Origin of the sequence: Collinsella sp. BIOML-A6 (assembly GCF_009875845.1) — a bacterium.
GTDB classification, from domain to species: domain Bacteria; phylum Actinomycetota; class Coriobacteriia; order Coriobacteriales; family Coriobacteriaceae; genus Collinsella; species Collinsella aerofaciens_H.
This window is the reverse complement of record NZ_WWSL01000006.1, coordinates 1-90,057: the sequence shown is the minus strand read 5'-3', so window position 1 is coordinate 90,057 and position 90,057 is coordinate 1. Positions and strand designations below refer to the sequence as shown.

Here is a 90,057-nt window from a genome sequence, read left to right as displayed (position 1 = left end):
CTAATGGCTTGGCGTCAGCATGCCGCGATTCTGTCGCACGGAGAGCATTTCCCAGTTGACAAAACTATAGGAACACCCCCCTGAGTGACCCGTTTCCTCCATCCCCAAGGGATCATTCTGAAAAAGCGATACCCGAGTACCTCAATTCCATATATTCATACATGTTTAGTAGGTTGTAGACTATCGGGAACCGAAACCGTGCAGACAGGAGTCACTCATGGGCTATCCGAGCATTCATCCCACCGGCACACTCATCTACGACAAAGAGCGTGCCTATAACGGCTACACCATCTTCCCCACCCCGGGCGGCGCGCTGCTCATCGACATGAACGGCCGCGAGGTCAACCGCTGGGCGGGTCTGGGCGGCTTCCCCAACAAGCTGCTGCCGGGCGGTCAAGTCTTTGGCACCTCGGGCGCACGCGGCGGCGCGGCAGCCTACCAGGACCAGCTCGACCTGTTGCAGGTCGACTGGGACGGCAATATTGTGTGGAAGTGGGACCATACCGAACTCGTCGCCGACGAGGGCAAGAACCCCACCTGGCAGGCGCGTCAGCACCACGATTACCAGCGTGAAGGCTCGCCCGTGGGCTATTATGCGCCCGGCCTAGAGCCGCGCACGGACGGCGGCAACACCATCATCCTCACACACGAGAACAGCTATCACCCCGAGATCAGCGACAAGCTCCTGATCGACGACAAGGTCATCGAGGTCACCTGGGACGGCGAGGTCGTCTGGGAGTGGCGCGCATCGGAGCATTTTGAAGAGTTCAGCTTTGACGAGGCAGCCAAAAAGTCGCTCTACAACAATCCCTCCATGCGCGGCGAAGCCGGCGGCGACTGGCTCCATATCAATTGCGTCTCGGAGCTCGGCCCCAACAAGTGGTACGACCGCGGTGACGAGCGCTTTGCCCCCGAGAACCTCATCTTCGACTGCCGCAACGCCAATATCCTGGCCATCATCTCCAAAAAGACGGGCAAGATCGTCTGGAAACTCGGCCCGCGCTTCGACGGCAGCGATGCCGAGAAAAAGATCGGCTGGATTATCGGCCAGCATCATTTCCATATGATCCCCAAGGGCCTTCCCGGCGAGGGCGACCTGTTGGTCTTCGATAACGGCGGTGCCGCGGGATACGACGCGCCCAATGTCATCGCGCCCGACGGCACCAACGCCGTCCACCGCGACTACTCGCGCATTCTGCAGTTCAACCCCATCACGCTCGAGATCACGTGGCAGTACACCCCGCTCGAAGCCGGCTGGCTCCCCTTTGCCGACGGCAGCCGCTTCTACTCGCCGTTCATCAGCTCTGCCCAGCGTCTGCCCAACGGCAACACGCTTATCACCGAGGGCTCCGACGGTCATCTGATCGAGGTCACGCCCGATCACGAGATTGTCTGGGAGTACCTGAGCCCCTACTTTAAGGCGCCGGCGCCCGGCTTTAGCTCCAACATGGTCTACCGCGCCTACCGTGCGCCCTACGAGTGGGTGCCGCAGGTAGAGCACGCGCCCGAGGTATCGATTGAGCCCATCGACAACGCCACCTTCCGCGTGCCGGGCGCCTCGAACGAAAAGCTCAACGTGACCGTGGTCGATGGCATCGACCCCTACCAGACCGCTCTGACCGGCATGAATGCCGAGGACGAGGAGTCCGACGAGGGCCACGCGGACTTTTGCATGATGAGGCTCGACACCGCCGACCTCAAGGGCGACAACAAGGCCCCCAAGTTCGACCTGTAAGCTCACCGCTTCAAACATCTCGATCTGTAACAGGAAGACTCAATTTCGACGCCTAACTGTTACAGATTGAGATGTTTTTGAGGGACGATTCCGAATGTCTCAATCTGTAACACGAAGGGCCGGTTTTGGCGGTCAGCTGTTACAGATCGAGATTTTCCAAAGGACCATTTCTTCCTGTCTCGATCTGTAACACCTAGGCCCAATTTCCATCCCTAGTTGTTACAGATCGAGACATTTCGGCAGCCCCCTTTCGCCATCCCATTCAAATACAACATTTTTGTTAGTCTTGGTTAACTTTTAAGCCTAAAACGGGTATCCTTTGCGGCGTCAAGCAAACGGCACGCACGCCGTGCCAGATCAAGGAGGCCCCTATGGCACACCAGACAGACCAACAGACGATGCAACTTGTCCTTATCCGTCACGGAGAATCCGAGTGGAACAAACTCAACCTGTTCACCGGTTGGACCGATGTTGAGCTCACCGACACGGGCCGCGAAGAAGCCGCCGCAGGCGGTCAAGCCCTCAAAGAAGCCGGTTTCGACTTTGACGTCTGCTACACTTCGCGCCTCAAGCGCGCGATCCACACCCTCAACATCGTGCTCGGCCAGATGGATCGCGAGTGGCTGCCCGTCATCAAATCCTGGAAGCTCAACGAGCGCCACTACGGCGCGCTGCAGGGACTCAACAAGGCCGATGCCGCGGCGGAGCACGGCGACGAGCAGGTGCTCATCTGGCGCCGCTCCTTCGACGTGTGCCCACCGGCGCTCGAGCCGAACGACACGCGCGACCCCCACACCCAGGAGCAATACCGCGACGTCGCACCCGATCAGCTGCCCTATACCGAGTGCCTCAAGGATACGATCGCCCGCGCCTGGCCCTATTTCGAAGACGAGATTCGCCCCCAAATGCTCGCCGGCAAGCGCGTACTCATCGCCGCACATGGCAACTCCCTGCGCTCTCTCGTCATGAAGTTCGAGCACCTCACGCCCGAGGAGATCCTCAAGGTCAACATCCCCACCGGCGTGCCACTCGTCTACACCTTCGACACCGATTTCAACGTCCTCGACAAGCGCTACATCGGCGACCCGGCGACCATCGCCGCCAAGATTGACGCCGTGGCCAACCAGGGCAAGGCGCGCAAGTAACCCCAACCTAAACCGAGCGCGCGGCGCCGCATAACCCAAGCGCGGCGCCGCGCTGCCCCTATGCAGGAACCGACCATGATCAACCACCTCAAACAACACTTTGGCTCCCGACGCACCGGCGGTCACGGAGGCCTAGACATTGCGCGGCACATCGGTCCCGGGCTGCTCGTGACCGTCGGCTTTATCGACCCGGGCAACTGGGCCTCCAATATGGCCGCGGGCTCGCAGTTTGGCTACGCGCTGCTGTGGATCGTCACGCTGTCCACGATTATGCTCATTGTGCTGCAGCACAACGCGGCGCACCTGGGTATCGCCACGGGCGCCTGTCTTGCCGAGGCCACGACACGCTACCTCCCCCGCTTCGGTGGGCGCGCGGTGCTCGCCAGTGCCTATCTCGCGACCATCGCCACCGCCATGGCCGAAGTCCTGGGTGGCGCGATTGCCCTTCAAATGCTCTTTGGGCTGCCCGTGCGCGCGGGCTGCGTCATTGTGGCGGCAGTGTCGATGGCGATGCTCATGACGAGCTCCTACAAGCGCGCCGAACGCTGGATCATCGCCTTCGTAGGCGTGGTAGGACTCTCGTTTTTGGCCGAGCTTGCACTAGTCAAGGTCGACTGGCCGCAAGCCGCCGCAAGCTGGATCACACCCAGCATGCCCACTGGCTCTGCCGCGATTATCGTGAGTGTCCTGGGGGCGGTCGTTATGCCCCACAACCTCTTCCTGCACTCCGAGGTTATCCAATCCATGCACTTCGAAGGCCAAGGCGAGCAAGTTATCGAAGAACGTCTGCGCTACGAGCTCTTCGACACGCTCTTTTCGATGGGCGTGGGCTGGGCTATCAACTCGGCCATGGTCATTCTGGCCGCGACGACCTTCTTTGCGCATGGCATTGTCGTAGACGACCTCGCCGTCGCAGCTGCCACGCTCTCCCCCATTCTGGGCACGGCAAGCTCGACCATCTTTGCGGTGGCGCTGCTGTTCGCGGGACTATCGAGCAGCGTGACGGCGGGCATGGCGGCGGGCACCATCACCGCGGGCATGTTCGACGAGGAATACGATATCCACGACCGACATTCCTCGATCGGCGTGGCGGCCTGTTTCGTCGGCGCAGTGACGGCGTGCCTGGTCGTCCCGAATCCCTTTGAAGGTCTCATCTGGAGTCAGGCGCTGCTGTCGCTTCAGCTGCCGATTACGATCTTTGTGCTCATACGGCTCACCAGCTCACGCCGCGTCATGGGCAAATACGCCAACTCGCGCCCACTCAATGCGCTGCTCGTAGGGATCGGTATCATCGTGACGACTCTCGATGTCGTGCTGTTGACCGGGATGTAACGAGGACGCATGCCCACCCGGTCAAATGTCTCGATCTGTAACATCTAGACCCGCTTTTGATGTCTAGGTGTTACAGATCGAGATCATTCCGAGGGACAGCTCCGTTTGTCTCAATCTGTAACACGTAGACCCCGTTTTCACTGCTAGATGTTACAGATCGAGATCTTCTGCCGGACGGTTTTGGTTTATCTCAATCTGTAACAGATAGACCCGTTTTGAGCCGTTAGATGTTACAGATTGAGACAAAAGGTCGGCCGGACTCACGACAGACAGGATCGGCTAACAGCAGCCGTAGACAACCTCGCCGTTGAGCTCCATCCGGGCAATCGTTACGCCGAAGACTTGTTCGAGCACACCCTGGTCGAGAATCTCGGCAGGTGTACCCACGGCAACGATACGCCCTCCGTCCATGACGGCGATGCGGTCGCAGAAGCGCAGGGCGAGCGGCAGGTCGTGGATGACCGCGGCACCGGTCATCCCCTGCTCATGGACCAGCCCACGGGCCAGGCGCATCACGTCGAGCGCTGCGCGGGGATCCAAATAGGTCGTGGGCTCGTCGAGCAGCACCGTCCGTGCCCGCTGGGCGAGCACCATCGCGACAAACGCCCGCTGCCGCTCGCCGCCCGAAAGCGCGCGGGCAGCCTTGTGCGCCAAATGCTCAACACCGGCAACGCGCATAGACTCGGCAACAATCTGCCGATCCTGCTCGGTCAGTCCGCCAAACAGCCCCATATGGGCATAGCGTCCGCACGACACAAGTGCCTCCACCGTCATGGACGGCGTGCGGTGAATCTGGGGCAGCAGCGCAATACGCTCGGCACGTTCGCGTGCAGACAGGCTGTCGAGAGCATCACCCTCAACGAGCGCCTCGCCCGCGGCCGGCTCCAGCACGCCATCGATCACGCGCAACAGGGTCGACTTGCCGCAGCCGTTGGGCCCGACGATGCCCGTCAGGCAACCCGCGGGTAGCGCAAGCGATAAACCGTCCAGTACCACGTGCTCGCCATAGGCAAAGCACAGACCGCGCAGCTCCACGGCAGCATCAACGCACGCCGTGCCCGCCGCGCCCATGACTTGGACGCCCGCCGCCACGCCTGTGCCCGTAACGCCCGCCCCCGTCACCTCGCGCTCACTCATCGCGGAACCCCTTTCGCGCCATAATCAGGTAGATAAAGAACGGTCCGCCCACCAGCGACAGCAAAATGCCCACCGGCAGCTCGTAGGGTGCAAAGGCCGTGCACGCGACGGTATCGCATAGCACGGTAAACGCCGCGCCGCACATCGCACACAAGGGAATCAGCAGCCGATTGTCGTGGCCTGCGAGCCGGCGCACCGCATGGGGCACCATCAGGCCCACAAAGCCAATCAGACCGCCAAAGCTTACCGCGCAGCCCGCGAGCAGCGCCGCCACCGCCAGCGCCACCACGCGCACCGTCACCGTGCGCATCCCTAAGCCATGCGCCGCCTCGCGACCGAGCGACAACACGTTTAGGCGGTTTGCCAGGCAAAACGCCGCCACCATGCCGCCGGCCGCCAGCAGCGCCGGCAGCATCAAGTTGCGCATGAGCACGCCCGAGAAGCCGCCGACCAAGTACGCCGACGATCCCACGTACACGTTTGGCGCCACCAGCAGCACGGTATTCATGCCGGCACCCGCCACGGCGTTGACTGCCACGCCCGAAAGCACCACCGTCAGACGCGACACGCCGGCGCGCGCCGAGATGGCAAACACCAGCCCGGCCGCGACCAGCGCGCCCACAAAGGCAACGAGCGGCAGCAGCTCGCGCGGCGGATCGTTATAGAACAGCGGGCAGGCCGAGACGGCAAGCACGGCCAGGCCCGCACCCGAGTTGATGCCGATCACACTCGGGCTCGCCAACGGGTTGTCGAGTACCGCCTGAATGAGCGCACCGGCAACAGAAAGCGCCGCGCCGGCAACAAGACCGGCGACGACGCGGGGCATGCGGATATTCAAGATGATATTGGCGACGGTCGCGTCCACGGGGGCACCCGTCGCAAAGGCGGCAATATCGCCGATCGAAACCGAGCTGGGACCCACGCAAAACGAGGCGACGGCAACGACAACCAGCGCCGCGACAGACCCGGCAAACAGGCGGACGACACGGCGACGTGCGTGCGACGGCGCGCTCCGTACCCCGTCCGAACTCGTCTTACGCATGCAAACCCCCTAGTTCATCTTGGCCAGCGCCTTGCCCAGAATCGTATAGGACTCATCCCACTTGGCGTTGGGCTTCGACATAAAATGCGCGCTGTCGAGCACCTTGTAGTTGCCCGCTTTAACGGCCGAAAGCTCGCTCCAGGCAGGATTGGACTCCACGGACTGCGTAAAGTTGCGCTCGGCGGCCTTTGCATCGGTGCCGACGGACAGCACAAAAATATAATCGGGATCGAGGGCGGCGATCGACTCGATGCTAAAGTCCGTGAGCGCACTCGGGTTCTCGTCGCACACGTTGGTCGCACCCAGCTCCTTGACCATTGCGCCCGTCATACCGGTGGAATCCTGCGCGGTGACGCCCTTGGAATACGAGCCCATCACCAGCACACGCGGCTTCTTGTCGGAAACGCTGTACTTTTTGACGGCCTTTTTGATCGAGGCCTGAACATCGAGGCCGTTCTTCTGATACAGATCGTCGCGACCCGTGATGGCGGTAAAGATGCGGAGCATGCACAGATAGTCGTCGAACGTGGTGACCTTAAAGAGCGCACAGGGAATCTCGGACGCATCGAGGGCGCTCTTAAGGTCGGATTGCGAAACGCCCGTGGAGTGCTTGCCATCCGAAAGGCCGGTAGCGATCACAAAGTCGGGGTCCTGAGCCATGATGGACTCGAGCGACAACGACGTAGAACGGCCCACCGATGCCACCTTGTCGGCATCGACGCCGTAGTTCTCGTAGGCATCGTCGGTCGCAGCCGTCAACTCGCCGCCCGCGAGCTCCCAAGCGTTGGCAAAGCTGCCCATGCAGGCCACGACATGCTTAGGCTTCTTGACGGTAACGGCGTTGCCCAGGTCATCGGTAAAACTCACCGCACCATCCGCGGCGATCTTAAGATCGACCGACCTGGCGACCTTATCGTCAGTCGAAGTCGAAGCCGAGGACTTGCCGGCGTCTGACGACTGGACAGCAGAGCCCGCTGCAGAACCGTTGTCCGCCGAGGAGCCAGTCGCACCGCAGGCGCTCAGACTCAAGACGGCAGCAAGGGCAAGGACGGCTCCGGCCGCCAGCGGTCGAACCAAACGGGTTTTCTTCATGGGTGTTCTTTCTTCTATTCGTTCTTATTGCACAGCGCGCGCATGGCGCGCAAACAGTTCCCGCACGGCGGCAACCTCGCCCAGGCCACAATCGCAAAGCTGCGGGACATAGTCCGCAGCCGCGAGCACACTCGACCATGAGCGGTCATCCGAGCCACCGATATTCTTGAGCACATGGCGTCCGGCGGAAAGCATCAACGGCACCAAGCGAACCATCGTATCCGGCTCGGCAAGCCCGCGAACAGCCTGCAGGGCGGCATCCGGACCATCCGACAGGTATGCCACCGCCAAGTCATCACGCCCGGCGCGGGCAAAAGCAACACCCAGCGCAGCGTAAGCATCAAACGCATCACGGGGCTGCGTATAGCCGCTGCCCGCCGGCCCGCCAATGCCATGGCCTACAAAGAGGGTCACAGTCCCAGGCTTAGGCAGCCACGTCCTCATAAGCGCCGCAGCAAGACAATCCACATCCGTGGCATCGGACAGGAGCGGGGCGCCGACAACGGCCTTCAGCCCCAAACGCTCGGCCGCAGCAAGCACGCGCTCGCGCACGTTGGCCTGGGCCCATCCGTCGACAACCATACCGGACACGATGGCAACCCTGCGCGCGCCGGCGTCAGCGACCTGCTCCAGCACGCGCTCCAACTCGGGCGCAGGCTCACCGCGGCGAGCCAAAAGCCGGCACACCGCCGGGCCACAAAAAGACAGCTCGCACGGTACGTCAACGGCATCGGCCACCGCACGAAACGCAGGTTCGATCGCCGCCGTGCGCGCCCGGGCACGCGTGGTGCCATAGGCGGCAAACACGACGGCGTCCACGCGACTGACCTCATGCGGCGTCACCGCGCCAGCCGCACCCGGCATCTCGGTCAAAGCGTCTGTCACGCCTTTGCCTCAACAACCTCGAGCGGCACGCGGGCAACCTGCTTGTCGTGTTCAACATGGAAGGCGTTGAGCACCAGATGCTCAGGGTCCATGAGCGACAAAATCAGATACGCCGCCGTCGAGTCAAACGCCAGGCGCTTGTCCTCCTCGGAGGGACGCGACGGACTCTCGGGATGCGAATGCCAGTTGCCGAGCATCTCCCAGCCATGGACGCGCGCGTCCTTAACGGCCGCGAGCTGCTCGCGCGGATCCATCGAAAAGTGCTCGTTACTCTCGTCGATATTGGTAAGCAGGTACACATGCTCGACGGTACCCACCGCCGCTTCGCCCTCGCCGGCCACCGTGCCGGCAATCAGGCCACACGCCTCGTTAGGCAGACCCTCCTTGGCATGCGCCACGATGCGTTCGTAGTCGGCAGCCGCAAGCAGCAGCTTCTCCACGCGCGGCATCGCTACTCCCCCGCCTTCAGGCTCGCACCGTGCACGGCGTCGGCGCACTCGGGCTGCTCGTAGTCGATCAGCTCGGTAATGGTCGGATGCTCGCCGCAAATGGCGCAATTGGGGTCTGCCGGCGGCAGCTTAATGGTATGGAAATCGCCCGCCAGCGCATCGTAGGTGAGCAGCTTGCCGGTCAGCAGGTTGCCGATGCCCAAGATGTACTTAATGGCCTCGAGCGCCTCCAGGCAGCCGATGACACCCGCCATGGCGCCGATGACACCCGCCTGCTTGCACGTGGGCACGGCGTCCTTGGGCGGCATGGTCTTAAAGACGCAGCGGTAGCACGGGCCCTCGCCCGGCACATAGGTCATGAGCTGGCCCTTAAAGCGGATGATGCCCGCGTGCACAAAGGGCTTCTTGGCCATAACGCAGGCGTCGTTGATGAGAAACTTAGTGGGAAAGTTATCCACGCCGTCGATCACAAAGTCGTAGTCGGCGATCAAGTCGGCGATGTTGGTGGAGTCGACAAACTCCTGGTAGGTGTTGACCGTGACGTCGGGGTTGATGTCCTCCATCGTCTCCTTGGCGCTTTCCACCTTAGGCTCGCCGATGTTGGACGTGGCATGGATCACCTGACGCTGCAGGTTGGAAAGATCGACCTCGTCGGCATCGACAATGCCGATGGTGCCCACGCCGGCAGCAGCCAGGTACAGGGCCGCCGGTGCGCCCAGGCCGCCGGCGCCGATAATAAGGACGCGGGCATTCAGGAGCTTCTTTTGCCCCTTGACGCCAACCTCCTTCAAGATGATGTGGCGTGAATAGCGCTCAAGCTGTTCATTCGAAAAAGCCATGCGATAGCTCCCTTAAAACTGAAGAGAAACGGGGATCGGCTAAAAATGTTCCAGGTGCCGCAGGTTGCCGCGAAAGAGGAGGCCGCGTACTTAAGTACGCAAGCGACGGCTTGAGGGCCAAGGTGCGGTGCTTAGGGAACTTTTTTAGCAGCCACCGCCCATGAAGTAGAGAAACTCAACCGTGTCGCCATCGTTGAGCATGCGGCTGTCGAAGTCCTTGTGGTCCACGAACTCGTCGTTGACCGACACGGTCACGTACTCGGGCGTCTCGACATTCTCGGCCGCCACGAGCTGCGTCACGGTCAGGCCCTCGTCGTATTCTTTCTGCTTACCGCTGACATTGATCTTCATGATTGGCATCCTTCCTACGAAGTAATTACGTATCCGAGCCCTCGCAGGCCCGCTCAGATAGGGCCCTAGGCGAGCGCCCCATCGATAAACTCCTCGAGCTCTTTGAGCGCCTTAAAGCCCACCGTGCGACCGGCCTCCTTGCCGCCCTGGAACAGCACGAGCGTGGGCGCCGCTATGACGCCGTTGTCAACGGCCACCTGCGTGTCGAAGTTGATATTGACCTTCACCACGTCGAGTTCGCCGGCGCGGGCCTCCTCCAGCTTGGCAAGCTGCGGGTTTAAGCGCTTGCACGGAATGCAGGTATCCGAATAAAAATCCACGAGCACCGGCTTGTCCGCCTTGAGCACACGTTCCTCAAACGAAGCGGCGTCGATTCTCTCTGCCATCGTCAGTCTCCTTACTCGTCCACGAGCTTCTTAACGTACAGGTCAAACGTGCCCTCGTCCGACGGCGCCAAGCGCAGCACCTGCTGGCCATCATCCTTAAGCGAGCGCGGCACGTTTTGCATGGGCTCGCCCTCGTTGAGGTGCACTTTAAGCACCTGGCCAATCTCGAGCTCCTCGATGGCGGCCTTCGCGCGCACAAACGTCATGGGGCAGACGGCGTCGGTGATATCGACCTCGTCGTCAAATGCAATCTCTTCCTGGGCCATGGAGGCCTCCTTCCTTAGACGGCATGGGTGCAACCCCGCCGCGTCAACTTATTTATCGGTGCCGACCAGCGGCTTGATGGGCTCGCCCGGCTTGGGCGCATGCTCGTTGTAGGCAGCGGTCACGGCCTCGACCATGCCCTCCCAGCCCTCGCGATCGAGCGTGAACTTAAAACGATCGCCGGCCTTGGCGTGGTCGTCGAACCACTGGATCGCGGCATCCGCCACGGCGATGAGCTGCTCGTCGCTCTCGATGGGCGGAAGGAACGACTTGGCCTTGGTAATGTGGTTGCCAAACAGGCCGCCAAAGCACACGTTGTAGACCGGCTGGGTCTCCCAAGCGTCGACCGGGCACTTCTGCGAGCACTTGCCGCAGCTTGCGCACTTGTCGTAGTCCACCGTGAGCGTCTCGCCGTCGTCGCTGATGGCATCAAACGAGCACACCTTGGAGCAGATGCCGCAGTGGATGCACGCGTCGGGAATCCAGGTGACCTTGCGGCCGCCCTTGATGCCCATGTCGTTCTCCTCGGCCTTCAGGCAGTTGTTTTGGCAACCGGTCACGCCGAATTTAAACTTACCGGGCAGGTCGCGGCCAAAATAGCGCTCGTCGAGCTCGTTGGCGACGGCAAAGCTGTCGATGTTGCCCGAAGGACACGACACGCAGCCCTGGCAGCCCGTCACCGTGCGGACGCGCGCGCCGCAGCAGCCCGGCTCCACGCCGCCCTGGGCGAGCACGGCCTTGACCTCCTCGGCATCCTCCACGTTGATCCAGGGAATCTCGATGGACTGGCGACTTGTGTTGTGGATGTAGCCATGACCGTACTTTTCGGCCACCTCAGCCACGACACGCAGCTGCTCGGCCGTCATATGCCCGGCCACCACGCGCAGGCGAAGGCTGTAGTACCCCTTCTGCTTCTGGGCCATAAAACCGCCCTTTTTGAGTGCGGCATTGTTGATCTTTGCCATACCAGTTCCCCTTCTATGCTTGATCGGCAGCGGTGAGCGACCGCTCGAAATCCTCGATAAGGTCGGCGAGGTCCTCGATCCCGATCGATAGGCGAATCGTATCGGGCCACACGCCTGCCGCCTGTTGCTCCTGCGGCGAATTGTCGGCGAAAACAGTTGTCGCAGGATGCGTGATGAGCGTCTTGGTGTCGCCGATGTTGCTTACGCGCAGCGGCAACTTGACGCCGTTGATAACCTTGAACGCGCGCTCCTGGGAGCCCACGCGGATCGACATGAGCGCGCCAAAGCCGCGGCCGCCAAACTGACGCGCGGCCAAGTCATGACCTGGGTGCGAGGGCAGACCCGGATAGTCGACCTCGACTTCGTGGCCGCTCGACGCGAACCATTCGGCAAGGCCTTGGGCGTTCGCGCAGGCGCGCTCCATGCGCAGGGCGAGCGTCTCGATGCCCGTACAGTTGAGAAACGCGTTTTGCGGCGACAGGCACGCGCCGGTATCGCGGAACAGTCCCTGGCGCAGCTTGACCGTATAGGCCATGTTGCGAAACTTGGCCCACTTGGCCATGGACGGATAGCGCTGCGGATCCCACGGACCGCGACCCGAATCGATCACCACACCGCTGATGGCATTGCTGTGACCGTTGATGTACTTGCTCGAGGACTCAACGACCACGTCGGCACCCAGGTCGAGCGGGCGGCACAGATACGGCGTCGCCACGGTGTTGTCGACCACCAGGCCAATGCCGTGCACGTGGGCGACCTCGGCAATAGCGGCGATATCGAGCACTTCGAGCTTGGGGTTCGAGATGGTCTCGGCAAAGACGAGCTTGGTGCGCTCGTCAATCGCCTGCTCCAGCGTGTCCGGTGTCAGCTCGGGAACATAGACGGTCTCGATACCAAAGTCGCGCAGACTTTCGAACAGCTCGAGCGTGCCGCCGTACAGGCAGGCACCCGCCACGATCTTGTCCCCCGCGCGCAGCACGTTGGAGACGGCGTTGAAGATCGCCGCCATGCCCGAGGCGGTGGCGACGGCCGCAAAGCCGCCCTCCAGCGCCGCCATGCGACGCTCGAACGCTGCAACGGTGGGGTTGCCCAAGCGCGTATACACGTAGCCCGGCGCGCGCCCGCCTGCCACCGCGGCGTGACGCTCCTCCTCATCGAACGCATAGGCGCTCGTCTGGTAGATCGGCGGCGTCGTCGACTCCACGGCGAACGGCTCGCGGCGGCGCGCGTGGAGCAGCGCCGTCTCAAAGCGCATGCCGTCGATGCGCTCGTCGCTCGGTTCGGTCATCCTCAATCGCTCCCTCATTGTGCGAACAATTTGCTTGGCGCACCATTCTGCTACAAATCCTACCAACCGTATAGGTTAAATAACGTATTCGGGTCCCTTTTGTTTCGACTTGATGAAATGGTCGTACACACGTTTCTTGTACCAGGCAAAGTCGGCGCTTCCGCGGTCGCGCGGGCGGCCCAGCTGCACCTCGACGATCTCCTCGATCTTGCCGGGTCGGCTCGACATGACCACGATACGGTCGGCCAGGTACACGGCCTCCTCGATATCGTGGGTCACCATGGCCATAGTGCCGCCCTGCTCGGCGTGGATACGCAGCAGCTCCTCCTGCAGCTCCATCTTGGTAAAGGCATCGAGCGCACCAAAGGGCTCGTCGAGCAGCAGAATCTCGGGATTAGTCGCCAAGGCGCGGGCGATGGCGGCGCGCTGCGACATGCCGCCCGAAAGCTGTGCCGGGTACGCGTCCGCGAACTCTTCCAGGTCGACGGTTTTGAGCAGGCGGCTCGAGATCTGGGAGCGCTCGGAATCGGAGCGCCCGCGCAGGCCAAACTCAACGTTGTCGCGGATGCTCATCCAGGGAAACAGACGGTGCTCCTGAAAGATCATGGTTCGGTCGGGGCCGGGGCCGGTCACAGGCTTGCCGTCGAGCGCGACGGTACCCGTCGTGGGATGCTCGAGCCCGGCGATGATCTTGAGCAGCGTGGACTTGCCGCAGCCGGAGTGGCCCACGATGACCAGAAACTCGCCGGCGCGGATATCAAGGTCGATATGGTCGAGCACGTGGCGCGTCTCGCCCTTGATGGAAAAGTCCTTGTTAAGGTCTGCAATCGAAAGCTCGTGAGACATCATGCCCTCCTAGTTCTTCTTCTGCTGCCAGGGCGTGGCGATCTTGGCGATCACGCCGAGCACCATATCCATCAGGACGCCGGCGACGGCGATGACGATGATGCCGGCAAAGACGATGGAGTAATCCATAAGTGTGCGGGCGTCGTTGATCCGAAAGCCGATGCCCGAGCTCGCGGCGATCATCTCGGAGCCGACGACGGCCATCCAGGCTATGCCGAGGGCGAGTTTGAGGCCCACAAAGATCGAGGGCAGGGCGCTCGGCAGATAGATGTGGCGGAACATCTGCCAACCCGGGAGGCGATACATGCGACCGACCTCCACGAGCTTGGGATCGCAGCGCTCGATGCCGTCGATGGTGTTGACCAGCACGGGGAAGAAGCTCGCCAAGAAGATGACCGCGACCTTGGACTCCTCGCCAATGCCAAACCAGATCACCAGCAACGGCACCCAGGCCATCATCGGAATCTGGCGCACGGCCTTAAAGGCGAGCGAGAAGAACTTGTGGGCCGAGGCGCTCATGCCCATGACCACGCCAAAGAAGATGCCGGCGACCACGGCGATGGCATAACCCTCAAGGATGCGGATGACGCTGATGGCAAGGTCGCCCTTAAAGGTGCCGGTCGTGAGCTGCTGCACGAGCGTCGACACGACCGAGGAGATCTTGGGCAGGACCACCGTGGAGAGGAGGCCCGTACTGGTAGCCACATGCCAAGTGACAAGCACCCACAGCGGCAAAATGAGCGCGAACAGCGTGTCGACGATATGAACGGCAGGCGCCGGGTCGGCGGCGGAACCGTTGGAGCCCAAGCGGCGACGCAGGTTACGGCGAGCGATAACGATGCCAACCGTGATGACCGCCGCGACTATGGCCACCGGAAGCGCGCCGATCAGCCCCTGGATAACCTCAGCCTGCTTTCGGGCCGCGCGGTTCTCGGGACTCGCCACGCTTGCGGCAATCGCGCTCGTCGCGAGCGTGGCGCCGTCCGTGCCCTTGCCGTCCGATCCAAATTCCTCAATCGCCTGCTTCAGGGGGCTCGAATCCGTCCAGGCTTCGATATCGACCTCGCTTTGGATGATCTTGTTATCGAGCTCAAACTGCTGGACGTTTTTCATGGCGTCGAGCATGTCATCCGAAAGCGATGCGGGACGAAGGGTCTTCTGGTCGGCCACGTTTTGCGCTTTGATGACCTCGATGGGGTTGCCCGATTTCTCGGAAGAGAGCTTTATAAAGCCCTCCGGGTCGGCAATGACGTCAGCACGCGCCTTGAGCAGCGCTTTGAGAATTGCCACCGACACATCCTGGTGGTCTTTGGCATATGCTGTGCGACCAATCAGAACCGTGGGCTCAAAATATGTGGAGGAATCGGCCTTGGCGCCATCGTGCAGGACCTTGACCAGACCTTCATTGGCAAGCTGCGTCTCCTGTCCGCCGCTCACCACCGCAGCATCCACACCGCCCGAAGCAAGCGTCGACAAGCCGTCGGGAAGCGAGGCATTGACTGGCACGATGTCATCAAAGGTGAGCCCTGCCTCAGCCAGCACGCGCACCAGGTACATCTGCGGCGTGGCACCGCGCATGTAGGCAACCTTTTTGCCCTTCAGGTCTTTGAGGCTCTTAATGCCCGAGCTCTTAGAGACGACGAGACGCCAGCCCGAACCAAAATCAGTCACGGCGAGCAGCGTGGTGTCGATACCCTTCGACTTGCCGAGAATGCCCGCAAAACCCGCGTAATCGACGTAGTCGAGGTCACCGGAGCTCAGGGCCTCATGAAGCGCGGGCGCCGCACCGACAAATCCCGTCACCTCGGCTTTGTATCCGAGCGGCTCCAGATACTCATCGAGATAGCCCTTGGTTTCGGCCACGCCGAGCAGACCGCTTGCAAAGCTATTGCCGCTCGAGGGAAAGCCGATGCGAACCGTCTTGGTCGGCGCATCAGCCGCCTTGGCCTGAACGGGCAGTGCGACAACAGCTGTCGCCGCGACAGCCAGCACGAACAGGAATGCGCACATACGGCGCTTCCAATCGACGCTGCGTACACCCCTTGTAATCGTGTCCTGCGATGTCATGAGCAATGCCCCTTCCCCAGCACGGACGCGGCGGATCCGCGTCTCCTTCGTTGCTTAGGTTCGGCATTATATCCGTTTATCCTACTAGGTTTATAGGGAAAGTAGCCTGACACCCCTATCAGAACAGCGCGACCGGCTATCGCAATTCCAGATACCCCGGCACACCAATGGATCCCTTGGGGACGGAGGAAAAGGACCCCGGCCGAGAATTCGACCGGGGTCCTTGGACAGAGCTATATGTTGCTGCAAGTCGTGTGTCTACGAGCTACTCCTCGACGAGCTCAAACTGATCGGGACCGACGCCGCACACCGGGCACACGTAGTCCTCGGGCAGCTCGGGCGTGTCGACCTCAACCTCGTAACCGCAAACGACGCACACAAACTTATACGTCTTTTTTTCCTCAGCCATGATGTTCTCCTCTCGAACGCGACTGGTGATGTACTTCATTTATTAGTATAGATTCTCAATAATATAATGCAAGTTTTTTTAGAACATTTCTAGCCTTGATAGGACGAGGCCTTGGGCGGCGTCTTGCCCTTCAGAACCTTGTGATAGTAGTCGTACGTCAGCGGCGTCTCGCCGCCCAGGCGCTCGGCATCCTCGACCTCGCCGATAAACAGTAGATGCGTACCCGCATCCACAGTGTCGATCAAACGGCAGCTAAACAGGGCTGCCGCGTGCTCGGGCACATAGGGCATACCGAGGGCAGTCTCGCGGGTCTCGTACTTGGCAAACTTGTCATAGTCGCTGCTGGTGCGGAACCCAAAGTTACCGATGTAGAGCATGTCGGCAGTTTGATCGATCACGGTCAGCGCGAACGCTTTGGCCGATGCGATGACGCCCGAGGTAACGTTGTCCTTGTTCACGGCAACCGAAATTCGCGGCGGCATGGATGTCACCTGCACCGCCGTGTTGATGACGCAGCCGGCGCGCAGCCCGTCTGCCGCGGCGCTCACCACGTACAGACCGCTCGGCATGGTAAAGAACGCAGTATTGTCCATAACGATCACTCCCCTAACCCGGGCTGGAACCTCATTGATGTATGTACCCACAAAAAAGGCGATACCCATAACGGGCGCCGCCCCGTACACATATGTGCCAAGATTGTAGGTCAGCCAAGTCCCTCCACCAAGTTGCGGTGAAATAGTTCCTGCTTGTCGGGTATTTGGCCTCAAACAGGAACTATTCCACCGCAACTTATGAAGGGTGGTCAGCGGTTGCGCTCCTTGAGGGCGCGGTCAATCTCGCGCTGGACATCGCGCTTGGCCATATCCTCGCGCTTGTCGTAAAGCTTCTTGCCGCGGCCTAGGCCCAGCAGCAGCTTTACGCGACCGTCGGTATTAAAGTAGAGCTCCAGCGGCACCAGGGCATAGCCGCGATTACGGAGCTTACCGTCGAGAAAGTCAATCTCCTTGCGGTGCAGCAGCAGACGACGGCGGCGATCAGGGTCGCGGTTCCACACGCCACCATGGCTATAAGGGTGAATATGCAGGCCCACGAGCCAGCACTCGCCGCCACGAATCAGCGCAAAGGTGTCGGTGATCTGGCACGCGCGCTCGCGAATCGACTTGACCTCGGTGCCACTCAGCTCAATGCCGCACTCAAAGGTCTCATCGATAAAATACTCGTGGTGTGCCGAGCGATTCTTGGAGATGAGCTTGCGCTCGCGCTTACTGGGCATCGCCGACCTCCTTGGTTCCATCGACGTTTGAGCCCGCGGCGTCGCGCTTTGCCTTGCGCTCGGCATTGAGCTCGGCGTCGCTCTCGCGCACCAGTTTGATAATCGCCGCGCAGGCCTCCTCGCCCACCAAGTCGCGAGCACGCACCGTCAGACGCGTCGCTTCCTGCTTGTCGCCGTCGCTTGCAGCATCGGTCGCGCACATAATCAGGCAGATGGCAATCTCGGCCGAAGGCGAGGTCGGCACGCCTTGCAGGGACAGTTCACCCATCACGTGGTCGTCGCTCTCATCGGCGGCATCCGGATAGGTGGTATGGATCTTGTTGAGCAGGCGTGTCGTGTGCGAATCGTTGGGCGCTAAGCGCAGTGCCAGACGAGCACAGCCCACAGCAGCCGAGATGTTCTCGGTCTCGGGCTCCAAGAAGTACTGACCTAGATTGGCGTAAGCGCGGGCGGCGCACTTGCCATCGCTTGCACGCTCCAGCACCGAGAACGAGAGCGATGCCCATTCCTGCTTGTCCTCGAGTGCGCGGAACAGCTCGGCCAAATCTAAGCGATAGTTGCAGTTCATGGGGTCCCAACGCACAGCCTGCATCAGGGCATTACGAGCGCTCACATAATCCTGCTGGCGAATGTAGGCAAACGCCATGTCAGAGTACAGGCGGTCAAACGGCACCTCGACCTGCACGAGCTCGCGCGGATCCTTCTCAACGCGGCGATAGGCCAAGCGCTCAAACTTGCTATCGAAGCTAAAGTATTGGCGCTTCTCCTCCGTCTTGCACTCGGCGTCAATATACTCCTCGGCAAGTTCCACCAGGCGCTCCAACAGCGGCGTCGCCGTAGCCAGGTCGCCCTGCGCCAGATAGTTCTCGGCATACGTGATGTCTTGCAAGCTGATGGGCAGATCCATGGCTACTCCTCGATCTGAGCGAAACACGGCGGGCGCCGTATATACGGTCGATACACAAAACCCGGGTCTCTTGCGAGGCCCGGGCGTTCATTTTGTGGTAGCCCGTACCAGATTCGAACTGGTGATCTCCGCCTTGAGAGGGCGGCGTCCTAAACCGCTAGACGAACGGGCCATATGTAGCAAATGCAATGGCTGGGATGGAGGGAGTCGAACCCCCATTGACGGAACCAGAATCCGCTGTCCTGCCATTAGACGACATCCCAATGACTGCATTGCTGCGCTCGGCTGTGCCTTTGCGCAAGAAAGAAATATACGGGAAGTCCCGTCATGACGCAAGCCCCAATTTTGACTTTTTTGAAATTCGGCCAAATTGGCCTAATTTCGTCCAACCCGTGAAGGACCTGTGAAGCCGACCGCTGTACACGAAGGGCAAAACGCCGCGAGCGGTAGCCGTCAACCGTTGGCAGATTCTACCGCGAAAACGATAGCGCCAGGCAACACAATCGAAGTATCAATGATCGCGTAGATATCGAGGCACCATGGACGAAGAGCTTGATTACCTATGGGAGACTCTGGGCCTCGAGATCACTGCTGACCTTTGGCCCGAACGAGACAAAATCCATCCCACACTGCGCCCCGCCATCACGGTAGTGCAGGCAAACTACCGACGCGCCTCATTTTTGATCATGCGAACGTCATGGCATGCGGCGCTCCCCGACCTCAAGCGCATCCAGGCAAGCCTCGTCGAGCTGTCCGGCATGCCGACCGTCATATCCGAGACGAACCTGGAGCGGCGGCAGCGCGAGTGCCTGCAGCGGCAACGGATTCCGTTTATCTGCCCCGGCATTCAGGCATACCTGCCCTTTATGGACGAAGAGTACTGGAGCGACACGTCCGACACGTACGTAAAGACCTACGACCCACACGAATGGGCGCAACTGGAGGACTGACTGGGCCAGGCCCGCCGGCGGAAAGCACACCCCAGAATCGCCACTCAAAACGGGACGCGCTTTCCACAGTTGCTACAGCAGCGCCTCGGCCCAGGCCGCTTCCTTAAAGCCCGGAATCGCAAAGTCATCGCCCACCAGCAGCGGACGCTTAACCAGCATACCGTCAGTCGCCAGCAGCTCGTAGCATTCCTGGTCCGTCATACCCGCATCCAGGCGCGCCTTCAGGCCCAGCTCTCGATATTTCATGCCCGACGAGTTAAAGAAGCGTCGCACCGGCAGCCCCGAACGCGCAATCCAGGTCGCGAGCTCCTCAGCCGAGGGATTGTCCGTAACGATATCGCGGTCGATATACTCAACCCCATGCTCGTCCAACCAGGCCTTGGCCTTTTTACACGTCGAGCATTTGGGATATTCAACAAACAGTACGGTCATGGGAATCCTCCGAATGTAGATCGGCCAACGCAGGTACATACCATACGAGGCGCCTTCGCATCATGGAGCAATTGTAGCCCACGGGTCACACGCTAAACAAACCGTACCCCAAAGCCTCGCTTAACGAACGGCAGCAACTCCATCGCTTCGGGCGCAATATGGCCTACAACGTTCATGCGCTCGTCGCCGGGAAGATCGACCCGCGCAATCTCAAGCTCGCCTTCGTAGCGCCCATAGCCGCTATTGCTCACAGCGATCGACCCCGTCTTTCGCGGCAGGCCGGCACCGGTATCCGTCGGCACGGAATCCGGCTTAAGCGTCGTGCGCGACTCCTGAGACCTAAAAATAAGGGCGCTCGAGTCAGGTCGATCGTGATGGACTTGCCCCAACAAATAGGAGTATCCGGGGTCGAGCTGGCACGGCATGTCAACATATCCAGCGGAAATCTGGGCAAACTGTGCCCAACCTGCATCGGAAAGATCGGGGTCGCCGACCAAAACAATGTCGCAATCGGCACCATGTGCGAGCTCAAGCATGTTGAGGGCAACCTTTGACGCGCGACCGCGCTGCGCCTCAACCGTCGGCAAGCCCTCGAATACCGGCCCGCGAACGTTGGCATCACCCGGCACAAAAGCCATGATTTCGAAGCCAAGGGCTGCAAGACGAAGATTCGTCCGAGCAATGTCCTCCAGAGCTAAACCGGTATAGGGCTTGGGATAAAAATTGTGGCAGGCGGCAAAACGGGTCACATCGGCGCCGGCTTCTCGCCACGACGCGATTTCATCAGGACTCACCGTCGATGCATTGACCACAATGCGAAATACACCGGACAGCTCCGCGACCCGCTGGGGACTAAAGCCATAATCCAAGCGCAGGTACTCCAGTCCCAGATCACGCAAGTCCTCCATGCGCTCAAGGCCCAGCAAATCGCACGTGCGCGGCCCCACATCGGCAATGAGCGCAATACCGCGAGCGGAAAGTCGCGACAGCACCTGGCGAACCTTATCGGCATACGCCGCTCCCCCATCCTCGGGAATATGCAGCGAGGTAAACGCATAGCGCGCGCCTGCCGCGGCGCCATGTTCAATCGTCCGCTCGATATCTTGCAGAGGACTGGAAAGATAGACAGAAATACCCGTTCTCACGCTTCGATTCTCCTTTAAAAAGGCCGGCGGGGCAGTTAGCCCCGCCGGCACAACCATAGCATCAAGCGATCTGCGGCACGTCAAGACGCTCGAATGACATAGCGCGCAGCATCAGGCTACTCGCCAAAGAACTCGTTGATCTTCTGCTCGTCGACGCCGAAGAACCACGTCAGGACAAAGCCGGCGGCATAGGCAAGCAGCATAGCGGCAACGTAGCCGAGCTGCTGGCCGGGAACGACGATCAGCAGGCCAAACAGACCGGAAACGCCCTGAGAAACCGTGCCGATGTGCAGCAGCGCCGCGAGCGCGCCACCAAATCCGGCGCCCAGGCAGGCCGTCACAAACGGGCGGACAAGCGGCAGCGTAACAGCATACATCAGAGGCTCGCCAACGCCCAGGATGCCAACGGGAATGGACTCTGCAACATACTTCTTAAGCTTGGCGTTCTTGGTCTTAAAGTACAGCGCCAGACCGGCACCGACCTGGCCGCCGCCAGCCATCATAAGGATGGGCAGCAGGTAGTTGATGCCCTTGGTAGCGCCATCGGGATCGTTGAGCATAGCGTGGATCGGCGTAAGTGCCTGATGCAGGCCGACGGACACCAGCGGCAAGAAGCCTGCCGACAGGATATAGCCGCCCAGAACGCCCAGCTTCTCGAAGATAAAGGTCAAAACGCTAAAGATGGCAGTCGTCAGCCATGCGCCAACCGGCTGGATGACGAGCATCAGAGCAAAGGCGCCGATGATGAGCACCAGCAGCGGAGACAGGAATGTATCGAGCGCGTTGGGCATAACCTTGCGAATTTGATGCTCCATCCAGGCAAAAAACGCGCCAGCGATGAGAGCCGCGATCATGCCGCCCGCGGCGGGATTGTACTGCGCATTGGTGAGCGGCAGCAGAATAGCGGTGCTGGGATCGGCGGCACCAGGCGCAAGCAGGGGCATAGCGCTGTTGGCGATACACATCATGCCGGCGATACCGCCCAGTGCAGCGGAGCCGCCAAACTCGCGCGCCGCGTTGTAGCCCACCAAGATGGGCAGATAGGCGAAGAGGGCCCAACCCATGGAACGAATGCCCTGGTACCACCACTCGCCTGCAAGCGCGCCTGCCGTCGAGACGTTAATGACGTTGCAGATACCGTTGATGAGGCCAGCCGCAATGATGCCGGGAAGCAGGGCGACGAAGACATTGGAAATTTTCTTGAGGAAGGCCTGAACCGGTTTGGTCTCGTACTTGGCCTTCTGCGCGGCCTTGTTTGTGGCCGCAGCGTCAGCCACACTCTCGTCAGCAACGCCTTTCGCAAGGCCGGTGAGCTTGGAGAATTCCTCGAGCACCTTATTCACCTTGCCCGGACCCAGCACGATCTGCATCGTGTCGTCCTCAACAAGGCCCATCACACCGTCGAGTGCCTTAATACCCTCCGCGTCGACGTTGCCCGCGTCTTTGACGGTCACGCGCAGGCGCGTCATGCACGCCGCGTTTGCCAGCACGTTGTCTTTACCGCCCAAAAGGTCCAGCAGCTTTTGAGCCAGCTCTTTGTTCGTCATAACTCCTCCTTGTATCGGGTATCTCTTCTGGATGTCACATCTGCTCACGCCGTGCACCTATTGGGCATCGGCATTGCCTTTCTCATGGCCACTCACCGCAGCACGGACATGGCCGCGCGCCCGCCCAAGAGCTACCGCAGCCTGCTCGGTATCGCAGTCCAGCAGCACCGAGACAATAGCGGTTTTTACGTGGCCACCGGCATCTGCAAGCGCCTGAACAGCGCGCTCGCGCGTGCAGCCGGTCGCCTCCATCACGATGTTCTGGCCGCGCACCACCAACTTCTCGTTCGTCTGCTGTACATCGACCATCAGGTTTTGGTATACCTTGCCGATCTTGACCATGGCACCGGTCGAAATCATGTTGAGAATGAGCTTTTGGACCGTTCCCGCCTTGAGCCTCGTCGAGCCGGTCAGCACCTCGGGACCGGGCACGGGCTCAATGGCAAGATCTGCGCTCTCCCCGATCTTCGACCCTTGGTTACAGGCAATTGCAATGGTCTTGCACCCAGTTGCCTTGGCGTACACAAGGCCGCCCACCACATAGGGAGTACGACCGCTTGCCGCCAGGCCAACGACAAGATCCTTGTCCGAGAGTCCACGCTCCCGCAGGTCGCTCGCGCCAAGCTCCTCGCTGTCTTCGGCACCTTCGACAGCCTTGATAAACGCCGTCTCGCCTCCGGCAATGAGCCCGACAATCAGATCGGGTGACACGCCAAACGTGGGCGGGCACTCCGAAGCGTCGAGCACGCCCAGACGACCGCTGGTGCCTGCACCCATGTAAAAGACGCGCCCGCCGCGCTCGAGTGCCTCGGCAGCCCAGTCGATTGCTGTGGCAACCTGGGGCAACACTTTCGTGACCGACTGGACGGCACGAAGATCCTCATCGTTCATCGTCGTGACGATTTGCAGTGATGTCATCGTATCGAGGTCCATTGACCTAAGATTGCGCTGTTCGGTCGTGAATTTTGTTAAATCGAGCATTTCATTCACCTCATCTTTCCTGTTTCTCGATGTAGTTTTGCTTAATGACATGCGTCGCCCGCTCGTAGTCGCTGGCAACGTAAGCAGCGTACAGGGCATCGACAACCATAAGCTGGGCCATACGCGAAGCCATGGCACCGCTGCGGACCAAGGGCTCACTCGCGGCGACGCCGAGCACGGCATCGGCCATGGTGGCAAGCTTGGACGATCCATCTACTTTGGTCACGGCCACAACGGAGCAGTTGTGACGTTGAGCCTCGACGGTGCAGTCCAGCACCTCTCGCGTCAAGCCCGAGTAGCTAAAGGCGATTGCCATATCGCCCTCATGCATGTTCTTGGCACACAGAAGCTGATCATGCCAGTCGTCGTATAGATGGCACGCTTTGTCAACACGCATGAGCTTTTGCGCCAGATCGTGCGCGACCAAACGAGAGGCGCCGATACCGAACAGATTGACCGCGCGTGCCCGCTTAAGATGGGCCGCGCATCGCTCCAAGACGCTGTAATCGAGCATTCGCGCCGTCGCCTCGATCGTGCGCACGTTGTTTTTCATCACCTTCCCCACGATACGTTCGACGCTGTCGTCCATGGAGATGTCCTCGAGGGCAACGTCTTTCTTATCACCCAAGAGCGCCAGTTCGGCAATCAGTTCGCGCTGGAACTCCTTGTAGCCCGCAAAACCCAAGCGCTTGCAAAAGCGCAAAATGCTCGAGGGCGAAGAGAACGCGGCATCGGCAAGACCGCGGACGGACAGCCCGACCACCTCGTGCGGATGAGCGCTTACGTATGCGATGACATTGCGTTCCGCCGGACTCGCACTGAGCTCACGTTCGCGAAGCCGCAAAAGCAATCCGTTTGCCATCTCAAACACCTCCGTTGAGAAGAATTAAAGACCAACGAACGATTCGTACCGGATATAAACAGCTTTTACGGTACATTGTGCCGCATCATGGCGCACAAAGGGCGAGCGTTCTACCGCTCGCCCCTCAAATCCGACCGCTCGGAAATACGCGCGACACAAAATAATTCAACGAGGTCGCATTATAAGAAACGGGTTTGTTACCGGTTAGCGCCTCGCATGGGCGCCGATGGGACAGGTCGCGCGCCGAGCCAGCGCGGCCACCAGCAACACCAACAGCATGGCGACAACGTAGCCCGCGGCATCGAAGCCCAGGTCGATCATGTCGAAATGACGGCCAGGAACAAAGATCTTGTGCACTTGGTCACCGACAGAGCAGACGGCGCAAAAGAGCGCAGCGAGTACGTACCGGAATCGCGCGCATGGCAGGCACCCGCCCAGGCATACCACGGTCGCCGAAGCAAATAGTCCGACAAAGAAGAACTCAACGGTATGTGCGACGCGACGAATGTTGGCACCCATCCACAGACGAACGGGCGCTAGCGGGTCGGGATGAACGGTGGCAGTCATTGAATCCGCGCCCTCGACGGCATCCCCCGCCTGGGACTCCTGCGTGGCGTCGGGCCGCACGTCCGCGGCCCGTCCTTCCACCGCGCGCGCGGTGGACTCGCTGAGCGACGACGTCTGCTCCACGTTTTGCTCCGTCAGCATCCAAATACTTGCCAGCGTCACGACCAGCAGGACAACCGAAATCCATCCGACTATGTGCTTCACACGAGCCAAGGGCTAACCTCCGTCATTTTTTGAGCAGCAGCGAGTGTACCCCCAAATGCAGTTGTCGCCGTAGCGAAATCCAAAATGTTCGAATCGGGGCGCCAAAGGACCGTGGCGCCCCTACCCCATCTCGCGCATCCAGCGATCGAAGGTCCCCACGCACACGCCTAGCCGCTTTGCCGCCTGACTCCGCGTGATATCGCCCGCCTCGTAGGTATCGCGTACCAGCTCGAATTGCGGAGGACAGGGCTTGCGGGGCCGGCCAAAGCGCACGCCGCGCGCTCGCGCCGCCGCAATGCCCTCGGCTTGGCGCCGGTGAATGTTCTCGCGCTCCACCTGCGCCACATAGCTCAGCAGCTGCAAAACAATATCGGCAATCAACGCACTCGTCACGTCCGACCCACCACAGTCCCTGGTGCGCGTGTCGAGCAATGGCATGTCCAGCACCACGATGGCGGCGCCGAGCTCTTTGGTTATGCACCGCCATTCCTCGAGGATCTCACTGTAGTTACGGCCCAGCCGATCAATGGAAAGTACCACCAGCACATCACCGGAATCCAACGCACACAGCAGCTCGCGATACCGCGGTCGATCGAAGTCTTTGCCGCTCGCACGATCGGCAAAGATATTCGCCGGTTCCACGCCATAGGCACCCAGCGCATCCAGCTGCCGATTCAGATTTTGATCACGCGAGCTCACCCGCGCATACCCGTACACCGTTGTCATCTCATCCCCGCTCTCTCGAAAACCTCCCAAAAAGGAACAGGTTTATTTTGGTAGGTTTTATCTCCCCTGTAGCAGGCTGAAGACGCAAGCGCGCGGGCGGCAAGACGATTGATGCGCCACAAAACAGGCGGCCCCAAAAGACCGCCCCGTTCTCTATGAATCACCAAATTCCGGCTAATGAATAAGCCTGAAATCCAAGTGTCCGCGCGTGGTGTTGACGCGCGAGACCTCGATGATCACGCGCTGCCCCAGCTCATAGCGAGTCCCCGTGTCGGCGCCCGTGAGCGTGAGCGCGTCCTCATCAAACTCGAACCACTCGTTGCCCAGACTCTTGATCGAAACCAAACCCTCAACCTGTGTCAGATCCAGGCGCACAAAGAGGCCCATGCCGCTGACCCACGAGATCGTTCCGGCGTAGCGCTCACCCAGGCGGTCCTCGTAGTACTGGGCGATCTTGATCTTTTGCGTCGCATGGCTGGCGGCGTCGGCCGCACGCTCGGCATCGCCGCACGCGCGGCAGATTTGCGGCAGGATGCGCGGCAGGGACTCGCGGCCCTTACCGATCAGCCGCGGCGTACGCACCAAGGCGTCCTTGCCACCCAGCCGCTCGTAGGCCAGCTGCAGCTTGAGTACGCGATGCACCACCAGGTCGGGATAACGGCGAATGGGACTCGTAAAGTGGCAATAGCACGGCGCGGCAAGTGCAAAGTGGCCCTCGTTGCGCGGCTTGTACAGTGCGCGCTGCATACTGCGCAGTAGCAACGTGTTGACGAGCGGTGCGTTGGCCGTACCGGCTGCGGCGTCAACCGCCGCCTGCAGCTCGTCGGGGCTTCCCAGGGCAATGCCTGCCGCGCGACGGTCATCGATGATACCCAGCTGTGCCAGCGCCACGGCGGCACCGTGCAGGCTGTCGGGGCTGGGATCGTCGTGCACGCGATAGCAGGCCTCGATATCGCGGTCGGCCAGCCACTCCGCCACGCACTCGTTGGCCAGCAGCATGGCTTCCTCAATCAGCGACGTGGCGCACGAGTGCTCACGGGCCACGATCTGCACGGGCACACCGCCCTCGTCCAACAGCGCACGGATCTCGGCCGTATCAAAGTCGACCGAACCGCGCGCACGGCGAATACGACGGCGAAGCTCGGCGAGCTCGTTGGCAGCTACGAGGAAATCCCCCAAGTCGACGCTATAGCCGCGAGCGGTTTCCTCGCACGCAAGCCCGCGCTCGAGCGCTTCCTCGCGCGAGGCTTCAACCGCGGCAACATCCTCGGCGGCACCCTCCAGCACCGAATACTCCACCGCACCGGCACGTACCAGCAGCGCCTCGGCACCATCGTAGTCCATGCGCACGCGCGAGCGGATCACGCTGGGATAGGGATCGTAATGGCGCACGCGACCCTGCGCGTCGAGCTCAATGTCGACGGTAAACGCCAGGCGGTCCTCGTCGGGACGCAGCGAGCACAAATCGTTCGACAGGCGCTCGGGCAACATGGGCAGCACGCGATCGGCAAGATACACCGACGTCGTGCGATGGCGGGCCTCCAGATCGATATGTCCGTCCCAGGCGACATAGTGCGAAACGTCGGCAATATGAACACCCAGCTTGTAGCCACCCTCGGGCGTGCGCTTCAGCGAGATGGCGTCGTCAAAGTCGCGCGCGTCGACCGGGTCAATCGTAATGACAAAGCGGTCGCGCAGGTCTCGGCGAAGCGGGTCCTTGAGTGCCGAGGCCACATCGAGCGAAAGTGCCTCGGCCTCGGCTAGCGCGGCCTCGGGATACGTATCGGTATAGCCATAGCGCGCCATCACATACTGGACGCCCAAATCGGGCGCATCATCGCCGCCAATACGGCGCTCGATCGTCACGGTGCCCGATTCCAGGCGCGTCGGATATGTCAGGATGCGTGCGACGACCGCATCACCCGGATGAACGCCCAAGCGCTCCGCCGAGGTGTCCTCCGGCAGGATAAAGAAATCGGCCTTTAGGCGAGAGTCAAGCGGCTCGATTACCCCGAGCGGGCCGGCGGTCTGGTACGTGCCCACCACGCTCATGGCTGCACGCTCGACGACGCCCTCGATTACGGCGCGTCGCTCGCCATGCGGGCTGTTCTTAATGCTCACGGCAACGGTATCGCCGTCCATAATCTCGCGCTTGCCGCGGCCCATGACCTTGTAGTCGCCGTTTTCGGTTACAACGTAGGCACTATGCTCATGGAGCTGCACGCGTCCGGTCAGACTCGGGCGACGCTCGCTGCGCACCGGCCCGCGCTTATTGCGAGCTCCACGCTTATGCTTGTTATTGCGCCCCATGGCGCCTCCTTACTATCGATGGCCGTTTACACCCCAAGAGTCTACCCAAATGATCCCTTGGGGACGGCAGGATTGAGGGTCACATAGATAGACCAGCGCCACGATGATCCGCAATCCTGCCGTCACCTCGGGATCAAAAAACGGGCCGTCCCCAAAAGAGACGACCCGTTAAAGGAACGAATTCCAATCACGCCTACACGCGCAGATAGCGGCGCATGGCGATGGCGGAACCAAAGAGACCGATCAGCACGCCGACCAAAATCAGCGCGGCGTAGGTCACCAGGTAGTACTGTATCGGCAGCGCAAACGACATCCAGCCGATGCTCTCCTGCAGACGCGGAACCATCAGGTTACGTAGCAGCTCCAGCACGCCGATGGAAAGCAGCGAGCCTAAGATGGCCTGAAGCACGCCCTCGGTAATGAACGGCCCGCGAATGAAGCCGTTGCTTGCGCCCACCAGACGCATGATCGCGATCTCACGACGACGCGCCGTAATGGACAGGCGAATCGTGTTGTTAATGAAAATGAACGCGATAAAGGTCAGCAGGCCGACGAGCACCACAGCGGCGATACGGATGTAGTTCGTCACCTGGAACAGGCGGCTCACTTCCTCCTGGCCGTACAGAACGCTCGCGTTAACGTCGCCGTCATCCGCGATCTTCTGAAAATCGGCGTTCTTCTTGAGCTTCTTGGCCGTGCTCTCGACCTTGGACGGATCATCCATCTCGATGGCGAACGAAGCCGGCAGCGGGTTCTGACCGTCGAGCGCGCTCATGGTAGCGTCGGCGTTACCCGACATCTTGCTCGTGTACTCGGCCAGCGCGTCGTCCTTGTCCTTGTACGTCACGGACTTGACGTTGCTCCACGTCTTGAGCTCGGCCTCAAAGGCCTGAACATCTGCCTGGTTGGCATCATCGCTAATAAAGGCGTTGATGACGACCTGATCCTCGACGGTGCCGATCACGGAGTTCAGCATCGCGGAACCCATAATGAACAGGCCGATGATAAACAGCGAAAGGAAAATCGTGATGACGGCGCCGAGCGAGGTGGTCCAGTTACGGAAGAAGTGGCTGATTGCCTCTTTGAGCGAGTAGCCCACGTTAGTTGGTGCCATAGTTGCCGTAACCTCCCCTCTCCTGGTCGCGGATTACGTGGCCGCCCTCGAGGGCGATCACGCGACGGTGCATGCTATCGACCATCTCGCGGTCGTGCGTAGCGACGATCACGGTGGTACCGGTGCGGTTAATGCGCTCGAGCAGCTTCATGATGCCCAACGAAATCGCCGGGTCGAGGTTGCCCGTGGGCTCGTCGCAAATCAGCAGCGGCGGGCGGTTGACCATAGCGCGGGCAACGGCCACGCGCTGTTGCTCGCCACCGGAAAGCTGATCGGGCAGCGAGTCCATCTGATCGGCCAGACCGACCAGACGCAGCACCTCGGGCACCTGGCTGCGAATGACGCCCTTGGGCTTGCCGATGCACTGCAGGGCAAACGCCACGTTTTCGTAGGCGGTCTTTTGCGGCAGGAGCTTAAAGTCCTGGAACACGGCGCCAATCTGACGACGCAGGAACGGAACCTTGCGGTTCTTGATCTTCATGAGATCCTGGCCGGCAACCAAAATGCGGCCGCTTGTGGGCTTGACATCGCGGTTGAGCGTCGACAGCAGCGTGGTCTTACCCGAGCCGGAGTGACCGACCAAAAAGACGAACTCGCCCGGATAGATCTCGATGTTGACGTCGTCGAGTGCGGGCTTGTTGGGCTGCGCCGGATAGATCTTGGTGACGTGCTCCATAAGGATGACGGGCTCGACACCGGCCTGCTTGGCCATCTTTTTGCGGCTGGCCTGCGGGTCGATGGGCGCAAACACCGACGTGAAGTCGGGGTTGTTGAGCGCGTTGTCGAGGCTTGCGACCTCGGCGGCCTGATCGCGCTCGACCACGGGAGCCGCAGGCTGCGTGGGGTCGGGAATGCCGGCAAAAAGACCGGACTGCGCGGGCTGCGGCGCGGGAGCCGCAGGGGCCATCGGATCGGGGATGCCGGCCATGGTAGGCTGCGGCGTGGCGGCGCTCGTCTGAGGCTGAGCCACGCGGGCGGTCACCGTCTGAACGGGCTCAAAGCCAGCCGTGCCGGAAAGCGCAACATCGTTGTTGGGGTTGTAGGCAAGGGGATCTGCCGCCGGCTGTGCCTGATCTGCCGGCTGTGCGGGGATCGGGCTCAACAGCTGATCCTCTGAATCCGGAGTGGCGAAACGACTGCCCGCGACGCTCGGCTGCGTCTTGGGGGCTTTATCGCCCGCACCGGAGGTACGGAAGTGGTTACCCACTGGTGCTCCTTATCGTCGTGCGTTTAAACTACATGAGCGCTTTGTATTTTAGCAGCATTGCCTTTGCTGCACATAAGAAGCATGGCGGGCTTTGGGATCTGTCCGGCCGAGCGCAGGGTTGCTCTCCAAATCGTCCTCGGACATGTCGGAGCCCCCACTGCGCGCTTTGCGCGGCGGGGGCTCCTCCGTCCTGCGGAAAGATTTGGAGAGCAACCCTGTGCCCGGCCTGCGGCTACTATGGGGCCGGCGCATCTACCTTGTGATGCTGCGCATACAAAGTTGGAAGGGTCTGAATGGCACTTTGTTGGGATGGGCCCGTTTCCCGGAGAAAACCCTTGCTTGATGCGGGCCTGTTTTTTGTTTGTTGCTAACAAAAAACAGGGGCGCTCTCTTTGAGGACGTCCCTGTTTTCGTTTATGTGTGTTTGGTTTGCAGCCAGATGAGCGATGGTTGCTCTAGGCCAAGAACTCCTTGGTGGTCGCCACGATGTTGGCGGCGTCCAGGCCGTACTTGTGCAGGAGTTCGGCACCCGGGCCGGACTCGCCGAAGGTATCGCTGACGCCGATCTTCTTGAGCGGCGTCGGGCACTGCCCGCACAGGACATCGGCAACGGCGCTGCCCAGGCCACCGATCACGGAGTGCTCCTCGACGGTCACGACGTGGCCGGTCTTGGTGGCGCTCTTGACGATCAGGTCGGCATCGATGGGCTTGATGGTGTGCATGTTGATGACCTCGGCATCGATGCCCTCGGCAGCAAGCTGCTCAGCGGCCTCGAGCGCCTCGCCGACCATCAGGCCGCAGGCGATGATGGTGACGTCGGTGCCCTCGCGCATGACGATGCCGCGGCCCAGCTCGAACTTGTAGGTCTCGGGGTCGTTGATAACGGGCGAGGCCAGACGGGCAAAGCGCATGTACACGGGGCCGTCGCACTCGTAGGCGGCGCGCGTCACGGCGCGGGCCTCGACGTCGTCGGCGGGAACAATCACGGTCATGCCGGGGATGACGCGCATCAGGGCGATATCCTCGCAGCACTGGTGCGTGGCGCCGTCCTCGCCCACCGAGATACCGGCGTGCGTGGCACCGATCTTAACGTTAAGGTGCGGGTAGCCGATGGAGTTGCGGACCTGCTCAAAGGCGCGGCCGGCGGCGAACATGGCAAAGGTGCTCGCGAAGGCGACGCGGCCGGTGGTCGCGATGCCAGCGGCAACACCCATCAGGTTGCTCTCGGCGATGCCCACATCGAAGAAACGATCGGGGCAGGCGGCCTTAAACTTGCCGGTCTGCGTGGCGGCGGCCAGGTCGGCGTCGAGGACCACGAAGTCATCGTGCTCGTTGGCGAGCTCGACGAGGGCCTCGCCGTAGCTTACGCGCGTGGCGATTTTCTTGACGTCTGCCATCCTAGAGCTCCTCTCCGGCGGCCGTGAGCTCTGCCATGGCCTGCTCAAACTGTTCATCGTTGGGGGCCTTACCGTGCCAGCCCACCTGGTTCTCCATAAAGGAGACGCCCTTGCCCTTCGTGGTCTCGGCGATAATGGCGGTCGGCTGACCCTTGGTGGCGCGAGCCTCGGCAAAGGCGGCGCGGATCTGGTCGAAGTCGTTGCCGTCGGCGAGCTCCACCACATGGAACTTGAAAGCGCGGAACTTGTCGGCGAGCGGCATGGGATCGTTGACCTCCTCGACGGGGCCGTCGATCTGCAGGCCGTTGTGGTCGACGATCACGCAGAGGTTGTCGAGCTGCTGGTTGCCGGCGAACATGGCGGCCTCCCAGACCTGGCCCTCCTCGCTCTCGCCGTCGCCCAGCAGGGCGTACGTGCGGTACGTATCGCCCCAGTGCTTGGCGGCAACGGCCATGCCCACGGCGGCGGAGATGCCCTGCCCGAGCGAACCGGTGGACATGTCGACGCCCGGGGTGTCGTTCATGTTGGGGTGACCCTGCAGGTGACTGCCGATGTGGCGCAGCGTCTCGAGATCCTCCTTGGGGAAGAATCCGCGCTCGGCGAGCACGGCGTACAGACCAGGCGCGCAGTGACCCTTGGAAAGCACGAAGCGATCGCGGTCGGCCTTGCGGGGGTCGGCCGGGTCGACGTTCATTTCCTCAAAGTACAGATAGGTCATGATGTCGGCAGCGCCGAGCGAACCGCCCGGATGGCCGGACTTGGCAGCGTGCACGCCGGTGACGATGCCCTTCCTTACCTCGTTGGCAACCTTTTTGAGCTCTTCGTCGCTCATTGTGCCTTCCTTTCATCCTCTTTAGACAAGATGTGCACGGCACAGAAGGTCGTCCCAACACAGCCGCAATGCACGTACGTCATTCATTATGCTGGAAACTGATGGCTTTACCAGAGTTTTTATCATTATTTGAACAATTGAGCAGGCAGAACCGCTGATGAAACGGTTTATCAATGTGAACGTCTTTTGGATGGAGCGCAGTCGGCCCTACGCGTTAATGTCCTTGAATCCCTCGCCGAAGGTTTCCGTAACGTCGGCCACGGTCACGATGGCGCGCGGGTCGCGCTCGCGCACGATCGTCTTGAGCGTGTTGAGCTCGCGACGGCTCACAATGACCATGATCACCGGCTTCTCGGCACCCGAGTACATGCCGGTCGCCCTCAGCTTGGTGCAGCCGCGGCCCAGACCGTACATGATGTCGGCCGCGATATCGGGAAACTTGTCCGAGATGATGAGCACCATACGGCGCCTGTTGCCGCCGTCGACCACGGCATCGATCACGTAGCCGCTAATGACCATCGAAAGGCCCGCATACAGCGCGTTTTCGACTGAAAAGACCGGGGCCGACAGCGCGCACACGGCAACATCGATCGCCATGACGGTCGAGCCAACCGGCAGCGATGTGTCGCGCGAGATAATCTGACCGATGGTGTCGGAGCCACCAGTGTTAGCACCGGCGCGCAACACCATGCCATATCCGACGCCCGTGATGATGCCGCCCCACATAGCAGGCAGCATCAGATCGGCATGCGCCAGCGGCGCAACAAACGGAGCGAACAGGTCGGTGAAAAAGCCCAGCAGCACAAAGCCCGTCGCCGTCTGCACCACGTAGAACATGCCGCCCGCACGCATAACCACCAGCAGCAGCAAGGCATTCATCACAATTGTCTGGATACCGACGGGCAGCGATATGCCATGCGAGGCGCCAACCGCCTGAATAATGGTGGCGAGGCCCGTAACGCCGCCGGCGGCAAGGCCGTTGGGAATCAAAAACAGGTCCGTCGCGATAGCTGCCAGGGCGCAGCCAAACATGATCTTGGGCAAGTCATGAAAGAAGTTCATCGAAAGAATGCGCTTGATGTCCAGACGATATGCCATGCTGCCTCCCTCAAAAAAGCGCACCCAAATGAGTGCGCCTTGAACTTCTTGCCGTATTCGATTCTACCGATTCACCGGGCAAATACCACCCCTGCGAAGTGTTTGTATCGACCCGGAGCCAGCCATGCGCCTAGGCCTCCGAGCCTTCCGCATCGGCGTTGCCGGTTGCCCAGCGATGGTAGCCGATCACAAACGGATCCAAATCGCCATCGTCGAGAACGGCCTCGACGTTGCTGGTCTCCACGCCTGTACGCAGGTCCTTGACCATCTGATACGGGTAGAGCACATAGCTGCGAATCTGGTTGCCAAACCCGATCGTGGTCTTGGGTCCACGAATCTCGTCGAGCGCCTCGGCGCGCTTCTCGAGCTCGATCTCGTACAGACGGGCCTTGAGAATCTGCATGCACGCGGCCTTGTTTTGAATCTGGCTACGCTCGTTTTGACACGTGACGACGATGCCGCTGGGAAAATGCGTCACGCGTACGGCGGAGTCGGTGGTATTGACGCCCTGGCCGCCCGGACCGCTCGCGTGATACACGTCCACGCGGATATCGTCGGGACTGATCTCGATGTCGATATCGTCAGGTAGCACGGGGATGACCTCGACGCCGGCAAACGTGGTCTGGCGGCGCTTCTTGTCGTCGGTGGGGCTAATGCGCACCAGACGGTGGACGCCGGCCTCGGCGCGCAGCATGCCAAACGCGTCCTTGCCCTCGACGGTAAAGGTCGCACGGTCGATGCCGATGATCTCGGCCGCGGGGCAGTCGTTAATGGTGACCTTCCAGCCGCGACGCTGGCAGTACTTCATGTACATCTTAAAGAGCATGAAGGTCCAGTCCTGCGCCTCCAGGCCACCCTGTCCGGGCTTGATGGTCACAATCGCGTCGCCGTGATCGAACTCACCGGTAAACCAGCTCGAAAGCTCGAGCTCATCGATAGCGCGGGCTAGGCGTTCTGCCGTAGCGGCAGCCTCCTCGCACAATGCGGTGGCATCGGGGTCGTCGCCCATCTCCTCGGCAAGCTCCAGCGCCGCGCGGGCGTCAGATAGCTCGCCGCGCGCGGTATCCACGGCAGCGATATCTTCCTTGGCGCGAGCGATCTCCTCCATGGTGGCGCGAGCGGCGTCGGCGTCATCCCAAAAGCCGGGGGCCACGCTTTTTGCCTCGAGCTCGGTCACGCGTGTGCGTTTCTCGTCCAAATGAAGATACGACTCGACCTCGCCGAGCCGGTCTGCAAACGCTTCCAGCTCGGCGGGCGTTACCTCTAAAGCCTCGGCCATTAACGATTCCTGCCGTGGCAGTACTTGAACTTCTTGCCGCTGCCGCAGGGGCAAAGGTCATTGCGGCCAACGTTGACATAAGGGTCGTCGCTCTCGTCCTTGCGGTAGGTGGTCACCTTGCCGCCGTTGTTGACAGCAGCCGGGCCTCCTTGGACGGCCGTACGAGCCTGCACCTGCGCCTGCTTGCGCAGCACCGAGCTGCCGTTGTCGCCATCGACATCGGCGGGGCCGGAGAAGTGCGCACCCTTGAGCGCGGGGTCTTCCTTGTGCTCCACGGCCTGCGGGGCGGCCTTGATCTCGATGCGCAGGACGGTGCGCAGGTAATCCTCGTACATGGTGTCGACGAGCATCTGGAAGGCACTGTAAGCCTCAGTCTTGTACTCGACCAGCGGATCGCGCTGACCAAAGCCGCGCAGTCCGATACCGGTCTTGAGGTAGTCCATCTCCTGCAGGTAGTTCATCCAGCGGGTATCGATGACGCGCAGCATGACCTGGGTGTTGAGCTCGCGCATGAGGTCCTCACCCAGGCGCTCGGCCTTCATGTTGTAGCACTTCTCAACGTAGGCCAGGACATCGGCAGCCAGGGCCTCAAAGTCCTCGTCGGGGAACTTGGGCGTATCGATATGGCCGGTCAGCTCCACGACCCACTTGCGCAGGCCCTCCAGGTCGCGCTCGCCATCGTGGCTGTCCTTGGCGCAGAACTCCTGCACGCAGCGGTACACGGTGTCGTGCATGACCTCGGTGATGTGGTCGGTCAGATCCTTGCCGTCCAGAATCTTGTTGCGCTCGGCGTAGATGACCTGGCGCTGCTTGTTCATGACGTCATCGTACTCGAGGACGCTCTTGCGCATGGAGAAGTTGATGCTCTCGACCTTGTGCTGGGCATTCTCGACGGCCTTGGAGATGATCTTGTGCTGGATGGGCATGTCGTCGCCCATGTCGGCGGTGACCATCATCTTGGAGACGCGGTCCATCTTGTCGCCGCCGAACAGGCGCATGAGGTCGTCCTCGAGCGACAGGTAAAACTGAGTCTCGCCCGGATCGCCCTGACGACCGGAGCGGCCGCGCAGCTGGTTGTCGATACGACGGGACTCATGGCGCTCGGTGCCGATGACGGTCAGGCCGCCGGCGGCAAGCACGCGCTCGCGCTCGGCCCTGCAGGTCTCCTTGGCCTCGGCACTAAACTGCTCGAGCTGCTCGGGCGTCACGTCCTCCATGGTCAGGCCCTCGTGCTCAAGGCGCCCGCGCACCAGCTCGTCGGGGTTGCCGCCCAGCAGGATGTCGGTACCACGACCGGCCATGTTAGTAGCGATGGTCACGGCGCCGAAGCGTCCGGCCTGGGCAACGATATGGGCCTCGCGCTCGTGATGCTTAGCGTTGAGGACCTCGTGCGCGATGCCGCGCTTGGTAAGGGCGGCCGACAGCTTCTCGGAGCTTTCGATGGAGACGGTGCCCACCAGGACCGGCTGGCCCTTGGCGTGACGTCGCTCGACATCGTCGGCAACGGCGTTGTACTTGGCCTGGATGGTGCGGTACACCAGGTCCTCGTGGTCAACACGCTGGACGGGCTTGTTGGAGGGGATGACCTCGACGGGCAGCTTGTAGATCTCGCGGAACTCGGCATCCTCGGTGAGTGCCGTACCGGTCATGCCGGAGAGCTTGTCATACAGACGGAAGTAGTTCTGCAAGGTGATGGTGGCCAGCGTCTGGTTCTCCTCGCGCACGAGCACGCCCTCTTTGGCCTCGATGGCCTGGTGCAAGCCCTCAGAGTAGCGGCGGCCTTCCATGATGCGACCGGTGAACTCGTCGACGATCTTGACCTCGCCGTTCGTGACCACGTACTGCTTGTCGCGATGGAACATGTACTGGGCCTTCAGCGCCTGCTGCAGGTGGTTGACCAGCTGGCCCGAAAAGTCGGCGTAGATGTCCTCGATGCCCAGACGGCGCTCGATCTTCTTAAGACCGCGCTCGGTGGCGGCGATGGTGTGCTTGGCCTCATCCATGACGTAGTCGCCCGTGGGCTCGACGTCCTCGGTGGCGGTGAGCATGTCGTGCGACACGTCCTCACCGCGCTCCAGGCCGCGCACGGCACGCGCAAAGTCCTTGTAGGTGCTGGCGGACTTGGTGCCGGCGCCCGAGATAATGAGCGGCGTTCTGGCCTCATCGATCAGGATGGAGTCGACCTCGTCGACGATGGCGTAGTTGTGGCCGCGCTGTACGCGCTGCTCGGGGCGGGTGACCATGTTGTCGCGCAGGTAGTCGAAACCGAACTCGGAGTTGGTGCCGTAGGTGACATCTGCCTGGTAGGCCGGACGCTTGAGCTCGAGCGGCATGTTGTTCTGGAGCAGACCGACGGTCATACCCAGGTACTTGTAGATGCGGCCCATCCACTCGGAGTCTCGCTTTGCCAGGTAATCGTTGACGGTAACGACATGCACGCCCTTGCTGGCGATAGCGTTGAGGTACCCGGCCAAGGTGGAGACAAGGGTCTTGCCTTCGCCGGTCTTCATCTCGGCGATATGGCCCTCGTGAAGCGCCATGGCGCCGATGAGCTGCACATCGAAGTGGCGCATGCCCATGGTGCGCTTGGAAGCCTCGCGCACGGTGGCAAAGGCCTCGGGGAGCATATCGTCGAGCGACTCGCCGTTGGCGTAGCGCTCACGGAACTTATCGGTCTGACCGCGGAGCTCTTCCTCGGTCATCTTCTCAAACTGGGGCTCAAGACCGTTGATCTGGTCGACGATCTTGTAGTAGCGCTTAAGGTCCTTATCGGATCCAAAGGACAGCAGCTTTGACATGAATCCCATGTTGTTTCCTTTTTGGCCATCGCCCGTGCCATGCAGCTCCGAGCGAGTTAAACACAGATAGTTGTACTTTAGCCAAACAGGGCGCACCCTATGCGGTCGACCTCAACCGCCACGTAATAACTACGACCAACCTGCCAAAAAGGGACTGGTTTATTTTGGTAGCTTTCATCTGGGAAAACGCCGTCTCTCTGCCATTTGGTGCAAACCAACCTGTCCCCTCCGCACCAATCTGGTGCGGAGGGGACGAGCTAGCTTGCACCAATAAAAAGAAAAGGGCCGCGCACCCAAATGGATGCACGGCCCTTATGCCATGAATGCGAGCGATTCCGCGGTGAGCTATTTACTCAGCAGCCTCGGTGGTCTCGGCCTCGGCAGCGGCCTCCTCGACGGGAGCCTCTGCGGGAGCCTCGGCGGCCTGCTTGGCAGCCTCCTCGGCAAACTTGGCGGCACGCTTAGCCTTCTCGGCAGCCTTAGCCTCAGCGGCGGCCTTGCGAGCGGCCTCGGCCTCAGCAGCCTTGGCGGCCTTGGCAGCCTTGGCCTCCTCAGCCTTCTTGAGCTGGGCGGCCGCGGCGCCACCGAACTTGTCGGCGAAGCGCTGGACGCGTCCACCGGTGTCGACGAACTTCTGCTGGCCGGTGTAGAACGGGTGGCACTCGTTGCAAAGCTCGACCTTCATCTCGGACACGGTAGCGTGCGTCTTGAAGGTGTTGCCGCAGGAGCACGTCACCGTGCACTCGACATACTGGGGATGGATACCCTGCTTCATGGTAGGACTCCTTATTGGTCAGGCGCTGGTTACCGATCAGCGCATAAGGCGTCTTGGTTTCCGACCAAGACAACAAACTAGGCTATGGTACCACGGCGCCGCGTGTCCCACAAAAGGTTCACGGTCTTTTCGGAACGACACGAATCTGACCCATCGAAACACATCTCCACCGTTCCTTCAACTGGGAAAATGCCGTCCCCGGGGCCTGAGAAGGGCCCCGGGGACGTTCGACTGACTGCGGGAACGGCCTTTCCGCTCAATGTGTTCGGCTGAGATCGGAAATCAACCAAACTGAACTAGGTTCAGTTGACATGGTTAAAAACGAGGGGCGACGCTTTTGCGTCACCCCTCGTCCCGGCCGGTTGCTTTAGTTGTACACACGGTAGTTACACTTGAACTGGGTTATGTGTCCATAGTTGGAGCGGTACCAACCCGACGTATAGCTGATTGCCTCTGCGCCTAGATAGTCGTAGCCCTTGTTGTAGCGAAGCTGACGGTAGGTCGTGTCGTACTCTGCTACGTAAAACGTGTCTCCAGAGAAGGCTTTGTACCGGTCCTTAACCGTCGAAGTCATGTACAGGGGTTCGACATCGCCTTTCTCTCCGTTGAGCGCATAGACGGGTGCCGCGATTCCGCATAAAGCCGTTGCCACGAGGATGGCGTAGACAGCCATGCGCGACGCATTGGACTTCAGCTGTTCAAATAGTTTCATGTCATTCACCTCTCTCGTATGTATCGAGGTATTCCTGCTTGAGCGTCTGCGAGGACGACTTGATCTTTTCCACGAGCGTGCCGGCCTCGATGAAGTAGAACGAGTTGGTGAGGTCTGCCAGGTCGTCGAGCAGATGGCTTGAAATGAGCACGCTTCGTCCCCGCGCCACCTCGCTGCGCATCGCGTCGCAGGAGGTTTTCCGCTTTCCCGGATCGAGGCCGTTCAGCGGTTCATCGAGGATGAGGTACGGGCAATCGGTCGCTATCGCCATGGCAAGCTTTACCTGCTGCTTCATTCCTGTCGAGAGTTTACGGGTCGGCTTGTCGAGATATGGGGAGATTCCGAGGGAGTTGCAGAGCGAGTCGATGTCGGCGGCCGATTTCCACGCCTCCCTAACGAAAGAGAGGTGCTCGATGGCCGATAGCGTGGGGTAGAGATCCGCGCCGCCCGAAGAGCTCAGGTAGACGAGTTCTGCGAATTCGGCTGATCGACGTTGGCAGATTCCGTCTGCCAACAGGCTTCCCGAGCGGATGCGGGTGGGAAATTGGCCCGACAGCGCTTCAAGAAGGGTGGTTTTCCCCGAGCCGTTGGGAGCAATGAGGCCCGCCGCCGCTCCCGGGCTCAAGAAAAGCGATCCGATTGAAAGTATCGTCGTGCTTCCGTATCCCACGCTCACGTCCAGAAGCTCGAGCCCATGGTGCTTTTTAGCGGGTCCAGGCTGTTTGGGGGAACGTGTCGCAACGGCGCCGACCGCGAAAAGGACCGCGACGTATACCAGGGCCACGGCAAGCATCGATGCGCCGCCCGAACCGGAGCCAATGAATTCCGTCGGGAAGCATCCCACGTAACCCGTTGCCTCGATAGGCGAGAACACGGCCAGCGGCAGGAGCCCGAGCACGGCATTATGCCCCAGCGCCGAATCGGACAATAACGGGAATGCCGGGGCCGCGACAAGCAACGCGGAGGCAAGGGGGCCCGCGAAGACGCGCCTCGTTGCGGTCGATAGGACGACGGAGCAAACGGATATCAAGGTTCCGCCCGCAAGCAGCGCGAGAAGCAGGGCTGCGAAGACGTTTCCCGCAGTCGTGGTGGTAAGCGCGCCGTCATGGAAGAAGACGATCGGGTACCCAATTTGCCCGAATCCGTTTAGGGCCAAGGCGCAAATGCTCCCGGGTGCAAGGCCGGCGAGGAGCATCGCGGTCCCCGCGCCGATTATCGAAAACACGATCTGGATAAGGCGCCGGAATTTGGGCGCGGGCGCCTTCGCCGCCAGGGTCCCGGGCCTTGTGGCGCCGAGCACGAGTATCGACGAGAGAAGGAAGGGGATGAAGGGAAGGAAGGACGGCGCCTGGGCAATGGCGTAGGGCAGGAAGGAGAGGAACGGCAGGTCGTTTGCGGAGGCCGGGATATCCGCGATGCCGGAGCTGCTCAGAGCGCGGCAATATGCGAGCTCTGCGTCATTGGTCTCCTGGTCCCCCACGATGGACCCGGATTGGAAGCCCTCGTCCATGAGCGCGTAGTAGCTCTCGGCAGAGTCGAGAAAGGCGGCGTCGGTTTGAGCGGCGAGGGCGGCGTTCGCGTATCTTGCAAGCTCAGCGTCATCTTGCTGCTCTGGCGATAGGTCTGTGCCGCTGGCCTGGGGCGCGCGCGTATTGAATGCGTCGACAAAGCCCTGCATGCCCTGCTTCATAAAGAAGGGCCCGTAGATGGGTGAATTGAACGCAATGGGGATGGAGAAGGCTACAGCAAGAACGAGCGTAGAGATCCATACGGCCTTGTCTCTTAGGATTAGTTTGAGAAGAAGTCGACAGTACATTTGGAAGCACCTACGTTCCTCAAAGAATTGTTAGATTAAAAGTAACAGACCGGATGAAGATGCGTAAGATGGGGGCGAGGCGAATGGCTGAACGGTATCGATACGCGGGTTCAACGGTATCACATTGGCCACATAGATTTTTAACTTGCATTTCTACCCGCCCTTTTCGTAGAGTCGCCGATACGTGCTTAGCGCACCCTCGGCGCGTCCGGCAGGCTTTGCGAAATGGGATCCAGGAGACTTCGGCGCAGCATCATCTTGCGGAATGCTTCTAATGAGCCTCCCATCCTTCAAAAACAGAATCTCATCGCACAGCCTATCGACCGAATCCAAGATGTGGGATGACATGATGATGCACGTACCAGAATCGGCCAGCTTCCTGAGAATCTCGGAATGCAAGTCCACCCTGCTGGGGTCGAGCGCGTTCATGGGCTCATCTAATAGAAGGTACCGCGCGCCCGTCGCATACGCAATCGCCAGGGTAAGCTGCTGCTTCATGCCCTGGCTCAGAGTGCGGATCCTCATCTTCGCGAACTCGCCTATCTGCGTTTGTTCCACTATCTCTTCGATATCGCGAGCATGCGGCCACATATCGCAAACCATCTTGAGGTGATCTTCCGCACGCAATCCGGGATACAGCAGCGTCCCCTCACCAGGTGCATAGAAGATCATAGAACGGACCTCTCTCGCACCCGTACCCTGCACCTCATCCAGAACGATGCTCCCGTCCACGCGAGGACCCGGCAAACCTGCCATCGCACGCAGCAACGTCGTCTTTCCATGCCCGTTCGGAGCGACGAGACCGTAGACCGTACCCGGGGCAAACTCAGCGTTCACCGAATCTACGAGCACCTTCTTTCCATAAGAGATCGTCAGCGTTTGAAGGTCAATCATCGAGATCATCCCCTTTCGATCTTTGGAACACTCAGGCGCACCATCAACGGAGATACGGCGCCCAAGACCACCAGCAGAGCGCCCGATGCGCCGACGACCTCTCCAAAAGGCATCGCGTTCGTCCCTCGCCCAAGGAACCCAATCGTCCCCACCTGGGAAGCGGGATCAAACGAGGCGAATGGAGCCAGCAGCGCGACGCCCATGCCCACGCTTTCAACATGAGCGCTCAACGAACCCAACACCAAGAGAACCGCGCAAACCATTCCGGTGACAACGGGGTTGCGGCTAATCGCTGCTGTCAACGCAGCGACGACGGAAATCACGCCGTATGCCATGACCAGCAACGGAATACTGCACAACACCGCCTCCCCCACCATGGACGTTGTCGAAGCTCCCGCCCGAATGAGAGCGACGGGATACTCCGATCCACCCGCACCGTTCTTAATCACGGACACAACGACAGCGGGAACCATCGACACCAAAAGCAGCACCAAGCCAAGCAGGAGAGCCAGCGCAACAGCCGTCAGAAAACGCACATGCGCTGTTGCGGGGATCTGGAGAACCAGAAGGGAACGACACTGCAGGTGGGTGCACGCGAGCGATGTGACAACCACGGGCAACAGCAAAAATAAGGAGGGAAGCGCTGCCTGGAGATACGAAAGGAGGATTAATGGGGGCATCTTCGTACTTAACTCGTAAACCTTGGGGTCCGGCAAGCTCGCGATCGACTCAAGCAGAAGGGCGCGCGCCTCCGCACGAGAAGGAGTCTCCGGCTCGATTCCGATCGATTGCAGGAGAGTCGCATCTGCCGCGCCCAGCTCACCTCGAGCGCGCTCGTACATCGCAAGGCTTCGAAACCCCTCCGCAGGCATAGGCGCGTACACGAAACCCGAAAGAGCATCCCGCATGTCTTCCAGGGCCGCTTTGCCCTCGACGTCCATATTCGCAGTGTTCTGCTCTAGATACCGATCTATTGAACGGAGCTCCCCATCCCTATACCGAACAGCGGAAACGTTATCAGCGTCAGGAAACATCTCGACCAGAGCCGGGGCCAGCATCGTCGTCGACATTGCAATCGCGCATACGGCGAGGGTAGGAGAACGCAGGAGCAGTTTCCCCATCGTTCTTACGTATGCAACGGCGGAGGCACAAGCGCTCGAACGAGTTGCCGTTCTCGATGCAGTGAAGGAACCTCTCTCAAGACAAATCGGGGATATCGGGCACGCGCAGCCGCTCTTTCCAGCAACGCAAAGCAGGCTAATTGCCAGCACCTCGATCCCGATTGCGCATACGAGGGCAATCGCGCCACGCTCGAAGCAAAGTCCAGGCAGATTCACTATCTGCGTTGTCGGGTACGGGCTATAGGCGCCGACGGTCAACTCAGTGTTCGCATACGTAAGGGGATTCAACAGGGCGAACTCACGTAAAGCGATGGATCTTCCGTAATACCCGGGAACCATCGTCACCCCCATCAGGGCACATACGAACACGATTCCAAGCGTAGGGTTATTGGCAATCTTCACGGCAAGGTGAACGACAAGCGAGATGAACGCTGCCACCAAGAATTGCAAGATGGCCGTCTGCGCGAACACCAGCCAAGCCGGTTTGATAACCGGAGTCGCATATTGAATGTAGCCTATCGGATAGAACGGCGAGCCCGGGCCATTCTTCACAAGCGCGGCGATTATCCCTGGAAGATTGATGGCGAGGACGGCAAGCATTGCAAAAACACTCGCCCATACGCTCGATGCAACAAGTCTACCCAGCTCGCCCATCGGTGCCTGGATGATGAGCTTTTCACGTTTGTTAAGACGCGCGGCAAGGAACGAGACGGCAACGGCCGTTGCGACCCATAGCAAGTACTCCTTCGATCCGTCATAATAGGTGTACTCTCCATCCGATATCTGCAGAAACGGAAGTAGGGGAGAGAGCGGTGCCAGGATAAGACGTCCCGCGGCAAGAGGGTACAGAAGCGCGGGCATGCTTGATGAAGAGGTATAGACACCGTCCTCCCCCGCATTCACAAGCGCATCCGCATAGGATGCTGACAATTCCTGCTCAACACGGGTTATTCCCGACTCGAGGTATTCGACCCGTCCGTCGATGCCAGCCGCGCTCCTGAAGACGGGCAGAGCACAAAGAACCATCAACGCAACAACGACAACACAGAGCGACCTGGAGGAGAGAAGCGACCTAAAGATCGCCTTCGAGATTTTGAGCATATTCATCGCCAACCTTAACCTCATCCAGTCGGAACAGAGGGGCCGAACAAAATGCTCGGCCCTTCCTCGCATCTAGTAGGTGCTATAGACAAATTGCCATTTATCAGTTGTGCCAAGAACACCACAGGAGCACATTGCAGCGAGGCGGGATTCCCTATGATGCGCGGATCGGCGATAGCCATTTCGGTAGGAGATCGTCTTGTAAGAGATGTTGAACATCGAGATGCTGTGCCCGCTTACGCCGCGAGGACAGCTGTAGCTCCAGTAGGTATCGACGACGTCGTCCGTATACCCGAGGGGCTCAACGAGGGTACACTGGCTGCTCTCCTGGGAAGGAGGCATCGGGGTATCCGCAAAAGCGGGGGCTCCCGGCAGCAACAGACAAAGAGCGAGGCCGAAGAAAACCAAGAGCTTACACGACTTAACAGTACTGAACATAATCCTCTCCAATCTAGAGGGGTTTCGGTTGCAGCATGCTGTGATTACTTGCCGTCAAAGTCAATTTAACATAAACTGTTAAAAAGTAACCTGAGTTTTTTAAATTCTTCGGAGGTTATTATGAGTTCCGACAATCGCACTCCCCGGCTTCATTCCTTCCGCATCGCATGTGCGATAGCCTCTGCGACCCTTTGCGCCACCGCCATCGCACAAGTGGCGTTCTCCTTAAAGCCAGCAATCGAAGTGCTCGACAACCCTGTAATTGCAGACTCCCCCGCGTATCCAGCCCTTGCGATCTCGACATTGGTCCCTGCCGTCATCGGTATCGCTACGACCATCCTCAGCGCCGTTCTCGCGTGGACGATCAAGAGCGGAGACCCCTTCAAGAAAGGGTCTGCGACATGCTTGAAGGTGCTCGGCATTCTCTTCGTTGTTCAAGCTGCCACCAGCCTCTACGCCGGCTCATTCAAAACCTCCGTTTCGATGTTTGGCGGCGAGGGGGCCGTCGGCGCCCAAGAGATCGCTTCATCATTCGATTGGACCTCTCTGGTTCTCGGCATCGTCCTGTTCATGCTTTCCCAGCTCTTCTTGTACGCCCGAGAGCTGTACCTCGACTCCGACGAGATTGCGTAAGGAAACGCCATGCCCGTAATTGTTCGCCTCGACAAGATCATGGCCGAGCGAAAGATATCCTCGAACGAACTTGCCGAAAGGATTGGAACCACGCCCGTGAACCTGTCCCGTATTAAAAAAGGGCATATTCGCGGCATTCGCTTCAACACACTCGAGCAGCTATGCCTCGCCCTTCGTTGCCAACCCGGAGACCTTCTCGAAGTCATGAGCGAAGAGGATGCCCGAAAGGAGTTCGGACTCGATTGGTCCGCCGAGGATTAGAGGGCGGTCGTACTCGCCCTGCACACGGGGATGCGAATCGGCGAGGTCTGCGGCCTTCGGTGGTGCGATGTGGATTTCGAGACGGGCCTGATCTCGATCAGACACTCGGTGGCGTACGCGAAGGGAATGGGTTCGTTCATCAAGGACACCAAGACCCATGACGCCAGGGGTATCCCCATCGACCCGGTCGGCCTACTCCCCTTCCTGAAGGAGACCCACGAGATCGACTGCGGAAAGCTGCGCTTGCGCGGCCTTACCGGGGCGGTCGAGATCGGGGACTGCTACATCCTGTCGGAGCCGGGCGCGACCTTCGCGACGACAAGCTATATCCGCAGGGCGTTCAAGACGTTCTCGGAGACCAACGGCCTCATGGGCACCAACGACGAGCTGATCACGCTCCACGGCCTTCGCCACACGTTCGCAACGCAGTGGATCCGCCAAGGCGGCGATATCAAGGCGCTCCAATCGATCCTCGGCCACAAGGACGCCATGGCGACGCTCAACGTCTACGCCGACATCGAGCCCATCTCCAAAATCCATAACATGCTGCGCGCCACGCCGTGCCTTTGGCGCGGGCACCTCGGGCCGAGGGTCGATCCGGGTCCCATGTTCCAACAGAGGATCCAGGAGTCCATCGAGACGCTCCAGGCGTTCGGCTACGGCATCACCGAGCCGGACGACCGAAATATCGCCATACGCGACGTGAAGATGAACAGTTGGCTCTAGCTCACCGAGTACGCGGCAGTGCTGGGCCCATCCCAACTGAGGTCACGGTGGTCCGATAGGGGCGCCGCCCGCGGCATGCGCCGCGGAGCGGTATCCCCTACCGAAGGGCGGGGATGCCCTCCGCTTCCAGTTCGGAATCAGCCGTCGGAGGCGTTCGGCTGACTGCGGGAACGGCCTGTCCGCTCAATGTGTTCGGCTGAGATCGGAAATCAACCCAACACGAGCCGGACACGCGCCAGACGGCTCTTCCCCGTACGGCCTTCCCCCTTACGCTCATGTTGCAGGCATGTAACGCCGCAGCGAGCGCGCCTTTTCTGCGCCAGACAGGTACAATGATGAACACTGTACCGTAGCGGAGCGCCCCGCGCACGCCGCAACCACGCGAAAGGGTTTCCCATGGCCGAGATCTCGTCCTCCCGCATCGTCATCACCGTCCTTGGCAAGAACCGCCCCGGCATCGTCGCCGGCGTCACCCGCGTTCTGGGCGAGGCCAACGTCGACATCCGCGACATTACGCAGTCCATTATCGAAGACATCTTCACCATGACCATGCTGGCCGACACCGCCGAGTCCAAACTCGACTTCGCCGAACTCCAGAAGGCGCTTGCCGAGGCCGGCGAGCTTTCGGGCGTCAATGTGTCCATCCAGCGCGAGGATGTCTTTAACTTTATGTACCGCCTGTAGCGAACAGGTCGTGCGGGAACAGGCTGGCGCATCTGCACCCAAGCACGCCGCCCACACACGACACCGAGAGGAGCGCGCATGGCTTACGACGCCAAGAAAATCTACTACCGCTTCGATGACCATCTGAGCCGCCTGGTCTTGGATTATGAGGCGAGCCGCCAGATTTCACCCGAAAGCGAAAACCTCTACCACGGCCTGCCGACTGATCCGTATGACGAGGGTCTGTTCGTCGAGCATAACGTCAAGCGCGGCCTGCGCAACGCCGACGGCTCGGGTGTGGTCGCGGGCCTTACCCGTATCTCGGACGTGCACGGCTACAACAAGATCGATGGCAAGGTCGTGCCCGACCAGGGCAAGCTCACGCTGCGCGGCTACAACATCGAGGACCTGGTCAATAACGCCCAGGCCGAGAATCGCTATGGCTACGAAGAGGTCGCCTACCTGCTCATCACGGGCTCGCTGCCCAACAAAGAGGAGCTCGACGGCTTTTGTGAACGTCTGGGCGCCTTTAGGCATCTGAGCGACGAGTACGTCAAAGAGTTCCCCATGACCACGGTGTCGTCAAGCATCATGAATGTGCTTCAGCGCGCCGTGCTGCTGCTCTACGCCTTCGACGCCGAGCCCGACGTCATTACGCCCGAGCACGAGATCGACGTCGCCATTTCCATGCTCTCCCGTCTCCCCCGCATCGCCGCCTTCGCGCATATGGCCTCGGTCGCCAAGCGCCGCGGCTCCGAGGTTCATGTACCGCACCCCACACCCGGCCTTTCCACCGCCGAGACCATCCTGCAGGTGCTCCGCGGCGGCATGGCATTCACCCGCGACGAAGCCATGCTGCTCGACGTGATGCTCATGTTGCATGCAGAGCACGGCGGCGGCAACAACTCCACGTTCGCCTGCCGCGTGCTGTCCTCTTCGGCCACCGACCCGTATTCTGCCTACGCCGCAGCTATCGGCTCGCTCAAGGGTCCGCGCCACGGCGGCGCCAACGCTAAAGTCGTGTCCATGCACGAGGACATCCGCGCGCATGTTTCCAACTGGGAAAACGAGGACGAGGTCGCGGCCTACCTGGGCAAGATCCTCGACAAGCAGGCCTTCGACGGCACCGGCCTCATCTACGGTATGGGCCACGCCGTCTACACGCTGAGCGACCCGCGCGCCGAGGTGTGCCGCCGTTACGCGCGCACGCTTGCCGCCAAGAAGGACTTGGGCGAGGAGTTCGCGCTCATCGAGCGCATCGAGCGCCTGGCCCCGCAAGTGATGCGCGATCACGGCATGACCAAGCCCATCTGCGCCAACATCGACCTGTACACGGGCTTTATCTACAAGATGCTCGATGTGCCCGAGACGCTCTTTACGCCGCTGTTCGCCGTCGCCCGCATGGCCGGCTGGTCGGCGCACCGCATGGAAGAGCTCTTCTGCGCGCACCGCATCATCCGTCCCGCGTATCGCCCGGTTATCGAGCCATTGGAGTACAAGCCGCTCGCCGATCGCTAGGGCGTGAACCGTTATAGAACCCAAGCGTGGCCAGGGCATCACCGCCCTCGGCCACGCTTTTTATGCCAGTAGAAAGGATCGCGACGAATGATTGTGTTTTCCGATATGGATGGAACGCTGCTGACGAGTGATAAGCAGATGAGCGACGCCACCTGGGCGATGCTCGACGAGCTTGCGCGCCGCGGTATTGAGTTTGTGCCCTGCACGGGGCGCCCGCTGTCGGGCATCTTTGAGCCCATGCTCGCCCACCCCGCCGTACACTACGCGGTCTGCGCCAACGGTGCCAGCGTCTGGCAGCTCAACGACGACGTGCCCACCGATGCCTCACGTGCTACGCGCATTTTGAGCCGTCCACTCGATCGCGGCTTCGCTCAAGCGCACACGAACACCGATCGACATGGATATCGACAGCAAGATCGACGAGGTCGAGACGCTCGAAAGCATCGCCATGTACTGGCACGACCCGGCCGATCGCGACGCCATCGCCGCGGCGCTCGATACGCTCGGCGGCATTGAGGTCACGCGTTCGTACGCCATGAATATCGAGGTCATGGGCGAGGGCGCCACCAAGGGAACGGCCCTCACGTGGCTATGCGAGCACCTGGGCGAGCGTCTCGTCGACACCTGGGCCTTCGGCGACAACATCAACGACATCCCCATGCTGCAGGCAGCGGGCCACGGCATGGCCATGATCAACGCCGAGCCCGAGGACCGGGGCGCCGCCGACGCCATCACCGAGTTCGACAACGACCACGACGGCGTCGCCCGCACCATCATGGCTGCCCTCGCCTAGCAGCAGCCCGGCAGGGCAGCTAATTTGGGACGGGGCTATTTTAGCTGCCCGCTTGTGTGGGGTAGCTAAAATAGCCCCGTCCCAAATTAGCTGCCCCAGTCACAGTAGTCGTTGGGGACACTCTTCGCGGGGCACCGCGAGGACTGTCCCCGGCTGCCGGCAGAACGGGAACGTCCCCATCTGCCGGATTAGGCGAGGCTCTCCAGAACGTGGCGGAGTTCTTGCTGGACAGCGTGGTCGCGGTTGCACCCCACCACGCGATCGGCGACTGCCTTGAGTGCAGGACGCGCGTTTTCCATCGCGCAACCCGTGCCGACAAAGCGAATGATCTCGTAGTCGTTCATCGAGTCGCCAAACGCCATGACCTCATCGCGTCCAATGCCATAATGCTCCGCGAGCTGCTCGACGCCCGAAGCCTTCGACACACCGGGCTGCATGGCATCGATCCATGCGTTACCCGAAGGCGCAAAGGTAAAGAGCTGACCGAGTTCTCGCTGTAGCACGTACGCACTGTCCATAACGGCACCGTCGTCGCAAAAGATACTCGCTTTGATGATATTCACGCTGGGATCGGGCAGCTCCCAAATGCGCTCGGCATTGGGAAGGTCCTTATCGACCTCGCGCACGAACTTGCTCTCGTCATCGAGCAAAAAGGACTTGGTTCGGTCAAAGAGCGCAAGATGCAGATTGGGAAACGTCGCGACGGCCTGGGCGAGCTTTCGAACCGCCAGGTGCGAATACACCTCGCGGTCTACCATTTTGCCGTCGGCGTAGACCTGGGCGCCGTTGGCGGCGACAAAGTCCATCTTGTCGCGAACGGGTGCAAAGAACTCGCACAGGCGATCGTAGCGGCGGCCTGACGATACGGCAAAATGCACGCCATGCTCGCGTAGCGCCAAAATCAGTTCGTAGGTCTCGGGAGGCACCTGGCTGTTGTCGTCAAGCAACGTGCCGTCCATATCGGATGCAATCAGTTTAAACATAGAAAAGCTCCCTTCGGGCTTGTTGGAATCGGGCATCTATCCGAACCCACCGTACCCAAAGGGAGCACGAATAAGACCCCGCAGACATAAACGTTACAAGGACCTGGCAAATAGCTCACGCGCGCCAGAGGTCCCACGGTCGCAGCGTCAGGCGACACGCCAAAGAGCGTCCCCAACGACTAGTCGTTTAAGAACGTCCCCGATGACTAGTCGGCGTAGATGAAGGTGGTGACGTCGAACATGCCCTCGGGGCGGATGCGGAGCGTCGGGATCACCGGCAGGGGCAGGAAGATGATGCCCATGATGGGATCGAGCGGCGGCTCAATACCCATGGCACGCGCCTTGACCATAAAGTCGTCGTGCTGCGCGGCGACATCCTCGGCCGTGCCCTCGCTCATCAGGCCACCGAGCGCCAGCGGAATACGCGCCACGACCTCGCCGTTGCGCACCAGCACGTGGCCGCCCTGCCCCACGGCTTCAACAGCCGCCATCATATCGGCAGCGTTATCGCCCACGACGCATACGTTGTGCGAATCGTGGCCAATCGTCGAAGCGATGGCACCACCCGTGATGGTAAAGCCGCGCACCCAACCGCGGCCGATATGCTTGCCGACCAGGCCCAGACCCGCGGGGCCGTCACCGTCGGCGCCCTCGGCCTGCAGTGACACGCCGCGGCCATGGCGCTCAATCAGCATAATGCGGCGCAAGTCCTCGGCGCTCTCAGGGCGGGCCATGCCCGTGATGGCCTTACCCGGCACCACGTCGATCACGGCCTCGCCCGGCTTAAAGGCATAGTCGAACACGTCGAGCGAAAGCTTCGGCAGCTTAACGGAGGCGCGCAGCTCATCGGCAAGGGCCGCAACCTCGGCCATCTCGGGCGCGATCTCGCCCACAAAGGTGCCGTCCTGCGCCACCAGAGCACCAGCGGCATATACGCGATGCGGAGCCGTGGCAAACGTCAAGTCATTGAGCACCAGCAGGTCGGCACGCTTGCCTGGGGCGATGGCGCCACGCAGCTCGTGCGGGTCGCGGCAGCCGTGATCCAGGCCAAATGCCTCGGCCGTGGAGAGAGACGCCATAGAGATAGCGACCACGGGGTCAATGCCGGCCTCGATGGCCACGCGGCAGGCATTGTCGATCATGCCGGTCGCAAGTGCATCGGAAGGGGCGCGGTCGTCAGTCGCAAAGCAGCAGCGGCGGGCGCGGGCAGGGTTCTCCAGCAGCATCGGGGACAAATTGGCCAGGTCGTGGCTGCACGTGCCCTCACGCAGCATCACATACATGCCGCGGGACAGCTTGTCGAGTGCCTCCTCGGGAATCGTCGACTCGTGGTCGGCGATAATGCCCGCTGCGGCATAGGCGTTGAGGTCCTTACCGGCAACGAGCGGCGCATGGCCGTCGACCTGCTTGGACGGCGTCTGGTTGGCAGCATCGATGCGGGCGCAGGTCTCGGGATCGGCCATAAAGACGCCCGGCAGGTTCATCATCTCGCCCAGACCAAAGACATCGCCCGGATGCTCGGCAAAAAACGCCTGCATATCGGCAGCCGAAATAACGGCACCGGCCTGCTCGTCGGGCAGCGCGGGCACGCACGAAGGCATCATGTACTTGATGGAGATGGGTGCGCGGCGGCCGTCCTCAATCATAAAACGCAAGCCGTCGAGACCGGCAACATTGGCAATCTCGTGGCTGTCGGCAATGGCGGTGGTAGTGCCGCGCGTCGCGGCCATGCGAGCATACTCGGCGGGACGGATGTTCGAAGACTCGATATGCAGATGCCCGTCGATAAAACCGGGAGTGAGATAGCGACCCTGGCAGTCGACGACCTCAGTTGCCTCGTAGGTGCCAGCGGCATCGTCGCGACCATCGTAGAGCACGCCGACGATCACACCGTCCTTGACGGCAACGCTACCGGGCGCCACACGCTGGCCATATACGTCGACAATCTTCGCATTGGTAAACAGCGTGTCGACGGGCACGCGACCCTCGGCGGCCTCGATCACAGACCTCATGACCTCAACGGACATATATACTCCTTCTACTGTAGAAAAAAGTTGCGGAGCGGACAGACCTTCACCGCAGCAAACTAATAGTCATTGTATGCCCAAACGATGGGCCAGCAACACGCCTCTCCGCTTAACGACACACGCCGCTGATCGCAATGGGGACTGCTGCTGAGCACCAATACAAGGGGTGTCCCAGAGTGCCGGCACAAAAGGAACGTCCCCAAGTGCCAACCACGGCAGCGCCGATAATTTGGCAGCGCCAGCGAGCGGGCCGCATTTGAGACAAGGTGACGTGAAACGAAAGGGCGCTGACCTTCTGGTCGCGCCCTTGAAGTTGAACGTCAGATTGTCCAAATGCGGTCCGCGCAGTGTCGGCCGGTCCGCCGTTCGGTAGAACGGCGGAACTAAACCAACTTGAAGCCCTTGCGCTTGCCTACGGAGAGGGTGTCGCCCAGCTTGAGGGCGCTCGGGTCGATGTTATAGCTCTTGGGAGCCACCGCCTCGCCATTGATCTTGACGCCGCCGCCGTCAATGTCGCGACGGGCCTGGCCGGCGCTCGCCGAAAGACCCAGGTCCTTGAGCAGGCCGGCGAGGTAGATCTGGCCCTCGTCGTTGACGGTCAGCTCGACATGCTTCTCGGGGAAGTCGGCAAGCTGGCCCTCCTTGAACACGCGGTCGAACTCGGCCTGAGCCTCGTCACCGGCACCGGCGCCGTGATAAGTGTCGCACAGGTCGCGGCCCAGAGCGCGCTTGAGCTCATAGGGATCGGCGGAACCGTCGGCCAGGGCAGCGTCGATCTTGTCGACCTCGGCCGGGGTAAGCGAGCTGGCCAGACGATAGTACTTGCCGATCATCTCGTCGGGGATGGACATGGTCTTGCCGAACATATCCTTGGGAGCATCGGTCAGGCCGATGTAGTTGCCGTAGGACTTGGACATCTTGCGCACGCCATCGGTGCCCTCGAGCAGCGGCATGGTAAGCGCGACCTGCGGCTCCATGCCCATCTTCTCCATGAGCTCACGGCCGGCGAGCAGGTTGAAGAGCTGGTCGGTGCCGCCCATCTCCACATCGGCCTTGATCTGAACGGAGTCGAAGGCCTGCATCACGGGGTACAGGAACTCGTGCAGAGCGATCGGCGTCTGGGACTGGTAGCGCTTGGTAAAGTCGTCGCGCTCGAGGATGCGGGCGACGGTGAACTTGGAGCACACTTGCAGCAGTCCGGCCAGATCCATCGACAGGATCCAGTCGCCGTTGTGCACGATGGTGGTCTTCTCGGGATCCAGGATCTTCATGGCCTGGCTCACGTAGGTCTCGGCATTGGCCTCGATCTGCTCCTGCGAAAGCTGCGGGCGGGTGGAGTTCTTGCCCGAGGGGTCGCCGATCAGCGCGGTGCCGTTACCGATGATGAGGGTGACGTTGTGGCCCAGGTCCTGAAACTGACGCATCTTGCGCAGGGGCACGGCATGGCCCAGGTGCAGGTCGGGGCTGGTGGGATCGACGCCGAGCTTGATGTTGAGGGGCTCGCCCTTCTCAAGCTTCTTGCGAAGGTCGGCCTCGGGGACGATCTGCGCTGCGCCCGAGGTGATGATACGCATTTGCTCGTCGACAGACAGCATTGGGTATCCTCCTTTTGCTATAGCACCCTCACCGGATACGGCGGTGCTCGAAGTTCATAAACCCACTCATAATAACCAAAACGGCGCGGCCGAACACCTACGACAGGAAAATCCTCGTCCTGCCGCACGCGTCGATAACGACCGGCAAACGCGTGCCGTCACGTTCGACCAAAAAGCGCGCCCGCTGACGGCGCGAGCAGTCACGGCAACGGACCTGCCCCGTCGCATCCGTGGCGCAGGCGCCCTCGGCAGTCAGCAAGCAGTGCTCGCACACCATGAGCTCGGGACGGTCGGCGTCAACAGACCCCGAGACACCGGGGCAAGCGGCAAGCACGGCAACACGCTCCGCATCGTGGGCGACAAGCTCGGCAGGCAAATGCACACGGCCCGCGCCGAGCCCGCGTAGCCAGGCAAGCGTAACCCGGTTTGCGCAAAACACCGGTGCCGCAACGTCAAACGCCACGCCCAGCTCACGCGCCATCGCCACCTGTCCCAGATTACGACAGACGACGCGCCCGGCACGCCGCATAAGCGAGCGGGTACGCGAGGCATCGGCTGCGCGACAGACCTCGTCGAGCACCACGGTCGCATCGGACAGATCACGCTCGCCACACGGGTCGGCATCCATCAGCCGCCAGGCAAAGACCATGCGATCGGAAGCCCCCCTTTCCGTCGGCTCCGTCAACGCCGCCTCAGGCACGTCGCCAACAGTCACGGCGGCCTCAAAGGGCAGCATCTCAACGGCTCGTGCAACGGGTACGACCGCGTCTGCCTCGACCCGCATGTGCCCCAGCGCCGTCGCCGTCTGCTCCAACACACCGGCGCTGCGAATCAGGTACACCTCGCATCCCGCATCCACCTTACGCTTGCAGTGCACGACAACGCGCTCCCCCGCCGCTGCATCCACCGGGCAGGGCACCTGGGGCCAGCGCTTGGGCACATCGGGGCGTGCATCGGCACCCGGATAGAACCGGATCTCAAGCGTGTCACCTGCGGCCACGGCGGCATCGAGTTCGACGGTCACCTCTTCGTGACCCACAGCAACCAAGTGGCCCACGCGCACGCCCTGGTTAATCGCACGCTCAAAGCTCATGAGCTCAGCACCCGATCGCCCCCGCAGATACGCATCGGTAAACCCGCGGTTGAACGACCGGCCCAGCTCGCGCTCGAGCGCCGACACGGCAGCGGCATCCCACGCGCCATCGCGCAGCATTTCGAGTGCACGACGCCACACCCGCACCACGTTGAACACGTAGTCGGGGTTTTTCATGCGCCCCTCGATCTTGAGCGACGCCACCCCGGCCCCAACAAGCTCGGGCAGGTGCGCAATGCCCAGATAGTCGCGCGGGCACAGCAGACGATCGCCCACCACGGAAACGACGCTCTCCCCCGCCTCGTCCACCAGGTCGTACGCCAAGCGACACGGCTGCGTACAGTCGCCGCGCATCGCCGATCGTCCACGCCGCAGGGCCGAAAACTCGCAGGCGCCCGAATATCCAATGCAAATCGCGCCGTGGCAGAACACCTCGATAGGCACGCCGGTAGCGCACAGGGCGGCAATCTCGTCGACCGCCAGCTCGCGGGCGGTCGTCACGCGCTCGACCCCGAGCTCGTCGGCAGCCAACCGTACGGCGCCTTCGCTATGAACGCCCGCCTGCGTGGACAGGTGAATCTCGACCCCGGGAATCGCCGCGCGCAACGCGCAGGCCAGACCGGCATCCGCCACGATCAAGGCGTCGGCACCCAACTCTTGCGCGCGTGCCCCCAGCGCCACCGCGTCGGCCAACTCGTCGTCGAACACAAACACGTTGAGGGTCACGTATACACGCACGCCGTGCGCATGCGCCACGACGCAGCCGCGGGCGAACTCGTCGTCGGTAAAGCCGCGTGCGCTCACGCGGGCGTTAAACCCGCCCAGGCCCGCATAGATGGCATCGGCACCCGCTGCAATCGCCGCGAGCATCTGATCGAGTCCGCCGGCAGGCGCCAGCAGCTCGGGCAGCGCCGCCTCGGCAGCCCCCGGCTCGTTATCGCATTGTCCACTCGGCCCCGTCGTCCGAATCGCCATCGGCTTGCTCCTTACCAACAAGGTATGCATTCACTCTGAAAAATACCGTCATCCAGCATACACGAGGCCTCGCGCGCCTCGTTTGGTTTATCGTGTAATAACTTATGTCCATCCTGCCCCAGCGGCGCACCCGCCGCCCGGCACGACATACCTGGAGGTCAATATATGGGTCCTCGCCAACGACAGGGGCGCAGTCGTTCCAAGACGCATGCCCTGCCCATGATCCTGCTCTCGTTCTTGGGCCTTTTGCTCATCGCGGGCGTAGCGTTTGGGATTGGCATGATCGGCAACGTCAATCGTTGGCTGTCCGATCTGCCCGACTATACCGACGCCAACGCCTATCTGGTGAGTGAACCCACCGAGATCGTCGATTGCAACGGCAACAAGATCGCGAGCTTCTGCACGCAAAACCGCAAGTCCATCACCAAGGACCAGGTTTCCCCGTACGTGCTGCAGGGCACCGTCGACGTCGAGGACGAGCGCTTCTACGAGCATGGCGGCATCGACCTGTGGGGCATTGCTCGCGCAGCAGTGGCGACCCTTTCCGGTGGCCATGAGGGCGCCTCGACCATCACCCAACAGCTGGTGCGTAACACCATCCTGCAAGAGGAGCAGTTCGATTCGACCATCGAGCGTAAGGTGCGCGAGGCCTATATCGCCATCAAGATGGAGGAGATGTACTCCAAGGACGAGATCCTTATGATGTACCTCAACACCATCTATTACGGCCACGGTGCCTACGGCATCGAGGCCGCAGCCGAGACCTATCTGTCCAAGAGCGCCGCCGACCTCACCCTGAGCGAGGCCGCGCTGCTCATCGGCCTTCCCAACTCGCCTTCGCAGTACGACCCCACGGTCAATCCCGATCTGGCACTGTCTCGCCGCAACAAGGTTCTCGATAACATGCTGCGCCTGGGCCACATCACCCAGAAGGAGCACGACGCCGCGCAGGCAGAGCCCATCACCCTCAACGTAACCGAGATTTCGGGCAGTGGCGTCGACGTGTATTCGCAGCCCTACTTTGTCGCCTATATTAAGCAGCTGCTGGAGCAGGAGTTCTCCACCGACGTACTGTTTAAGGGCGGCCTAACCGTCAAGACTACCATCGACCCGACCATGCAGCAGACTGCCGAGGAGGCCGTGCGCGCCCAGCTCGACACGCTTTCGCTCGACGGCCTGGACATGGGCATGGTCGTCGTCGACCCCAAGACCGGCTACATCAAGTGCATGGTGGGCGGCTACAACTATAACGCCGACGAGAACCACGTGAACCACGCCACGGCCAAGCGTCCCGTAGGCTCCACGTTTAAGGCCTTTACGCTGGCCACTGCCATCCAAAACGGCATGAACCCCAACGTCACCCTCAATTGCAACTCGCCTCTTACAGCCAAGGGCACCACGACCAAGGTGCAAAACTATGCCAACCAGAGCTACGGCACCATCACGCTCAAGCAGGCGACGGCATACTCCTCCAACACCGGCTATATCCAGGTTGCAGAGGCTATCGGCAATAACAAGATCATGTCCCTCGTCAAAAAGCTCGGCATCGATCCATCTAAGGACAATATCGAGGACGTTCCCGTCATGACGCTCGGTACCGGCTCCATCTCGCCGCTCGAGATGGCCGCGGCCTATGCCACGTTTGCCAACGGCGGTTACTATCGCCAGCCGATCGCCATCACCGAGATTGATTCGCGAACTGGCTCGGTACTGTACCAGCACACCGATAACCCCTCGCAGGTGCTCTCCACCGGCGAGGCCGCGGCAGTGACCGACGTCCTGACCGGCGTCATGCAGGGCAGTGGTACGGGTGCCGCCGGCGCGCTGAGCGTCAACCAGCCCTATGCCGGCAAGACGGGTACCACTGACAACACCACCAACCTTTGGTTCTGCGGCTACACGCCGCAGCTGGCATGCGCCCTGTGGACCGGTTATTCCGCAGGCGAGATTCCCATCCAAAAGTACGGCATGGACCTGCTGGACGATAGCACCAATCTGCCCGTCTTTAAGAAGTTTATGAACACTGTTCTTGCGGGGACCGGGCGCGAGGAATTCCCGACCGGAACGGCTCCCACGTACAAGAACAATAACGTCTGGAAGTTCTACGGCACCAGCAACGCCAGGAAGTCGGAAAACGAGGGAGACGAAGACAAGGAGGGAACCACCACCACAACGACGACTACCACAACGACCGAGACCACGGGTGGCGATACGACCGGCGGCAACGGTGCAACCGGAGGCGATGGTGCGACCGGCGGCAATGGTACGACCGGCGGCGACGGCAGTGGCGGCGAGGGCGGCTCTCCTACTCCTACTCCTACCCCCACCCCTACTCCTACTCCCACTCCCACGCCTACCCCCACGCCCGATCCTTCAACAGGTCAGTAGCCAGCCATAGCCAGCAAAGGGGCTCGGACAGCACGCACGCTGCGCGGGCCCCTTTTTCGTCTTACCCGAACAATGCCACCGTTCGTCTCCAGGCACCGACACAAAAAGACGCCGGCTCTAGCCGGCGTCTCTACAAGTTTATGAAACTGCGTATACGTATCGACGCGCACGCCGCGCATCCCCTACTTACGAGAGTTACTCAGCTTGTTGATGAGCGCCTCAAGGCGCTCGCCGTCCTCGGCCGTCTGCGCAATGACCAGGATCGTGTCGTTGCCGGCAAGCGAGCCAAGCACATCGGGCAGCTCCGCAGCATCGACGGCTGCGGCAATACCAGAAGCCGTACCGGGCTGTGCCTTGATCATAACCAGATTATCGGTGCGCAGGACGCCGGTAACCAACTCGGAAACCATGCGCTGCAAATGCAGGTCCTCGGCAAGGACATAGATGCCCTCGGGGAGCTTACGCAGTCCCATATCCGCGATGTCGCGCGAAACGGTCGCCTGCGTGCAATCGAAACCCATGGCACGCACCTCGTCTACCAAAACGCGCTGTGTGCGTACGTCCTTGTTGCGCACGATATCTCTGATGGCATCCTGGCGCCCATTGCGTTTTTTAGCCATACAAAACCTCACTCCATAGATGGCGGAGACAATCAATCAGTGATTGAATAGTTTAGCGCTATTTAAGGGTATTTGTGAATAAGAACGCATTTCGAAACAATTCCATGCAAGATTATTTCGAACATAGCCATCTTAGGCGATTTTGGCTCCCGTCCGGTTAAAAAAAGCAGCCAGGTGCGTATACATCACGCAACGCGCAGGCTTGGCACGGGCAATCGGTCCAAACAACAGGCCGAGTCCACGATGGTTGTCGCTGAGTGCCGCGGCCATCTGACGAGTCCGAGATGCCTCGAGCATATCACGCATACGAGCGGAACGCTCAATTGAAGAAACCCCATGCGGGCTCAAGCACAAATTTTCGATGCAGGCGACCAGCCCGGCGAAGTAAAACATATGGCTCGCCACCTTTAGCTGCGTGTCGCTGCTCGCCTCGGCAAGCGAATCAGTAAGCACATCAAGCGCCCGCGCGTCATCGGTAAGCTTGGCAAACAATGTGGGATCAAAAGCATCTGTGAGCTGTGGCGCCACCGTATGGAAACAGGCGCCACCGCACCCGGATATGCGTTGCGCCTGCGAAAGAGCGCATGTCATAAACCCAATCGAGCGAAACGCACGGTCGCGCGACAAGCACGTCTCGAACAGCGAGCGGCTGTACATCACACCGGAAGTCTGGGCAATCAGGCCGCCGGAAATCATCTGAGACAGACCAGCAGCCAAAGAAGCACGGTCATCGATCGTAAGAGAGGTGGCATCCAGTACGCGCGAATGGCGCTCACGATGAGCATCGTAGCGGTCGAGCGATGCCGTGGGAATCACCATGTCTGCCGCAGCATCGCATGCAACATCGACCATCTTGGAAAGGGACTGCGGGGCAAACCACTCGTCGGCGTTCATGGCAACTATCTGCAATCCACGCGAGGCGGCAAAACCGGCCTTGAGACATGCCCCGCACGCCGAATCCTCGACGTCGATCAAATCGATGTGAATATCTCTGCCGGCGGCAACCTCGAGCGAATGGCGCACACCCGGTGCGACATCGCGGAATACGACAACAATCTGCAGATCATAGAGGTCTTGGTTCTGGACGCTCTCGAGCGCGCGCATCGCATAGCTGGGTGAACCCTCGACAACGAGGATCACAGAAAGTCGCGGATGCGAACCACGTCGAACCAAGTTTTCCGTCCTCTCGACAGCGCCAAATCAAACCGTCGTTCATGGTACACCCGAGCTATAAAAGCAACGAGCCGCCTAACATGTTGCACGCCAAGAACAGATGTTGCACACGCGCAGCTCACACATAGTATGTGCCAGGAACGGACGCGTCGAGCACTCTCCTAGTCAAGCACGACAAGCTCGTCAGAGCCGTAATCCACGTCCATAAACGTAAGGCCACAGGCAGGCGCCGTGGGACCCGCAGCGGTACGGTCACAGGCGTCAATAACCTCGCGCATCCACTGGGGATCGCGACGATGCATGCCAATCTCGACGAGGGTGCCCACAATGGTTCGCACCATCGAATGCAAAAACGCATTGCCCTCGATGGTAAACGTGAGGATGTCCTCGCCAAAGGCGACCTCGTGGCCAAACTCGGCGCGCATTACGCAACGGTGCGTCGGCTTGCCCACGGCAGAGGCAACCTTGCAAAAGCTCTTAAAGTCCTGCTCGCCCAAAAGCGCAGGGCAGGCGGCCGCCATCGCATCGACGTCGAGGGGATAGCGATGCCACCACACAGCACCGCGTGACAGTACGGGCCGCGCATCACGATCGGCAATGCGATAGGTGTAAGTACGAGAACGCGCGTCAAAGCGCGCAGAAAAGCCCTTACGAGCCTTGTAGACCTCATTTATGGCGATATCTTTACCCAGGAGAGCATCCATAGCCCTCAGCCACCTACGGCGCGTACACGCAAGCTCAGCGTCCGTTACAGGCACGCTGATGTACTGCGCCACCGCATGCACGCCCGCATCGGTACGCCCCGCACACGTCAGATCGATCGGGCGGCGCAGCAGGGTCTCGATAGCGCGGCGCAACTCGCCCGCAACGGTCGTCTGGCCCGGCTGCTCGGCAAATCCGCTATACGATGAGCCATCGTAGGCAACACGGAACACGAGGGTGGCATCGAGCTCAGGAATCGAATTGAAATCAGACGGCGCGGTCATGAGCGCTCCCAACAAACAATCAACGGTATCGCGACAAAAAAAGAGGGGCACGCGAACGTACCCCTCGAATATAGCCTATGCAGACGGATTGTCTACTCAGCGGTCTCCTCAGCAGGAGCCTCCTCGGCAGCCTCGACCTTCTTGGGAGCAGCGGCCTTCTTGGGGGCCGGAGCAGCCTTCTTGGCCTTAGGCGTGCAAGGCTCGGTAACGAGCTCCATGATTACGATAGGAGCGTTGTCGCCCTTGCGGTTACCGAGCTTCATGATGCGGGTGTAACCGCCGTTGCGGTCCTGCCACATACCCTGGGCAGCCTTGTCGAAAATCTCGCCAACGAGCTGCTTATCGCCGAGCTTGGCGATGGCCAGACGACGAGAGTGCAGGTCGCCCTTCTTGGCCCAGGTGATGATCGGGTCGACGACCGAACGCAGCGCCTTAGCGCGGGTCTCGGTGGTCTTGATGCGGTCGTTCTCGAAGAGGGCCTTAGCAAGGCTCTTCTTCATGGCCTTGGTGTGGCTCGCATCGGTGCCGAGCTTCAGGCCCTTCTTAACGTTATGACGCATGGTCTAGTTTCTCCTCAAAAATGCGAAGCATTAAGCCTTCAGGCTCAGGCCCATGGACTCAAGCTTGTCCTTCACTTCCTCGATCGACTTAACACCGAAGTTACGGATGTTGAGCAGATCGTTCTCCGAGAACTCAACGAGCTGACGGACCGAGTGAATGCTGGCGCGCTTAAGGCAGTTATAGGAACGGACGGAAAGGTCCAGATCCTCGATCTGCTTGTCCAGCTCGGCGTTGTCGTTGGTGACCTCGGGAGCGAAGATCGAAGCCTCCTCCTCGACCTCGGGGGTCTCGGCAAGGTTCATAAAGGCAGCCATGTGCTGGTTGATGATATTGGCAGCCTGGACCACGGCGTCGCGCGGAGCGATGGAGCCGTTGGTCTCGATCTCGAGGACAAGGCGGTCGTAGTCGGTGTGCTGTCCGACGCGGCAAGCCTCAACGAGCTTGGCGCAACGGGATACCGGCGAGTACAGCGAGTCGACGTGGATCACACCGATGGGATCGTTGTCGCGCTTGTTAGCCTCGCCAGAGACATAGCCGCGGCCATAGCCGATGCGCATGCTCATGGTGAGATGGCCACCCTCGGTGAGCGTAGCGATGTGCTGCTCGGGGTTGACCAGCTCAAACTCGGACGGAATAAAGAAGTCCGCACCGGTGACCTCGCAGGGGCCGTCAACCGAGATGGTGGCGGTCGCCTCGTCGGTCGTGCCGAGAGCCCTGAAGACAAGACCCTTGACATTCAGGACGATGTCGGTGACATCCTCGACCATGTTAGGGATGGTCATGAACTCGTGCTGCGCGCCATCGATCTGAATAGCCTCGACGGCGGCACCCTCGAGCGAGGACAGAAGAACGCGACGAAGGGAGTTACCCAGCGTATCGCCGTAGCCACGCTCGAGCGGCTCAACGGAGACACGAGCAGACGTCTCGTTAATCTCTTCGACCTGAACCTGAGGCCTAATGAATTCTGACATGTATTACCTCCAGCCTCAGCAGCCCGGATGGACTACTTAGAGTAGAGCTCGACGATGAGCTGCTCGTTGATATCACCGCTGATCTGCTCACGCGTCGGCAGAGCGAGCACGTTACCAGACAGCTTCTCGATATCGACCTCGAGCCAGCCAGGGACCTCGAAACGCTCGGAGGAAATCAGAGCCTCCTTGATGGGGAGGAGGTCACGGAACTTCTCGCCGACAGCGACGACGTCGCCGGCCTTGACGCGGTAGGACGGGATGTCCACACGCTTGCCGTTCACGGTGAAGTGACCGTGACGGACGGACTGACGAGCCTCTTTGCGGGTGCGGGCGAAACCAAGACGGAAGACGACGTTGTCGAGGCGAGACTCAAGGATGATCATGAGGTTCTCACCGGTGACGCCGTTCATCTTACGAGCCTTGTTGAAGTAGCCGTGGAACTGCTTCTCCAGAACGCCATAAATGAACTTGACCTTCTGCTTCTCGCGCAGCTGCATGCCGTACTCAGATTCCTTGCGACGGCGCTTGGGCTGACGGATAGATTCCTTCTTGCTGCTGTAACCGAGCTCAGCGGGATCGATCCCGAGCTGACGGCAGCGCTTAAGAACAGGAGTCCTGTCGATTGCCATATTGATACGATCCTTTCAGTTACACGCGGCGACGCTTCTTGGGGCGGCAGCCGTTGTGCGGGATGGGGGTCTTGTCCTGGATGCTCGAGACCTCGAGGCCAGCAGCCTGGAGGGAGCGGATGGCGGTCTCACGACCGGAGCCGGGGCCCTTGACGAAGACGGAAACCTTCTTCATACCGTGCTCCATGGCCTGCTTGGCAGCAGCCTCGGCAGCCATCTGGGCAGCGAACGGCGTGGACTTACGGGAGCCCTTGAAGCCCACCTGGCCAGCCGACTTCCAGGAAATGACGTTGCCCTGGGGATCGGTGATCGAAACGATCGTGTTGTTGAACGTAGAACGAATGTGAGCCTGGCCCACGGAGATGTTCTTACGGTCCGCGCGCTTCAGACGGGCAGCGCGAACGTTCTTCTTAGCAGTAGCCATCTATCTAGCGCTCCTTATTTCTTCTTCTTAGCACCGATCTGACGCTTCGGGCCCTTACGGGTACGAGCGTTAGTGTGGGTGCGCTGGCCGCGGACCGGGAGGCCCTTGCGGTGACGAAGGCCGCGGTTGCAGCCGATGTCCATAAGGCGCTTGACGTTCTGGTTGCGCTCACGGCGGAGGTCACCCTCAACCATGATCTGATTCTTATCGATATAATCGCGGATGGCGTTAACCTCATCCTCGGTGAGGTCCTTAACGCGCGTATCCACGTTAACGTTGCACTCGACGCAAATCTTCGTCGCAGTGGTGCGGCCGATGCCGTAAATGTAGGTCAGACCGATCTCAACGCGCTTCTCACGCGGGAGGTCGACACCATTAATACGGGCCAACGTAGTCTCCTCTCTTAACCCTGACGCTGCTTATGACGGGGGTTCTCGCAAATGACGAGGACCTTGCCATGGCGCCTAATGATTTTGCACTTATCGCACATCTTCTTGACCGAAGGACGTACCTTCATCGTTCTTCCTTTCGGTAGCGCTCGAACTACTTCCCTACTATCTACTCGCCCAGCCGCAGGCGTTTAAAACTATGGCTGGTCTTCACACGCAAACCGACCGTAGGTTGAGCTAAGCCTGCAGTCGGGGAAGGAGTGCGTGTATGCGTGCCGCTATTTATAGCGATAGGTGATGCGGCCGCGGGTCAGGTCGTACGGGGAAAGCTCCACGACAACCCTGTCACCGGGGAGAATACGGATGTAATTCATTCGGATCTTGCCAGAAATGTTGCACAGAACCGAATGACCGTTCTCGAGCTCGACCTTAAACATGGCGTTGGGCAGCGGCTCCTTTACCGTACCCTCGAGCTCAATTGCGTCTTCCTTCTTCACAAGCAATCATCTTTCTCTAGAAAACGACAGCGATTGAGTATTCTACAATACGTGCGCACGTATCGTAATATCTTCGTAATGGCTCCACAACTACGTGGGACTTGTTACATTTGGAATGTAAATGCCGACGAATTTGAACGCGGCCTCTACATCTCGCCTCCTTGCAAGGAACACCAAGCGCCTTGGGCGTCGGTAGTGAGAATCACCGGGCCGTCATCGGTGATGGCGACGGTGTTCTCGTAGTGCGCGGCGGGCAGGTGGTCGTTGGTCGTGACAATCCAACCGTCGGAGCCCGTGCTCACATGATTGGATCCCATCGTGACCATCGGCTCGATGGCAATGACCATACCGGCCTGGAGACGAACGCCCCTCCCCTTCTTTCCGTAATTCGGAACGTTGGGGTCCTCGTGCATCACATGGCCAATACCGTGCCCCACATAATCGCGAAGCACGCCATAGCCGTGAGACTCGGCGAGGGACTGGACGGCATAACCAATGTCCCCAATATGGTTACCGGGAACAGCCTGCTCGATGGCAGCCTTAAGGCAATCGCGCGTAACCTCGCACAGGGCCTTGGCCTCGGGCGTAGGGGTACCGACGAAAAACGTCCAAGCGTTATCGCCGACCCAACCGTCGACAACGGCACCCGTATCGATGGAGATGATATCCCCATCACGCAGGATCATGTCGGGATTGGGAATACCGTGCACCACGGCGTCGTTAATCGACGCACAGATGGTACCGGGGAACCCGCCGTAGCCCTTAAAGGCCGGAGTGCCACCATGCATGCGGATAATCTGCTCCGCAAGCTGATCAAGCTCAAAAGTCGAAACACCAGGGCGAACCATGGCTCCAACGTGGCGGAGCGCCATCTTCGATAGCGCTCCTGCCTTCTTCATCTGCTCTATTTGCGTTGCAGACTTAATCTTGATCATAGACCGAGAGCCTCTTTGACATCCCCGTACACGGTCTCGCGAGCCTGGTCACCGTTGACCGACTTGAGCAGACCCTGGCCACGATAGTAGTCGACGAGCGGACTCGTGGACTTCTCGTAAACGTCAAGACGGTTCTTGATGGTCTCGGGCTTGTCGTCGTCGCGCTGATACATCTCGCCTGCGCACTTGGGGCAGGTAGCATCGGCGGCGGTGCCGGTGTAGCCGCAGGCGCGGCAGGTGCGACGCGAAGACAGACGGTCGATGATGACCTCGGGGGCCACGTCGACCAGAAGGGCGCAGTCGATCTCGCGACCCAAGGCGGAGAGCTCGGAATCGAGTGTCACAGCCTGGGCGGTATTGCGCGGGAAGCCGTCGAGAATGAAACCCTGCTGGGCGTCGTCGGCGGCAAGGCGCTCCTTGACAAGATCAATCACGAGCTGGTCGGGGACGAGCTCGCCGGCGTCCATGTACTTCTTAGCCTGAACACCGAGCTCGGTGCCACCCTTGACGGCGGCACGCAGCAGGTCGCCCGTGGAAATGTGAGCGACGCCAAACTCGGCAACGAGCTCCTGTGCGACGGTGCCCTTACCGGCACCCGGAGCTCCGAGCAATACGAGGTTCATGAGCAATCCTCCTCTAGCCTATTTAAAGAATCCATCGTAATCATACATCTTGATCTGGCCTTCGAGCTTATCGAGCGTGTCGAGCACGACGCCGACCATGATGAGGATGGACGTGCCGCCAAATGCCTGGATCAGATGATTACCCGTGAAGGAGAAGATGATCGAAGGCACGATAGCGATGAGCGCCAAAAAGACAGCGCTGGGAAGCGTGATCTTGTTGAGCGCGTTCTTGATGTAGGCCGCGGTGGCCCTACCCGGACGGACGCCCGGAATAAAGCCGCCCTGCTTCTTAAGATTGTCGGCCGTGTCATCGGGGTTGAACACCATGGAGGTGTAGAAGTACGCGAAGAACACGATGAGGACAACATTAAGCACCCAGTTGAGCCAACCGGTCGAAAGCGCAGAGGCAACTGCCTGAATCCACCCGATGCCGGGGAAGAACACGGCAATCTGAGCCGGGAAGTACAGCAGCGCCGAAGCGAAGATGATCGGCACGACACCCGCGGTGTTGACCTTGATGGGCAGGTAGGTGGTCTGGCCACCCATCATGCGACGGCCCACGACGCGCTTAGCGTAGGAGACCGGGATGCGGCGCTGGCCGCGCTCAAGGAAAACGATCAGCGGGATAACCAGCAGGATGATGGCGCAGATGATCACCATGGTGATGATGCCACCGGCATTGCCCTTGGTGCTGGAGAAGATAGCCTGCGGAAGACCGGCCATGATGTTCGCAAAGATGATCAGCGACATGCCATTGCCGATACCGCGCTGGGTGATGAGCTCACCAATCCACATGATCAGCATGGCGCCCGCAGTGAGCGTGCCGACGATCATGAGGTCGAAGATAATCTCGGGAGCGCCGGCGCCATGAAAGCTGATGCCGAAGCTCTTAAAGAGGAAGAGGTAACCCACGGAGTTGAGGATTGCCAGAGCCAGGGTGAGGTAACGCGAATACTGCGTAATCTTTATCTGACCGACCTCGCCCTCGCGGGCAAGCTCATGCAGGGAAGGCACAACGGCCTGGAGCATCTGGAGGATGATCGAGCTGGTGATGTAAGGCATGATGCCCAGAGAAAACACCGACACATAGCTCAACGCGCCGCCAGAGAAAAGATTCAGGAGGGCCATAGCACCTGCGGCGACCGAATTGTTATCGGTCGAGAAAAGGCCCAGCATCCCCTGGAAGGGAATGCCGGGCACAGGAACGTGCGCACCAATGCGGTACACGACGAGCATAGCTATGGTAAAAAGAATCTTTTCGCGCAATTCTTTGATGCGGAAAGCATTCTTAAGACCATTTAGCACGGCAGCTCGACCTTTCCGCCGGCGGCCTCGATCTTGGCCTGCGCAGAAGCGCTGACCTTGTCGACCTTGACCGTGAACTTCTTGGTGAGCTCACCATTGCCGAGCACCTTGACGGGCTCGAACTCGCTCTTGGTGATGCGAGCAGCCTTAAGAGCGGCGCCGTCGATCACAGCGCCATCCTCGAACTTACGCTCGAGACGCTCGACGTTGACAGCGGTGTACTCGATACGACGGGGGTTGCGGAAGCCCGGAAGCTTGGGCAGGCGCATAGCCAGCGGAGTCTGGCCACCCTCGAAGCCGGCACCCTTGGTGCCACCAGAGCGAGAGCCCTGGCCCTTCTGGCCGCGGCCAGAAGTGGTGCCGTGACCCGAAGAATTGCCACGGCCGACGCGCTTGCGGTTCTTGGTGGAACCGGGCGCGGGAGTAAGATCGTGAAGCTGCATTTGCTACTCCTCTACAATCTCGACAAGGTGCTTGACCTTGAAGATCATGCCGCGGACGGACTCGTTGTCAGCAATCTCGCGAACCTCGCGGATCCTGTGGAGACCGAGGGCACGGACAGTACGGACCTGGTCCTGCTTGCAACCGTTGGTGCTGCGGACCTGCTTGATCTTGATGGTGTCAGCCATGCTTAGTTCTCCTTACCGACGAACATCTCGGAGACCGTCAGGCCACGGCGAGCCGCGACGTCCTCAGGGCTGGAGAGCTCCTTGAGGCCCTCGACGGCAGCCTTGATGATGTTGAGGCCGTTGTCGGTACCGAGGGACTTGGACAGGACGTTCTTGATGCCAGCAAGCTCAAAGAGGGGACGCACGGCGCCGCCGGCGATAACGCCGGTACCCTCGACAGCGGGCTTGATGATGATGCGGCCGGCACCAAAGTGGCCGAGAACCTCGTGCGGGATGGTGCCCTGCTCGGTCACCGGCACGTGGAACATGTTCTTCTTGGCATCGAGAGACGCCTTGGAGATGGCCAGGGGCACCTCAGCGGACTTGCCCATGCCAACGCCGACGTTGCCCTTGCCGTCGCCAACGACGACGAGAGCGACGAGGCTCATGCGACGACCACCCTTGACGGTCTTCGACACGCGGTTGATGTAAACGACGCGCTCCTCGAACTCGGAGGCCTCGCGCTGCTGCTTCTGATTACGAGCCATGTGCTACATACCTCCTAGAACTCGAGACCGGCGGCACGAGCACCGTCGGCGAGGGCCTTGACGCGGCCATGGTAGATACGGCCACCGCGATCGAAGGCGACCTTGGTGATGCCGGCCTCGATGGCGCGCTTGCCAACGAGCTGACCGACCTTCTCCGCAGCCTCCTTGTTCGAGGTGTGGGTGCCCTTGAACTCGGCCTCGAGGGTCGAGGCAGAGACGAGCGTCAGGCTGGAGCCCTTGCTGTCGTCGATAATCTGGGCATAGATGTTGGCGTTAGTACGGGTCACGCGAAGACGCGGACGCTCGGCGGTACCCGAGACCTTGCCGCGAACACGACGCTGACGACGCTTGAGGCCTTCCAGCTTCGCCTTATGCTTGTTCATACGTAAACTCCTAAAAAGGTTGATCTTGCCAGCACCTGACGGGGTGCTGGTCTTATGCGAGTGAGCCGGTTACGACTACTTGGCGGCCTTACCCAGCTTGCGGCGGATGTGCTCGCCAACGTAGTGGATACCCTTGCCCTTGTAAGGCTCGGGAGGACGATGGCCGCGGATCTCGGCGGCGATCTGACCGACCTGCTGCTTGTTGATACCCTTGACGTTCACGTGGGTGTTATCGGGAACCTCGAAGGTGATGCCCTCGGGAGCCTCGACGATCACGGGGTGCGAGAAGCCCAGGGAGAACTCGAGGTTCTTGCCCTTCTGCTGCACGCGGTAACCGACGCCGGCAAGCTCGAGCTTCTTCTCGAAGCCCTCGGAAACGCCGACAACCATGTTGTGGATGAGGGCGCGGGTGAGGCCGTGGCGGGCACGGGTCTCACGCTCGTCGTCGGGACGGGAAACGGTGAGGACGTTGTCCTCGACGTTGATAGCGAGCTTCTCAAAGACATCGAGCTCGAGCTGGCCCTTGGGGCCCTTGACGACAACGTTGTTGCCGTTGACTGCCACTTCGACTCCGGCGGGAATCTGGACAGGCTTATTACCGATACGAGACACGGTGATCTCCTTTCCTTCTACCTACCGAGCGAATTACCAGACGTAAGCGATGATCTCGCCGCCGACGTTGTGCTTGCGAGCATCGCGGTCGGTCATGACGCCATGGCTGGTGGAAATAATGGCGGTACCAAGGCCACCGCGGACGCGGGGCATGTCGGCAACGCCGGTGTACTTACGCAGGCCCGGCTTGGAAATGCGGCGGATGCCGTTGATGATCTTAGCCTTCTTGGGACCATACTTAAGCGTGATGTGCAGAGTCTTCTGGGGAACGGTGTCCTCGACATCGTAGCCCTCGATGTAGCCCTCCTCGTGCAGAACACGAGCGATCTCGACGAGCTTCTTGCTGCTCGGCATGGAGACCGTGGCCTTGTTCACAGAGTTAGCGTTACGGATGCGCGTAAGCATATCTGCGATCGGGTCTGTAAGGTTCATACAGATTCTCCTTCGTTCTTGATGAACACGTGCTCTTGGTTCTTCGCCGCCCTTAACGGCAAAGCCTAACTAGCGCGTTTTCCCTGTTCCAAACGGATGCTTGAAACGCTGGTAGTGACTTACCAGCTGGCCTTCTTAACGCCGGGAAGCTCGCCCTTGAGTGCAAGCTCGCGGAAGCAGACACGGCACAGGCCGAACTTGCGGTACACAGAGTGCGGACGGCCGCAGCGCTGGCAGCGCGTGTACTCACGAGTAGAGAACTTCTGCTTGCGATTGCACTTGACGATCATCGATGTCTTAGCCACTTATATCCTCCTCACATAGAGTATTGTTCGCCCCAAACGCTGCCCCCTTGTGGAAACGGCGCTTTTAGGGCAGGTGAACCTATTTCTTGAACGGGAAACCGAAGGCGTCCAGAAGGGCCTTGGCCTCCTCATCGGTATTGGCGGTGGTCACGAAGGTGATATCCATACCACGCTGGTGATCGATGGAGTCGAAGTCGATCTCGGGGAAGATGAGCTGCTCGGTGACGCCCATGGAGAAGTTACCACGGCCGTCGAAGCTCTTGGCGGAGATGCCGCGGAAGTCGCGGATACGGGGGATCGCGACGGAGGTCAGACGATCGAAGAACTCCCACATACGGTCGCCACGCAGGGTAACCTTGCAGCCGATCGGCATACCAGCGCGCAGGCGGAAGGTAGCGATGGACTTGCGGGCGCGGGTGATCATCGGCTGCTGGCCGGTGATGGCGCGCAGGTCGCGCACGGCACCGTCGATGGCCTTGGAATCGGTAGCGGCCTCGCCGACACCCATGTTCACGACGATCTTCTCAAACTTAGGGATCATCATGACGTTCTCGTACTGGAACTTTTCCTGAAGCTGCTGCTTGACCTCGTTGTTGTACTTGGTCTTCAGACGCGGCACATACTTCTCTTCTGCCATTGTTCACTCCTTCTTGGGGTTTTAAGCACGGGGCGTGGCCACGGTGGGTTGTCCTCGTGCCTCCTGGCTGCATCCGCCCCGCTCATGGCATTTCGCGGTTTGGACTCGACGCAGCAGGAGCCGACAAAACAATCGGTACTATACGCGCATCGGGAGTGTATTTCCAGAAAAACCTCGTCTGCCTGCACAACTCCACAACTCCCCCGCACAAATTGAACCCTAGGGGATCAAAAGAGCAGTTGCGGTGAAATAGTTCCTGGCTGACCGCCCGTCGGGCCCATCTAGGAACTATTTCACCGCAACTCATATCGAGGATGCCATTAGCGCTTGCGGGGGACGAGCTTGGTGCGGCGCAGGTGGATCATCTCGGCGGCGATGGAGATGGCGATCTCCTCGGGGTCCTCGGCCTCGATGGCGACTCCGATCGGCAGGTGCAGCTCGCAGACTTGCTCCTGCGTAAAGCCCTCCTGCTCCAGGCGGGCGCGCACAAAGGCCGTCTTACGGCGCGAGCCCAAGCAGCCCAGATAGGCGGGTTTGGCGCGCATGGCCTGAATCACCACGTCGATATCGGACTTGTGACCCGCCGTGGCGACGACCACCAGGTCGCGCGGGCCGATGGGGCACTGCTTGCTCAGGTTCTTGTAGTCGACCAGGCGACGGTCGTAGACACCGGGCACCCAATCGGGGGTCAGCGTGCCGGGACGATCGTCGCACGCCACAACGGCAAAGCCCGCCGCCGTGAGCACACGCGCCGTCGCAGCACCCACGTGGCCGCAGCCAAAGATATAGGTCAGGCCCTCGGGGCAGAGCGTCTCGATGTGCGCCGTGGGAATCTCGGAGGCCGCGTTGGTGTAGGTGACCTTACTCCCCTCCTCCACCAGCGAAAGTCCGGGGCAGCCCGCAATGGTGCGGCGCGATTCCTCGCCATGGTACTCGGCCACATCGCCCTCGAGCGCGCTCGCGACAAACGGCTCAAAGTCGATGACGAAGTCGCCGATACGACGATACGTCAGCACATCGGCAATTTCCTGGAACAACGGTGCCTGGGTCGCATCCAGATGCAGGTAGCACAGGCAGATGGCTCCGCCGCAGATCATGCCGGTATCGGAGTTCTCACCGCCCATGGTGTAGCGGACCAGACGCGACTGTCCCGCGCTCAGGAGCTCGCGCACCTCATCCAGCGCAAAGAGCTCAATCTTGCCGCCGCCGATAGTGCCCGCCTGGCTGCCATCGGCAAAGACAGCCATCCATGCGCCCACACCGCGCGGTGAGGACCCCGCTGTACCGGCCACGACCACGAGCTCGCACCTCTCGCCAGCACGCAGGGCGGCAAGCGCCGCATTCACAACATCGAGCTTTTCCATTGCCGCCTTCTATCCTCTAAAGACATCGGTGAGCATAGCGAGTGCCTCGAGCACGCCGCCGCCGACCGACGTCGCCTTGTCCGAAATGTAGTTGATATAGCTGGCATCGCCGCGCGGATCGACATCGGCGCATTTAAAGCCCTCAGTCACCTGTACGCCATTCGCCAAAAGCCCGCGCAGACAGCCATCGATCTGCGTGCACATGGGCGTATCGCCCGCGTAGCCAATCACGTCTCCAGCGCTCACGATGTCGCCGATTGCGCGGTCGGACCGAAACACGCCGGCGGCGGGGCTGTGGATAACACGCTCCTTGCCATAGCCGGCGATAATGCCCGGCACGCCCGTGTTGGGCTGGGGCGAGCCCTGGGTGATGACGCGGCCGAGGAAATGCCCACGCATGGTCTCAACCACGGCGTCGCAATCGACCGGCGCGGTAAAGCCCGGCCCCACGGCGATGACGGCAGGCGCCATGTCGCGCGTGGTGCCCAAGTTGCGCTTGGCCAGAATCGCGTCGACCACGGCCGCGGGTTTCAGTTCGTCAAGCATCTTGGCCTGGGGGTCTACCACGACGGCGACGTCTCCGGCCTCGGTAATTGCAAGCGCCTCTGCCGGCGTCTGCGCCAAGCGAGCGCGAATGCCCTCGACCTGGACCTCGCCCAGGCGAATGGCCTCGCAAAAACTGATTGTGCGACGGATACACGTGGGGGCCGCGATATCGGCCATGACAACCAACACGCCGGCGCGCACCAAACGGGCAGCGACACCCGTGGCGATATCGCCGGCGCCGCGAACATAAACGAGCATTCCCGGGGCACCTCCCTGTGCTACGGTTTGAGCAGAGCAAAAGCGGTTCGACCGCTACTCTGATGATTATTTATTATCACAGTATTATACGGCGGTGAACAGATGGAAACGACGGGCGGAAACCTTGCCTCCGCGCTCAAGATCGAGACGGGCATTACCGCGATTATCGGCAGCGGTGGCAAGTCGACCTTGCTCAAGACGCTCGGCCTTGAGCTCATGCGCGCTGGCGGCCGCGTGCTCCTCTGCACCACCACGCACATGTTTCCCGTCGCCGGCGTGCCATGGGACGGGTCGAGCCGTCGCCTGGACGCCGCGCCTTGGAAGCCGGGCGCCGCACATGTCCCTGGTTGCACCTGCGAGGCCTGCGCGGGCCTTGTCCGCGGAAGCATCTGCCAGGCGGGTGTTTTGGACCCGGAGACAGGCAAGCTCTCCGCCCCCGCCGAGCCGCTCAACGAGTTGGCGCAGCGCTTTGACTATGTGTTTGCCGAGGCAGATGGCAGCAAGCGACTCCCGCTCAAGGCGCATGCCGCCTGGGAGCCGGTAATTCCCGCCGCCACGGCAAACGTTGTCTGGGTCGTTGGCGCCTCGGGGCTCGGCAAGCCCATCAACGAAGCCGTCCACCGCCCCGAGCTCTTCTGCGAGCGTTGCGGCTGCGAGCCCACCGACATCGCCACGCCCGAGCGCGTCGCCCAGGTGCTCAATGCAGAGCTGCGGATGCTGAACCTCAGCAATGCCCGCATCATGCTCAACCAAGTCGACACGCTTGCCGACCCAACGATGGCAGATCGCTTCGAGGCAGCCCTCGGCCGCCCCCTCATCGCCACCAGCCTCAAGTAGCTGGCGCTGCCCCAGCAGGCCTATAAGTTGCGGTGGAATAGTTCCTGAAACGGCCTATTGGGCGGCTAAACAGGAACTATTCCACCGCAACTGAGGAGGGAAATCCGGTGATCTTCCTGCTAGCGGGGGACGTAGCGGCCGGGCTGGGCTCCAGTGGGCTCGCCGTCGCGCGCGGCCAGCACGCCGTTCACAAACACAGCCTTTGCGCGGCCATGCGCTTCAAAGCCCTCGAGCGGCGTGTAGTCCACAGCCTGATGCTGCGTCGCCGCGCGAATGGTCCAGCGCGCCTGGGGATCCCACACGCACACGTCGGCATCGGAGCCCTCGGTAAGACAACCCTTGCGCGGGTACATGCCAAACACGCGCGCCGGGTTCTCGCTCATCAAGCGGCACAGATCCTCGGGGCCCAACTGCCCCTCAAAGCTCGTGGCAATCGCGACGGGACGATGCTCCACACCGGGCCCGCCATTGGGAATCGCGCGAAAGTCGTCGCGCCCGCGGTCCTTTTGCCCGTGCAGGTTAAAGCTGCAGTGGTCGGTCGCAATCGTATCGATCTCGCCGGCCACAAGCGCCTCGCGCAGTGCCGCACGGTCACCCGCATGGCGCAGCGGCGGGCTCATCACATACTTGGCACCCGCAAAGCCGTCCTCGCCCTGCTCCAAGTAGCACGTATCGTCGAACATCAGATACTGAGGGCAGGTCTCGACATAGATATTCTTCTGCCCGCGCGCCTTGGCGGCACGGATGGCCTCGAGCCCCAGCTTGGTCGAAAGGTGCACCACGTTGACCGGTGCGTCGCCGGCCAGGTGCGCCAGATATAGCAGACGGCTCACTGCCTCGGCCTCGCACACATCCGGACGGCTGAGCGCATGGCCCTCGGGCCCGTGGATACCCTGCTCAAACACGCGCTTCTGCAGCTCGTCCACCAGCGTGCCGTTCTCGCAATGCGCGCACAGGATACCGCCCAGGCACTTGAGCTCCTCGAGCACCTCGAGCGTCTCGGCATCGTCCAGGCGCAGATGATCGTAGGCAAAGTAGGTCTTGAACGACGATACGCCCGCCTCGCGCATGGCCGAAAGGTCGGCGCAGTTGCGCTCGTTCCACTCGGCGAGTGCCATATGAAAGGCGTAGTTGGCCGTGCAGGTTCCATCGGCGCGGCGATGCCACTCGGCCAAGGCATCGGGCATGGTCACGCCACGATCGGCCGTCGCGTAGTCCACAATGGTCGTCGTGCCGCCGCAGGCAGCCGCGCGCGTGCCGGTCTCAAAGCTATCGGCCGTCCAGTCCATGCCGGTCCAGCACTGCATGTGCGTGTGGCCGTCGATAAAGCCGGGAAACACCCAGCAGCCCGCGGCATCCTCGACGGCATCGCCCCCGCCCGGCTCAATCGCCGCGGCGATCCGCACGATCTTATCGCCCTCCATGGCAAGATCGGCGCGGCGAAGCCCCTGGGGCGTCACGAGCGCGCCGTTTTTGATGATGATCATAATTGCTCCTTATTGATTGATGCAGTTGGCCACGCGATCAAAATATGAGCAGGCGGCGATATGCTCCGCTATGCGTCGCTGTCCCTTGGCGGTATCGACGTCCCACAGCTCGTAGGCGTGCGCTTCGACCAGCGCAACGTCGACGCGGCCTTTGAGAATCGAGCCCCCGCCGTCCTTGCCCTCAAGACACATAAGTGCATCGAACAGTTCCGCCGGAAAGAGCACCGGACTCGAAGGCTCACCGTTGCACGCAAGACGCACCGGATGCTTGCGGCCACACTCGTCAAATGCACGAACCATAGCCTCAAAAGAATCCGAACTCACGAGCGGCTGGTCGCCCGGCAAAAAGAGGCAGCCTTTCCAGTTGCGTTCGACTCCCCACGAAAGGCCCGCACGGACGCTTTCGCTGCGCAGCTCGGCATCGTGCAGCACGCACGGGCAATGCTTGTCCTCGCAAATCTGGGCGACCTCGGGCCAACGCGTCGAAACCACAACGTCAAAGCCCCGGGGAACCGAATCGATGGTCCAGGCAATCAGCGGCTTGCCACAGATATCGGCAAGCATCTTATTGGAGCCAAACCGCTTGCCCTCGCCCGAGGCCATAATCACGCAACCGAGTTTCATCTCCGCAAACCTCCCCTGGCCGCCTTGGACGCCATAGTTGCCATACCAACCATACCAAGCTCACGCTCCATCAGAACAGACACGCGCTCGTTTTTCCAGCGAACGCCCCTCGGCTCTCCGTAGCACAAAGGAGGGCACCCCGCGACGCAGGGCACCCTCCTCAATGGTGCAGATATGCCTACTCGGTGTTGCCGGTAAACGTGGTACCGGTCTTGCCGGCAAGGCCATCGCGCGCCTTCTCGAGCAGCGTGATGAGCGCCGCGCGACCCGGCTTGCTCTCGGCAAACGTCGAGGCGGCCTGGACCTTGGGCAGCATGGAGCCGCGACCGAACTCGTTGGCCTCGGACAGACGCTTAACATCGGCAGCGGTCAGCGTGTCGAGCCACTGCTCGTGATCGGTGCCAAAGCCAATGGCAGCCTTCTCCACCGCCGTCAGGATAATCAGGGCGTCGGCATCGAGCTGCTCGGCGAGCTTCTCGGCTGCAAAGTCCTTATCGATGACGGCCGCAGCGCCCTTAAGGTGGTGGCCCTGGGACTTGGTGACGGGAATGCCGCCACCGCCGCAGGAAATCACCACATGGTTGGACTCAACGAGCGACTTAATGGTGTCGAGCTCGACGATGCTCACGGGCTTGGGCGAGGCAACCACGCGACGGAAGCCCTGCTTCTCGTCGTGGATAAACTGGTAACCGCGGTCGGCCTCCAGCTCCTTGGCCTCGGCCTCGCTCATCCACGGACCGATCGGCTTGACCGGGTCGGCAAAGGCCGGGTCGTCTGCCGCAACCTCGACCTGGGTGAGCACGGTGGCGACGCCCTTGTCGATGTTGCGGTCGAGCATTTCTTCGCGCAGGGCATTTTGCAGGTCATAGCCAATGTAGCCCTGGCTCATGGCACCGCAAACGGACAGCGGACAGGGAATGTACTTCTGAGGGTTAGAACGCGTGAGCTCGGCCATCGCATTGGCGATCATGCCCACCTGGGGGCCGTTGCCATGCACGACGACGACTTCGTTACCCTCCTCGATCAGGTCGACAATGGCCTTGGAGGTCGTCTTGACGGCCTCCATCTGCTCGGGAAGGTTGGCACCGAGGGCGTTTCCGCCCAAGGCGACAACAATACGCTTAGCCATTTCTCAGCCCAGCTTTAGGCCTGGAACCAACGGGCGGCGTTGCGCTCGTCGAGAGCCTTGAGGGCGGCGGCGGGATCGGCAACCTTCTGCAGGAACATCATGGCTGCGATGGCGTACGGCTTGTAGCTGGCCTCCTTGTACATGCCCACGCGGTGCATGTCGAAGACGTCGGCGTTGACCTCGCCGTGCTCGCAGGAGACACCGGAGATGTCGGCGGGCAGCGGGTGCATAAAGATGGTGTCCTGGCCGTTGGCGGTCTTCTCCATGAGCTCGGTCGTGGAGCACCAATCCTGATGCGTAGCGTTCTGGGCGAGCAGCTCCTTCTCGAGCGCAGCGATGCCGGCGTCGTCGCCCTCGGCGTACAGGTTGGTGCGCTTCTCCATGGCGGCAAACGGAGCCCAGCTCTTGGGGATCACGATGTCGGCGCCCTCGAAGGCCTCGGCCATGGTGTTGGCCTGCTTAAAGGTGGTGCCGGACTCGGCGGCATAGCCGCGGGCGCGCTCGACGACCTCGGGCATGAGGTCGTAGCCCTCGGGGTGAGCCAGGGTGACGTCCATACCAAAGCGGGGCAGCAGGCTGATCAGCGACTGCGGGCAGGACAGCGGCTTGCCGTAAGAAGGCGAATAGGCCCAGGTGACGGCGACCTTCTTGCCCTTGAGGTTCTCAAGACCGCCAAACTCGTTGATGAGGTAGAGCATGTCGGCAGAGGACTGCGTGGGGTGGTCGGAATCGGACTGCAGGGAGATGAGCGTGGGACGGTGATCAAGAACGCCGTCCTCGTAGGCCTGCTGGACGGACTCGGAGACCTCGGCCATGTAAGCGTCGCCCTTGCCGATGTACATGTCATCGCGGATGCCGATGACGTCGGCCATAAAGGAGATCATGGTAGCGGTCTCGCGGACGGTCTCGCCGTGGGCGATCTGGGACTTCTTCTCGTCCAGGTCCTGCAGCTCAAGGCCGAGCAGGTTAGCGGCCTTAGAGAAGGAGAAGCGCGTACGGGTGGAGTTGTCGCGGAACAGCGAGACGGCCAGGCCCGAGTCGAAGATCTTGGGAGAGACGTTGTTCTCACGCAGCTCGCGCAGGGCGTCGGCGACGATGTAGAGAGCTTTGAGCTCATCGGTGGTCTTATCCCAGGTGTGCAGGAAGTCGCTGCCGTACATACCCTTAAAATCGAGGCCGTTCAGCTGCTCGACGAGCTCGGTAAACTTAGCGTCCATGGAAATGTCCTTTCTAAAGATGAAACAATCGCAATGAGTAGATGCGCTCCGGCATGCGCGTGTGGCTAGCACATGCAGAGCACCATGACGAGGACCCGCCACCGTTGAGGAAGCATGGGAGATAACGACCGCGGGCCCCAAGTCAACGGGGAGTGCAGGGGACACGAGTGGCCCCCGGCTCAACAAAATCGAGGAATGGGACTAATCGATCTTGTTGTTGGTCAGACCGGCGCGGAACACGGTGGCGTCGCCATCGGCCTGGCTCGGATCGTAGAGGTTCAGGGCAGCCACGTACATGGCGGCAGCGGTGACCAGGTCGTCCTTGTAGGTGACCTCGTTGGGAGCGTGAGCCTGAGACTCGGCACCCGGGCCAAAGCCGACGCAGGGGATGCCGTAGCGGCCCTGGATGGAAACGCAGTTCGTGGAGAAGGTCCACTTGTCGCACAGCGGACGACCGGTGCGCTTGTCCATGCTGGGCTCGCAGCCGATGCGCTCGTCACCGAACATGACCTTGTGGGCGTCGACGAGGGCCTTGACGTGCGGAGCGGTCTCCTCGTTAATCCACGTGGGGAAGTAAGCCTCGGTCTCGTAGACCTCGCCGGTCCAGGACGGACGGTCGTACATGTACATGGAGACCTTCACGTCGTCGCCGTACTTCTTGGCGGCCGGCAGGTTGCGGATCTCGTCCAGGCAGGACTCCCAGGTCTCGCCGGCGGTCATGCGACGGTCGATGGAGATGGCGCAGGAGTCGGCCACGGCGCAGCGGCTGGGGCTGGTGTAGAAGATCTGGCTGACGGTGCAGGTACCGCGGCCCAGGAAGCGGGCGTCCTCGAAGTGCTCGGGGTTGTACTTGGGGTCGAGCATCTTGACGAGGCCCTTGATGTCGGTCGACTCGTCGCAGCCGTTGTTGTTGAGGGCGCGGACGTCGGCGATGATGTCGGCCATCTTGTAGATAGCGTTGTCGCCGCGGTCGGGAGCGGAGCCGTGGCAGGAGGTGCCGTGAACGTCGACGCGGATCTCCATGCGGCCGCGGTGACCGCGATAGATGCCGCCGTCGGTGGGCTCGGTGGAAATGACGAACTCGGGCTTAATGCCGTCCTTGTTGTAGATGTACTGCCAGCACATGCCGTCGCAGTCCTCTTCCTGGACGGTGCCGACGACCATGATCTTGTAGCCCTCGGGGATGAGGCCCATGTCCTTCATCATCTTGGCAGCGTAGGTAGCAGAAGCCATGCCGCCCTCCTGGTCGGAGCCGCCGCGGCCGTAGATGATCTCGTCGGTCTCGTAGCCCTCATAGGGATCGGCATCCCAGTTCTCGATGTTGCCGATGCCGACGGTGTCGATGTGGGAGTCGATGGCGATGATCTTGTCGCCCTCGCCCATAAAGCCCATGACGTTGCCCAGGCCGTCGACCTTGACCTCGTCATAACCAAGGCTTTCCATCTCGGCCTTGATGCAAGCGACAACCTCGCCCTCCTCACAAGACTCAGAGGGATGCGAGATCATAGCGCGCAGGAAGCGAGTCATATCAGCACGATGGGACTCAGCAGCAGCCTTAATAGCGTCGAAATCGAGTTCTTTAGTCATAACAGTTAACCTTTCTACAAGGGTTTACCTACAGGTAGATATTTCAGATAGATCACTTGTGCCAAGCAGCGTGAGGTCGAGCACCCGGCATGCAAGTAAACGTAGGGTGGCGGAGCATATGTTTGCTCCGTCGCGAGTTCCGCACGAGCCGGAGAGCACTTAATGTGCTCTCCGTGCGAGCAGGACTGTCCGAGCAGGGAGTAAACATATGCTCCGCCACCCGGACAGGTTAGGCTCGCTAGCAGGTCGGATACTCGCCCTCCCAGACGATGCGACGGTACTGATCCGGGTCCGTGTCACCTTCCGTGGAGAAGCAGAGCACGGAGCTTGTCTTGTCCAGGCCGATGAGCTCCTTGAGCTCGGCGTACTCGGGGTCGAGCATGAGGGTCTCGACCAGGCCGGTGGTCACAGCGCCGGACTCGCCGGAGATGACGCGCGGGTCGCCCTTCTCGGGAGCGCCCAAGGTGCGCATGCCGCGAGCGGTGACCCAGTCGGGGCAGGATACGAAGGCGGTGGTGTGGTTGCGCAGGATATCCCAGCCCAGAATGTTGGGCTCGCCGCAGCACAGGCCGGCCATGATGGAGGGCATGTCGCCGTCCACGATGCGCGGGTCGCCGTCGCCGGCGGCAGCGCCCTTGTACAGGCAGGCGGCAGGTGCGCACTCGACCACGACAAAGGTGGGCGGGTTATCGGGATACAGATTGGTGAAGTAACCCACCACGGCGCCGGCGAGCGAGCCTACACCAGCCTGGACAAAGACGTGCGTCGGGCGGTTGATGGCCATCTCGCGCAGCTGCTCGGCTGCCTCAGAAGCCATGGTGCCGTAGCCCTCCATGATCCAAGACGGGATCTTCTCGTAGCCCTCCCAGGCGGTGTCCTGAACGATGACGCCGCGCTCGCAGGCGTCGGCCTCGGCGGCGGCCATGCGCACGCACTCGTCGTAGTTGACCTCTTCGATGGTCACCGTGGCGCCCTCGGCGGCGATGTTATCGAAGCGAGGCTTGGTGGAACCCTTGGGCATGTGCACGACGGCCTTCTGGCCCAGCTTGTTGGCAGCCCATGCCACGCCGCGGCCATGGTTGCCGTCGGTGGCGGTAAAGAAGGTGGCCTGGCCAAAGTCCTTGGCAAGCTGATCGGAGGTCAGGTAATCGAAGGTGCACTCGGCAACGTCCCTGCCGGTCTCGTCGGCAATGTAGTTGGCCATGGCAAACGAGCCGCCCAGGACCTTAAAGGCGTTGAGGCCAAAGCGATAGCTCTCGTCCTTAACGCACAGGTTGGAAAGGCCCAGGCGCGCGGCCTGGCCGTCCAGGCGGGCAAGCGGAGTGACGGTGTACTGGGGGAACGACTGGTGGAAGGCGCGGGCCTTCTTCACGTGGTCGAGGCTCATGATTCCCAAGTGCTCATCATCGCTCTTGGGCATCGTGTTGCCCGCCCACTGAATCTTATCGGCCATACGGTGAACTCCTTAAGTCCTCTCTTGCCGGCCCCCGCATACGCGTTCCAGCCCATTCCCGTTCATGCGGCTGAACTTTTATGTGGATGCCAAACAAAAAGTTTGCTAGCACTGTTCTATCACACTTTTTGATTGGAGAACATAACAAATTGTTTGTTGCCGTAATCGGCACCTTTTCGCCGCCGAACGGTCACATAACGCAGCGATGCTTTCGTTATTTGCGAACAGGTGTGGTTTATGGCAAAGTGTGCCCAAACTAATTTTTAGGAAGGCACCCATGACCCCCGCACAGATTGAGTTTTACAAGCGCCTTGCACACGGCTTGGCGCTCCAATTTGGTTCCAACTGCGAAATCGTCGTCCACGACCTGGAGACCGAGGACGTGGACCACTCCATCGTAGTGATCGAAAACGGCCACGTCAGTGGGCGCAAACTGGGTGACGGCCCCAGCCATATTGTGTTTGAGTCCATGCACGAGGGCATCACCGACGTGCACGACCGCGAGCCATACCTCACCAAAACCGCCGATGGCAAGCTGCTTAAGTCCTCGACCATCTTTATCCGCAACGACGAGGGCAAGCCCGTCGGCATTTTGGGCATTAACTTTGACATTACGCTCATGAAGGCTTTTGAGCGTTCGCTCGATGCCTTTACCGGCACCGGCGGCACGGACTACACCGAGCCTGAGCCCATTACCAAGAACATCGGCGACCTGCTCGAAGACTTGCTGCGCGAGTGCGAACAGTTTGTGGGCAAGCCCGCGGCGCTCATGACCAAAGACGAGCGCATCCGCGCCATTGGCTACCTCGACCGTCGCGGCGCCTTTCTCATCTCCAAGTCGAGCGAACGCGCCTGCGAGTTCTTTGGCATCTCTAAGTACAGCTTCTATAGCTACCTCAACGAGGCAAAGGCTGCCGCCGGCGACAAATAGTCAGCGCGCCTGCACCCCTCCCCTTTTGAGCGCGAGTTCTGGAATGCACGAATCCGAGAGTCGGCCGCAAGGCAAGTTCCATATAATCGATGAATGTGAATATTTCGAAAGGATGGGACAAGATGGGGTCGAGCAACGCATCACGCAACGGCCGCGGAGTCACCGCTTCTGCCGCCAGGCATGCGAAACGCGCGTTTGACGAGGGCGAAGACGATCTGTTTGCGTTGAGCCTGGACGACGTGATGAGCGACCGCCCCTGGACCGCCGAGGAACTCATGGGCGGCGGAGCTCGTCCGACAAGTGCAAAGCCCGCACTTGCGCCTAAGCCCGGATCTGCGCCGACTCCTGCGCAGTCGCCTGTTTCGACGCCCGCGCCCGCCCCCCGCCCCGCAAGCGACCCGTCCGAGACGGCGGCATTTCTCGCTGCAGCGACGCAGGGCAAATCGGCCGACAGCACCGTTATGTACAGCGCCCAGCAGTTGCCTGCTCCTGCGGTAAGCGAGCCTCCGGTCACAAGGCTCGATGAGCCCGTTGCCCATCAGGTTGCCTACGATTCCTGGGCTGCAGCCGATCTGGATGAGACCTCTACCGGCATGCCGGCGCTCGACGTTCCAGTTAACCCGCTTTTTGCCGCCAACACGAGCGCCGCGGACTATGAGAGCAGTGCAGCATATTCCGATTATTCCGATGGCCATGCTGACACCGGTCGCATCGAGACCGAGGATTTTGGCACCGCATCGAGCGATTATCTCAACGATCCGTACGCCGCCACGCCTGCACCGGAATATGACCCGGAGGCCGCGTCCGCGCCGGCGTATACCAAAAGCACGGGCGAAGAGCGCTTCGCCGATTATTACGCCGCGGAAAAGGCGCTGCGTTTCTCGGAGTTTCCGCAGGCAGTCAAGGTTGCCTTTATCGCCATTGTCATTGCCCTGCTCGGCGTCATTGCGTTTGAGGGATTCCAGCTGTTCCGCGGCCCCACCCAAGCGGAGTCGGAGACCCAGCAAAAAGAGGACGACAACCAGCACCTGGACATCAACACCCTCAAGGGTGACCCCAACGACGGAGACGACGAGTAGCGAGGGTTAAGGGAGGGCCGGAAGAGCCGACGGCGCGTTACGGCTCCAAAAGCCCTGCCATAAAGATGGGCAGATACAGCACGTCACCATCGCGGTGAAGATTGCATTCCGCAAGCACCAGGGCGCGATCGATTCCGTAGCCCTTCGTTGCCAGTGCGTTATCGAGCGCGGCATGGGACTTAAAGCTCTTGCCCGATTTGACCTCGATAGCAAACACTTCCCCATCGAGCGTCTCCTCAACAAAATCGAGCTCGCCAACCTTTTTCGATGTAAAGTAGCGCAATCTGAATCCATGAGCTTTGAGCTCTTGGGCAACGAAGCCCTCAAACGCCGCCCCCATGTTCATGCCAAAGGCGTCTTCCGCCTCCCCATCAAAAACGCCTTGGGCGACCCTTTTGGAATACAACGACATGAGCATTCCGGTGTCCAAGTAAAACAGCTTGAACAGATTTCGTTGCTCTCCCAATAAAAGGGGTGCCACGGGCGCCGTTACGTTATACACGGGAAGCGCAACACCCGCCTCAGATAACCAGAGAAAATGGTCTGTCACCTGCGAAAAACGTTTGACACCGTTAATCGATGACAGCTTGAATCGCTTGTTTTTGGAACCGGCCTCGCTGGGAATCAAATCATAGATATCGCGAATAACCAAGCGTAGCTCGGGCGGAGCGTACTTTGCGATGTCATCGCGATACAGGGCGTGAAGATCGCGGTGGATGTTTCGAACCTCGTCGACATTGCGCGTCGCCATGAAGGAATTGACCGCGTCGGGCATGCCTCCCACCACCACATACTGATGAAACAGATCGAGCAAGCGGTCATACAGGTAGCCGGGGAGCTCCCCTGCATCCTCCAGACAGCCCCTGAGCATGTCAAACACGCTGGCACCAACGCCATTTGCCCAACAAAACTCCTCAAAGTCGAGCGGGTACATCTGGACCTGCTCGACATACCCCACTGGCAGGGAATCGATGCCCTCGAACTCAACGCCAAGGAGCGATCCGGTAAGGATGTATCGAAAGTCGCCGCGCTGGACCAGGTATTTGATAAACGTCACTACGTTGGGGCATCGCTGCACCTCGTCGATAACCACAACGGTCTTGTTTGCAACCATCGGCTGCGTCGCAGCGATAGACATGCGCATAAGCAGTTCGTCCGCACTTCTCGCCGCCAAAAACGAATCGCGCACGGACGCGTCGGCGATAAGGTCGAACGTCACGACACTTTCGAACGATTCGCTTGCAAAGACGTTGACCAAATATGACTTTCCTACCTGTCGGGCGCCCTTGACCAAAAGAGCCTTATTAAGCGACGAGGCAAGCCAAGATTCAAACTGTGCTTTCGCTTTTCTCTGCAGCATAAGTGCACCCCTTATTACATGCTGTTTTAGCACTAGGATACGCTTTTCCGTGCTTGTTAGGTGCTTATTTCGACACTTTTTCGAGGTTATAAAGTGTGCATTACGACACTTTTCCGTACTTTTACACGAGATATTTCGACACTTTTCCTGATTTAAGCCTAGCAGCAGCCTGCGAAATCAAGCGCCGCCCGCGCGTCATTTCGCAGGCGGCGCTTGATTACTGTCCGTGCGCGCTGATAGACTTCCTCTTGCCCACAAGGAGCGGGCGCGTTTTATCCAGAGTCGGAGTAGAGAGTTGGCTCCACGATCCCGACGCCAACCGGCCAAGAGGCACGGTGGCCCTGCCAACATCGATGAAAGGAGTCCGTATGGACAATTTCTCCGTGCGCAGCGAGCGCAATTTCCACAACCTGGTTGTCAAGCCAAAACGAATGCATCTTCTAGACGAGCCGAATGGCTACACCTCGGCTTTGGTGAAGAGCAGCCTCTCCCACCAGATGCGCTTTACCGCGCAGATGCTCGAGGAAGAGCTCCGTGCTGCCGGCGACCCGCATGTACTGCAGATCAAGCTGCTCGGAGATGACTCTCGTGAGCCGTCCAGCTGGAAGCTGTTTGCCGACGGCACGTGTGCTGCAGACGGATCTGGCGCCTTTGCCCGCGAGTGCTTCTGCGAAGGGGCCGAGGCGTTTCTGGACCTGTGCCAAGATGCCGTCGAGGCTGCCGAGCTGCGCCAATGAAGCCAGAGGGAGCACGAGCTGCTGAGCGCCGCGCGCGGGATCGTAAGGGCATAGACGGGCGGATGATCCATCGACGATTTTGGGCTGGCAAGGGCCGGGAATTAGATTCCCCGCCTTCAACCTAGCACTGCTTTATGAGATCGAGCACCGCGGGGATATCGTCAGCGCTACGGAGTGCAACATAGGTCGGCATACCCGGCCCAAATCCGCCCTGTGTGCGCTTGTCCTGGCACATGGCCTCCGGGTCAATCAGCTCGTCCACACTCTTTGCCAGGCCGACGGCAATCCAACCACCGTTGCTGGTCCTGCCTTCTAACACGGCATGCAGTTTTCGCTTGCCCGACCTGAAGCCTACGTAGTACTTGGCTATATAGGACTCCCACGAAGGGTTACCACTCAGAACGGACTCGCGTACCTCATCGAAAAGCTTCTGGTTGAGTCCGCCTTCAGCAAAAGTGGGGTGATTCTCCTGCAGAGTCCAGATAGGCGCCTCGTCAGACTCCCCGCGAGAGGGGCGATACTTGTCGACGACATCTGCCGGAAGGTCGGGATATTTCCATATCTCACACGCCTCTTTCGCCAGCTCGTCCGCGCGCTGCCTAATCTCCTCCTCGCCCCATTTTTCATGCGAGGCGATCGACTTGTTTAGGTAGAGCGGGCTGCATTTAAGTCCCACGTCCGGAAGATTGAGCTTGTCCGAGAACGACCGGTTTGAGTACTCCTGGTTGTAGCCCGTCAGCGTAAGATTTCCCAAGTTGTTGCACAGCCTGTCGTGGATGTCTTCCCAGTTCTCGCCAAGCGATTCCTTCCAGCCATGTTCATCATCAATCGTCTGGGGCATGACGTGCTCAATCTGGTAATCGTCAGCCGAGATGGACTCCTTCGGGTGGTGCCAGTTCTCCATGCGTTCCAGGTAATAGCGCTTTTTGGAGAAGCGGTTGTAACAGTCACGCATCTTAAACTCCTCGACAAAATGCTCGTCCGTCGGGAAGTACGCGGTCATACCGCTGTTGTGGATAAGGAGCATCGCCGTAACGTACTCCTCTATATCGTCCTGCTGCTCGAGATTGCGATACATGCCGGCAAAGAAATTATTTAGGCCCGTGGTAAGCCTGCCGCAAACCGCCCGCCTGAACAGAAACGACTCGATAGTCTCGCAGATACGCAGAAACGCATTGCGGTCGATCCTGCCTCCTTCATAAACCGAGTAAAGCAGCATCAGCAAAGGTCTGACCGACTTCACATAAAGACAGGCAATCCTGCCGAACACTCGGCGCAGACCCTCGTCTTTTTCCTTGCCAAGGAACAGCCTGGCATATCTTTGCGCATATTCGCGGAGCTCCTTCAGCAGGCCCTCGGTATCCCCATCGTAGTCGTCAGCGAAATAGCGTTTGAACTCGTGGTAGGCCTCGTTTTCCTTCGGCATCCTATTAGGAACCTTCAGCCACAGCCAGTACCAGATAAATGCATTAAACTCTTCTTCACCGCCTTTTCCGAACAAGCACTCGAGCGGATGCCAGTAACCCTCGTAAAGCTTGGTCTGCTCGTCGTTGGGAAGCGACATAAGAACGTAGTTACGAATGAGGTCAATAGGCGTGAGCGGCTTGCCCTTGGAGTTCATGGACTCAAATATGAGCTGGGCGTTATCAACGCCGGCGGTGAGCTTAGTGTCGATGACCTGCACGCGGTTTAGTCCCGCCCAAAGTCTTGCCGGATCAAATGATTTACCGCGCATCTTCTCACAGAAGAACGCATGGTTCTCGACGATCCGATCCGATTTTTCATCTGGTATGGGAGACCCAGACACGATGGAGAACAGCGTCTCTTTATCGTCCTGCGAGAGCACCAGCTTGTAGCGCGCCAGACCATTGTAGTCATCATCGTTAAAGAGATAGTTCTTCCGCAGCGCTGAGACCTTGAGATCGCCAAGGAAGCCGGCCTTGTCGGGATTACCCTCCAGATAGTCAGCCAAGGCAGCGATCATCAACGAAAACGTCGTCATACGCTGTTGCCCGTCAATCAGAAGCACGCGCGAAATGCTCGTGGCAGAGCTCTCGGACTCGGGGATATAAAGCATCGACCCCACGAAGTGCGATACGCCATCACGACCCGCTCGCATGACGTCATCCCAAAGCACCTCGCACTCTTTTACGCTCCACGAGTAAACTCGCTGGTACACGGGAATGACAAACTGCATCTTCGCTACGCCCATGAGGTCGAGCAGATTCGCTTCGGTTGCCTTCATTTGTGCTTGCTCCCCTTTTCTTGTTATACGTCACTTACCGTCAGTCCTCCACTGAACGGAGGGCGCTAAAGACGAGAGCATCGAAGCACTGAAGCAACCGGGATGCTCATATCACTAGATTCTACAACGCTTGTTGCGAACACAACTGAACGTCAGATCGGTTCCGATGGCTCCCCCTATGAGAAGAGGATGGATGCCAGGGGCCGCGTGCTAAGCGATAAATGTATCGCGGATGGGATCCCGTTTGAGGAGTTACCTGAGGGATGGGCTTGGGCAAGACTGTCCATGCTGACTGCAAACGTACATTACGGATATACATGCAAATCTTCGTCGAATGGACATATCAAACTATTGCGTATTACGGATATACAGAACGGGCACGTTGATTGGAATTCAGTACCTTACTGCGCAGTTGATCCGAAGGACTATTCGACATACCTACTTAAAGAGGGGGACATCCTCATTGCACGAACCGGAGGGACAATTGGAAAAAGCTATTTTATTAGGGATAAACCTCCTGTCTCTGCTTTCGCCTCGTATCTGATTCGTGCGATACCGATCAAAAACGAGATTGTTCCCTATTTTAAGTGCTACTTTGAATCACCAGCGTACTGGGGTCAGCTTATCGACGCTTCAGCTGGAACTGGTCAGCCAAACGTGAATGCGGCATCAATTGGACGTATATTGATAGCAATCCCGCCACTCGCCGAGCAGCGCCGCATCGTCGAGCGGGTGAACGAGCTCATGCCCCTGGTCGAGGAGTACGGCGGGCTCGAGGACGCCCGCGAGGCGCTCGATGCCGCGCTGCCCGGCCGCCTGCGGAAGTCGGTGCTGCAGCTGGCGGTGCGGGGAGGGCTGGTGCCGCAGGACCCCGCAGACGAGCCCGCCGGTGCCCTGCTCGATCGCATCCGAGGACAGCGCCGCCAGCTCGTGGCCGATGGGAAGGCGAAGGCCCCGAAGGGCGGCGAGTCGATCATCTTCGCCGGTTCCGATGGCCGCCGTTATGAGAAAATGCTCAATGCTGGAATGGGCAATAAATTTGAATTTGACAAGGAGATAATAATGATACCAATTTCTGATATTCTCATCCGCTCAATTAGTGGGTATGTGTTTATGGTTCCAGTCTTCGTACTGTATTTCTTGTGGCTCAAAAAATTGGGGAGAACACAAAGTTTTCTCCATACCGCTGCAGTGTTTGTTTTTGGTTATTATTTATTCGGACTTTTGACCGTCACAGGCATCGGCTTTACAAGCACAATGACCTTTCGCCCGAACATTTCTTGGACTCCATTTATCGGTATGATAACTGGGCCAATTGATACCATTCTGAATATTATTCTGTTTGTCCCGTTGGGATTTTTCCTGCCGCTGCTGTACAAGAAATATCATCACATGAAGACGGTTGCATTGACTGGCTTTCTGTTTTCTTTGGCTGTTGAAATTGTCCAGATGTTTGGCTGGGGTTCTTCCGACATCAATGACTTGATGACAAATACCGCTGGAGCCTGTATTGGATTTTTAGTTTATTGTCTGCTGTCAAGAATCTTGCCTGCCAATCTGAAAAAGCAACTTCAATCCAGCCGTGTCAATGCTGTGGCTGAAGTACTTCTCTTTGCTATTTGCACATTTGCCATTATGGTCACGGCTCAGACTTGGTTTGTCCATGATGTGCTGAATGTTCCATAAATTGTATCGGAAACAATCGGTCTCAGATATAAAAAAATAGTGTCTTCTGTTTGACACACCTGCAGACCGATTTTTCCGTATTGAACTTAGTCGCGTCAACGAAGCCACTACCTATGGAATTTCAATCTTTTCCTTCCTGTTATGCTTGGACAGATTGAATAATTCTCTTTGTGTTATATCTATTATTTTTAGGTAATAGTCCACAACGGCTTCTAACATGAAGGTACAAAAAATAAAAGTTGATCCTCAATCAACCCTATTATTGTACTCTTCAATTCATACTTTTCGATCTCAATGGTAGTATGGTTAGATAGACATCTGTTGCCGCTATCCCTTGGTAAGTTACCCGTTCAGCTTACCTACAAATTTAGAATACAATAAATGGCATCATTTGAACAGACTATATTTTTGGGATGAACTGTTCTACTGCCTTGATTATCAACTTTATCCGAACACCTCCCACATTCATCCGCACATGTGCGGATGAATGTGGGAACCCGATACCT

General features: G+C 60.2%; 89 protein-coding genes and 2 tRNA genes. 17 read left to right on the top strand and 74 right to left on the bottom strand.

Annotation, left to right across the window (positions count from 1 at the left end):
- The first annotated feature begins 217 nt into the window (after nt 1-217).
- The 3 genes from GT495_RS03580 (at nt 218) to GT495_RS03570 (ending at nt 4,212) form a co-directional block, all read left to right on the top strand.
- The gene (locus tag GT495_RS03580) at nt 218-1,735 is read left to right on the top strand and encodes an aryl-sulfate sulfotransferase (protein WP_161161514.1); all 1,518 of its coding nucleotides are present in this window, start codon (nt 218-220) and stop codon (nt 1,733-1,735) included.
- Between the two features lie 398 nt (nt 1,736-2,133).
- A complete protein-coding gene (gene gpmA, locus GT495_RS03575) occupies nt 2,134-2,880 on the top strand; it encodes a 2,3-diphosphoglycerate-dependent phosphoglycerate mutase (protein WP_192924125.1) in 747 nt (248 codons plus the stop codon).
- A gap of 75 nt (nt 2,881-2,955) precedes the next feature.
- Nucleotides 2,956-4,212, top strand: coding sequence for an Nramp family divalent metal transporter (locus GT495_RS03570; protein ID WP_161161512.1), 1,257 nt, complete (start codon nt 2,956-2,958; stop codon nt 4,210-4,212).
- Nucleotides 4,213-4,491: 279 nt separating this feature from the next.
- Here GT495_RS03570 and GT495_RS03565 read toward each other — a convergent pair whose 3' ends face one another.
- The 19 genes from GT495_RS03565 to GT495_RS03475 all read right to left on the bottom strand — a co-directional run bounded on the left by GT495_RS03565 (nt 4,492) and on the right by GT495_RS03475 (nt 18,675).
- Nucleotides 4,492-5,349 carry an ABC transporter ATP-binding protein gene (locus tag GT495_RS03565; RefSeq protein WP_204986878.1) on the bottom strand — a complete coding sequence of 286 codons (858 nt, stop codon included), beginning with the start codon at nt 5,347-5,349 and terminating at the stop codon, nt 4,492-4,494.
- On the bottom strand, nt 5,342-6,391 hold the full coding sequence (locus tag GT495_RS03560; RefSeq protein WP_161161511.1) for an iron ABC transporter permease: 1,050 nt from the start codon (nt 6,389-6,391) through the stop codon (nt 5,342-5,344). Before GT495_RS03560 ends, GT495_RS03565 begins: the two co-directional genes overlap by 8 nt.
- A 9-nt stretch (nt 6,392-6,400) precedes the next feature.
- Nucleotides 6,401-7,483 carry an ABC transporter substrate-binding protein gene (locus tag GT495_RS03555; RefSeq protein WP_161161510.1) on the bottom strand — a complete coding sequence of 361 codons (1,083 nt, stop codon included), beginning with the start codon at nt 7,481-7,483 and terminating at the stop codon, nt 6,401-6,403.
- Between the two features lie 24 nt (nt 7,484-7,507).
- Complete coding sequence (locus tag GT495_RS03550) at nt 7,508-8,368, bottom strand: sirohydrochlorin cobaltochelatase (protein ID WP_161161509.1); 861 nt, start codon at nt 8,366-8,368, stop codon at nt 7,508-7,510.
- Nucleotides 8,365-8,817, bottom strand: coding sequence for a M67 family metallopeptidase (locus GT495_RS03545; protein WP_161161508.1), 453 nt, complete (start codon nt 8,815-8,817; stop codon nt 8,365-8,367). The genes GT495_RS03550 and GT495_RS03545 overlap by 4 nt, the downstream gene beginning before the upstream one ends.
- 2 nt (nt 8,818-8,819) lie before the next feature.
- The gene (thiF, locus tag GT495_RS03540; RefSeq protein ID WP_152073570.1) at nt 8,820-9,656 is read right to left on the bottom strand and encodes a thiazole biosynthesis adenylyltransferase ThiF; all 837 of its coding nucleotides are present in this window, start codon (nt 9,654-9,656) and stop codon (nt 8,820-8,822) included.
- Nucleotides 9,657-9,800: 144 nt separating this feature from the next.
- Nucleotides 9,801-10,007 (bottom strand): sulfur carrier protein ThiS, encoded by a 207-nt coding sequence (thiS, locus tag GT495_RS03535; protein ID WP_161161507.1) that lies wholly within the window; start codon nt 10,005-10,007, stop codon nt 9,801-9,803.
- Nucleotides 10,008-10,072: 65 nt separating this feature from the next.
- Nucleotides 10,073-10,393 carry a co-chaperone YbbN gene (locus GT495_RS03530; RefSeq protein WP_161161506.1) on the bottom strand — a complete coding sequence of 107 codons (321 nt, stop codon included), beginning with the start codon at nt 10,391-10,393 and terminating at the stop codon, nt 10,073-10,075.
- A gap of 11 nt (nt 10,394-10,404) precedes the next feature.
- Nucleotides 10,405-10,659 (bottom strand): sulfurtransferase TusA family protein, encoded by a 255-nt coding sequence (locus GT495_RS03525; protein ID WP_152073567.1) that lies wholly within the window; start codon nt 10,657-10,659, stop codon nt 10,405-10,407.
- A gap of 48 nt (nt 10,660-10,707) precedes the next feature.
- Nucleotides 10,708-11,622, bottom strand: coding sequence for a 4Fe-4S binding protein (locus GT495_RS03520; RefSeq protein WP_161161505.1), 915 nt, complete (start codon nt 11,620-11,622; stop codon nt 10,708-10,710).
- A gap of 13 nt (nt 11,623-11,635) precedes the next feature.
- Nucleotides 11,636-12,910 carry an O-acetylhomoserine aminocarboxypropyltransferase/cysteine synthase family protein gene (locus tag GT495_RS03515; protein ID WP_204986877.1) on the bottom strand — a complete coding sequence of 425 codons (1,275 nt, stop codon included), beginning with the start codon at nt 12,908-12,910 and terminating at the stop codon, nt 11,636-11,638.
- 75 nt (nt 12,911-12,985) lie between these two features.
- On the bottom strand, nt 12,986-13,756 hold the full coding sequence (locus tag GT495_RS03510) for an ABC transporter ATP-binding protein (RefSeq protein WP_204986876.1): 771 nt from the start codon (nt 13,754-13,756) through the stop codon (nt 12,986-12,988).
- Between the two features lie 9 nt (nt 13,757-13,765).
- Nucleotides 13,766-15,823, bottom strand: a complete 2,058-nt coding sequence (locus GT495_RS03505) for an ABC transporter permease subunit (protein ID WP_161161503.1) — start codon at nt 15,821-15,823, stop codon at nt 13,766-13,768.
- Between the two features lie 265 nt (nt 15,824-16,088).
- On the bottom strand, nt 16,089-16,232 hold the full coding sequence (locus GT495_RS03500; RefSeq protein ID WP_055251878.1) for a rubredoxin-like domain-containing protein: 144 nt from the start codon (nt 16,230-16,232) through the stop codon (nt 16,089-16,091).
- A gap of 89 nt (nt 16,233-16,321) precedes the next feature.
- The gene (locus GT495_RS03495; protein ID WP_161161502.1) at nt 16,322-16,825 is read right to left on the bottom strand and encodes a flavin reductase family protein; all 504 of its coding nucleotides are present in this window, start codon (nt 16,823-16,825) and stop codon (nt 16,322-16,324) included.
- A gap of 209 nt (nt 16,826-17,034) precedes the next feature.
- Entirely contained in the window at nt 17,035-17,505 is a 471-nt protein-coding gene (smpB, locus tag GT495_RS03490; protein WP_006235325.1) for an SsrA-binding protein SmpB, read from the bottom strand.
- Entirely contained in the window at nt 17,495-18,412 is a 918-nt protein-coding gene (locus tag GT495_RS03485) for a hypothetical protein (protein WP_156600396.1), read from the bottom strand. Before GT495_RS03485 ends, smpB begins: the two co-directional genes overlap by 11 nt.
- Before the next feature lie 95 nt (nt 18,413-18,507).
- A tRNA-Glu gene (locus GT495_RS03480) sits at nt 18,508-18,584 on the bottom strand.
- 17 nt (nt 18,585-18,601) lie between these two features.
- Nucleotides 18,602-18,675 (bottom strand) — tRNA-Gln (locus tag GT495_RS03475).
- Nucleotides 18,676-18,951: 276 nt separating this feature from the next.
- Here GT495_RS03475 and GT495_RS03470 point away from each other — a divergent pair.
- Entirely contained in the window at nt 18,952-19,362 is a 411-nt protein-coding gene (locus GT495_RS03470; RefSeq protein WP_161161501.1) for a hypothetical protein, read from the top strand.
- A gap of 72 nt (nt 19,363-19,434) precedes the next feature.
- On the opposite strand, the gene GT495_RS03465 is transcribed toward GT495_RS03470, so the two are convergent.
- The 20 genes from GT495_RS03465 to GT495_RS03370 all read right to left on the bottom strand — a co-directional run bounded on the left by GT495_RS03465 (nt 19,435) and on the right by GT495_RS03370 (nt 44,286).
- Nucleotides 19,435-19,794: an arsenate reductase family protein gene (locus GT495_RS03465; RefSeq protein WP_161161500.1), complete on the bottom strand. Its 360-nt coding sequence runs from the start codon at nt 19,792-19,794 to the stop codon at nt 19,435-19,437.
- 92 nt (nt 19,795-19,886) lie between these two features.
- Nucleotides 19,887-20,939 (bottom strand): MupG family TIM beta-alpha barrel fold protein, encoded by a 1,053-nt coding sequence (locus tag GT495_RS03460; RefSeq protein WP_161161499.1) that lies wholly within the window; start codon nt 20,937-20,939, stop codon nt 19,887-19,889.
- 116 nt (nt 20,940-21,055) lie between these two features.
- Nucleotides 21,056-22,486 carry a PTS transporter subunit EIIC gene (locus GT495_RS03455; RefSeq protein ID WP_161161498.1) on the bottom strand — a complete coding sequence of 477 codons (1,431 nt, stop codon included), beginning with the start codon at nt 22,484-22,486 and terminating at the stop codon, nt 21,056-21,058.
- Nucleotides 22,487-22,543: 57 nt separating this feature from the next.
- A complete protein-coding gene (gene murQ, locus GT495_RS03450) occupies nt 22,544-23,467 on the bottom strand; it encodes an N-acetylmuramic acid 6-phosphate etherase (RefSeq protein WP_161161497.1) in 924 nt (307 codons plus the stop codon).
- Between the two features lie 10 nt (nt 23,468-23,477).
- Nucleotides 23,478-24,329, bottom strand: coding sequence for a MurR/RpiR family transcriptional regulator (locus GT495_RS03445; RefSeq protein ID WP_161161496.1), 852 nt, complete (start codon nt 24,327-24,329; stop codon nt 23,478-23,480).
- A gap of 204 nt (nt 24,330-24,533) precedes the next feature.
- Nucleotides 24,534-25,100: a VanZ family protein gene (locus GT495_RS03440; protein WP_370457580.1), complete on the bottom strand. Its 567-nt coding sequence runs from the start codon at nt 25,098-25,100 to the stop codon at nt 24,534-24,536.
- Between the two features lie 120 nt (nt 25,101-25,220).
- Nucleotides 25,221-25,826, bottom strand: a complete 606-nt coding sequence (locus GT495_RS03435; RefSeq protein WP_161161494.1) for a recombinase family protein — start codon at nt 25,824-25,826, stop codon at nt 25,221-25,223.
- Between the two features lie 174 nt (nt 25,827-26,000).
- A complete protein-coding gene (locus GT495_RS03430) occupies nt 26,001-28,136 on the bottom strand; it encodes a ribonuclease R family protein (RefSeq protein WP_161161493.1) in 2,136 nt (711 codons plus the stop codon).
- A gap of 193 nt (nt 28,137-28,329) precedes the next feature.
- Entirely contained in the window at nt 28,330-29,250 is a 921-nt protein-coding gene (gene ftsX / locus GT495_RS03425; protein WP_161161492.1) for a permease-like cell division protein FtsX, read from the bottom strand.
- Nucleotides 29,237-30,457, bottom strand: a complete 1,221-nt coding sequence (ftsE, locus tag GT495_RS03420) for a cell division ATP-binding protein FtsE (RefSeq protein ID WP_161161491.1) — start codon at nt 30,455-30,457, stop codon at nt 29,237-29,239. Before ftsE ends, ftsX begins: the two co-directional genes overlap by 14 nt.
- A 455-nt stretch (nt 30,458-30,912) precedes the next feature.
- Nucleotides 30,913-31,854, bottom strand: a complete 942-nt coding sequence (locus GT495_RS03415; RefSeq protein ID WP_161161490.1) for a transketolase family protein — start codon at nt 31,852-31,854, stop codon at nt 30,913-30,915.
- A gap of 1 nt (nt 31,855) precedes the next feature.
- On the bottom strand, nt 31,856-32,686 hold the full coding sequence (locus tag GT495_RS03410; protein ID WP_118079460.1) for a transketolase: 831 nt from the start codon (nt 32,684-32,686) through the stop codon (nt 31,856-31,858).
- 207 nt (nt 32,687-32,893) lie between these two features.
- Entirely contained in the window at nt 32,894-33,784 is an 891-nt protein-coding gene (locus GT495_RS03405; RefSeq protein ID WP_161161489.1) for a YitT family protein, read from the bottom strand.
- 130 nt (nt 33,785-33,914) lie between these two features.
- A complete protein-coding gene (prfB, locus tag GT495_RS03400; RefSeq protein ID WP_161161488.1) occupies nt 33,915-35,063 on the bottom strand; it encodes a peptide chain release factor 2 in 1,149 nt (382 codons plus the stop codon).
- A complete protein-coding gene (gene secA / locus GT495_RS03395) occupies nt 35,063-37,870 on the bottom strand; it encodes a preprotein translocase subunit SecA (RefSeq protein WP_161161487.1) in 2,808 nt (935 codons plus the stop codon). The genes prfB and secA overlap by 1 nt, the downstream gene beginning before the upstream one ends.
- A gap of 340 nt (nt 37,871-38,210) precedes the next feature.
- Complete coding sequence (rpmE, locus tag GT495_RS03390; protein ID WP_006235303.1) at nt 38,211-38,636, bottom strand: 50S ribosomal protein L31; 426 nt, start codon at nt 38,634-38,636, stop codon at nt 38,211-38,213.
- 367 nt (nt 38,637-39,003) lie between these two features.
- Complete coding sequence (locus tag GT495_RS03385; protein ID WP_161161486.1) at nt 39,004-39,348, bottom strand: hypothetical protein; 345 nt, start codon at nt 39,346-39,348, stop codon at nt 39,004-39,006.
- Between the two features lies 1 nt (nt 39,349).
- Nucleotides 39,350-41,038 carry an ABC transporter ATP-binding protein gene (locus GT495_RS03380; RefSeq protein WP_161161485.1) on the bottom strand — a complete coding sequence of 563 codons (1,689 nt, stop codon included), beginning with the start codon at nt 41,036-41,038 and terminating at the stop codon, nt 39,350-39,352.
- 279 nt (nt 41,039-41,317) lie between these two features.
- Complete coding sequence (locus tag GT495_RS03375) at nt 41,318-42,058, bottom strand: ATP-binding cassette domain-containing protein (RefSeq protein ID WP_117769450.1); 741 nt, start codon at nt 42,056-42,058, stop codon at nt 41,318-41,320.
- 5 nt (nt 42,059-42,063) lie between these two features.
- A complete protein-coding gene (locus tag GT495_RS03370) occupies nt 42,064-44,286 on the bottom strand; it encodes a hypothetical protein (protein WP_161161484.1) in 2,223 nt (740 codons plus the stop codon).
- A gap of 552 nt (nt 44,287-44,838) precedes the next feature.
- On the opposite strand from GT495_RS03370, the gene GT495_RS03365 reads away from it, so the two are divergent.
- The 7 genes from GT495_RS03365 (at nt 44,839) to GT495_RS10825 (ending at nt 49,312) form a co-directional block, all read left to right on the top strand.
- Entirely contained in the window at nt 44,839-45,351 is a 513-nt protein-coding gene (locus GT495_RS03365; protein ID WP_161161483.1) for a hypothetical protein, read from the top strand.
- A 9-nt stretch (nt 45,352-45,360) separates the two neighbouring features.
- Nucleotides 45,361-45,612, top strand: a complete 252-nt coding sequence (locus GT495_RS03360; RefSeq protein WP_006235292.1) for a helix-turn-helix transcriptional regulator — start codon at nt 45,361-45,363, stop codon at nt 45,610-45,612.
- Nucleotides 45,613-45,630: 18 nt separating this feature from the next.
- Entirely contained in the window at nt 45,631-46,338 is a 708-nt protein-coding gene (locus tag GT495_RS03355; protein WP_255451703.1) for a site-specific integrase, read from the top strand.
- 396 nt (nt 46,339-46,734) lie between these two features.
- Nucleotides 46,735-47,022 carry an ACT domain-containing protein gene (locus tag GT495_RS03350; RefSeq protein ID WP_006235289.1) on the top strand — a complete coding sequence of 96 codons (288 nt, stop codon included), beginning with the start codon at nt 46,735-46,737 and terminating at the stop codon, nt 47,020-47,022.
- A 78-nt stretch (nt 47,023-47,100) separates the two neighbouring features.
- Entirely contained in the window at nt 47,101-48,519 is a 1,419-nt protein-coding gene (locus GT495_RS03345; RefSeq protein WP_161161481.1) for a citrate synthase, read from the top strand.
- 87 nt (nt 48,520-48,606) lie between these two features.
- Nucleotides 48,607-49,035, top strand: coding sequence for an HAD family hydrolase (locus GT495_RS10830; protein ID WP_370457579.1), 429 nt, complete (start codon nt 48,607-48,609; stop codon nt 49,033-49,035).
- Complete coding sequence (locus GT495_RS10825) at nt 48,917-49,312, top strand: HAD family hydrolase (RefSeq protein WP_240128081.1); 396 nt, start codon at nt 48,917-48,919, stop codon at nt 49,310-49,312. Before GT495_RS10830 ends, GT495_RS10825 begins: the two co-directional genes overlap by 119 nt.
- 188 nt (nt 49,313-49,500) lie before the next feature.
- Here GT495_RS10825 and GT495_RS03335 read toward each other — a convergent pair whose 3' ends face one another.
- From GT495_RS03335 to GT495_RS03320, 4 genes are all read right to left on the bottom strand, one after another.
- Nucleotides 49,501-50,295, bottom strand: a complete 795-nt coding sequence (locus GT495_RS03335) for a Cof-type HAD-IIB family hydrolase (RefSeq protein WP_161161480.1) — start codon at nt 50,293-50,295, stop codon at nt 49,501-49,503.
- 206 nt (nt 50,296-50,501) lie between these two features.
- Entirely contained in the window at nt 50,502-52,322 is a 1,821-nt protein-coding gene (locus tag GT495_RS03330) for an adenine deaminase (protein WP_161161479.1), read from the bottom strand.
- A 383-nt stretch (nt 52,323-52,705) separates the two neighbouring features.
- The gene (gene tyrS / locus GT495_RS03325) at nt 52,706-53,917 is read right to left on the bottom strand and encodes a tyrosine--tRNA ligase (protein WP_161161478.1); all 1,212 of its coding nucleotides are present in this window, start codon (nt 53,915-53,917) and stop codon (nt 52,706-52,708) included.
- Between the two features lie 97 nt (nt 53,918-54,014).
- A complete protein-coding gene (locus GT495_RS03320) occupies nt 54,015-55,985 on the bottom strand; it encodes a U32 family peptidase (protein ID WP_161161477.1) in 1,971 nt (656 codons plus the stop codon).
- A gap of 165 nt (nt 55,986-56,150) precedes the next feature.
- Here GT495_RS03320 and GT495_RS03315 point away from each other — a divergent pair, with 165 nt between their 5' ends.
- Entirely contained in the window at nt 56,151-58,373 is a 2,223-nt protein-coding gene (locus GT495_RS03315) for a transglycosylase domain-containing protein (RefSeq protein WP_161161476.1), read from the top strand.
- A 182-nt stretch (nt 58,374-58,555) separates the two neighbouring features.
- Here the strand turns inward: GT495_RS03315 and GT495_RS03310 are convergent, their stop codons facing one another.
- From GT495_RS03310 to yqeB, 23 genes are all read right to left on the bottom strand, one after another.
- The gene (locus tag GT495_RS03310; protein ID WP_161161475.1) at nt 58,556-58,993 is read right to left on the bottom strand and encodes an arginine repressor; all 438 of its coding nucleotides are present in this window, start codon (nt 58,991-58,993) and stop codon (nt 58,556-58,558) included.
- Between the two features lie 132 nt (nt 58,994-59,125).
- The gene (locus GT495_RS03305) at nt 59,126-60,166 is read right to left on the bottom strand and encodes a glycosyltransferase (RefSeq protein WP_161162672.1); all 1,041 of its coding nucleotides are present in this window, start codon (nt 60,164-60,166) and stop codon (nt 59,126-59,128) included.
- Between the two features lie 161 nt (nt 60,167-60,327).
- A complete protein-coding gene (gene truA / locus GT495_RS03300; protein WP_161161473.1) occupies nt 60,328-61,152 on the bottom strand; it encodes a tRNA pseudouridine(38-40) synthase TruA in 825 nt (274 codons plus the stop codon).
- 92 nt (nt 61,153-61,244) lie between these two features.
- Nucleotides 61,245-61,712, bottom strand: a complete 468-nt coding sequence (gene rplQ, locus GT495_RS03295; RefSeq protein WP_156600448.1) for a 50S ribosomal protein L17 — start codon at nt 61,710-61,712, stop codon at nt 61,245-61,247.
- Nucleotides 61,713-61,742: 30 nt separating this feature from the next.
- Nucleotides 61,743-62,684, bottom strand: a complete 942-nt coding sequence (locus tag GT495_RS03290) for a DNA-directed RNA polymerase subunit alpha (protein WP_006235276.1) — start codon at nt 62,682-62,684, stop codon at nt 61,743-61,745.
- Nucleotides 62,685-62,716: 32 nt separating this feature from the next.
- Nucleotides 62,717-63,313: a 30S ribosomal protein S4 gene (gene rpsD, locus GT495_RS03285; RefSeq protein ID WP_006235275.1), complete on the bottom strand. Its 597-nt coding sequence runs from the start codon at nt 63,311-63,313 to the stop codon at nt 62,717-62,719.
- Between the two features lie 19 nt (nt 63,314-63,332).
- Complete coding sequence (gene rpsK, locus GT495_RS03280) at nt 63,333-63,737, bottom strand: 30S ribosomal protein S11 (protein WP_006235274.1); 405 nt, start codon at nt 63,735-63,737, stop codon at nt 63,333-63,335.
- Nucleotides 63,738-63,751: 14 nt separating this feature from the next.
- Complete coding sequence (gene rpsM / locus GT495_RS03275; protein WP_022094275.1) at nt 63,752-64,126, bottom strand: 30S ribosomal protein S13; 375 nt, start codon at nt 64,124-64,126, stop codon at nt 63,752-63,754.
- Between the two features lie 14 nt (nt 64,127-64,140).
- On the bottom strand, nt 64,141-64,254 hold the full coding sequence (gene rpmJ / locus GT495_RS03270) for a 50S ribosomal protein L36 (protein WP_006363204.1): 114 nt from the start codon (nt 64,252-64,254) through the stop codon (nt 64,141-64,143).
- Between the two features lie 150 nt (nt 64,255-64,404).
- On the bottom strand, nt 64,405-64,623 hold the full coding sequence (infA, locus tag GT495_RS03265; RefSeq protein WP_035137443.1) for a translation initiation factor IF-1: 219 nt from the start codon (nt 64,621-64,623) through the stop codon (nt 64,405-64,407).
- A gap of 146 nt (nt 64,624-64,769) precedes the next feature.
- Entirely contained in the window at nt 64,770-65,558 is a 789-nt protein-coding gene (map, locus tag GT495_RS03260) for a type I methionyl aminopeptidase (protein ID WP_118236920.1), read from the bottom strand.
- Nucleotides 65,555-66,181 carry an adenylate kinase gene (locus GT495_RS03255; protein ID WP_152073528.1) on the bottom strand — a complete coding sequence of 209 codons (627 nt, stop codon included), beginning with the start codon at nt 66,179-66,181 and terminating at the stop codon, nt 65,555-65,557. The genes map and GT495_RS03255 overlap by 4 nt, the downstream gene beginning before the upstream one ends.
- Nucleotides 66,182-66,199: 18 nt before the next feature.
- A complete protein-coding gene (secY, locus tag GT495_RS03250) occupies nt 66,200-67,486 on the bottom strand; it encodes a preprotein translocase subunit SecY (RefSeq protein ID WP_161161472.1) in 1,287 nt (428 codons plus the stop codon).
- A complete protein-coding gene (gene rplO, locus GT495_RS03245; protein ID WP_006235267.1) occupies nt 67,480-67,929 on the bottom strand; it encodes a 50S ribosomal protein L15 in 450 nt (149 codons plus the stop codon). Before rplO ends, secY begins: the two co-directional genes overlap by 7 nt.
- A gap of 3 nt (nt 67,930-67,932) precedes the next feature.
- Nucleotides 67,933-68,115: a 50S ribosomal protein L30 gene (gene rpmD, locus GT495_RS03240; RefSeq protein WP_006235266.1), complete on the bottom strand. Its 183-nt coding sequence runs from the start codon at nt 68,113-68,115 to the stop codon at nt 67,933-67,935.
- A gap of 2 nt (nt 68,116-68,117) precedes the next feature.
- Nucleotides 68,118-68,642, bottom strand: a complete 525-nt coding sequence (rpsE, locus tag GT495_RS03235) for a 30S ribosomal protein S5 (protein ID WP_055252236.1) — start codon at nt 68,640-68,642, stop codon at nt 68,118-68,120.
- 14 nt (nt 68,643-68,656) lie between these two features.
- Nucleotides 68,657-69,025: a 50S ribosomal protein L18 gene (rplR, locus tag GT495_RS03230; RefSeq protein WP_055252235.1), complete on the bottom strand. Its 369-nt coding sequence runs from the start codon at nt 69,023-69,025 to the stop codon at nt 68,657-68,659.
- Nucleotides 69,026-69,100: 75 nt separating this feature from the next.
- Nucleotides 69,101-69,637, bottom strand: a complete 537-nt coding sequence (gene rplF / locus GT495_RS03225) for a 50S ribosomal protein L6 (RefSeq protein WP_006235263.1) — start codon at nt 69,635-69,637, stop codon at nt 69,101-69,103.
- Nucleotides 69,638-69,670: 33 nt separating this feature from the next.
- Complete coding sequence (rpsH, locus tag GT495_RS03220; protein ID WP_152073526.1) at nt 69,671-70,069, bottom strand: 30S ribosomal protein S8; 399 nt, start codon at nt 70,067-70,069, stop codon at nt 69,671-69,673.
- Nucleotides 70,070-70,188: 119 nt separating this feature from the next.
- The gene (locus GT495_RS03215; RefSeq protein ID WP_022094280.1) at nt 70,189-70,374 is read right to left on the bottom strand and encodes a type Z 30S ribosomal protein S14; all 186 of its coding nucleotides are present in this window, start codon (nt 70,372-70,374) and stop codon (nt 70,189-70,191) included.
- A 79-nt stretch (nt 70,375-70,453) separates the two neighbouring features.
- Nucleotides 70,454-71,011 (bottom strand): 50S ribosomal protein L5, encoded by a 558-nt coding sequence (rplE, locus tag GT495_RS03210; protein WP_156600454.1) that lies wholly within the window; start codon nt 71,009-71,011, stop codon nt 70,454-70,456.
- A gap of 320 nt (nt 71,012-71,331) precedes the next feature.
- Nucleotides 71,332-72,375, bottom strand: coding sequence for an XdhC family protein (locus GT495_RS03205; protein WP_161161471.1), 1,044 nt, complete (start codon nt 72,373-72,375; stop codon nt 71,332-71,334).
- 9 nt (nt 72,376-72,384) lie between these two features.
- Nucleotides 72,385-73,179 (bottom strand): selenium-dependent molybdenum cofactor biosynthesis protein YqeB, encoded by a 795-nt coding sequence (yqeB, locus tag GT495_RS03200; protein WP_161161470.1) that lies wholly within the window; start codon nt 73,177-73,179, stop codon nt 72,385-72,387.
- Between the two features lie 102 nt (nt 73,180-73,281).
- Here yqeB and yqeC point away from each other — a divergent pair, with 102 nt between their 5' ends.
- The gene (gene yqeC, locus GT495_RS03195; RefSeq protein WP_161161469.1) at nt 73,282-74,016 is read left to right on the top strand and encodes a selenium cofactor biosynthesis protein YqeC; all 735 of its coding nucleotides are present in this window, start codon (nt 73,282-73,284) and stop codon (nt 74,014-74,016) included.
- 119 nt (nt 74,017-74,135) lie between these two features.
- Here yqeC and hydA read toward each other — a convergent pair whose 3' ends face one another.
- From hydA to dpaL, 6 genes are all read right to left on the bottom strand, one after another.
- A complete protein-coding gene (gene hydA, locus GT495_RS03190) occupies nt 74,136-75,503 on the bottom strand; it encodes a dihydropyrimidinase (RefSeq protein ID WP_161161468.1) in 1,368 nt (455 codons plus the stop codon).
- A gap of 9 nt (nt 75,504-75,512) precedes the next feature.
- Nucleotides 75,513-76,127, bottom strand: coding sequence for a nucleotidyltransferase family protein (locus GT495_RS03185; RefSeq protein WP_161161467.1), 615 nt, complete (start codon nt 76,125-76,127; stop codon nt 75,513-75,515).
- A 178-nt stretch (nt 76,128-76,305) separates the two neighbouring features.
- Nucleotides 76,306-77,256, bottom strand: coding sequence for a carbamate kinase (gene arcC, locus GT495_RS03180; RefSeq protein ID WP_161161466.1), 951 nt, complete (start codon nt 77,254-77,256; stop codon nt 76,306-76,308).
- A 14-nt stretch (nt 77,257-77,270) separates the two neighbouring features.
- Nucleotides 77,271-78,473 (bottom strand): knotted carbamoyltransferase YgeW, encoded by a 1,203-nt coding sequence (ygeW, locus tag GT495_RS03175; RefSeq protein WP_161161465.1) that lies wholly within the window; start codon nt 78,471-78,473, stop codon nt 77,271-77,273.
- A 201-nt stretch (nt 78,474-78,674) separates the two neighbouring features.
- Nucleotides 78,675-80,060: a YgeY family selenium metabolism-linked hydrolase gene (locus GT495_RS03170; RefSeq protein WP_161161464.1), complete on the bottom strand. Its 1,386-nt coding sequence runs from the start codon at nt 80,058-80,060 to the stop codon at nt 78,675-78,677.
- Nucleotides 80,061-80,298: 238 nt separating this feature from the next.
- On the bottom strand, nt 80,299-81,513 hold the full coding sequence (dpaL, locus tag GT495_RS03165) for a diaminopropionate ammonia-lyase (protein WP_161161463.1): 1,215 nt from the start codon (nt 81,511-81,513) through the stop codon (nt 80,299-80,301).
- A 277-nt stretch (nt 81,514-81,790) separates the two neighbouring features.
- Here dpaL and GT495_RS03160 point away from each other — a divergent pair, with 277 nt between their 5' ends.
- Nucleotides 81,791-82,444, top strand: coding sequence for a transcriptional regulator (locus GT495_RS03160; RefSeq protein WP_161161462.1), 654 nt, complete (start codon nt 81,791-81,793; stop codon nt 82,442-82,444).
- A 122-nt stretch (nt 82,445-82,566) separates the two neighbouring features.
- Nucleotides 82,567-83,523, top strand: a complete 957-nt coding sequence (locus tag GT495_RS03155) for a hypothetical protein (protein WP_161162671.1) — start codon at nt 82,567-82,569, stop codon at nt 83,521-83,523.
- A 37-nt stretch (nt 83,524-83,560) separates the two neighbouring features.
- Here the strand turns inward: GT495_RS03155 and GT495_RS03150 are convergent, their stop codons facing one another.
- Nucleotides 83,561-84,883, bottom strand: a complete 1,323-nt coding sequence (locus tag GT495_RS03150; protein ID WP_161161460.1) for an ATP-binding protein — start codon at nt 84,881-84,883, stop codon at nt 83,561-83,563.
- Between the two features lie 368 nt (nt 84,884-85,251).
- On the opposite strand from GT495_RS03150, the gene GT495_RS03145 reads away from it, so the two are divergent.
- A complete protein-coding gene (locus tag GT495_RS03145) occupies nt 85,252-85,620 on the top strand; it encodes a hypothetical protein (RefSeq protein WP_161161459.1) in 369 nt (122 codons plus the stop codon).
- 121 nt (nt 85,621-85,741) lie between these two features.
- Here the strand turns inward: GT495_RS03145 and GT495_RS03140 are convergent, their stop codons facing one another.
- A complete protein-coding gene (locus tag GT495_RS03140; protein ID WP_161161458.1) occupies nt 85,742-87,865 on the bottom strand; it encodes a DUF262 and DUF1524 domain-containing protein in 2,124 nt (707 codons plus the stop codon).
- Between the two features lie 189 nt (nt 87,866-88,054).
- On the opposite strand from GT495_RS03140, the gene GT495_RS03135 reads away from it, so the two are divergent.
- The gene (locus GT495_RS03135) at nt 88,055-89,551 is read left to right on the top strand and encodes a VanZ family protein (protein WP_161162670.1); all 1,497 of its coding nucleotides are present in this window, start codon (nt 88,055-88,057) and stop codon (nt 89,549-89,551) included.
- Nucleotides 89,552-90,057 lie beyond the last annotated feature (506 nt).

Bases quoted from the DNA above. Each gene is read 5' to 3' on its own strand.
- GT495_RS03500 (WP_055251878.1), bottom strand. From the start codon at position 16,232: ATGGCTGAGGAAAAAAAGACGTATAAGTTTGTGTGCGTCGTTTGCGGT.
- GT495_RS03435 (WP_161161494.1), bottom strand. From the start codon at position 25,826: ATGACAACGGTGTACGGGTATGCGCGGGTGAGCTCGCGTGATCAAAAT.
- GT495_RS03335 (WP_161161480.1), bottom strand. From the start codon at position 50,295: ATGTTTAAACTGATTGCATCCGATATGGACGGCACGTTGCTTGACGAC.
- GT495_RS03515 (WP_204986877.1), bottom strand. From the start codon at position 12,910: ATGACCGAACCGAGCGACGAGCGCATCGACGGCATGCGCTTTGAGACG.
- GT495_RS03525 (WP_152073567.1), bottom strand. From the start codon at position 10,659: ATGGCCCAGGAAGAGATTGCATTTGACGACGAGGTCGATATCACCGAC.
- GT495_RS03555 (WP_161161510.1), bottom strand. From the start codon at position 7,483: ATGAAGAAAACCCGTTTGGTTCGACCGCTGGCGGCCGGAGCCGTCCTT.
- GT495_RS03430 (WP_161161493.1), bottom strand. From the start codon at position 28,136: ATGGGGCGCAATAACAAGCATAAGCGTGGAGCTCGCAATAAGCGCGGG.
- GT495_RS03160 (WP_161161462.1), top strand. From the start codon at position 81,791: ATGACCCCCGCACAGATTGAGTTTTACAAGCGCCTTGCACACGGCTTG.
- dpaL (WP_161161463.1), bottom strand. From the start codon at position 81,513: ATGGCCGATAAGATTCAGTGGGCGGGCAACACGATGCCCAAGAGCGAT.
- rplR (WP_055252235.1), bottom strand. From the start codon at position 69,025: ATGAACAAGCATAAGGCGAAGCTGGAAGGCCTCAAGCGTCGTCAGCGT.
- rplQ (WP_156600448.1), bottom strand. From the start codon at position 61,712: ATGCGTCATAACGTTAAGAAGGGCCTGAAGCTCGGCACCGATGCGAGC.
- GT495_RS03530 (WP_161161506.1), bottom strand. From the start codon at position 10,393: ATGGCAGAGAGAATCGACGCCGCTTCGTTTGAGGAACGTGTGCTCAAG.
- map (WP_118236920.1), bottom strand. From the start codon at position 65,558: ATGATCAAGATTAAGTCTGCAACGCAAATAGAGCAGATGAAGAAGGCA.
- GT495_RS03315 (WP_161161476.1), top strand. From the start codon at position 56,151: ATGGGTCCTCGCCAACGACAGGGGCGCAGTCGTTCCAAGACGCATGCC.
- GT495_RS03385 (WP_161161486.1), bottom strand. From the start codon at position 39,348: ATGAAACTATTTGAACAGCTGAAGTCCAATGCGTCGCGCATGGCTGTC.
- thiS (WP_161161507.1), bottom strand. From the start codon at position 10,007: ATGAAGATCAATGTCAGCGGTAAGCAGAAAGAATACGACGAGGGCCTG.
- gpmA (WP_192924125.1), top strand. From the start codon at position 2,134: ATGCAACTTGTCCTTATCCGTCACGGAGAATCCGAGTGGAACAAACTC.
- GT495_RS03370 (WP_161161484.1), bottom strand. From the start codon at position 44,286: ATGAATATGCTCAAAATCTCGAAGGCGATCTTTAGGTCGCTTCTCTCC.
- GT495_RS03365 (WP_161161483.1), top strand. From the start codon at position 44,839: ATGAGTTCCGACAATCGCACTCCCCGGCTTCATTCCTTCCGCATCGCA.
- GT495_RS03310 (WP_161161475.1), bottom strand. From the start codon at position 58,993: ATGGCTAAAAAACGCAATGGGCGCCAGGATGCCATCAGAGATATCGTG.
- rpmJ (WP_006363204.1), bottom strand. From the start codon at position 64,254: ATGAAGGTACGTCCTTCGGTCAAGAAGATGTGCGATAAGTGCAAAATC.
- GT495_RS10830 (WP_370457579.1), top strand. From the start codon at position 48,607: ATGATTGTGTTTTCCGATATGGATGGAACGCTGCTGACGAGTGATAAG.
- GT495_RS03185 (WP_161161467.1), bottom strand. From the start codon at position 76,127: ATGAAACTCGGTTGCGTGATTATGGCCTCGGGCGAGGGCAAGCGGTTT.
- GT495_RS03545 (WP_161161508.1), bottom strand. From the start codon at position 8,817: ATGCCGCGCGTGGAGAAGCTGCTGCTTGCGGCTGCCGACTACGAACGC.
- GT495_RS03135 (WP_161162670.1), top strand. From the start codon at position 88,055: ATGGATGCCAGGGGCCGCGTGCTAAGCGATAAATGTATCGCGGATGGG.
- rpmD (WP_006235266.1), bottom strand. From the start codon at position 68,115: ATGGCTGACACCATCAAGATCAAGCAGGTCCGCAGCACCAACGGTTGC.
- truA (WP_161161473.1), bottom strand. From the start codon at position 61,152: ATGACCGCGCCGTCTGATTTCAATTCGATTCCTGAGCTCGATGCCACC.
- thiF (WP_152073570.1), bottom strand. From the start codon at position 9,656: ATGGCTTTTTCGAATGAACAGCTTGAGCGCTATTCACGCCACATCATC.
- murQ (WP_161161497.1), bottom strand. From the start codon at position 23,467: ATGCTCGATTTAACAAAATTCACGACCGAACAGCGCAATCTTAGGTCA.
- GT495_RS03405 (WP_161161489.1), bottom strand. From the start codon at position 33,784: ATGGCATATCGTCTGGACATCAAGCGCATTCTTTCGATGAACTTCTTT.
- yqeC (WP_161161469.1), top strand. From the start codon at position 73,282: ATGGAAACGACGGGCGGAAACCTTGCCTCCGCGCTCAAGATCGAGACG.
- GT495_RS03140 (WP_161161458.1), bottom strand. From the start codon at position 87,865: ATGAAGGCAACCGAAGCGAATCTGCTCGACCTCATGGGCGTAGCGAAG.
- GT495_RS03205 (WP_161161471.1), bottom strand. From the start codon at position 72,375: ATGGAAAAGCTCGATGTTGTGAATGCGGCGCTTGCCGCCCTGCGTGCT.
- GT495_RS03290 (WP_006235276.1), bottom strand. From the start codon at position 62,684: ATGTCAGAATTCATTAGGCCTCAGGTTCAGGTCGAAGAGATTAACGAG.
- rpsH (WP_152073526.1), bottom strand. From the start codon at position 70,069: ATGAACCTTACAGACCCGATCGCAGATATGCTTACGCGCATCCGTAAC.
- GT495_RS03455 (WP_161161498.1), bottom strand. From the start codon at position 22,486: ATGACGAACAAAGAGCTGGCTCAAAAGCTGCTGGACCTTTTGGGCGGT.
- GT495_RS03410 (WP_118079460.1), bottom strand. From the start codon at position 32,686: ATGAGCGACGAAGAGCTCAAAAAGGTTGCCAACGAGGTAAGGAAGGGC.
- GT495_RS03360 (WP_006235292.1), top strand. From the start codon at position 45,361: ATGCCCGTAATTGTTCGCCTCGACAAGATCATGGCCGAGCGAAAGATA.
- GT495_RS03170 (WP_161161464.1), bottom strand. From the start codon at position 80,060: ATGACTAAAGAACTCGATTTCGACGCTATTAAGGCTGCTGCTGAGTCC.
- ygeW (WP_161161465.1), bottom strand. From the start codon at position 78,473: ATGGACGCTAAGTTTACCGAGCTCGTCGAGCAGCTGAACGGCCTCGAT.
- GT495_RS03375 (WP_117769450.1), bottom strand. From the start codon at position 42,058: ATGATTGACCTTCAAACGCTGACGATCTCTTATGGAAAGAAGGTGCTC.
- rpsK (WP_006235274.1), bottom strand. From the start codon at position 63,737: ATGGCTACTGCTAAGAAGAACGTTCGCGCTGCCCGTCTGAAGCGCGCG.
- GT495_RS03485 (WP_156600396.1), bottom strand. From the start codon at position 18,412: ATGGATCTGCCCATCAGCTTGCAAGACATCACGTATGCCGAGAACTAT.
- GT495_RS03580 (WP_161161514.1), top strand. From the start codon at position 218: ATGGGCTATCCGAGCATTCATCCCACCGGCACACTCATCTACGACAAA.
- GT495_RS03465 (WP_161161500.1), bottom strand. From the start codon at position 19,794: ATGACCGTACTGTTTGTTGAATATCCCAAATGCTCGACGTGTAAAAAG.
- GT495_RS03495 (WP_161161502.1), bottom strand. From the start codon at position 16,825: ATGGACAATACTGCGTTCTTTACCATGCCGAGCGGTCTGTACGTGGTG.
- rpsE (WP_055252236.1), bottom strand. From the start codon at position 68,642: ATGGCTCGTAATCAGAAGCAGCAGCGCGAGGCCTCCGAGTTCGAGGAG.
- rpmE (WP_006235303.1), bottom strand. From the start codon at position 38,636: ATGAAGCAGGGTATCCATCCCCAGTATGTCGAGTGCACGGTGACGTGC.
- GT495_RS03505 (WP_161161503.1), bottom strand. From the start codon at position 15,823: ATGACATCGCAGGACACGATTACAAGGGGTGTACGCAGCGTCGATTGG.
- GT495_RS03570 (WP_161161512.1), top strand. From the start codon at position 2,956: ATGATCAACCACCTCAAACAACACTTTGGCTCCCGACGCACCGGCGGT.
- GT495_RS03345 (WP_161161481.1), top strand. From the start codon at position 47,101: ATGGCTTACGACGCCAAGAAAATCTACTACCGCTTCGATGACCATCTG.
- GT495_RS03565 (WP_204986878.1), bottom strand. From the start codon at position 5,349: ATGAGTGAGCGCGAGGTGACGGGGGCGGGCGTTACGGGCACAGGCGTG.
- GT495_RS03510 (WP_204986876.1), bottom strand. From the start codon at position 13,756: ATGTCTCACGAGCTTTCGATTGCAGACCTTAACAAGGACTTTTCCATC.
- GT495_RS03415 (WP_161161490.1), bottom strand. From the start codon at position 31,854: ATGGCAGACGTCAAGAAAATCGCCACGCGCGTAAGCTACGGCGAGGCC.
- prfB (WP_161161488.1), bottom strand. From the start codon at position 35,063: ATGGCCGAGGCTTTAGAGGTAACGCCCGCCGAGCTGGAAGCGTTTGCA.
- rplE (WP_156600454.1), bottom strand. From the start codon at position 71,011: ATGGCAGAAGAGAAGTATGTGCCGCGTCTGAAGACCAAGTACAACAAC.
- GT495_RS03560 (WP_161161511.1), bottom strand. From the start codon at position 6,391: ATGCGTAAGACGAGTTCGGACGGGGTACGGAGCGCGCCGTCGCACGCA.
- rplO (WP_006235267.1), bottom strand. From the start codon at position 67,929: ATGCAGCTTCACGATCTTACTCCCGCGCCCGGTTCCACCAAGAACCGC.
- tyrS (WP_161161478.1), bottom strand. From the start codon at position 53,917: ATGCTGTCTGTCGACGAGCAAATGCGTATCATCACCTCGGGCGCAGCG.
- GT495_RS10825 (WP_240128081.1), top strand. From the start codon at position 48,917: ATGGATATCGACAGCAAGATCGACGAGGTCGAGACGCTCGAAAGCATC.
- arcC (WP_161161466.1), bottom strand. From the start codon at position 77,256: ATGGCTAAGCGTATTGTTGTCGCCTTGGGCGGAAACGCCCTCGGTGCC.
- ftsX (WP_161161492.1), bottom strand. From the start codon at position 29,250: ATGGCACCAACTAACGTGGGCTACTCGCTCAAAGAGGCAATCAGCCAC.
- GT495_RS03350 (WP_006235289.1), top strand. From the start codon at position 46,735: ATGGCCGAGATCTCGTCCTCCCGCATCGTCATCACCGTCCTTGGCAAG.
- hydA (WP_161161468.1), bottom strand. From the start codon at position 75,503: ATGATCATCATCAAAAACGGCGCGCTCGTGACGCCCCAGGGGCTTCGC.
- GT495_RS03255 (WP_152073528.1), bottom strand. From the start codon at position 66,181: ATGAACCTCGTATTGCTCGGAGCTCCGGGTGCCGGTAAGGGCACCGTC.
- secA (WP_161161487.1), bottom strand. From the start codon at position 37,870: ATGGGATTCATGTCAAAGCTGCTGTCCTTTGGATCCGATAAGGACCTT.
- GT495_RS03380 (WP_161161485.1), bottom strand. From the start codon at position 41,038: ATGAAGCAGGGCATGCAGGGCTTTGTCGACGCATTCAATACGCGCGCG.
- GT495_RS03320 (WP_161161477.1), bottom strand. From the start codon at position 55,985: ATGGCGATTCGGACGACGGGGCCGAGTGGACAATGCGATAACGAGCCG.
- GT495_RS03145 (WP_161161459.1), top strand. From the start codon at position 85,252: ATGGACAATTTCTCCGTGCGCAGCGAGCGCAATTTCCACAACCTGGTT.
- GT495_RS03520 (WP_161161505.1), bottom strand. From the start codon at position 11,622: ATGGCAAAGATCAACAATGCCGCACTCAAAAAGGGCGGTTTTATGGCC.
- yqeB (WP_161161470.1), bottom strand. From the start codon at position 73,179: ATGCTCGTTTATGTTCGCGGCGCCGGCGATATCGCCACGGGTGTCGCT.
- GT495_RS03330 (WP_161161479.1), bottom strand. From the start codon at position 52,322: ATGTCCGTTGAGGTCATGAGGTCTGTGATCGAGGCCGCCGAGGGTCGC.
- GT495_RS03470 (WP_161161501.1), top strand. From the start codon at position 18,952: ATGGACGAAGAGCTTGATTACCTATGGGAGACTCTGGGCCTCGAGATC.
- smpB (WP_006235325.1), bottom strand. From the start codon at position 17,505: ATGCCCAGTAAGCGCGAGCGCAAGCTCATCTCCAAGAATCGCTCGGCA.
- GT495_RS03150 (WP_161161460.1), bottom strand. From the start codon at position 84,883: ATGCTGCAGAGAAAAGCGAAAGCACAGTTTGAATCTTGGCTTGCCTCG.
- GT495_RS03155 (WP_161162671.1), top strand. From the start codon at position 82,567: ATGGGGTCGAGCAACGCATCACGCAACGGCCGCGGAGTCACCGCTTCT.
- rpsD (WP_006235275.1), bottom strand. From the start codon at position 63,313: ATGGCAATCGACAGGACTCCTGTTCTTAAGCGCTGCCGTCAGCTCGGG.
- GT495_RS03445 (WP_161161496.1), bottom strand. From the start codon at position 24,329: ATGGCAAACGGATTGCTTTTGCGGCTTCGCGAACGTGAGCTCAGTGCG.